At 71.4% G+C, this 113,877-nt stretch carries 100 protein-coding genes (1 of these 100 cut by a window edge); 53 read left to right on the top strand and 47 right to left on the bottom strand.

The features are described 5' to 3' along the window. The 5 genes from ACFWYW_RS07495 to ACFWYW_RS07515 form a co-directional block, all read right to left on the bottom strand. Positions 1-1,293, bottom strand: the 5' portion of a protein-coding gene (locus ACFWYW_RS07495; RefSeq protein ID WP_379611601.1) for an MFS transporter. The gene continues 249 nt to the left of window position 1, outside the view; only the first 1,293 of its 1,542 coding nucleotides appear in the window; the start codon lies at positions 1,291-1,293; its stop codon lies beyond the left edge, outside the window. Between the two features lie 79 nt (positions 1,294-1,372). Then, positions 1,373-2,569 carry an Ig-like domain-containing protein gene (locus ACFWYW_RS07500; protein ID WP_379611600.1) on the bottom strand — a complete coding sequence of 399 codons (1,197 nt, stop codon included), beginning with the start codon at positions 2,567-2,569 and terminating at the stop codon, positions 1,373-1,375. Between the two features lie 141 nt (positions 2,570-2,710). Continuing rightward, the gene (locus tag ACFWYW_RS07505; protein WP_184970847.1) at positions 2,711-3,124 is read right to left on the bottom strand and encodes a cytochrome c oxidase subunit 4; all 414 of its coding nucleotides are present in this window, start codon (positions 3,122-3,124) and stop codon (positions 2,711-2,713) included. Then, complete coding sequence (gene ctaD / locus ACFWYW_RS07510) at positions 3,124-4,776, bottom strand: cytochrome c oxidase subunit I (protein ID WP_379611599.1); 1,653 nt, start codon at positions 4,774-4,776, stop codon at positions 3,124-3,126. The genes ACFWYW_RS07505 and ctaD overlap by 1 nt, the downstream gene beginning before the upstream one ends. Next, the gene (locus ACFWYW_RS07515; RefSeq protein ID WP_379611598.1) at positions 4,773-5,549 is read right to left on the bottom strand and encodes a cytochrome c oxidase subunit II; all 777 of its coding nucleotides are present in this window, start codon (positions 5,547-5,549) and stop codon (positions 4,773-4,775) included. Before ACFWYW_RS07515 ends, ctaD begins: the two co-directional genes overlap by 4 nt. A gap of 199 nt (positions 5,550-5,748) precedes the next feature. Here ACFWYW_RS07515 and ACFWYW_RS07520 point away from each other — a divergent pair, with 199 nt between their 5' ends. The 3 genes from ACFWYW_RS07520 to ACFWYW_RS07530 are packed head-to-tail and all read left to right on the top strand — an operon-like array spanning position 5,749 to position 7,615. Further along, complete coding sequence (locus ACFWYW_RS07520) at positions 5,749-6,882, top strand: cysteine desulfurase family protein (protein ID WP_379611597.1); 1,134 nt, start codon at positions 5,749-5,751, stop codon at positions 6,880-6,882. Beyond that, positions 6,879-7,124 carry a sulfurtransferase TusA family protein gene (locus ACFWYW_RS07525; RefSeq protein WP_379611596.1) on the top strand — a complete coding sequence of 82 codons (246 nt, stop codon included), beginning with the start codon at positions 6,879-6,881 and terminating at the stop codon, positions 7,122-7,124. Before ACFWYW_RS07520 ends, ACFWYW_RS07525 begins: the two co-directional genes overlap by 4 nt. A 56-nt stretch (positions 7,125-7,180) precedes the next feature. After that, on the top strand, positions 7,181-7,615 hold the full coding sequence (locus ACFWYW_RS07530; RefSeq protein WP_379611595.1) for a CBS domain-containing protein: 435 nt from the start codon (positions 7,181-7,183) through the stop codon (positions 7,613-7,615). 61 nt (positions 7,616-7,676) lie between these two features. Here ACFWYW_RS07530 and ACFWYW_RS07535 read toward each other — a convergent pair whose 3' ends face one another. Both ACFWYW_RS07535 and ACFWYW_RS07540 read right to left on the bottom strand, forming a co-directional pair. Next, the gene (locus tag ACFWYW_RS07535) at positions 7,677-8,663 is read right to left on the bottom strand and encodes a carbohydrate kinase family protein (protein WP_379611594.1); all 987 of its coding nucleotides are present in this window, start codon (positions 8,661-8,663) and stop codon (positions 7,677-7,679) included. Between the two features lie 174 nt (positions 8,664-8,837). Next, entirely contained in the window at positions 8,838-9,191 is a 354-nt protein-coding gene (locus tag ACFWYW_RS07540) for an iron-sulfur cluster assembly accessory protein (protein WP_184970832.1), read from the bottom strand. A 185-nt stretch (positions 9,192-9,376) separates the two neighbouring features. On the opposite strand from ACFWYW_RS07540, the gene nadA reads away from it, so the two are divergent. Continuing rightward, the gene (gene nadA / locus ACFWYW_RS07545; RefSeq protein ID WP_379611593.1) at positions 9,377-10,510 is read left to right on the top strand and encodes a quinolinate synthase NadA; all 1,134 of its coding nucleotides are present in this window, start codon (positions 9,377-9,379) and stop codon (positions 10,508-10,510) included. A gap of 38 nt (positions 10,511-10,548) precedes the next feature. On the opposite strand, the gene ACFWYW_RS07550 is transcribed toward nadA, so the two are convergent. From ACFWYW_RS07550 to ACFWYW_RS07585, 8 genes are read right to left on the bottom strand one after another with little or no spacing between them, the layout of a single operon-like run. Next, positions 10,549-11,160, bottom strand: coding sequence for an SIMPL domain-containing protein (locus tag ACFWYW_RS07550; protein ID WP_379611592.1), 612 nt, complete (start codon positions 11,158-11,160; stop codon positions 10,549-10,551). Positions 11,161-11,204: 44 nt separating this feature from the next. After that, entirely contained in the window at positions 11,205-13,511 is a 2,307-nt protein-coding gene (locus tag ACFWYW_RS07555; RefSeq protein WP_379611591.1) for a protein kinase, read from the bottom strand. A 58-nt stretch (positions 13,512-13,569) separates the two neighbouring features. Continuing rightward, positions 13,570-16,767 carry a bifunctional lysylphosphatidylglycerol synthetase/lysine--tRNA ligase LysX gene (lysX, locus tag ACFWYW_RS07560; RefSeq protein WP_379611590.1) on the bottom strand — a complete coding sequence of 1,066 codons (3,198 nt, stop codon included), beginning with the start codon at positions 16,765-16,767 and terminating at the stop codon, positions 13,570-13,572. Between the two features lie 17 nt (positions 16,768-16,784). Then, a complete protein-coding gene (locus ACFWYW_RS07565; RefSeq protein ID WP_379611589.1) occupies positions 16,785-18,149 on the bottom strand; it encodes an alpha/beta fold hydrolase in 1,365 nt (454 codons plus the stop codon). A gap of 51 nt (positions 18,150-18,200) precedes the next feature. Further along, entirely contained in the window at positions 18,201-18,758 is a 558-nt protein-coding gene (locus ACFWYW_RS07570; protein WP_379611588.1) for a hypothetical protein, read from the bottom strand. After that, positions 18,755-19,651, bottom strand: coding sequence for a zinc metalloprotease HtpX (gene htpX, locus ACFWYW_RS07575; RefSeq protein WP_379611586.1), 897 nt, complete (start codon positions 19,649-19,651; stop codon positions 18,755-18,757). Before htpX ends, ACFWYW_RS07570 begins: the two co-directional genes overlap by 4 nt. Positions 19,652-19,654: 3 nt before the next feature. Further along, on the bottom strand, positions 19,655-19,933 hold the full coding sequence (locus ACFWYW_RS07580; protein WP_379611585.1) for a hypothetical protein: 279 nt from the start codon (positions 19,931-19,933) through the stop codon (positions 19,655-19,657). Continuing rightward, positions 19,930-20,754, bottom strand: a complete 825-nt coding sequence (locus ACFWYW_RS07585; protein WP_379611584.1) for a PspA/IM30 family protein — start codon at positions 20,752-20,754, stop codon at positions 19,930-19,932. Before ACFWYW_RS07585 ends, ACFWYW_RS07580 begins: the two co-directional genes overlap by 4 nt. Positions 20,755-20,880: 126 nt before the next feature. Between ACFWYW_RS07585 and ACFWYW_RS07590 the strand changes: the two genes are divergently transcribed. After that, positions 20,881-21,492, top strand: coding sequence for a DUF3043 domain-containing protein (locus ACFWYW_RS07590; RefSeq protein ID WP_379611583.1), 612 nt, complete (start codon positions 20,881-20,883; stop codon positions 21,490-21,492). Between the two features lie 28 nt (positions 21,493-21,520). On the opposite strand, the gene ACFWYW_RS07595 is transcribed toward ACFWYW_RS07590, so the two are convergent. Continuing rightward, complete coding sequence (locus ACFWYW_RS07595; protein WP_379611582.1) at positions 21,521-22,450, bottom strand: SMI1/KNR4 family protein; 930 nt, start codon at positions 22,448-22,450, stop codon at positions 21,521-21,523. A gap of 80 nt (positions 22,451-22,530) precedes the next feature. Here ACFWYW_RS07595 and ACFWYW_RS07600 point away from each other — a divergent pair, with 80 nt between their 5' ends. Further along, a complete protein-coding gene (locus ACFWYW_RS07600) occupies positions 22,531-23,529 on the top strand; it encodes an aldo/keto reductase family protein (RefSeq protein WP_379611581.1) in 999 nt (332 codons plus the stop codon). A 62-nt stretch (positions 23,530-23,591) separates the two neighbouring features. On the opposite strand, the gene ACFWYW_RS07605 is transcribed toward ACFWYW_RS07600, so the two are convergent. Continuing rightward, on the bottom strand, positions 23,592-23,798 hold the full coding sequence (locus ACFWYW_RS07605) for a hypothetical protein (protein ID WP_379611580.1): 207 nt from the start codon (positions 23,796-23,798) through the stop codon (positions 23,592-23,594). 82 nt (positions 23,799-23,880) lie between these two features. On the opposite strand from ACFWYW_RS07605, the gene ACFWYW_RS07610 reads away from it, so the two are divergent. Both ACFWYW_RS07610 and ACFWYW_RS07615 read left to right on the top strand, forming a co-directional pair. Next, positions 23,881-24,564: an SCO2322 family protein gene (locus ACFWYW_RS07610; protein WP_379611579.1), complete on the top strand. Its 684-nt coding sequence runs from the start codon at positions 23,881-23,883 to the stop codon at positions 24,562-24,564. 47 nt (positions 24,565-24,611) lie between these two features. Continuing rightward, entirely contained in the window at positions 24,612-25,598 is a 987-nt protein-coding gene (locus ACFWYW_RS07615; RefSeq protein ID WP_379611577.1) for a bifunctional adenosylcobinamide kinase/adenosylcobinamide-phosphate guanylyltransferase, read from the top strand. Here the strand turns inward: ACFWYW_RS07615 and ACFWYW_RS07620 are convergent, their stop codons facing one another. Next, complete coding sequence (locus ACFWYW_RS07620) at positions 25,599-26,453, bottom strand: aldo/keto reductase (RefSeq protein WP_379611576.1); 855 nt, start codon at positions 26,451-26,453, stop codon at positions 25,599-25,601. After that, positions 26,444-27,298, bottom strand: a complete 855-nt coding sequence (locus ACFWYW_RS07625; protein WP_379611575.1) for an NAD-dependent epimerase/dehydratase family protein — start codon at positions 27,296-27,298, stop codon at positions 26,444-26,446. Before ACFWYW_RS07625 ends, ACFWYW_RS07620 begins: the two co-directional genes overlap by 10 nt. A 71-nt stretch (positions 27,299-27,369) precedes the next feature. Here ACFWYW_RS07625 and ACFWYW_RS07630 point away from each other — a divergent pair, with 71 nt between their 5' ends. Continuing rightward, positions 27,370-28,308 (top strand): LysR family transcriptional regulator, encoded by a 939-nt coding sequence (locus ACFWYW_RS07630; protein WP_379640928.1) that lies wholly within the window; start codon positions 27,370-27,372, stop codon positions 28,306-28,308. On the opposite strand, the gene ACFWYW_RS07635 is transcribed toward ACFWYW_RS07630, so the two are convergent. Continuing rightward, the gene (locus tag ACFWYW_RS07635; protein WP_379611573.1) at positions 28,255-29,055 is read right to left on the bottom strand and encodes an ABC transporter ATP-binding protein; all 801 of its coding nucleotides are present in this window, start codon (positions 29,053-29,055) and stop codon (positions 28,255-28,257) included. The two genes, ACFWYW_RS07630 and ACFWYW_RS07635, sit on opposite strands and share 54 nt — an antisense overlap. Before the next feature lie 24 nt (positions 29,056-29,079). On the opposite strand from ACFWYW_RS07635, the gene ACFWYW_RS07640 reads away from it, so the two are divergent. Further along, positions 29,080-30,450, top strand: a complete 1,371-nt coding sequence (locus tag ACFWYW_RS07640) for a phosphotransferase (RefSeq protein WP_379611572.1) — start codon at positions 29,080-29,082, stop codon at positions 30,448-30,450. A 2-nt stretch (positions 30,451-30,452) separates the two neighbouring features. After that, entirely contained in the window at positions 30,453-31,232 is a 780-nt protein-coding gene (locus ACFWYW_RS07645; RefSeq protein ID WP_379611571.1) for an adenosylcobinamide-GDP ribazoletransferase, read from the top strand. Positions 31,233-31,245: 13 nt separating this feature from the next. On the opposite strand, the gene ACFWYW_RS07650 is transcribed toward ACFWYW_RS07645, so the two are convergent. From ACFWYW_RS07650 to ACFWYW_RS07660, 3 genes are read right to left on the bottom strand one after another with little or no spacing between them, the layout of a single operon-like run. Further along, complete coding sequence (locus ACFWYW_RS07650; RefSeq protein ID WP_379611731.1) at positions 31,246-32,124, bottom strand: CPBP family intramembrane glutamic endopeptidase; 879 nt, start codon at positions 32,122-32,124, stop codon at positions 31,246-31,248. Next, on the bottom strand, positions 32,124-33,086 hold the full coding sequence (locus ACFWYW_RS07655) for a hypothetical protein (RefSeq protein WP_379611570.1): 963 nt from the start codon (positions 33,084-33,086) through the stop codon (positions 32,124-32,126). The genes ACFWYW_RS07650 and ACFWYW_RS07655 overlap by 1 nt, the downstream gene beginning before the upstream one ends. Then, positions 33,083-33,430: a GntR family transcriptional regulator gene (locus tag ACFWYW_RS07660; protein ID WP_379611569.1), complete on the bottom strand. Its 348-nt coding sequence runs from the start codon at positions 33,428-33,430 to the stop codon at positions 33,083-33,085. Before ACFWYW_RS07660 ends, ACFWYW_RS07655 begins: the two co-directional genes overlap by 4 nt. Positions 33,431-33,535: 105 nt before the next feature. Here ACFWYW_RS07660 and ACFWYW_RS07665 point away from each other — a divergent pair, with 105 nt between their 5' ends. From ACFWYW_RS07665 to ACFWYW_RS07715, 11 genes are all read left to right on the top strand, one after another. Next, on the top strand, positions 33,536-34,987 hold the full coding sequence (locus ACFWYW_RS07665; protein WP_379611568.1) for a leucyl aminopeptidase: 1,452 nt from the start codon (positions 33,536-33,538) through the stop codon (positions 34,985-34,987). Between the two features lie 48 nt (positions 34,988-35,035). After that, positions 35,036-36,400 carry a dihydrolipoyl dehydrogenase gene (lpdA, locus tag ACFWYW_RS07670; protein ID WP_379611567.1) on the top strand — a complete coding sequence of 455 codons (1,365 nt, stop codon included), beginning with the start codon at positions 35,036-35,038 and terminating at the stop codon, positions 36,398-36,400. Positions 36,401-36,421: 21 nt separating this feature from the next. After that, a complete protein-coding gene (locus ACFWYW_RS07675; protein ID WP_379611566.1) occupies positions 36,422-37,918 on the top strand; it encodes a 2-oxo acid dehydrogenase subunit E2 in 1,497 nt (498 codons plus the stop codon). Between the two features lie 604 nt (positions 37,919-38,522). Then, positions 38,523-39,407: a TIGR01777 family oxidoreductase gene (locus ACFWYW_RS07680; protein ID WP_379611565.1), complete on the top strand. Its 885-nt coding sequence runs from the start codon at positions 38,523-38,525 to the stop codon at positions 39,405-39,407. Positions 39,408-39,438: 31 nt separating this feature from the next. After that, the gene (locus ACFWYW_RS07685) at positions 39,439-40,176 is read left to right on the top strand and encodes a Type 1 glutamine amidotransferase-like domain-containing protein (RefSeq protein WP_379611563.1); all 738 of its coding nucleotides are present in this window, start codon (positions 39,439-39,441) and stop codon (positions 40,174-40,176) included. 38 nt (positions 40,177-40,214) lie between these two features. Next, entirely contained in the window at positions 40,215-40,889 is a 675-nt protein-coding gene (gene lipB, locus ACFWYW_RS07690; protein WP_379611562.1) for a lipoyl(octanoyl) transferase LipB, read from the top strand. 448 nt (positions 40,890-41,337) lie between these two features. Beyond that, a complete protein-coding gene (locus ACFWYW_RS07695) occupies positions 41,338-42,321 on the top strand; it encodes a hypothetical protein (protein ID WP_379611561.1) in 984 nt (327 codons plus the stop codon). Positions 42,322-42,368: 47 nt separating this feature from the next. After that, a complete protein-coding gene (gene lipA, locus ACFWYW_RS07700) occupies positions 42,369-43,298 on the top strand; it encodes a lipoyl synthase (protein ID WP_379611560.1) in 930 nt (309 codons plus the stop codon). A 115-nt stretch (positions 43,299-43,413) separates the two neighbouring features. Beyond that, the gene (locus ACFWYW_RS07705; protein ID WP_379611559.1) at positions 43,414-45,789 is read left to right on the top strand and encodes a beta-glucosidase; all 2,376 of its coding nucleotides are present in this window, start codon (positions 43,414-43,416) and stop codon (positions 45,787-45,789) included. 93 nt (positions 45,790-45,882) lie between these two features. After that, a complete protein-coding gene (locus tag ACFWYW_RS07710) occupies positions 45,883-46,557 on the top strand; it encodes a DUF4191 domain-containing protein (RefSeq protein ID WP_379611558.1) in 675 nt (224 codons plus the stop codon). Beyond that, entirely contained in the window at positions 46,557-47,318 is a 762-nt protein-coding gene (locus tag ACFWYW_RS07715) for a class I SAM-dependent methyltransferase (protein WP_379611557.1), read from the top strand. Before ACFWYW_RS07710 ends, ACFWYW_RS07715 begins: the two co-directional genes overlap by 1 nt. On the opposite strand, the gene ACFWYW_RS07720 is transcribed toward ACFWYW_RS07715, so the two are convergent. Genes ACFWYW_RS07720 through ACFWYW_RS07730 form a run of 3 tightly spaced genes read right to left on the bottom strand, consistent with a single transcriptional unit; the run spans position 47,302 to position 48,829 of the window. Further along, positions 47,302-47,592 carry a hypothetical protein gene (locus ACFWYW_RS07720; RefSeq protein WP_379611556.1) on the bottom strand — a complete coding sequence of 97 codons (291 nt, stop codon included), beginning with the start codon at positions 47,590-47,592 and terminating at the stop codon, positions 47,302-47,304. The two genes, ACFWYW_RS07715 and ACFWYW_RS07720, sit on opposite strands and share 17 nt — an antisense overlap. Next, positions 47,589-48,221 (bottom strand): hypothetical protein, encoded by a 633-nt coding sequence (locus ACFWYW_RS07725; RefSeq protein ID WP_379611555.1) that lies wholly within the window; start codon positions 48,219-48,221, stop codon positions 47,589-47,591. Before ACFWYW_RS07725 ends, ACFWYW_RS07720 begins: the two co-directional genes overlap by 4 nt. Beyond that, the gene (locus tag ACFWYW_RS07730; protein ID WP_379611554.1) at positions 48,218-48,829 is read right to left on the bottom strand and encodes a TetR family transcriptional regulator; all 612 of its coding nucleotides are present in this window, start codon (positions 48,827-48,829) and stop codon (positions 48,218-48,220) included. The genes ACFWYW_RS07725 and ACFWYW_RS07730 overlap by 4 nt, the downstream gene beginning before the upstream one ends. 119 nt (positions 48,830-48,948) lie before the next feature. Here ACFWYW_RS07730 and ACFWYW_RS07735 point away from each other — a divergent pair, with 119 nt between their 5' ends. Continuing rightward, positions 48,949-53,232 (top strand): GH92 family glycosyl hydrolase, encoded by a 4,284-nt coding sequence (locus tag ACFWYW_RS07735; protein WP_379611553.1) that lies wholly within the window; start codon positions 48,949-48,951, stop codon positions 53,230-53,232. A gap of 11 nt (positions 53,233-53,243) precedes the next feature. On the opposite strand, the gene ACFWYW_RS07740 is transcribed toward ACFWYW_RS07735, so the two are convergent. Genes ACFWYW_RS07740 through ACFWYW_RS07760 form a run of 5 tightly spaced genes read right to left on the bottom strand, consistent with a single transcriptional unit; the run spans position 53,244 to position 58,485 of the window. Further along, the gene (locus ACFWYW_RS07740) at positions 53,244-54,380 is read right to left on the bottom strand and encodes an SMP-30/gluconolactonase/LRE family protein (protein WP_379640930.1); all 1,137 of its coding nucleotides are present in this window, start codon (positions 54,378-54,380) and stop codon (positions 53,244-53,246) included. Then, positions 54,377-55,135 carry an SDR family NAD(P)-dependent oxidoreductase gene (locus ACFWYW_RS07745; RefSeq protein ID WP_379611551.1) on the bottom strand — a complete coding sequence of 253 codons (759 nt, stop codon included), beginning with the start codon at positions 55,133-55,135 and terminating at the stop codon, positions 54,377-54,379. Before ACFWYW_RS07745 ends, ACFWYW_RS07740 begins: the two co-directional genes overlap by 4 nt. Next, positions 55,132-55,974: an amidohydrolase family protein gene (locus ACFWYW_RS07750; protein ID WP_379611550.1), complete on the bottom strand. Its 843-nt coding sequence runs from the start codon at positions 55,972-55,974 to the stop codon at positions 55,132-55,134. The genes ACFWYW_RS07745 and ACFWYW_RS07750 overlap by 4 nt, the downstream gene beginning before the upstream one ends. After that, the gene (locus ACFWYW_RS07755) at positions 55,964-57,145 is read right to left on the bottom strand and encodes a mandelate racemase/muconate lactonizing enzyme family protein (protein ID WP_379611549.1); all 1,182 of its coding nucleotides are present in this window, start codon (positions 57,143-57,145) and stop codon (positions 55,964-55,966) included. Before ACFWYW_RS07755 ends, ACFWYW_RS07750 begins: the two co-directional genes overlap by 11 nt. Then, complete coding sequence (locus ACFWYW_RS07760; protein ID WP_379611547.1) at positions 57,145-58,485, bottom strand: aspartate aminotransferase family protein; 1,341 nt, start codon at positions 58,483-58,485, stop codon at positions 57,145-57,147. Before ACFWYW_RS07760 ends, ACFWYW_RS07755 begins: the two co-directional genes overlap by 1 nt. A 218-nt stretch (positions 58,486-58,703) precedes the next feature. Between ACFWYW_RS07760 and ACFWYW_RS07765 the strand changes: the two genes are divergently transcribed. The 8 genes from ACFWYW_RS07765 (at position 58,704) to ACFWYW_RS07800 (ending at position 68,726) form a co-directional block, all read left to right on the top strand. Then, the gene (locus tag ACFWYW_RS07765; protein WP_379611546.1) at positions 58,704-59,444 is read left to right on the top strand and encodes an IclR family transcriptional regulator; all 741 of its coding nucleotides are present in this window, start codon (positions 58,704-58,706) and stop codon (positions 59,442-59,444) included. A 172-nt stretch (positions 59,445-59,616) separates the two neighbouring features. After that, positions 59,617-61,566, top strand: a complete 1,950-nt coding sequence (locus ACFWYW_RS07770) for a hypothetical protein (protein WP_379611545.1) — start codon at positions 59,617-59,619, stop codon at positions 61,564-61,566. A 34-nt stretch (positions 61,567-61,600) separates the two neighbouring features. After that, positions 61,601-63,682: a hypothetical protein gene (locus tag ACFWYW_RS07775; protein ID WP_379611544.1), complete on the top strand. Its 2,082-nt coding sequence runs from the start codon at positions 61,601-61,603 to the stop codon at positions 63,680-63,682. Next, the gene (locus ACFWYW_RS07780; RefSeq protein WP_379611543.1) at positions 63,683-64,909 is read left to right on the top strand and encodes a Gfo/Idh/MocA family protein; all 1,227 of its coding nucleotides are present in this window, start codon (positions 63,683-63,685) and stop codon (positions 64,907-64,909) included. Between the two features lie 13 nt (positions 64,910-64,922). Then, on the top strand, positions 64,923-66,143 hold the full coding sequence (locus ACFWYW_RS07785) for an ABC transporter substrate-binding protein (protein WP_379611542.1): 1,221 nt from the start codon (positions 64,923-64,925) through the stop codon (positions 66,141-66,143). After that, the gene (locus ACFWYW_RS07790) at positions 66,140-66,988 is read left to right on the top strand and encodes a carbohydrate ABC transporter permease (RefSeq protein ID WP_379611541.1); all 849 of its coding nucleotides are present in this window, start codon (positions 66,140-66,142) and stop codon (positions 66,986-66,988) included. The genes ACFWYW_RS07785 and ACFWYW_RS07790 overlap by 4 nt, the downstream gene beginning before the upstream one ends. Next, positions 66,985-67,863 (top strand): carbohydrate ABC transporter permease, encoded by an 879-nt coding sequence (locus ACFWYW_RS07795; protein ID WP_379611540.1) that lies wholly within the window; start codon positions 66,985-66,987, stop codon positions 67,861-67,863. The genes ACFWYW_RS07790 and ACFWYW_RS07795 overlap by 4 nt, the downstream gene beginning before the upstream one ends. Beyond that, a complete protein-coding gene (locus ACFWYW_RS07800) occupies positions 67,863-68,726 on the top strand; it encodes a GNAT family N-acetyltransferase (RefSeq protein ID WP_379611539.1) in 864 nt (287 codons plus the stop codon). Before ACFWYW_RS07795 ends, ACFWYW_RS07800 begins: the two co-directional genes overlap by 1 nt. A gap of 1 nt (position 68,727) precedes the next feature. Here the strand turns inward: ACFWYW_RS07800 and ACFWYW_RS07805 are convergent, their stop codons facing one another. Next, the gene (locus ACFWYW_RS07805) at positions 68,728-69,189 is read right to left on the bottom strand and encodes an RDD family protein (protein WP_379611538.1); all 462 of its coding nucleotides are present in this window, start codon (positions 69,187-69,189) and stop codon (positions 68,728-68,730) included. A 90-nt stretch (positions 69,190-69,279) separates the two neighbouring features. Between ACFWYW_RS07805 and ACFWYW_RS07810 the strand changes: the two genes are divergently transcribed. Continuing rightward, a complete protein-coding gene (locus ACFWYW_RS07810) occupies positions 69,280-70,206 on the top strand; it encodes a hypothetical protein (protein ID WP_379611536.1) in 927 nt (308 codons plus the stop codon). A 94-nt stretch (positions 70,207-70,300) separates the two neighbouring features. Next, positions 70,301-71,725 (top strand): type I glutamate--ammonia ligase, encoded by a 1,425-nt coding sequence (gene glnA / locus ACFWYW_RS07815; RefSeq protein WP_184970754.1) that lies wholly within the window; start codon positions 70,301-70,303, stop codon positions 71,723-71,725. Positions 71,726-71,774: 49 nt separating this feature from the next. Here glnA (ACFWYW_RS07815) and ACFWYW_RS07820 read toward each other — a convergent pair whose 3' ends face one another. Continuing rightward, positions 71,775-73,817 (bottom strand): tetratricopeptide repeat protein, encoded by a 2,043-nt coding sequence (locus ACFWYW_RS07820; protein WP_379611535.1) that lies wholly within the window; start codon positions 73,815-73,817, stop codon positions 71,775-71,777. Positions 73,818-73,918: 101 nt separating this feature from the next. Between ACFWYW_RS07820 and ACFWYW_RS07825 the strand changes: the two genes are divergently transcribed. Genes ACFWYW_RS07825 through ACFWYW_RS07835 form a run of 3 tightly spaced genes read left to right on the top strand, consistent with a single transcriptional unit; the run spans position 73,919 to position 76,267 of the window. Then, a complete protein-coding gene (locus tag ACFWYW_RS07825) occupies positions 73,919-74,950 on the top strand; it encodes a hypothetical protein (RefSeq protein WP_379611534.1) in 1,032 nt (343 codons plus the stop codon). A 20-nt stretch (positions 74,951-74,970) separates the two neighbouring features. Next, positions 74,971-75,735, top strand: coding sequence for an aminoglycoside phosphotransferase family protein (locus tag ACFWYW_RS07830; RefSeq protein ID WP_379611533.1), 765 nt, complete (start codon positions 74,971-74,973; stop codon positions 75,733-75,735). 4 nt (positions 75,736-75,739) lie between these two features. Further along, positions 75,740-76,267 carry a GNAT family N-acetyltransferase gene (locus tag ACFWYW_RS07835; RefSeq protein WP_379611532.1) on the top strand — a complete coding sequence of 176 codons (528 nt, stop codon included), beginning with the start codon at positions 75,740-75,742 and terminating at the stop codon, positions 76,265-76,267. Here ACFWYW_RS07835 and ACFWYW_RS07840 read toward each other — a convergent pair. Next, on the bottom strand, positions 76,264-76,911 hold the full coding sequence (locus ACFWYW_RS07840; protein ID WP_379611530.1) for a GPP34 family phosphoprotein: 648 nt from the start codon (positions 76,909-76,911) through the stop codon (positions 76,264-76,266). The genes ACFWYW_RS07835 and ACFWYW_RS07840 overlap by 4 nt on opposite strands. A gap of 79 nt (positions 76,912-76,990) precedes the next feature. Next, positions 76,991-79,954 (bottom strand): bifunctional [glutamine synthetase] adenylyltransferase/[glutamine synthetase]-adenylyl-L-tyrosine phosphorylase, encoded by a 2,964-nt coding sequence (locus ACFWYW_RS07845; protein ID WP_379640932.1) that lies wholly within the window; start codon positions 79,952-79,954, stop codon positions 76,991-76,993. Positions 79,955-80,030: 76 nt separating this feature from the next. Between ACFWYW_RS07845 and ACFWYW_RS07850 the strand changes: the two genes are divergently transcribed. Then, positions 80,031-80,561, top strand: coding sequence for an HXXEE domain-containing protein (locus ACFWYW_RS07850; RefSeq protein WP_379611528.1), 531 nt, complete (start codon positions 80,031-80,033; stop codon positions 80,559-80,561). Here the strand turns inward: ACFWYW_RS07850 and ACFWYW_RS07855 are convergent. Beyond that, complete coding sequence (locus ACFWYW_RS07855) at positions 80,518-81,231, bottom strand: type 1 glutamine amidotransferase (protein WP_379611527.1); 714 nt, start codon at positions 81,229-81,231, stop codon at positions 80,518-80,520. The genes ACFWYW_RS07850 and ACFWYW_RS07855 overlap by 44 nt on opposite strands. 51 nt (positions 81,232-81,282) lie before the next feature. On the opposite strand from ACFWYW_RS07855, the gene ACFWYW_RS07860 reads away from it, so the two are divergent. Next, positions 81,283-84,723, top strand: coding sequence for a protein kinase (locus tag ACFWYW_RS07860; protein WP_379611526.1), 3,441 nt, complete (start codon positions 81,283-81,285; stop codon positions 84,721-84,723). A gap of 9 nt (positions 84,724-84,732) precedes the next feature. Continuing rightward, complete coding sequence (locus ACFWYW_RS07865; RefSeq protein ID WP_379611525.1) at positions 84,733-85,602, top strand: alpha/beta fold hydrolase; 870 nt, start codon at positions 84,733-84,735, stop codon at positions 85,600-85,602. Between the two features lie 4 nt (positions 85,603-85,606). Here ACFWYW_RS07865 and ACFWYW_RS07870 read toward each other — a convergent pair whose 3' ends face one another. Further along, positions 85,607-86,320 (bottom strand): PaaI family thioesterase, encoded by a 714-nt coding sequence (locus tag ACFWYW_RS07870; RefSeq protein ID WP_379611524.1) that lies wholly within the window; start codon positions 86,318-86,320, stop codon positions 85,607-85,609. 254 nt (positions 86,321-86,574) lie between these two features. Between ACFWYW_RS07870 and ACFWYW_RS07875 the strand changes: the two genes are divergently transcribed. Further along, positions 86,575-87,819, top strand: a complete 1,245-nt coding sequence (locus tag ACFWYW_RS07875) for a serine hydrolase domain-containing protein (RefSeq protein WP_379611523.1) — start codon at positions 86,575-86,577, stop codon at positions 87,817-87,819. Here the strand turns inward: ACFWYW_RS07875 and ACFWYW_RS07880 are convergent. Continuing rightward, entirely contained in the window at positions 87,816-90,083 is a 2,268-nt protein-coding gene (locus ACFWYW_RS07880; RefSeq protein WP_379611522.1) for a collagenase, read from the bottom strand. The genes ACFWYW_RS07875 and ACFWYW_RS07880 overlap by 4 nt on opposite strands. Positions 90,084-90,243: 160 nt before the next feature. On the opposite strand from ACFWYW_RS07880, the gene ACFWYW_RS07885 reads away from it, so the two are divergent. Both ACFWYW_RS07885 and ACFWYW_RS07890 read left to right on the top strand, forming a co-directional pair. Continuing rightward, positions 90,244-91,185, top strand: a complete 942-nt coding sequence (locus tag ACFWYW_RS07885) for a D-2-hydroxyacid dehydrogenase family protein (protein WP_379611521.1) — start codon at positions 90,244-90,246, stop codon at positions 91,183-91,185. A gap of 32 nt (positions 91,186-91,217) precedes the next feature. Then, positions 91,218-91,613, top strand: a complete 396-nt coding sequence (locus ACFWYW_RS07890) for a class I SAM-dependent methyltransferase (protein WP_379611519.1) — start codon at positions 91,218-91,220, stop codon at positions 91,611-91,613. Between the two features lie 265 nt (positions 91,614-91,878). On the opposite strand, the gene ACFWYW_RS07895 is transcribed toward ACFWYW_RS07890, so the two are convergent. Next, a complete protein-coding gene (locus ACFWYW_RS07895; protein ID WP_379611518.1) occupies positions 91,879-93,939 on the bottom strand; it encodes a SufS family cysteine desulfurase in 2,061 nt (686 codons plus the stop codon). A gap of 196 nt (positions 93,940-94,135) precedes the next feature. On the opposite strand from ACFWYW_RS07895, the gene ACFWYW_RS07900 reads away from it, so the two are divergent. Then, positions 94,136-95,347 carry a helix-turn-helix domain-containing protein gene (locus tag ACFWYW_RS07900; RefSeq protein ID WP_379611517.1) on the top strand — a complete coding sequence of 404 codons (1,212 nt, stop codon included), beginning with the start codon at positions 94,136-94,138 and terminating at the stop codon, positions 95,345-95,347. Here ACFWYW_RS07900 and ACFWYW_RS07905 read toward each other — a convergent pair. Together ACFWYW_RS07905 and ACFWYW_RS07910 are read right to left on the bottom strand one after the other, a co-directional pair. Further along, entirely contained in the window at positions 95,304-95,789 is a 486-nt protein-coding gene (locus ACFWYW_RS07905; RefSeq protein WP_379611516.1) for a methylated-DNA--[protein]-cysteine S-methyltransferase, read from the bottom strand. The genes ACFWYW_RS07900 and ACFWYW_RS07905 overlap by 44 nt on opposite strands. A 16-nt stretch (positions 95,790-95,805) precedes the next feature. Continuing rightward, positions 95,806-96,618 carry a TetR/AcrR family transcriptional regulator gene (locus tag ACFWYW_RS07910; RefSeq protein ID WP_379611515.1) on the bottom strand — a complete coding sequence of 271 codons (813 nt, stop codon included), beginning with the start codon at positions 96,616-96,618 and terminating at the stop codon, positions 95,806-95,808. Positions 96,619-96,686: 68 nt separating this feature from the next. On the opposite strand from ACFWYW_RS07910, the gene ACFWYW_RS07915 reads away from it, so the two are divergent. Beyond that, positions 96,687-98,324 (top strand): right-handed parallel beta-helix repeat-containing protein, encoded by a 1,638-nt coding sequence (locus ACFWYW_RS07915; RefSeq protein WP_379611514.1) that lies wholly within the window; start codon positions 96,687-96,689, stop codon positions 98,322-98,324. Here the strand turns inward: ACFWYW_RS07915 and ACFWYW_RS07920 are convergent. Continuing rightward, on the bottom strand, positions 98,321-98,719 hold the full coding sequence (locus tag ACFWYW_RS07920; RefSeq protein ID WP_379611513.1) for a nuclear transport factor 2 family protein: 399 nt from the start codon (positions 98,717-98,719) through the stop codon (positions 98,321-98,323). The two genes, ACFWYW_RS07915 and ACFWYW_RS07920, sit on opposite strands and share 4 nt — an antisense overlap. 63 nt (positions 98,720-98,782) lie before the next feature. Here ACFWYW_RS07920 and ACFWYW_RS07925 point away from each other — a divergent pair, with 63 nt between their 5' ends. Continuing rightward, positions 98,783-99,346, top strand: coding sequence for a TetR/AcrR family transcriptional regulator (locus ACFWYW_RS07925; protein WP_379611512.1), 564 nt, complete (start codon positions 98,783-98,785; stop codon positions 99,344-99,346). Here ACFWYW_RS07925 and ACFWYW_RS07930 read toward each other — a convergent pair. Both ACFWYW_RS07930 and ACFWYW_RS07935 read right to left on the bottom strand, forming a co-directional pair. Next, the gene (locus ACFWYW_RS07930; RefSeq protein ID WP_379611511.1) at positions 99,343-101,112 is read right to left on the bottom strand and encodes an NAD+ synthase; all 1,770 of its coding nucleotides are present in this window, start codon (positions 101,110-101,112) and stop codon (positions 99,343-99,345) included. The genes ACFWYW_RS07925 and ACFWYW_RS07930 overlap by 4 nt on opposite strands. Positions 101,113-101,179: 67 nt before the next feature. After that, positions 101,180-102,394, bottom strand: coding sequence for an MDR family MFS transporter (locus ACFWYW_RS07935; protein ID WP_379611510.1), 1,215 nt, complete (start codon positions 102,392-102,394; stop codon positions 101,180-101,182). Positions 102,395-102,453: 59 nt separating this feature from the next. On the opposite strand from ACFWYW_RS07935, the gene ACFWYW_RS07940 reads away from it, so the two are divergent. Further along, positions 102,454-103,440 carry a DUF5937 family protein gene (locus ACFWYW_RS07940; protein WP_379611509.1) on the top strand — a complete coding sequence of 329 codons (987 nt, stop codon included), beginning with the start codon at positions 102,454-102,456 and terminating at the stop codon, positions 103,438-103,440. Here the strand turns inward: ACFWYW_RS07940 and ACFWYW_RS07945 are convergent. From ACFWYW_RS07945 to ACFWYW_RS07955, 3 genes are read right to left on the bottom strand one after another with little or no spacing between them, the layout of a single operon-like run. Further along, positions 103,384-103,869 carry an expansin C-terminal domain-related protein gene (locus tag ACFWYW_RS07945; protein ID WP_379611508.1) on the bottom strand — a complete coding sequence of 162 codons (486 nt, stop codon included), beginning with the start codon at positions 103,867-103,869 and terminating at the stop codon, positions 103,384-103,386. The two genes, ACFWYW_RS07940 and ACFWYW_RS07945, sit on opposite strands and share 57 nt — an antisense overlap. A gap of 30 nt (positions 103,870-103,899) precedes the next feature. After that, entirely contained in the window at positions 103,900-104,856 is a 957-nt protein-coding gene (locus ACFWYW_RS07950; protein ID WP_379611507.1) for a terpene synthase family protein, read from the bottom strand. A 14-nt stretch (positions 104,857-104,870) separates the two neighbouring features. Beyond that, on the bottom strand, positions 104,871-105,416 hold the full coding sequence (locus ACFWYW_RS07955) for an EF-hand domain-containing protein (RefSeq protein WP_379611506.1): 546 nt from the start codon (positions 105,414-105,416) through the stop codon (positions 104,871-104,873). A 152-nt stretch (positions 105,417-105,568) separates the two neighbouring features. Here ACFWYW_RS07955 and glnA (ACFWYW_RS07960) point away from each other — a divergent pair, with 152 nt between their 5' ends. The 7 genes from glnA (ACFWYW_RS07960) to ACFWYW_RS07990 all read left to right on the top strand — a co-directional run bounded on the left by glnA (ACFWYW_RS07960) (position 105,569) and on the right by ACFWYW_RS07990 (position 113,846). Then, positions 105,569-106,930, top strand: coding sequence for a type I glutamate--ammonia ligase (glnA, locus tag ACFWYW_RS07960; protein ID WP_379611505.1), 1,362 nt, complete (start codon positions 105,569-105,571; stop codon positions 106,928-106,930). A gap of 147 nt (positions 106,931-107,077) precedes the next feature. Next, positions 107,078-108,616 carry an MFS transporter gene (locus ACFWYW_RS07965; protein ID WP_379611503.1) on the top strand — a complete coding sequence of 513 codons (1,539 nt, stop codon included), beginning with the start codon at positions 107,078-107,080 and terminating at the stop codon, positions 108,614-108,616. 7 nt (positions 108,617-108,623) lie between these two features. Next, positions 108,624-109,226: a TetR/AcrR family transcriptional regulator gene (locus ACFWYW_RS07970; protein ID WP_379611502.1), complete on the top strand. Its 603-nt coding sequence runs from the start codon at positions 108,624-108,626 to the stop codon at positions 109,224-109,226. 150 nt (positions 109,227-109,376) lie between these two features. Further along, on the top strand, positions 109,377-111,695 hold the full coding sequence (locus ACFWYW_RS07975) for a right-handed parallel beta-helix repeat-containing protein (protein WP_379611501.1): 2,319 nt from the start codon (positions 109,377-109,379) through the stop codon (positions 111,693-111,695). After that, positions 111,692-112,072, top strand: coding sequence for a hypothetical protein (locus ACFWYW_RS07980; RefSeq protein WP_379611500.1), 381 nt, complete (start codon positions 111,692-111,694; stop codon positions 112,070-112,072). The genes ACFWYW_RS07975 and ACFWYW_RS07980 overlap by 4 nt, the downstream gene beginning before the upstream one ends. After that, on the top strand, positions 112,069-113,295 hold the full coding sequence (locus tag ACFWYW_RS07985; RefSeq protein WP_379611499.1) for a hypothetical protein: 1,227 nt from the start codon (positions 112,069-112,071) through the stop codon (positions 113,293-113,295). The genes ACFWYW_RS07980 and ACFWYW_RS07985 overlap by 4 nt, the downstream gene beginning before the upstream one ends. Next, positions 113,292-113,846, top strand: coding sequence for a TetR/AcrR family transcriptional regulator (locus ACFWYW_RS07990; protein ID WP_379611498.1), 555 nt, complete (start codon positions 113,292-113,294; stop codon positions 113,844-113,846). Before ACFWYW_RS07985 ends, ACFWYW_RS07990 begins: the two co-directional genes overlap by 4 nt. Positions 113,847-113,877 lie beyond the last annotated feature (31 nt).

Raw genomic sequence — 113,877 nt, forward strand, 5'->3', positions numbered from 1 at the left:
GGCCAGGGAGTCGGGCAGGGCCAGGGTGCCTCGGTAGAGGGCGGCGCCCAGGCTGCCCAGGATGGCGATGCCCAGGGAGAAGCCGAGTTCGCCGCTGGTCTCGTTCAGGGCGGCGGCCGAGCCGGCCTTCTCGGGCGGGACCGAGCCCACGATCAGGTCGGTGCTCAACGTCACCAGCGGGCCCGCGCCCAGGTTGATCAGGATCCAGCCGCAGGCCAGCGTCAGCGGGCCCGAGACCGTGTCCACCTGGGTGATGACCAGGAGGCCGGTGACCGAGACGGCCAGGCCGTACCCGATCAGGTAGGCGGGGCGCACGCGGCGGGCCAGCAGCGGCGAGAGCAGGAAGCTGACGCCGTTGGCGGCCACGGCGGGCAGCATCCACAGGCCGGCGGCCAGCGGCGACAGGCCCTCGACGAGCTGCAGGTGCTGCGTGAGGAACAACATGAGGGCGCCCATCAGCAGGGTGGCGGCCATCATGCCGGCGAGGGCGGTGCTGAAGGCGTGGCGGGTGAACAGCTTCAGGTCCAGCAGCGGGTGGGCGAGCCTGCCCTGCCTGCGGGCGAAGAGGATGCCCATGGCCAGGCCCAGGGCGAGGCAGGCGAGGGCGACGGGCTGCCAGCCGTGCTTGGCGATCTCCTTGAGGCCGTAGACCACGGGGAGGATGGCGGCCAGCGAGAGCGCGACGCTGGTGAGGTCGATCCGGCCCGCCGACGGGGCGCGGTACTCGGGCAGGAGCACCGGGCCGAGGACGAGCAGCAGCACCATCGCCGGTACGCCCAGCAGGAACGCCGAACCCCACCAGAAGTGCTCGAGCAGCGCGCCGCCCGCGATCGGGCCCAGCGCGGCGCCGCCCATGAAGCAGGCCAGCCATACTCCGATGGCCAGGCCGCGCTGGCGGGCGTCGGTGAACATGTTGCTGATCAGCGCGAGCGTGGACGGCGCCAGCGTCGCCCCGGCCAGTCCCAGCAGCGCCCGCGCGGCGATCAGCATGCCGGGGCTGGTGGAGTAGGCGGCCGCGACCGAGGCGAGGCCGAAGGCGGCCGCGCCGATCAGCAGCAGCCTGCGGCGGCCGATCCGGTCCCCGAGGGTGCCCATCGTCACCAGGAACCCGGCCAGCACGAACCCGTAGATGTCGGTGATCCACAACTGCTGTGTGCTGCTCGCGCCCAGGTCGGCCGCCAGGTGGGGCAGGGCAAGCAGCATCACGAACACATCGATGGAGACCAGCAGCGAGGTCAGGGCCAGCACCGCCAGCCCGATCCATTCGCGGCGTCCCGCCTTCGTCGCCGTCATGGCGCGTCCTTTCCGTTGTCTCTCCTGCTTTCACGGGAGAGTCGGAACGGCACGCGCGTTCTCTACATGACCGGGCGACCTACATCGCGTCGGTGCGGCCGGCCTTGATCGAGCTCCACTGCAGCCACTGCTTCCAGTCCTCCTGCCAGTGGCCCCAGCCGTTGGTGGGCTCCAGCTTGCGCGGCGTGCCCGTGATGATGATCGGGTCGCCGATCAGGGTGTTCCTGATGAACCAGGAGGCGTTGGTCGGGCTGATGTTCACGCAGCCGTGGCTGACGTTGGAGTAGCCCTGGGAGCCGACGGACCAGGGGGCGCTGTGGACGTACTCGCCGCTGTTGGAGATGCGGACCGTGTTGTAGACGGTCATGCGGTAGTAGCCGGCCGAGCCTGGGCCGATGCCGGGCGAGATCATGATGGTGACCGGCTCGCGGGACATCGCCAGGTGGACGCCGGAGGTCGTGTGGTACTTCCAGACTCCGCCCTGGCCGGCGCTCATCGGGATGTCGCGGATCTTCTTGCCGTCGCGGCGCACGGTCAGGTAATGGGTGTCGGTGCTGCCCTTGGTGATCTGCTCGCGGCCGATCTTGAAGTCGAGGACGTGGTCGCGCTTGCCGTACATGCCGGGGCCGCCGCGTACGCCGGCCAGGCGCGCTTCGAGGCGGACCTTGGTGTGCGCGGGCCAGTACGTCTTGGGGCGGAAGTCCACGTGCCGGTCGTCGAACCAGTGCCAGGCGCCCTCGACGGGCTTGCTCGCCTTGACGTACAGGTTGCGCTCGACGCTGACCCGGTCGGTGATGTCCCGGTCGAAGGCGATCATGATGGGCATGCCGACGCCGACGGTCAGGCCGGTGTTGTCCTTGTGGGGGGTCAGCTGCTCGATCTCGAAGCTCTTGGTGGCCTTGACCGTGGTGAACGTGCTGGTGGTCTGCTTGCCGTCGCCGGTCGTGACGGAGACGGTGTAGGTGGTGCCCGGCCTGGCGGTGCGGGTGCTGCGCCAGCGGGTGCCGTCGCCGCTGAGCACGCCGGCCAGCGTGGTGCCGGGGCCGGTGACGCGGACGCTCTTCAACGTGCCGCCGCCCGGCGCGGCGACGATCACGGTCTCGTCGGTGCCGATGTTCACGGCCTGGTTGGCCGGAAGTACCGACACGGTGGTGGTTCCCGCCGCGGCCGCCACCGGGCTCGCGCCCTCGTCCGCTCCGGCCGCGTTGCTCGCCGAGCACGCGGTCGCCAGTGCCAGGGCAAGCAGCCCGGCCGATCCAGTCGTTACGCGCCCCACGACAACTCCCCCGTATGTGATCACTCCGCTCACGTCCCGTTACTACCCTCGGTGAGCGAAACGCCACGTATGGCAAGCGGTAAAAAACGCGAAAAACGGGTGCCCTCCCCCGGTTCGGAGGAGAACACCCGTTTCGCCGGCTCAGTGGGAGAAGTTGCCCCGGTAGTACTGGAACACGAACCCGATCATGGCCATGACGACCATGAACAGCCCGATCAGGAACATCCAGAGGCCGATCGCGAACCCGGCGAAGGCGAAGGCCGCCGCCAGGCAGAGGAACAGCGGCCACCATGAGCTCGGGCTGAAGAAGCCGATCTCACCGGCGCCGTCGCTGATCTCGCCCTGCTTGTTGTCCTCCGGCTGGTCGCCGATCCGGCGCGCCGTGAACATCAGGTAGTAGCCGATCATGAACGCGAAGCCGACCGAGATGGCCATGGCCGTGGTGCCGACCGGCTCGCCCTGCCCGGTCGCCGACTTGGTCCAGAACCAGTAGGCGACGTCGACGGCGGCGAAGAACAGGCCGCAGAGCAGGAACAGCCAACCCTGTACCTTCATCAGGCCTCAACCTCCTGCTTGGCCGAAACGTGCGGGTAGTGCAGGTCGAACGCGGGCCGCTCGGAGCGGATGCGCGGCAGCGAGGTGAAGTTGTGCCGCGGCGGCGGGCACGAGGTGGCCCACTCCAGCGAGCCGCCGTAGCCCCACGGGTCGTCCACGGTGACCTTGGGCGCGCTGCGCGCGGTCTTCCACACGTTGTAGAAGAACGGCAGCACCGAGATGCCCAGGACGAACGCGCCCACCGACGAGATCATGTTGAGGTCGGTGAAGCCGTCGGCCGGGCTGTAGTCGGCGTAGCGGCGCGGGAAGCCGAGCACGCCGAGCCAGTGCTGGACCAGGAACGTCGTGTGGAAGCCGATGAACAGCAGCCAGAACTGCAGTTTGCCGAGCCGGTCGTCGAGCATCTTGCCGGTGAACTTGGGCCACCAGAAGAAGAAGCCCGCGAACATCGCGAACACCACGGTGCCGAAGACCACGTAGTGGAAGTGGGCCACGACGAAGTAGGTGTCGGAGATGTGGAAGTCGAGCGGCGGCGAGGCCAGGATGACGCCGGTCAGGCCGCCCAGGAGGAAGGTCACCAGGAAGCCGACCGAATAGAGCATCGGCGACTCGAACGACAGGTGTCCCCGCCACATCGTGCCGATCCAGTTGAAGAACTTCACGCCCGTCGGCACCGCGATGAGGAACGTCATGAACGAGAAGAACGGCAACAGCACTTGCCCGGTCGGGAACATGTGGTGCGCCCAGACCGTGATCGACAGGCCCGCGATGGAGATGGTCGCGGCGACCAGCGAGATGTAACCGAAGATCGGCTTGCGGCTGAAGACCGGCAGGACCTCGGTGACGATGCCGAAGAACGGCAGCGCGATGATGTACACCTCGGGATGGCCGAAGAACCAGAACAGGTGCTGCCAGAGCAGCGCGCCTCCGGTCTCGCTGGCGAAGATGTGGGTGCCGAGCTTGCGGTCGGCCTCCAGGGCGAGCAGCGCGGCGGCCAGCACCGGGAAGGCCATCAGCACGAGCATGCTGGTGAGCAGGACGTTCCAGGTGAAGATCGGCATCCGGAACATGGTCATGCCCGGCGCGCGCATGCAGATGATCGTGGTGATGAAGTTGACCGAGCCGAGGATCGTGCCCAGGCCGGACAGCGCCAGGCCCATGATCCACAGGTCACCGCCGAGTCCCGGCGAGCTGATCGCGTTCGACAGCGGCGTGTAGGCGAACCAGCCGAAGCTGGCCGCGCCGTTCGGGGTGAAGAACCCGGACACCGCGATGATGCTGCCGAACAGGTAGAGCCAGTAGCTGACCATGTTCAGCCGGGGGAACGCCACGTCGGGGGCGCCGATCTGCAGCGGCATCAGCTCGTTGGCGAAGCCGGCGAACAGCGGCGTCGCGAACATCAGCAGCATGATCGTGCCGTGCATGGTGAACAGCTGGTTGAACTGCTCGTTCGAGGTGAACTGCAGGCCCGGCTGCGCCAGCTCGGCGCGCATGATCAGCGCCATCACGCCGCCGATCAGGAAGAACGCGAACGACGTGATGAGGTACAGGTGACCGATGATCTTGTGGTCGGTCGAGGAAAGCCACTTCGCGATGATCCGGCCCTTGGGAGTCGGACGCGCCGTGGTGATCGGCTCTTGGATGGCGGTCACTGGGTGCTCCCGGCCTGTGCGAGGTACTTGTCGTAGTCATCCTGCGCAACGAGCTTCACCGAGAACAGCATGCGGCTGTGGTCGACGCCGCACAGTTCCGCGCAACGGCCCGCGTAGACACCGGGCTCGTTCAGCGTCTTGACCTCGAAGACCCGGCCGGGGTTGCCCTCCTTGATGCCGGGGATCACGTCACGCTTGAACCGGAACGCGGGCACCCAGAAGGAGTGGATCACGTCAGGCGAGGACAGGTCGAACTGGACCGTCTTGCCGACGGGCAGCACGAGCTGCGGCCCCTGCCTGTAGTCGCTGACCGGCTGGCCCACCACGGGCGTCAGCTTCTTGCCGCCGACTTCGGTGGTGAAGCGCCAGCTCCACTGGAAGGCCTCGACCTTCACCTTGACGTCGGGAGTGGCCGACACCTTCTCCAGCGTGTTGCTGTCACGCGCGGTGTAGAAGAAGAACACCGACACCATGACCAGCGGAACGAGCGTGTAGAAGATCTCGATCGGCAGGTTGTAGCGAACCTGCGGCGGCAGCTCGGCCGACTTTTTCCGCTTACGGTGGAAGATGCATGCCCAAAGGATCAAGGCCAGGACAACGGCACCGGTGGCGAGAGCGGCGATCCAGGCCCCGTTCCAGAGGCTCTCGACGACATTTCCCTGCTCGGTTACGCCCTTCGGCAGGAGGCCGCTGGACCAGTCGGCCTCGGGAACATCATTCGCACACGCCGTAGCGGAGGCCAGCAGCAACGCCAAAGCGGCGGCGCGTGGCACTCTGCCCCGGACCAACGAACGCCGCGTCGAACGGCGAGTCGGACTCACGGATCGCCTACCCCACAGATGAAGCCCAGGAGTCACTCCTGGGCGCTCGTATTTCCAAATGCACAGCTGATTGCAGACACATTAGCGCGGAGGGGCCCCGCCCTCCCGCCCGCCCCCTCGATGGCGCGCCGGGAGTGGGACGATAAGTCGCGTGGCGTACTTCGACGCGGCCTCCACCGAGCCGCTTCACCCCCAGGCACGCGAGGCGTATCTGGCGGCCCTGGACGTCGGCTGGGCCGATCCGGCACGGCTCTACAACCAGGCCCGCCGCGCGCACCTGCTGCTGGAGCAGGCCCGCACGGAGGTGGCAGAGGCACTCGGCGCGCGTCCTGACGAGGTGTCGTTCACCTCTTCCGGCACGCAGGCCGTGCATCTCGGCGTGCTCGGCACCCTACACGGGCGGCGCCGTACCGGCCGCCATCTCATCACCAGCGCGGTGGAGCACTCCAGCGTCCTGCACGCGGCGGGGGTGCACGAGCGCGACGGCGGCACGGTCGAGACCGTGGGCGTCGGGCTGACCGGCCGCGTCGACCTGCCCGCCTTCACGGCGGCGGTCGCGGCCGAGGGTACGGCTCTCGCCTGCCTGCAGACCGCCAACCACGAGGTCGGCACGCTCCAGCCGGTGGCCGAGGCGGCGGCGGCCTGCCGCGAGCACGGGGTGCCGCTGCTGGTCGACGCCGCCCAGACGGCGGGGCGGCTGCCGATACCGGAGGGCTGGTCGGTGCTGACGGCCAGCGCGCACAAGTGGGGCGGGCCGGCCGGGGTGGGCGTGCTGGCGGTGCGCAAGGGCACCAGGTTCCGCTCGTTCCTGCCGGAGGACGAGCGCGAGCGCCGCCGGGTGCCCGGCTACGAGAACGTTCCGGCGATCGTGGCGGCCGCGGCGGCGCTGCGCGCGATGAGCGCGGAGGCGGCGCAGGAGCACGCGCGGCTGTCGGCCCTCGTGGACCGGATCAGGAACACGGTGCCGAAGATCGTCCCCGACGTGGAGGTCATCGGGGAGCCGGTCGAGCGGGCGCCGCACATCGTCACCTTCTCCTGTCTGTACGTCGACGGGGAGGTGTTGCTCACCGAGCTGGACAAGGCGGGATTCGCGGTATCGTCCGGGAGTTCGTGCACCGCTAGTACGCTTCGACCATCGCATGTGTTGGAGGCGATGGGCGTGCTCACGCACGGGAACGTCAGGGTCTCGCTGCCCCGTGGCGCTTCCGCGGCGGAGGTGGACAGGTTCCTGGAGGTCCTTCCCGACATGGTGCGCCGGATCCGGCAGGACGCAGGAGTGGCATGACAGAAGTGACTCAGCCCGCACTGACGATCGACGCGCTCGGGAAGAAGTGCCCGATCCCGATCATCATGCTCGCCGAGCAGATCAACTACGTTCCGCTCAACGCGGTGGTGGCGGTGCTGGCCGACGATCCGGCCGCCTATACCGACGTGCCCGCCTGGTGCCGGTTGAAGTCGCATCCGCACGTGGGCACGTACGAGCTGCCCGGCGGCGGCTGGGCGATCCACGTGCGGCGCAATTACTGACCTGCGATTCTGGGTAGAACCGTGCGGGAATGTCATCTCATTTCGGGGGGAATCCGATGACCGCTGGACACCCGCACGAGACCGCCCGCGACCTGATGAGCGCGGGCGTGGAGTGCATCGCCGCCCACGAGACCCTGGACCGGGCGGCGCAGATGATGCGCGACCGCGGGGTCGGGGCGCTGCCGATCTGCGGTTCCGACGACCGGCTCAAGGGCATCATCACCGACCGTGACATCGTCACCAAGTGCATCGCCGAGGGCCACGACCCGTCCAGGGTCACCGCCGGCGACCTGGCCACCGGGCTGGTGTGGGTCCCGGCCGACGCCACCGTGGAGGAGGCGCTGGCCCGGATGGAGGAGAACCAGATCCGCCGGCTGCCGGTGATCGAGAACCACCGCATCATCGGAATGATCAGCGAGGCGGACCTGGCCAAGCACCTGCCGGACGACCAGCTCGCCGGGTTCGTGCACCGCGTCTACGCGGGGGTGTGACGGCCGGGCCGTACCGGGGAGGGAGCGGGCGCGGCGTTGACGGCCGCGCCCGTCGCCTGGATCAGGCGTAGTGGCACTTGACGTGGCCGGAGATCTCGGCGGCCGCCTCGGCGCCGTAGGCGGCCGTGAAGCGCTCCAGGAAGGACTTCTGGCCCAGCTCGTACTCCTGGCCGCCGACGCGCTCCAGCACGTGCGTGGCGGTGAGGTTGCCCACCTGGCCGCAGCGCTCCAGCGACAGGCCCCACGCCAGCGCCGACAGGAAGCCCGCGCGGAAGGCGTCGCCGACGCCGGTCGGGTCGGCCTTGCCGAGCTCGGGCGCGGGCGCGACCTGGATGGACGGCTCGCCCTTGCGCGCGATGACCGCGCCCTTCGGGCCCAGCGTGGTGATGCGCACACCCACGCGGTCCAGGATCTCCTCGTCGGACCAGCCGGTCTTCTGCTCGATGAGCCCCTTCTCGTAGTCGTTGGAGAAGAGGTACGCGGCCCCGTCGACGAGCTGACGGATCTGCTCGTCGGCCATGCGGGCCAGCTGCTGGGAGATGTCGGCGGCGAACGGGATGCCCCGCTGGCGGCACTCGTCGGTGTGCCTGAGCATCGCGTCGGGGTCGTTGGGGCTGATCAGCACCAGGTCGAGCCCGCCCACGCGGGCGGCGGTCGGCTGCAGCTCGATGTTCCTGGCTTCGGCCATCGCGCCCGTGTAGAAGGAGGCGATCTGGTTGTGGTGCTCGTCGGTGGTGCACAGGAACCTGGCGGTGTGGTGAGTCTCCGACACGTGCACCGAGTCGCAGTCGACGCCGTGGCGCTCCAGCCAGGAGCGGTAGTCGGCGAAGTCGGGCCCGACCGCGCCCACAAGGATGGGGGCCAAGCCCAGGCAGCCCATGCCGAACGCGATGTTCGCCGCACAGCCTCCCCGCCGGATCTGCAGGTCGTCGACCAGGAACGAAAGTGACACCCGATCCAGTTGTTCGGCGATGAGCTGATCGCCGAAGCTTCCTGGGAACGTCATCAGATGGTCTGTCGCGATGGAGCCGGTGACGGCGATGCGCACGGGATTCTTCTTCCTCGTTGTCTGCAGGCCAAGTAGAGCCTCACGAGGATATGCGAAGGCCACGTCCACACCAAGGTGAACGCGGCCTCCCACCAACCGGCCACCAGGCCGGCTGGACGACGACCACAGCCCCGGCGCCGTCAGGCGGTCCGGGGCGGATCGGCGGACGCCTTCTTAGTTGAAGGAGTCACCACAGGCGCAGGACCCGGTGGCGTTGGGGTTGTCGATGGTGAAGCCCTGCTTCTCAATGGTGTCGACGAAGTCGATCGTCGCGCCCAGCAGGTACGGCGCGCTCATCCGGTCCGTCACGACACCGACGCCGCCGAAGTCGGTCACCACGTCGCCGTCCATCGAACGGTCGTCGAAGAAGAGCTGGTAGCGCAGGCCGGAACAGCCACCGGGCTGGACGGCCACCCGCAGCTGCAGGCCTTCCTCACCCTGCTGCTCCAGCAGGCTCTTGACCTTCGCCGAGGCCGCGTCGGTCAGGATCAGGCCCTGCGTCGTGGTCTCGCTGCTCTCAACCGTCATGTGCGAACTCCCGCGGTCTGTTTCTGACTTCCTACTAAGACGTTAGCAACACCGGCCGGCCTCTTCACATTCCCCACCGTCCGTGCGGCCGGCCGTACCCCCGCAAAAGGGGTGGGGTACGGCAAAGCACAGGGAAGGGATATGCCATCATGAGTATCGTCAATCCGACGATAAGGGGTTCGGCCATGACCACCACCCAGCTGTTCATCCTTGGCAGGAGCGCCGACGCGGGCAGCGAGCGCGGCGTCGACTGTCCCGGCGAGCTTCCCGCCGCCTCCGACCCTGACCTGGTCGAACGGGCGCGCAAGGCGAAGGAGGCGCTGGGCGAGCGCGTGTTCGTGCTCGGCCACCACTACCAGCGCGACGAGGTCATCCAGTTCGCCGACGTGACCGGTGACTCCTTCAAGCTGGCCCAGCAGGCGGCCGCCCGGCCGGAAGCCGAGTTCATCGTCTTCTGCGGCGTGCACTTCATGGCCGAGTCGGCCGACATCCTGACCGGGCCGGATCAGCGCGTGGTGCTGCCCGACCTGGCGGCCGGGTGCTCGATGGCCGACATGGCCACCTTCGACCAGGTGGAGGAGTGCTGGGAGGCGCTGGAGGACGCGGGGCTGGCCGGCGACGTCGTGCCCGTCACGTACATGAACTCCAGCGCCGACATCAAGGCCTTCTGCGGACGGCACGGCGGCGTGGTGTGCACGTCCTCCAACGCCAGGCGGGCTCTGGAGTGGGCGTTCGAGCAGGGCAAGCAGGTGCTGTTCCTGCCCGACCAGCACCTCGGGCGCAACACCGCGGTGCTGGAGATGGGCATGTCGCTGGAGGACTGCGTGGTGTGGAATCCGCACCGGCCCAACGACATGGGCGAGGTCGCCGGGGCGAAGATGATCCTGTGGAAGGGCCACTGCTCGGTGCACGGGCGCTTCACCGCCGAGTCCGTGGACGACGTGCGGGCCCGCATCCCCGGCGTCAACGTGCTGGTGCACCCGGAGTGCCGGCATGACGTCGTGCTGAAGGCCGACTACGTGGGCTCGACCGAGTACATCATCAAGACGCTCCAGGCCGCTCCCGCCGGGTCCAGCTGGGCCATCGGCACCGAGCTGAACCTGGTCAAGCGGCTGGCCCAGATGTTCCCCGACAAGAGCGTCTCGTTCCTGGACAAGACGGTCTGCTACTGCTCCACCATGAACCGGATCGACCTGCCCCACCTGGTGTGGGCGCTGGAGTCGCTCGCCCTCGGTGAGACGGTCAACCAGATCACGGTCGAGCCGGACACCGCCCACTGGGCCAAGGTCGCCCTCGACCGCATGCTGGCGCTGCCGTAACGGATCAGCCGCCGTAACGGATCAGCCGCCGTAACGGATCAGCCGCCGAAGGTGTAGACGACGCGGACCGACACCGTGACGGACTGCTCACCCGGGCTGATCGAGGACTGGTCGGCCATGGCCGCCGCGGCCATCATCATCGGCCGCGGCGGGGCGTCGGCCTCCTCGCTGATGGACACGACCTGGCCGAGCGGACGGCCCGCCAGGCCCGCGTACTGCTCCGCCTTGGCCCTGGCGTCCTTGAAGGCCCGGTCGCGCGCGTCCTTGAGCGCCGCGACCGGGTCGGAGATCTCGAAGCTCACGCCGTTGAGCCTGGCCTCCTCGCCGACCCCCGCCACGAGGTCGATGATCCGGTCGGCCTGCGACAGGTCGCGCACCATCGCCTCGACGCCCTGGGCGGCACGGTAGGCGGAGATCTTCGGGTAGTTCTCGTACTCGGGCCCCAGCGACAGCTCGCTGGTGCGCAGGTCCTTGGCGGCCAGGCCGGCCTCGCCCAGCGTCCGCAGGAGCCGGACGGCGGCGGCGCGGACGGCGGCGAAGGCCTCACCGGCGCTCGCCTTGCGCACCTCGACGCCGGCGTTGAGCCGCATGGCGTCGGGGGCGGCCGAGACCGCGCCCTGACCGAGCACGGTGATCTGCTGGCTGTCCACGTGTACCCCCTTTGAGGCGTCCGGAGCTTCTTGATCCTAAGCGCCTAGTGTGCTCCTCGCGTGTAGAGGAAGCCCATGGCGTCGAAGTCCTTCTTCCTGGGCGCGGTGGCCAGGACCCGCTTCGTGTCGCCCTTCATGTCGACGACCACGGCCTGGTAGCCGCCGGCGTGCACGCGCCAGATCGCCACGTGGTCCTCGTCCCACCAGCCGATCAGCCGGTTGGTCTGGACCGGGATGGGCGGTCTGCTCCCGCCCTGGCCGGAGACGGGCTTGGCGCACAGGCTGCTGCCCGCCTCGTCGCAGTAGGCGAGGTAGTGGGTGCCCGAGGGCGACAGCACGTCGCTCTCGACCCACAGCGGGTGGCCGCCGTCCGGCAGGGTGCGGGCCACCGGCTTGCCTTCGAGGTCGAAGAAGCGCATGTCGCCGTTCGCCCAGGTGCCGACGGACTCGCCGTCGCCGTCCCAGAAGTAGTCGTAGGTGCTGGTGTCGACGTCCTTGATCTGGAAGACGCGGGGCTTGCCGGTGGCGATGTCGAGGATGGCGTAGCCGTACGGGACGCTGTCGTTGTCGGTGGCCTTGTACAGGGTGAACAGGCCCAGCCTGCCGTCCGGCGACCAGCGGGGCGCGCTCGGGTAGACGGGGGCGGCGGTCAGCTTGATCGTGCGCTTGACGCCGGTGACGTGCTCGACGATCGAGACCTGGGAGTAGCCGTCGCTGCTGTAGTCGGCGTCGGTGGCCAGGGCGCGGGCGCCGGTGGTGTTGAGCGCGTACTCGAAGTAGGCGCGGTTGAGGACGAAGCGGTCGGCGCCCGCCTTTCTGACGTAGACGCGCTTGCCGCTGTCGGCGCTGTAGGAGATGAGCTTGATCGGGTCGTCCTCGTGCTCCTCGACCGTCATCACCGTTCCGGGCAGCGTGAACCGTTTGGTGGCCACCGGCGGCGATGAGGGGTTCCGGGTGGTGGGGGCGGGCGTGGCCGGGCGCGACGTCCTGGGGGTTGCGGAGGTCGTCACCGGGCCGCCCGCCAGCCGGGTGGCCGTGACCACGCCGACGACCGCCAGCACCAGCACCGCGACGGCGGCCGCCGCGATCACCCAGCCCGTGCGCATGCCGCGCGGCACGGTGGCCGGTGGCTGACGCATGGGCCGCGAGTGCTGCGGGGGCGGCAGATGAGCGGCCGGTACGGCCGGGGGCCCCACCCACGTCCCCTGCCCGGGAGGCACTCCGGGCATCCGCTGCCCGTGCGGCATCCCCTGCGGCGATGGCGTCTGCGGGGCTCCCTGCCGCGGCGGCATCCCGGCGCCCTGCTGCATCCCGTGGCCCTGCTGCATCCCGTGGCCTGGCTGCATGCCCATGTTCTGCGGTGGCCCGGTGTGCTGCGGCGTCCCGTGGCCCGGCGGCATCCCGGTGGGGCCGGTGGAGGGGCGGGCGTCCGGGGGCGCGAACGGCGTCCCGCCCGGCCCCGCGGCCACGGCCGTGCCCTCGACCAGCAGGCCGGGCGCCGACGGGCCCGAGTCGGGCGCCTGCCCGAAGGGACCGCCCGGCGCGTGCCCCAGCAGGCGCATCAGCGCGTCCCCCGCGCTCGGCCGCCGGTTCGGGTCCTTGGCCAGGCAGTCCTGAACCAGCGCGCGCAGTTGCGGATCGGCGATGCCGCTGATGTCGGGCGCCGCGTTGAGAATGCGGTTGACCATGGCGGGCAGGCTGTCGGCGCCGAAGGGCGTGTGCCCGGTGGCGGCGTACAGCATCGTGGAGGCCCACGCGTGCATGTCCGCCCGTGGACCGGGCACCGCGTCGGTGAGCTGCTCCGGCGCCATGAAGGCGGGCGTGCCGATGGCGGTGGCGGTGAGCGTGGAGGTGAGGTCGAGCGCCTTGGCGATGCCGAAGTCGATCACCCGCGGCCCGTCGGGGGCGAGCACCACGTTGGACGGCTTGAAGTCGCGGTGCACGATCCCGGCCTGGTGGATCGCGACCAGCGCGGTGACGGTGCCGATCGCCAGGCGGTGCAGCGCGGGGCCGGAGCGCGGCCCCTCCCGCTGGACGACCTCGTGCAGCGTCGGCCCGTCGATGTACTCGCTGACGATGTACGGCCGGCCGTTCAGCAGCCCGGTCTCGATCACCTGGGCGGTGCAGAAGGGCGCGACCCGGCGGGCCATGGCGACCTCGCGGACGAAACGCTCGGAGGCGTCCTCGTCCCCGGCCAGGTCGGCGCGGAGCAGCTTGACGGCGACCTTGACTCCGGCGGAGTTCTCGCCGAGGTAGACGGTGCCCTGCCCGCCCTCGCCCAGGCGGCCGGTCAGGTCGTAGGCCCCGACCCTGCCGGGGTCTCCCGCCCGCAGGGCAACGAGCTCCGGCATCCCCACCCCCACATTTGGCGACTTTCCCGGCCATTGTGGTGGGTGTCTGGCAATCTCGTCATCTCTTTGCGGGACGTACCAGCGGGAAAGGCAGCGTCTGGCGGATGGGCGCGCCGGTCAGGAGCATGACGAGCCGGTCCACGCCGAGGCCGAGCCCGCCGGTCGGCGGCATGGCGTACTCCAGCGCGGCCAGGAAGTCCTCGTCCAGCTCCATCGCCTCGGGATCGCCCCCGGCGGCCAGCAACGACTGCTCGGCCAGCCGCCGCCGCTGCTCGGCCGGGTCGGTCAGCTCGGAGTAGGCGGTGCCCAGCTCCGCCCCGAACGCCACCAGGTCCCAGCGCTCGGCCAGCCGGGGGTCGTCGCGGTGCGGGCGCGTCAGCGGCGAGACGTCGGCGGGGAAGTCGACGTAGAAGGCGGGCGCGGTGGTCCGCGCCTCGACCAGCCGCTCGTACAGCTCCAGGACCAGTTCCCCGCGCCGCCACTTCGGGTGGTACGGCACGCCGAGCCGGTCACAGAGCTTCCTCAGCTCCGGCGCCCCGGTGGCCGCGCTCACCTCCTCACCGGCGGCCGCGGAGATCGCCTGGTTGACCGGGACGACCGGCCACTCGCCCGAGATGTCCACCCCTTGCACGATCAGTCCGCCCAGCGCCGCCTGAGCGGCCTCCTGGATCAGCGAGCGGGTGAGGTCCAGCATGTCCCGGTAGTCGGCGTACGCCTGGTAGGCCTCCAGCATGGTGAACTCCGGGTTGTGCTTGTGCGACACCCCCTCGTTCCTGAACGTCCTGCCCAGCTCGAACACCCGTTCCACCCCGCCCACGCACAATCGCTTGAGGTAGAGCTCGGGCGCGATCCGCAGGTACAGGTCCAGGTCGTAGGCCTGGATGTGGGTGCGGAACGGGCGCGCGCTCGCCCCGCCGTGCACCGGCTGCAGGATCGGGGTCTCGACCTCCAGGAAGCCCCGCCGTACCAGGCCGTCGCGCAGGGCCCGGATGGCGGCGGCCCGTACCCGCAGCATCTCCCGCGCGGCGGGTGAGGTGATCAGGTCGAGGTGGCGGCGGCGCACGCGGGCCTCGGGGTCGGTCAGCCCGCGGTGCTTGTCGGGCAGGGGGTGCAGGCATTTGCCGGTCAGCGTCCAGTCCCGGGCCAGCACGGAGACCTCGCCCGTGCCGGAGCGCTCGACCCGCCCGTGGACCCCGACGTGGTCGCCGAGGTCCACGACGCGCCGCCAGCGGGCCCGCAGCTCCGGGTCGGTGATCATGAGCTGCCGCTCCCCCGCCCAGTCGCGCAGCGTCGCGAACAGGATGCCGCCGTGGTCGCGCACCAGCATCACCCGCCCGGCCACCGCCACCATCTCGCCGACCTGACCGGCCTGCGCCGTCGTGTGCGTGCGCGGGAAGTTCACCGGGTACGGCTCCGCCACCAGCGCCAGCTTCCCCGCCCGGACCCCGTCCTGCTCCGGCGGCCCGGCGGAAGCGGCGGGCGCGGCCTCGGCGGCGGGCGCTTCGAGGGCGACCGGCGTCACGGACGCGACCGCCCGGCCCTCGCCGCGCCGCAGCAGCGTGGGCAGGCTCGGCCCGGCCAGGAACCCCTCCGCCACCGCCGAGGCCAGCCCGACCTTGGGCAGGTCGCGGTTGTCGGCGTAGGCGAGGAAGCGCGGCACCCACTCGGGCCGGTACTTCACGTTCGACCGGTAGAGCGACTCCAGCTGCCACCAGCGCGAGAAGAACAGCAGCAGCCGCCGCCACGCCCGCAGCACCGGCCCCGCCCCGATCCTGGCGCCCTCCTCGAAGGCGGCGCGGAAGACGGCGAAGTTGAGCGAGATCCGCTCGACGCCCAGCTCGGGCGCCCGCTCGGCCAAGCCTGTGACCATGAACTCCATGAGCCCGTTGTCGGCACCCCGGTCGCGGCGCATGAGGTCGAGCGAGAGCCCGCGCTCGCCCCACGGGACGAACGACAGGATCGCCGCCTCGTCGCCGCCCGCGGTGAGCGCCTCGACGAGCACGCAGCGGCCGTCGGCAGGGTCGCCGAGCCGGCCGAGCGCCATGGAGAAGCCGCGCTCGGTCTCGGTGTCGCGCCAGGCGTCGGCCTTGGCGATGACGCTGCGCATCTCCTCGGGTGACAGCTCGGCGTGCCGGCGTACCCGCAGCGTGTATCCGGCGCGCCCGACCCGGTTGACCGCCTGCCGTACGCCGCGCATCTCGCGGCCGTCGAGGGTGAAGGCGGCCACGTGCAGGATCGCCTCGTCGCCGAGTTGCAGGATCTTGAGCCCGGCGCGGGCGTAGGCGCGAGCGCCCTCCTCGCCGGCGCCGATGGCGGCGGGCGTCCAGCCGTACTCCTCGGCCTGGCGCCGCCAGCGGGCGATGGCGGGCTCCCAGGCCTCGACGTCGCCGATCGGGTCGCCGCCGGCCAGGCTCACCCCGCTGACGACGCGGTAGGAGACCGCGCTCTTGCCGCTCGGCGAGAAGATCGCGGCCCGGTCGCGGCGGGTGGCGAAGTAGCCGAGCGAGTCGCGCTCGCCCTCGGCGGCCAGCAGTTCGCGGAGCCTGGCCTCGTCGCCGGGCAGCAGTTCGGCGATGGCCCACTGCGAGCGGAACAGCACCGCGAACGCCCACAGCAGGGCGATCGCGCTCAGCAGCCCGATCGTGAACGCCACCCAGGCCGGCCCGTACCCCTCACGGTCGAAGTCGAGCGTGATCGCGCCGCCGAGCGCCTTCTCGATCACCCACGGCAGCCGGTCCTGCCGCCGGAGCGTGCCGTGGAAGGCGCTGATCAGCGCGTACCCGACGCCGACCGAGACCAGCAGCCCGGCCACGAGCGTGAGCAGGGCCTTGCGGAAGGCGGCCCGCTGGGTCTTGGCGAAGAACTCCGCGCGCGCGGCCACCAGCAGCAGGAGCAGGACGAGCGTCACGCCGAAGTTGACCGCCACCCTCCAGGCCGGATAGTCCTCGCCCGCCGCCGGCTCCAGCCAGACGATCAGCCCGTAGAGCGCCAGCAGGACCAGCGTGAAGATCAGGAAGACCAGCATCAGCCGGTACGCGGCCCGCTTGCGCCGGGCGACGGCCCCGGCCAGCAGGGCCAGGAAGACGGCGTAGGCCAGGTTGGGCTCGGCGGGGAAGACGAGGTCGTTGAAGGTGTCGGTGACCGGCCGCAGCAGCGCGCGCAGGGGCCGGACCAGCGCGATCAGCGCGCAGTAGACGGCCAGGGCGGCCAGGATCCCGGCCAGGACCTTCGGCACCCACCTCCAGCGCGTCGTCATTGGCCGGATATACCCGGCTACTTTCCGTTAAATGACCTGGTGATGGCCTCGGGAGCGTCAAGCTGGACCTGGTGCCCCACCCGCGGCAGCCGCAACAGGTCCGCGCCGAGCGCGTCGGCCAGCCGCTCCTGGCAGCCGTCGGTACGCCCGGCCGTGATCACCAGCGTCGGCACCCGCGGATAGGGATGCTCCCGCCGGATCAGCTCCAGCTCGGCGGCCATGTCCCGGTAGGCCAGCCACTCCCCCGCGACCGCCGCCAGCACCTTGCCCTCGCGGTAGACGCCCGCCCGGTCGGGCCCGCCACCGGCCAGCCGGTGCGCCAGCGGACCGAAGCAGCGCGCCAGCGCCGCGGCGGCCCACGTCCCGCCGAAGGCCGGCAGCCAGCGGCCCAGCGCCCTGCCGGGGGCCGAGGTGCCGCGGCCGGGCTTCGTGCGGCAGCTCGGGTCCACCAGGACCACGCGGGAGACGCGCAGCGGGTGCAGGCGGGCGAAGGCCTCGGCGTGCCAGGCGGCCACCGAATGGGCGATCACCGCCACCTTCTCGGGGTGGGAGGGGGCCAGCGCGGCCAGGCGGGCGGCCTCGCCGTACAGGGTGGGCGGGGTCTGGGGGGCGGGGCTGCGGCCGAGTCCGGGGCGGTCGAAGCGGATCACGCGGTGCGCGGAGGCGAGCCCGGCGGCCACGGCGTCCCAATGGAACCAGGCGCCGCCCATCCCGGCGGCCACCAGGACGGCGGGGCCGCGGCCGTCCTCGACCACGTGCGGGCGGCTCTCGTCCCGCACGGGCTGGGGCGCGGCCAGCAGGCGCGCGGCCACGTACACCAGCCAGAGCGCGATCACCAGGACCTGGAAGCGCTGTGCCACCCCGATGAGGTGGGCGGCGGTGACCGCGACCAGCGTGAGCACGCTGACCAGCACGTACGCGCCGGCCAGGAGGACGGCGGTGCGCGTACGCCAGTTCCTGGCCAGCTCCACCATCGCGGCCAGGACGGCGACGGAGGCGAGCGTGCTGGTGAGCGTGTGGAGGTGGTGCGGCAGCGACAGCGGGCCGCGCTCGCACGCCGGATCGCTGACGACCGCGCAGTCCAGCGGCAGCGCGCCGTCGGCGATCGTGAACACGCCGAACAGCGCCAGGGCCAGCCAGCCGCCCCACGCGGCGGGCGCCCTGGGCGCGAGCGCGACGCCGACCACGACGGCCAGCCCGGCCAGCACGTCGGCCAGCCGGAACAGCCGCGACCAGGGCTGGTCGCGGGCGGCCAGTTCGCTGAGGTAGCCCTCGGCCGGGTCGACCGCCGGGCTGGCGAACTGGCCCGGCACCCAGGCGCTGTACACCACGCCCGCGACGAAGAAGGCACAGGCCGAGACCATGATCAGACGACGCTCCACGTCGCCATTAGATCACTCTGCGTGACAATTCCGGCGCTCCGGGGCACCGTCTCAGAGACCGGGCGCGCCCCAGACCGGGAACCAGCGCGACAGATCCTCCTCGATCGGCAGTTCACCGGCCAGCGCGCCCCTGGCCTGGAGTTCGAGCGCGTTGTCGCGGCGCTCGCCCGGCTGCGGGGCGAACGGGTAGAAGGTGCCGCGCTTGTAGAGGTAGACCACGGCCATGCGGCGGTCTGCCGGGTCGGCGAAGGACACCAGCGAGCACAGCAGCGACGGGCCGAACCCGGCGCCCTCCAGCGAGGAGTTCACCGCGTGGAGTTCGGTGACCAGGTCGCTGAGGTCGGACGGAGCCCGCCGTACCAGGAGCCAGGTGTAGCCGTAGGCGTCGGTGGAGCGCTCGACGCGCTCGCCCAGCAGCGCGCGCACGTCGCTCTCCAGCGTGGCGAACGCGCCGCCCTCGGCCGCGCGGAAGCTCACCGAGCCGAGCCCGGTCGGCGCCAGCCCGGTGGCGGCCTGCAGCGTCACCGCGGCCGACGGCAGCGCGAACAGCGCGTCGAGGTTGGGTTTGACGGCCTTCGTCCGGCCCAGCAGGGAGTCGAGCCACTTCATCGGCCCAGCTCCGCCGAAATCTTGGCCAGGTTGTCCAGGCGCTTCTGAAGCGGCGGGTGCGTGGCGAACAGGTTCGCCAGCGACTCCCCCTTCGACAGCGCCGGGGCGAAGTAGAAGGCGTTGAACGGCTCCGCCGCGCGCAGGTCGCGGGTCGGGATCCTGGCCATCTCCCCGCTCACCTTGGTCAGGGCGCTGGCCAGCGCGCTCGGCCGCTGCGTGAGCAGGGCCCCGGCACGGTCGGCCGCCAGCTCGCGGTAGCGCGACAGCGCTCTGGTCAGCAGGAAGCTGACCGCGTAGACGAGGATGGAGACGAGCAGGATGATCAGGCCGATGGGCAGGCCGCCCCGGTCCTCACGGCCGCGCCCGCCGAGGCCGGCGTAGAGGGCGAAGCGGGTCATCAGCCCGGCCACGATGCCGAGGAACGAGGCGATCGTCATCACCGCGACGTCGCGGTGGGCGACGTGCGAGAGTTCGTGGGCCAGCACTCCTTCGAGCTCCTGCGGCTCAAGGCGGCGCAGCAGGCCGGTCGTGACGCAGATCACGGCCTTTTTCTGGTTACGGCCGGTGGCGAAGGCGTTCGGCACGTCGGAGTCGGCGATGGCCACGCGCGGTTTGGGCATGTCGGCCAGCGCGCACAGCCGGTCGATCAGGCCGTGCAGCTCGGGCGCCTCCTGCGGCGATACTTCCCGCCCGCCCATCGCGAACAAGGCGATCCGGTCGGACAGGAAGTACTGCGCGAACAGCATGACACCGGCGATGACCAACACGGTCAGCGCCCTCACCCCCAAGGCGATGAGAACGCCGACGAAAGCGACGTAAAGCAACCCGAGCAGGAACATCGTCACGACCATGCGGCGAGTCAGGCCGCTGTCGGACGCGAACCGCGTGCGCACGGGTTAACCAGGGATCAAGCCCTGGTCGCCCAGCATCTCCCGGACTTCCTCGATCGAGGCGTCCGCGGGGGGAAGGATCAGCTCTGACGGCTCAAGGCTGTCGTCGGAAAGCGCCTTGCCCACGTGGCGCACCTTGTCGAGCAGGGCGTGCAGCCGTACCCGGAAGTTCTCCTCGTCGTCGGCCTCGATGGCCGACTCGAGCTCGCTGTCCAGCTGGTTCAGGACGGCGATGTCGTCGGCGGAGATCTCCACCTGACCCTCGCCCATGATCCGTACGATCATGCTCCGTCCCCCTGCCTGGGAAGCTGCTGGGTCTGGGGCTGCTGCTGCGGCTGGGCCTGCGGCTGAGGCTGCTGGGCCTGCTGCGGCTGCCCCTGCTCGATCGAGCCCTGCGGCGCCGGGCCCTGGCCGAGCTCGGCCTTCATGCGAGCCAGCTCCAGCTCGACGTCCATGCCGCCGCCCATCCGGTCGAGCTCGTTCTGGATGTCGTCGCCACGGGTGCCGCTGAAGTCGTCGAGCGCGCCGCTGGCCAGCAGTTCGTCGATCGCCCCCGCCCGCGCCTGCATCTGCGCGGTCTTGTCCTCGGCACGCTGAATCGCCAGGCCGACGTCGCCCATCTCCTCGGAGATGCCGGAGAAAGCCTCGTTGATGCGCGTCTGCGCCTCGGCGGCCGTGTAGGTCGCCTTGATCGTCTCCTTCTTCGTGCGGAAGGAGTCGACCTTGGCCTGCAGGCGCTGGGAGGCCGTGGTGAGCTTCTCCTCCTCGCCCTGAAGGTTGTCGTGCTGGATACGCAGATCGGCGATCTGCGTCTGCAGACCGGAGCGACGGCTCAGCGCCTCACGCGCGAGGTCCTCACGGCCCACGGACAGCGCCTTGCGGCCCTGGTCCTCCAGCTTCCTGGATTGCTGCTCCAGTCCATTGATCTGCAGCTCGACCCGCTTACGGGAGGTGGCGACGTCGGCCACGCCCCTGCGTACCTTCTGCAGCAGCTCAAGCTGGCGCTGGTACGAATAGTCGAGGGTCTCGCGTGGATCCTCCATTTTGTCCAGGGCCTTGTTGGCCTTGGACTTGAAGATCATCGAAAGTCTCTTCATCACGCTCATGCGCGTCGGCCGTCCCCTTCTTAGGTCGTGCTGTTGGTCACCCACTGCAGCGCAGCCGCCTTGGGATTACCCTACGCATAACGCACGAGGGCGTCACTAAGTTGCAGTACAGGTAGGGTTGACGACGTGTTGCGACGCCGTTCCCAGACCTCCGTGGACGACACCCCCGTCCCCGCTGACGATCCTAAACCCCAGGGTAAGGGTCGTCCCACACCCAAGCGCCGGGATGCCGAAGGCAGAAGGCGCCAGCCGGTCTCCGCGCCGAAGGACCGCAAGGAGGCCTACCGCGCCGCGCGGGCGAAACAGGCCGCCGAGCGCGACCGTGCCAGAAAGGGCATGCTGGCCGGAGACGAGAAGTACTTCCCGGTCCGTGACCGGGGGCCCGCGCGCAAGTTCGCCCGTGACTGGGTCGACTCGCGCCGCCTGCCCAGCCAGTACTTCCTGCCGTTCTCCCTGCTCATCCTGCTGCTGACCTGGATTCCCTGGCCGGCCGGCCAGCGGGAGGTCGTCCTTTACTGGGTGATGCTGACGGGCTGGCCGATCATGATGGTCGGCGTGCTGTTCACGTCGGTGTACGTCTCCTGGAAGGTCAAGAAGGAGGCGGCGGCCAAGTTCCCGAACGAGCCCATGAAGGGCGTCGGGTTCTACGCCGCGATGCGGGCGCTGCAGATCCGCAAGCTGCGCTTCCCGCCGCCCCAGCTTCTTCCCGGCGGCAAGCCCGTCCCGCCCAAGAAGTAGGAGATCTTTTTCCGGTACGGCGGCGCGGTCAGAACTCCGGCACCCACTGGAGCACCCCGGCCTTCACCCGTGGCATCCAGCCCGAGAGGCCACCACCGCGCTCCAGCACGTCCGCGGTGGTGCGCAGCAGGAGGGTGAAGGAGGCGGGCGGTTCTTCCACGCCCGCGACCGTGGTCTCGTCGTCCCAGGCCACCGCGCCCGACGCGGCGTCAACCACACCCCAGCGCTTTTCGCCGCGGTACTGGAACGGGATCATCCGGGGAGCCTGCCACCACTCCCCGTCCACAAGGCACCGCCCGCGCCAGGTGTCGCGAATCTGCCTGATCGTCAGGTCGAGGCCGCCGGACAGCACGTCGTTGTTGCCGCCGTTGTGGCGCAGCAGGGAGGCTCGCAGGTCGTCGGGGAAGTCCACGCCCATCTGGGACTCGGCGACCGCGATCGTGCGCGCCCTGCCCGGTCCGCCGAGCGTGCGGTAGGTGGTGGGCGCGTTCGCCTTGAGCCAGCGCTCGATCCTGCGCCATTCCCTGGTGACCTGCCGCTTCACGGCCGCGTCGATGGGCCGGACCGCCACCGGGCGCCTGGCGGGGGTGCACGTGGCCGGCCCGGCGAGCGCCTGCGGCGTGGCCTCCGCGGGTGACGGCGTGGCCTCCGCGAGGGACGGCGTCGTCTCCGGGCCGGGGGGCGTCCCGGCCGGTCGCGCCTGCTCGTGCGCGTTCAGGGCCAGGGTCAGTTCGGCCTGCTCCCGGTCGTAGTCGGGTGTCAGCGCCACGGCCAGGGTCACCGCGACCACCGCCGCGATGACCGCCCAGGCGAGCCACATGCCCGTCTTCTCCCGTACCTCCACCGGCCGGGGAGCGGGAGGGGGCACCGGGCTCGGTCTCCGGGCGCGGCGGCGCAGCCGTACCCCCAGTGCGACCAGAATCGCGGCCGTCAGCGCGACCCGCACGAGCTTCAGCACGCCGGGCACCCTATCCCGAAATCCCCGCCCGGACGGCCCCGTGGTGGGGCGCCCCGCCCAGAGCGCCTAAGGTCGGACGTATGGAATTCCGTCACCTCGGCCGCAGCGGTCTCCTGGTCAGCGAGATCAGCTACGGCAACTGGATCACCCACGGCTCACAGGTCGAGGAGGACGCCGCCAAGCTGTGCGTGCGGGCTGCGCTCGACGAGGGCATCACCACCTTCGACACCGCCGACGTCTACGCGGGCACGAAGGCCGAGGAGGTCGTCGGACGGGCGCTCAAGGGAGTGCGCAGGGAGTCGCTCGAGATCTTCACCAAGGTCTACTGGCCCACCGGCCCCGGGCCGAACGACCGCGGCCTGTCCCGCAAGCACATCACCGAGTCCATCCACGGCTCGCTGCGCCGCCTGCAGACCGACTACGTCGACCTCTACCAGGCGCACCGCTTCGACAACGAGACGCCGCTGGAGGAGACGCTCAAGACCTTCGACGACCTGGTACGCCAGGGCAAGGTCCTGTACGTGGGCGTCAGCGAGTGGACCGCCGGCCAGATCGCGGAGGCGTTGAAGATCGCCGACGAGATGGGCTTCGACCGGATCGTGTCGAACCAGCCGCAGTACTCGGCGCTGTGGCGGGTCATCGAGACGGAGGTCGTGCCGCTGAGCGAGAAGGAAGGCGTCAGCCAGATCGTCTGGTCGCCGATCGCCCAGGGCGTGCTGAGCGGCAAGTACCTGCCCGGTCAGCCGCCGCCCGCGGGCTCGCGCGCCACCTCCGAGTCGGGGGCCGGGTTCATCTCCCGCTTCCTCGAGGACGACGTGCTCACCCGCGTGCAGGAGCTCAAGCCGATCGCCGCCGACCTGGGCCTCACCATGGCCCAGCTCGCCGTCGCCTGGGTCCTGCAGAACCCGAACGTGGCCAGCGCCATCGTCGGCGCCACCCGCCCCGAGCAGGTACGCGACAACGTGAAGGCCGTCGGCGTCAAGCTCGACGCGGAAGTGCTGAAGCGCATCGACGACGCGCTGGGCCCGATCGTGGAGCGCGACCCGGCCAAGACGGTCAGCCCGGAGAAGCGCCCCTGACGTCTTTTGACGTCGTCCCGGCGAAAAACAAAAACCCCTTGAGTCACTCAAGGGGTTTTTCGTTACTCCGTGCGCAATGCCATTCCCGTGTATTCGACGCGGTCCTCTTCCAGCAACGCAACTTGTTCGACACCGGCTTCGAGCAGCTCACGGTAGTTTTCCCCGAGCCAGGACTCGGCATCGGCCTGGCTCGGAAAGACTTCTCGCGGCAATGGGCGGTCGGTTACCTCACCACCATTTGCATTTTCATAACGCCACCGCCATGTCATGCCATACGCTCCTTTTTCCGCGGGTTCGCCGGTGCACCCTCCGACGGTTATGGAACCCTACTCCCCAGCTGGAGGTCATTCGATGCTGCGCAGAATTCGTGTTGCCGCGGGAAGTGCGGCGGCGGCGCTGACGCTCCTCACCGTTCCCGCCCTCGCCACTTCGCCGGTTTCTCCCGGCGGTCCCGTGCCGGGGGCGCCCGATCCGAACGCCGTGCGCATCTGGAGCGTCTGGGTGAGCGACGGCACCGCCTGGCTGGCGGCCGCGCCCGCTGACGTGCCCTCCGACGGCGACGTGGTCGGCTGGCGCTTCGCCGCCTCCCCCGACGGCACCGCCGCCGAGCCGCCCAGCGGGGAACTGGCCGGCTTCACCGCCGTGTGCGGGCAGCAGGCCGGCGGCGACGGCAAGCGCGTGGCCGTGCTCGTGGACTTCGGCGACGCCGACAACGACGCCTACCCGGGCGAGCGTCCTCTCGCGCCGATCCGCACCTGTGTGCGGGGCGCCGCGGAGGCGACCGCCGCGCAACTGCTCGCCCAGGCCGCCAGGGCGCGCGTGGACGCCCAGGGGCGGGTCGTGGCGGTCAACGGCTACCCCGCGCAGGAGAAGGGCGGCACGGAGGCCTCGGCGCCCGCCGGCGCGTCCTCCTCCGGCGGGCCGCCGCTGCCGCTGATCCTCGGTGGCGCCGGCGTCCTGGTCCTGCTGGCGGGCGGCGCCCTCGTCGCGACCCGCCGCCGCGCCAGACCCGCCGCACACAGCACCCACTCCTGACGCCACCCGCTCCTGACACCGGCCTGTCCGGCGCTAGGCTCCGGACAGTGAAGATCGTGCTCTCAGGTACGGCCGGGCCGCACGGCCACCCGGAACCCGGCTGCCCGTGCGCCTCCTGCCTGACCCTGCCCGGCGGCCACCGGCGGCCCGCCGAGGTGCTCGTGGACGGCCGGCCCCTGTCACCGGGCTCGCACCTGCTCGGAGGGGCGCGGCTGCTGTTCGAGCCGGACGCCGCGCTGCCGGTTGGTGCGGCGGGTGGGCCGTACGACGTGGTGCCGGATGGTGCGGCGGGCGGGCCGTACGACGTGGTGCTGCTCGATCTGCTCGGCCGGCCGGAGCGGCTCGGGGAACTGCGCCGGGCCGGGATGGTCGCCGAGGGCGCGCAGGTCGTGGCCGTCGGGCTCGATCACCGGGTGCGCTCGGAGGAAGAGCTGGGCAGGCGGCTGGAGTTGTGGGGGGCGCGGGCCGTACCGGATGGAACGGTCCTTGACCTGCCCGGCCCCGCGCGGGTCCCGCACCCGCGCAGGACGCTGCTGCTGGGCGGGTCGCGGTCGGGCAAGTCGGCCGAGGCCGAGCTGCGGCTGGCGGCCGAGCCGCACGTGACGTACGTGGCGACCGGGCCGTCGGGGGCCGGTGACGGCGAGTGGGCGGCGCGGGTGCGCGCGCACCGGGAGCGGCGGCCCGCGCACTGGGCGACCGCCGAGACCACGGACCTGGCCGGGACCATCGCGGCGGCCACCACGCCGCTGCTGGTGGACGGGCTGGGGACGTGGGTGGCGGCGGTGTTCGACGAGCACGGGGCCTGGGAGGGCCCGCGTGAGCCGGTCCGGCGGCGCTGCGACGAGCTGGTCGAGGCGTGGCGGCGGACGCCGGTCGCGATCGTGGCCGTCTCGGACGAGGTGGGCCTGGGCGTGGTGCCCGCGACCGCGAGCGGGCGGGCCTTCCGCGACGTCCTGGGCAAGCTCAACGAACGGCTGGCGGCCGAGTCCGAGTACGTGGCGCTGGTGGTCGCCGGGCGGCCGCTGCCCCTGTGATCACGGCAGGCGGGCCAGCTCGCCGGCGGTCAGCACCAGGTCGGCGGCGGCGGCCGAGTCTCTGATGGAGGCGGGCCGGGTGGCGCCGGGGATGGGGATCACGTTCGGCGCGAGCGCGAGGTGCCAGGCCAGGCAGACCCGTTGCGGGCTGACCCCGCGCTCGGCGGCGACCTCGTGGAAGGCGCCGGGCCCCGGGGCGGCGGCGCCGGCTTCCAGCGCGCTGCGCGAGATGCCGCCCAGCGGGCTCCAGGGCAGGAACGCGATGCCCAGCTCCGCGCACAGCCGCAGCTCTCTGATCCCCTCCGGCGCCGCGGGCGAGAAGCGGTTCTGTACCGAGGCCAGCCGTCCCCCGAGGATGGCGGCGGCCTGCCGGATCTGGCCGGTGTCCACGTTGGAGATCCCGGCCATGCGGATCTTCCCCTCGTCCAGCAGGTCGCGCAGCGCCCCGACGGACTCCGCGAACGGCACCGCCGGGTCGGGCTTGTGCAACTGGTAGAGGCCGATCGCCTCCACCCCCAGCCGCCGCAACGACGCCTCGCAGGCCCGGCGCAGGTGGCGGGGGTCGCCGTCGACGGTCCACGAGCCGTCTCCCGGCCGCCCGCGCCCGCCCTTGGTGGCCACGAGCACGTCGGCGGGCCCGTAGGCGGCCAGGGCCCGCGCGATGAGCCGCTCGTTGTGCCCGGTCTCGCCCGCGTGCCAGTGGTAGGAGTCGGCGGTGTCGATGAGCGTGACCCCGGCGTCCAGCGCCGCGTGGACGGTGGCCACCGCCCGCGCCTCCTCCGGCCGCCCCTCGATGGACAACGGCATCGCCCCGAACCCCACCGCCCCGGCCTTGACCGCTCCGATCAGACGCATGCGCGTGCCTCCTCCACGACGCCGGGCAGCCAGTCGCCGACGTCCGAGAACGTGAAGCCGAGTGCCGTGGCCCGGCCGTTGTCCATGGTGTAGTCGCGCTCGAAGGAGTACGGCGACTCCCCGCGCGTGTAGAGCGGCCGCCCGATCGCCTCGCACAGCCGCCTGACGTCGAGCGTGCCGTGGGAGCAGGCGTTGACCGGCCCGCCGAAGTCACCGAGCGCGGCCCAGGCCAGGAAGGCGGCGATCTCACGCTCCTCGATGAAGGAGGCGGGACGCGGGTCGGCGCAGATCCCGACGGGCAGCCCCGCGTCCACCCGCCGCACGTAGTGCTCGAGCCGCCCGGTGAAGTCGGCTCCGCCGAGCACGTGGGCGGTCCGCACGGACGCGAACACGAACTCCGCCGGCCGCGCCAGCACCGCCTCGGCCAGCCGCTTGCCCTCGCCGTAGGTGAGCTCCCCGCTCGGGGGCGGGTCCGCACGGATGGTCCCCGCCGTGAGGTCGAGCGCGTCCTCCCGGTACGGCCCGCCGCCGCCGAGATCGGCGTAGACCTCGACCGTGGAGGTCATCACGTACCGCCGGGTCCTGCCCTCGAAGACCCGGCGGGCGACGGCGGCGTGCCCCGGGGTGTAGCAGACCTGGTCCACGACGGCGTCGAAGGTACGGCCGGCCAGCGCCAGCCGCATCCCCTCCTCGTCACCCCGGTCGGCGCGCAGGTGGGTGACCCCCTCGGGCGGCGCGGACGAGCCCCGGTTGACGACGGTGACGCGAGCTCCGTGGTCGCGCAGGTTCTCGACCAGCCGCCGGCCGAAGTAGCGGCTGCCGCCGATGACGCAGATCTCGTTCATGCGGCCAGCATGCCGACCGTATAGTCGACAGCGGTAGTCACGACCTACTCAATCGGTCATTAGGAGAACTGTTGATCGACGTTCACCGGCTGAGCATCCTGCGCGAGGTGGCCAGGCACGGCAGCTTCAACCGCGCCGCCGGCGCCCTGCGCTTCACGCCGTCGGCGGTCTCGCAGCAGATCGCCGCGCTCGAACGCGGGCTCGGCATCGCCGTGGTCGAGCGCAGCACCCGGGGAGTGACGCTCACCGAACCCGGCCGCATGCTCGTGGAGGCGGCCGACGCCATCGCCGCCGAGCTGAGCGACGCCCAGGAGCGCATCGACCGCCTGTCGGCCGAGCGCGCCCAGCTGACCGTGGCCGCGTTCACCAGCGGCGGCCGGGCGGTGATGCCCAAGGCGCTGGCCACGTTCGTGGCCGAACACCCCGAGGTGGAGCTCACCATCCTCGAACGCGAGCCCGAGGACTCGCTCCCGCTGGTCCGCGCGGGCCGGGCCGACCTGGCGCTCGGCTACCACTTCGACGGCCTGCCGCCCGCCCGGCCCGGCGACCGCTCGGGACTCGACTGGACGCCGCTGGCCCGCGATCCCCTGCGCGTGGTCCTGCCGCGCGGGCACCGTCTGGCCGGGCGGGAGCGGGTCGCCCTGGGCGAGCTGAGTGGGGAACGCTGGGTGCTCGGCTGCCTCAAGACCCTGGACCTGCTGCGGCACTACGCGGCGCTGGCCGGGTTCGAGCTGCGGGTCTCGTGCAGCGCCACCGACTACCTCTTCGCGCAGTCGCTCGTGTCGGCGGGCGTCGGGGTGGCGCTCGTCCCGGAGATCGCCCTGAACAGGACTGCCGATCTGGTCGCGCTCGCGCTGGAGGCGCCCAGCCCGTCGCGGTTCATCGGGGTGGCCACCTCCCGGCGGCGAGGCGGGGCGGCGCGGCCGTACGTGGACAGGCTGACCGAGTTGTTGCTGTCAGGGGCGGACGGCGCGGGCGTACCAGCGGCCGTCGAGGCGGTCGGCGTGTAGCGGGCGGCCGAAGCAGTCCGAGAGGTTGTCCGGGGTCAGGACCGCGTCGACCGGGCCGGCGGCGAGGACGCGGGCGTCCTTCATGAGCATCGCGTGCGTGGTCGTGGCCGGCACCTCCTCCAGGTGGTGGGTGACCGTGACCGTGGTGAGGACGGGGCGGGTGGCGGCCAGGTCCTCGATCGCGGAGATGAGGTCCTCGCGGGCGGGCAGGTCGAGGCCTGCGGCCGGCTCGTCGAGCAGCAGGACGGCCGGGTCGGCCATGAGCGCCCTGGCGATGCGCACCCGCGCCCGCTCCCCCTGTGAGCAGACGCGGAACTCCCGGTCGGCCAGGTCCTTGCAGCCGAGGTCGGCCAGCAGGCGCAGGGCGCGCTCGCGCTCGGCCTCGCCCAGCTTGTCCCACAGCGGGACGCTGGTCCCGGTGTGCCCGGTGAGGACCACGGTGAGCGCGGTGGCGTCCTCGTCCTCCATCAGGCTCTCGTCCACGAGCCGCTGGCTGGCGGCGACGAGGCCGATGTGGCGGCGCAGCTCGCGCAGGTCCACCCGGCCGAGGCGGTGGCCGAGCACGTGGACCGACCCCTCGGTCGGGTGGCGTACGGCCGAGGCCAGCGACAACAGGGTGGTCTTCCCCGCGCCGTTGGGGCCGAGTACGACCCAGTGCTCGCCGAATTCGACCCGCCAGTCGATCGAGGACAGCAGAGTCTTGCCGACGACACGGACACCGACACCTTCGAGTTCCAGCACGTGCATCCGGCCACGATAACGTCCTAAATCATGCTGAGTGACAAGGTCCGCCAACTGATCACCTACGACGCGCGGCGGCGGCTGGCCGTTGCGGACCGCCCGAAACTCCGCGCGCTGGTGGAGCGGGCGCCGGTCGAAGGGGCCGCCGATCATGAGTCGCTGCGGGCGCTGGGTGTGGCGCTGCTGGCGCTGGGCGAGTACGAGCGGGCGGCCGGGCACCTGCGGCGCGCGGTGGAGCTGGCCGGGTCGCCGGAGCAGGTGATCGCCGCCCGGGTCGGCCTCGCGGATGTGTACCGGCACTGCGGCGACCTGCCGGGCTCGGAGCTGATCTGCCGGATGGCGCTGGAGCTGGCCGGGGCGCAGGCTCCCGAGATGGCCGCCCTGCCGCTGCTGTACCTGGGCTGGACCTTGGCCGGGCAGGGGCGCCCCGAGGCGGCCAGGCAGGCACTTGACGAGGCGCAGAAGCTCCGCCGGCGGTCCGCCGAGACGCCGGAGCTTCGCCGGCGGTCCGGCGAGGTTCCCGATCCACGCCGGGAGTCCGGCCACGCGCCGGAGCCGGGCCGGGAGGTCGGCGGGATGCCGGAGCCGGGCCTGGAGGTCGGCCGAGCGCCGGAGCCGGGCCGGGAGTTCGGCGGGGTGCCGGAGGCGGAGCTGTTCGCGGAGGTGGATGTGGAGGGGCTCGCGGTGCCGTTGCCGCCCTCCGTCGCCGCCCTTCTGGGTGCGGAGCCCGAGTGGGACCTCGACCACGACGGCGCCAGCGGGTCGCTCGCCCGTGCGGGCTCATCCTTCGTCCGCCGTGGGCCTGAGGCGGTGGCCGAGCACGCGCGGCTGGTGTGGCTGCGGGAGTGGGCGGGGGTGGCGGAGGTGACGGCGTTCGAGGGCGACGTGCTGGTCACCGCCGACATCGGGGTGGAGACGCTGGCCGCCGGCGAGGGAACCGATGATCCGGGCGTCGGCGCGGCCATGGGCGGGGCGTTGCGGGCATTGCATGCCGTACCCGTGACGGAGTGTCCTTTCGACGGGCGGCTGGACGTGCTGCTCGCCCAGGCGCGGCGTAACGTCGTCGAGGGGCGGGTGGACGCCGGCGACTTCGACGACGACAACCTCGGCCGCACGCCCATGCAGGTCTACGAGCGGCTTCTGGCCGAGCGGCCGGAGGGGGAGGACCTGGTCGTGGCGCACGGCGACTTCACCCCGTCCAACGTCATGGCGAACGGCGTGCTCATCGACCTGGCGCGGCTGGGCGTGGCCGACCGCTACCGGGATCTGGCCATCGCGCTGCGGGACCTGAGCGGCGACTTCGGGCCGCGGGCCGTGGCCGCCTTCCTGTCCGCCTATGGGCTGGAGGCGCCCGACGAGGCCAAGCTGGCCTACTACCGGCTGATCGACGAGCTGTTCTGACCGTGGACGGGCTGAGGTTCGCGATCGGCACGCTGTCGATCTTCCCGGTGCGGGTCTCCCGGGTGGACCGGGAGGTGGCCGGGCGGGCGATGGCGCTGGCGCCCCTGGCCGGGCTGGCCCTGGGTGTGGTGGCGGCGGTACCGTTGCTGCTGCCGCTGGTGTCGCCGGCGCCGCCGCTCCTGGCCGCCGCGTTGTCGCTGGGGCTGCTCGCCGTCCTCACCCGGGGCCTGCACCTGGACGGCCTGGCCGACCTCGCCGACGGGCTGGGCAGCGGCAAGCCCGCGCCTCAGGCCCTCGACATCATGAAAAAGTCGGACATCGGGCCCTTCGGGGTGCTGACGCTGGTCGTCACCCTGCTCATCCAGGCCGCCGCCCTGTCCGGCCTGCCCGCGTGGCTGGGGGCGGCGTCCCTGGTCACGGCCTGTGCGACGGGGCGGCTGGCGCTCACGTGGGCCTGCCGGGCGGGCGTCCCTGCCGCCCGCCCCGACGGCCTGGGCGCCATGGTCGCCGCCACGGTACGACCCGCCGCCCGCTGGACCGCCACCGTCGCCACCCTGGCCTTGGCCCTCGCCCTGGCCACCGGCTTCCTGCTCTCGCCCGCTGCCCGGCCAGATCACGGCTGGCTGCCGCTGCCCCTGGCCGTCGTGGCGGGGCTGGCGGCGGCCATGGCCCTGCTCGGGCACGCGAGGCGGCGGCTGGGCGGGATCACCGGTGATGTTCTCGGCGCCCTGGTGGAGACGGCCACGACCGCCGCCCTGGTCACCTGCGCCCTGCTCGCCTGAGCGGCCGGGGGTTTCAGGTGGTGGCCGGTTCGGCGGGCCGTACCGGATAGAGCTTGAGGAGGGCCACGCCCAGCAGGGCGAGGACCACCCAGCCCACGAGGCCGGTGACGCCGATGACGGCCGGGTTGGGCGGGGCGGCGGCATCGCCCAGCAGGAGGGACGTGCCCGTGACGCCGTTGAGCGCGCCGTGCGCCACCACGGCGGGCCACACGCTGCCGGTGCGCAGCCGCAGCCAGCCCATCACCACCCCGAGCAGGACGCAGGTGACGACGAAGTACGGCCCCGCCCACGGACCCAGCGCCGGGTAGTTGTAGCCGAGCAAGGTGACAGGGAAGTGCCACACGCCCCAGATCACCCCGGACAGCAGCAACCCGCCCAGCACCCCGCGCGCGGCCACCAGGCGCGGCAGCAGCCATCCCCGCCAGCCCAGTTCCTCGCCGAGGACGGGCAGCGCGTTGAGCAGCGGCGTGGCCACCACCGCGAACACGATCTGCGCGATCAGCAGGCCGCTCGCCTCGGCGGGCACCGGGACGCCCGCCGCCTCCATGCCCTGCTTGAACAGGCTGAGCCCGCCCAGGTCCAGCGAGACCAGCCCCAGCGCCGCGCTCAGGGCGAGGCAGAGCGCGACCACCAGCGGCGTGCCGATCCAGGCGGCGGCCATGAGCAGGAGCGTGCGGCGGCGGTCGGGGCCGAACGTGAGGCCGTTCTCGCGCGCCCATTGACGGAACGGCGTGCGGGTCCTGGCCCACACCGCCAGCACACCCAGCGAGGGCGTGAACATGAGCGCCGTGGCGCAGATCATGAACGCGGGCGAGGCCAGCCCGTCGCCGAGCCACAACGGCAGGCAGAACGCCCATGCCAGCCCGAACGCGACCACCAGGAAGAGCGCCATCACGCCACCCTCTCCTCGATCAGGGCGTTGATCAGCGAGGCGCCGCGCCGGGCGTCGTCGACGCTGATGAGCAGCTGGCCGCCGGAGTGGTAGCGCAGGACGAGGCAGTCGCCGCCGCGCAGCATGATCGCGGCCATGCCGGGCACCCCGCGGATGCCCCAGCCGCCGACCTGGCTCGGGTAGCGCACCTCCGACCACGCCTTCTCGATCTTCGACAGCCGGATCCGCCGCACCGGCCACCCGAACGGGCCGAAGCCCAGCGCCAGCCCGTCGTCGGTGACCCGCACGATGGCGGCGCTGGTGAACAGGCCGGACACGAACACCAACGCGCTGGCGAACAACAGCGATCCCCAGGCCATGCCGGGAGTGGCGCCGATGAAGGCCACGCCGGCGGCCACGATGAACACCGCCCCGCCGGCCACGGTCAGGGCCAGCAGCCAGGGGTTGCTGACCCGGCTCACCCACACCGAGCGCTGGCCGGCGCGCAGGCGCAGCTTGGGCGGCGCCTCACCGGCGGGCGGCGGCTGGTCGGGCTCGCCCCTGCCGAGGAAGCCCGCGGCCAGCCCGCCGCTCACGGCCGCCACGACGACGGCCAGCACGACCCAGCCCGGCAGCTCGGCCTCGGCCCAGACGGGCCGGTCGAAGTTGGCGTAGACGGTGGTCAGCGAGATGCCCGCGGCGAACAGGCCGACCCCGACCAGGAAACCCCACCAGTAGCCGCGGCTGAGGCGGCGGCGCAGCATCCGGCCGTGTACGGCCATGCCCAGCATCACCGCCCACGTCACCACCCACACCAGGGTGGACGTCAGCATGAACTCGGTGAACGACGAGTATCCGTCGGCCCGGTCGGACCAGTGGGTGGCGAGCGGATCCGGCAGGCGGTCCCGGAAGGAGAGGGGCACCGTGACGAGCACGGCGGTGATGATCATCCCCCACACCGCGCCGAAGATCCGGGTTGTCATGGCAGTTCCTCCAAAATCGCGATGAGGTCGTCACGGCGGTAGCCGTATCGTCTGGCCTCTTCCAGCAGCTCGCGGGCGCGCTGTACGAGCAGTGCCCGGCCGTCCGCCTGGCCGGCCACGCTGATGCCACGCCCTCTCCTGAACTCGAGCAACCCCTCGTCGCGCAGGTCGCGCAGGGCGCGCAGCACGGTGTTGGCGTTGATGCCGAGCACGTCGGCCAGGTCGCGGGCGGACGGCAGCCGGTCGCCGGGGGCGTAGGAGCCGTCGCCGATGGCGCGCCTGATCGCGCCGGCCACCTGCTCGTGCAGGGGGCGGGCGTCGTTGAGGTCGAGAGTGAGCAACATGGTGCTAATGACACTAGCACCATTCACTTGATGATGCGTACCCACGATTCATGGGATGAACCCCTGTTTGTGGGTACACTGAAAGCGCGGATAGCATCGGTTTACGTGACCACTGTGCGGCTGAACTCAGCAGATCCCGTCTCGTTCGACACCGACGCACTGATCGTCGGTTTCCACCCCGGCGCTGAGGGCCCGCGCCCCGTCGCCGAAGGGCTCGACGCCGCGTTCGGCGGGAAGCTGACCGCCTCGCTCACCGCGGTGGGCTTCACCGGCAAGGCCGGCGAACTGGCCAAGATCCCGGCGTTCGGCGCCATCACCGCGCCGCTCCTGGTCGCCATCGGGCTGGGCGAGGACCCCGACGCCGAGGCGCTGCGGCGGGCGGCGGGCGCCGCCGTACGATCGCTGGCCGGAACCACGCGCGCCGCGCTCGCGCTCGGCGGCGAGCCCGAGGCCGTCGCGCTCGGCGGGCTGCTGGGCGCCTACTCCTTCGCCCGCTACCGCACCAACGGCGAGCAGAAGAACCCGGTCGCCGAGCTGACCGTGCTGGCCGCCGAGACCGCGGGCGCCGCCGAGCGCGCCGGCGTCCTGGCCGAGTCCGTGACGCTGGTGCGCGACCTCGTCAACACCCCGCCCTCCGACCTGTTCCCCGCGCGCTTCGCCGAGATCGCCGAGGAAGAAGGCGGCAAGGCCGGGCTGAACGTCGAGGTGCTCGACGAGGTCCAGCTCAAGAACGGCGGCTTCGGCGGCCTCGTCGCCGTCGGCCAGGGCTCGGTCAACCCGCCCCGCCTGGTACGCCTGTCCTACAGCCACGCCGACGCCGCCAAGACGCTGGCCTTCGTCGGCAAGGGCATCACGTTCGACACCGGCGGCCTCAACCTCAAGCCCTCCGCCTCCATGGACTGGATGAAATCCGACATGGGCGGCGCGGGCGCGGTCCTCGGCGCCCTGCTCGGCATCGCCAAGCTGGGCCTCAAGGTCAACGCGGTCGGCTACCTCTGCCTCGCCGAGAACATGCCCAGCGGCACCGCCCAGCGCCCCTCCGACATCATCCACAGCTACAGCGGCAAGACCGTCGAGGTGCTCGACACCGACGCCGAGGGCCGCCTGGTCCTCATGGACGGCATCGCCCGCGCCGCCGAGGACGAGCCCGACCTCATCGTGGACGTGGCCACGCTGACCGGCGCCCAGATCGTCGCGCTCGGCTGGCGCACCGCCGGCGTCATGGCCAATGACGACGACCTGCGCGAACTGGTCGTCGACGTGGCCGGCTCCGTCGGCGAGGGCGCCTGGGGCATGCCGCTGCCCGAGGAACTGCGCAAGGGCCTCGACTCCCCCATCGCCGACATCGCCAACCTCCAGCCGGAACGCTGGGGCAGCATGCTGGCCGCGGGAATCTTCCTGAAGGAGTTCGTGCCCGACGGCGTCAAGTGGGCGCACATCGACATGGCCGGACCCGCCTTCAACAAGGGCGAGCCGCACGGTTACACCCCCAAGGGCGGGACCGGCGCCATCACCCGGACCCTCATCGGACTCGCAGAGCGGCACGCGAGCGCCTGAAACAAATGAAAAGATGACGGCATCACGATCCCGACAAGGAGCCTTCCTGTGGCCTACGACATCGTCGTCCTAGGTGGCGGCAGCGGCGGTTACGCCTGCGCGCTCCGGGCGGCCGAGTTGGGCAAGTCGGTCGCCCTGATCGAACGAGACAAGATCGGCGGCACCTGCCTGCACCGGGGTTGCATCCCCACCAAGGCCCTCCTGCACTCCGCGGAGGTCGCCGACGAGACCCGCGAGAGCGAGTCCTTCGGCGTCAAGGCGCGCTTCGAGGGCATCGACGTGCCCGGCGTCCACGCCTTCAAAGACAAGATCGTCACGCGTGCCTGGAAGGGCGTGCAGGGCCTGCTGAAGTCGGCCGGTGTGACGGTCGTCGAGGGCGAAGGGCGCCTGGCCGGCGCCAACAGCGTCCAGGTCGGCTCCGAGGTCTACGAGGGCCGCGCCGTCGTACTCGCCACGGGGTCGGCGCCCAAGTCGCTGCCCGGTCTGCGGATCGACGGCGAGCGCGTCATCACCAGCGAGCACACGCTGACGATGGAGCGCGTGCCGAGCTCGATCGTCGTGCTGGGCGGCGGCGTCATCGGCGTCGAGCTGGCCAGCGTCTACCGCTCGTTCGGCGCCGAGGTGACCATCGTCGAGGCGCTGCCGCACCTGCTGCCCACCGAGGAGGAGTCCAGCTCCAAGCTGCTGGAGCGGGCCTTCCGCCGCCGCGGCATCAAGTACGAGCTCGGCGTCTTCTTCGACGGCGTCAAGACCACCGACACCGGCGTGGTGGTGACGCTCGCCAACGGCAAGACCCTCGACGCCGAGCAGCTGCTCGTGGCCGTCGGCCGCGGCGCCGTATCGGCCGGCATGGGCTTCGAGGAGCAGGGCGTCCAGATCGAACGCGGCGCCGTCGTGGTCGACCAGCACTGCCGGACCTCCGTCCCCGGCGTCTACGCCATCGGCGACCTGATCGACACCCCGCAACTGGCCCACGCGGGCTTCGCCGAGGGCATCCTGGTGGCCGAGCACATCGCCGGGCTCAACCCGCCGCCCATCGACTACGCGGGCGTGCCGCGGATCACCTACTCCGACCCCGAGGTCGCCTCCGTCGGCATCACCTCCAAGCAGGCCGCCGACCGGGGCATCGAGATCGTCGAGCAGGTCTACGACCTCGCGGGCAACCCCAAGAGCCAGATCCTCGGCACCTCGGGGGCGGTCAAGGTGATCGCCCAGAAGGACGGGCCGGTCGTGGGCGTCCACATGGTCGGGCGCCGCATCGGCGAGCTCGTCACCGAAGCTCAGCTCATCTACAACTGGGAGGCGCTGCCAGCAGAGGTCGCCCAGCTCATCCACGCGCATCCCACCCAGTCAGAAGCCATGGGCGAGGCGATGCTGGCACTGGCCGGCAAGCCCCTGCACGTCCACAACTAAGAACTCGAGGAAGACATACCCATGCCGGTCTCCGTACAGATGCCCCAGCTCGGCGAGAGCGTCACCGAGGGCACGGTAACCCGTTGGCTGAAGAAGGAGGGCGAGCGCGTCGAGGCTGACGAGCCGCTCCTCGAAGTGTCGACCGACAAGGTCGACACCGAGATCCCGTCGCCGTCCGCGGGCGTCATCACCAAGATCGTCGTGGCTGAGGACGAGACCGTCGAGGTCGGCGCCGAGCTGGCGATCATCGACGAGAACGGCCAGGCGGGCGCCCCGGCGGCCCCGGCCGAGGAGGCCCCCGCGCCGCAGCCGGAGCCGGCCCCCGCCTCTTCGATCCCGCAGCCCGAGCCCACCCCGGCTCCGGCGCCCGCGCCCGTCGCCCAGGCTCCGGCCGCTCCGGCTCCGGCCGCCCCTGCCGCCCCGGCTCCTGCTCCCGCCGCTCCGGCGCAGCCCGCCGCTGCGGCTCCGGCGCCCGCGCAGGCCCAGGCTCCGCTGCCGTCGTCGGGTGAGAGCCCGTACGTGACGCCGCTGGTGCGCAAGCTGGCCAACGAGCACGGCGTCGACCTGGAGGCGATCTCGGGCACCGGTGTGGGTGGCCGCATCCGCAAGCAGGACGTGCTGGAGGCCGCCAAGTCCCAGCGCGAGGCCGCCGCCCCCGCTCCCGCCGCTGCTCCCGCCGCGCCGGCGCAGCCCGCCGCTCCGGCCGCCGCCGCCCCTGCCGCTGCCGCTCCGGCCGCCGCGCAGGCTCCGGCTCCGGTCAGCGCCTCGCCCGAGCCGGTCGAGGTGGACACGACGCTGCGGGGCCGTACCGAGAAGATGACGCGGCTGCGTCAGACGATCGCCAAGCGCATGGTGGAGTCGCTGCAGACGGCGGCGCAGCTCACCTCGGTCGTCGAGGTGGACGTCACGAAGATCGCCCGCCTGCGGGCCAAGGCGAAGGACGACTTCCTGCGCCGCGAGGGCGTGAAGCTGACCTTCACCCCGTTCTTCGCGATGGCCACGGTCGAGGCGCTCAAGCAGCACCCGAAGCTCAACGCCACGATCAACAACGAGACCAACGAGGTGACCTACTTCGACGTCGAGAACCTCGGCGTCGCGGTGGACACCGAGCGCGGCCTGCTGGCCGCCGTCGTCAAGAACGCCGGCGACCTCAACCTGGCAGGCCTGGCCCGCAAGGTCACCGACCTCGCCGAGCGCACCCGCAACAACCAGGTGACGCCCGACGAGATCACCGGCGGCACCTTCACGCTCACGAACACCGGCAGCCGCGGCGCCCTGTTCGACACGCCGATCCTCAACCAGCCGCAGGTCGGCATGCTGGGCACCGGCGCGGTCGTCAAGCGTCCCGTGGTGGTGGACACGCTTGAGGGCGAGGTCATCGCGGTGCGTTCGATGGTGTACCTGGCGCTCACCTACGACCACCGCCTGGTCGACGGCGCGGACGCGGCCCGCTTCCTGACGACGATCAAGCGTCGCCTCGAAGAAGGCCGCTTCGAGGCCCAACTCGGCCTGGCGTAGCCGCTCGCCATCAGGGCCGTCCGACGATCCGTCGGACGGCCCTGCTCTTTTCCTACGCTGGGCTCTGTGCGGTCCTTTCCGGCGCTTTTCCGTTACGGCAAGCCCAGCAGGCCACCGACCGCCGCCGTGGGCGGGCGGCCTCTTCCGAGCGGCCGGCAGCCGGACGGGGTTCCCGCCGCCACAAGGCACGCTTGGCCGGACACCATGGCCCGGCTCAGCACCGCACAAGGGCGCCGAGCCCCACCGCACCACACCCCACCGCGCGGCGCCACACACCCACGGCCTGCGGCCCCAAGCCCCGCCAGCCGCCCCCGTGCCCGCCACCCGTCGCTCGCCACCTCACGCCCCCGCCGCCGGGCCCCACACAGCCCCTCGGGCCCCTCCGGGGACCACGGCCATCTGGTCACCTCCACGCACCACACCCCGCCCGTCCACCCTGCCCGCCACGCCCGCACCCGTCAGCCCTGCGCGCCACGCCCACCCGTCAGCCCTGCGTGCCGTGTGTTCGGAGGGCAGGGCCGTGACGGGTGTGGCTGTCGTGCCTCGGTTTCTTTGGGGGTTGTCCTGTCCGGGCCGTGGGGTGGGTGGAGCGTAGGGTGGGGGCATGGTGATCACCGTGACCGGGGGTTCTGGGCTGCTTGGGCCGGCGTTGATGGGGGCGCTTCGGGAGCGTGGGCACGAGGTGCGGCAGTTGGTGCGGCGCCCGGTGCGGGCCGAGCATGAGTCCTTCTGGGATCCGGGTGCGGGGGTTGTCGATCCGGGTGCGCTTGAAGGGGCTGGTGCGGTTGTGCATCTGGCCGGGGCTTCGATCGCGGGCAAGCGGTGGAGCGGGCCGTACAAGAGACTGCTGGTGGAGAGCCGGGTTCGTAGCACCTCCACGCTCGTCGAGGCGATCGGGAGGCTCTCGGCGCTGCCCGAGGTGCTGGTTTCGGCCTCTGGGGTGGATTTCTATGGGGATACCGGGGATCGGGTGATCGATGAGAGCGCGCCGCTCGGGCGTGGGTTTCTCGCCCGGCTGTGTGAGGCCTGGGAGGGGACGGCCCGGGAGGCGCCGGTGCGGAACGTGCAGCTTCGGACGGGGCTGGTGCTGAGCGGGAAGGGCGGGGCGCTCGGGCCCATGCTGCCGATCTTCCGGATGGGGCTGGGGGCTCCCCTCGGTTCCGGGCGGCAGTACTGGTCGTGGATTGCCGTGGAGGATTGGGTAGGTTCCGTGCTCCATGTCCTGGAAAATCGGGAAATCTCGGGACCGGTGAATCTTGTGGGGCCTTCTCCCCTGACCAACGCGGAGTTCACGAAAACTCTCGGGCGGGCGCTCCGGCGGCCGACCATGCCGATCGGGGTGCCGGGGTTCGCGCTGGAGCTGGGGCTGGGCGAATTCGCCAAGGAAGCACTGCTCCCGAGCCACCGCATCGTACCGAAGAAGCTGGTGGACAGCGGCTACGGCTTCATCCATACGCGTCTCGATCAGGCACTGGCCGCCGTAATCTAGTCTGTCCGACACGATGTGGGGGAGCACAGTCATGACCAGAACCGGCCAGTCACACATCCTTGCCATCGGTGGTGGATCGTTCCGGGCGACGCGGCGCCACGGCTTCATCGAAGCCAGCCCGCTGCTGCGCTACGGACTCGACCTCACCGGGCAGGACCGTCCCAAGCTGGGTCTCCTCGCCACGGCGATGGGCGATGACGCCGATTGGTTGCTGAAGATGTACGGCGCCTTCTCCCACTGGGACGTCGAGGTGAGCCACCTGACGGTGTTCCCCATGCCCAACCTGGAGGACCCGCGGGCCTGGATGCTCGACCAGGACATGATCTACGTCAGCGGCGGCAGCGTGGCCAACCTGATGGCGTTGTGGCGGCTGCACGGCTACGACGAGATGCTGGAGGAGGCCTGGCAGGCCGGTGTGGTGCTGTCCGGGCAGAGCGCGGGCGCGCTGTGCTGGCACGTGGGCGGCAACACCGACTCGTTCGGCCCCGACCTGCACGTGTGGGCGGAAGGCATGGGCCTGCTCCCCTACTCGTGCGGCGTGCACTACAACTCCGAGCCGCAGCGCCGCGAGATGCTGCAGGCCTCGGTGGCGGGCGGCGAACTGCCCGGTGGGTACGCCGCCGACGAGGGCGTCGCCCTGCATTACGTGGGCACGGAGTTCATCCAGGCGGTCACCGCCGACCCCAGGGCCTACGCGTATCGCCTGGAGCACGACGGCGACAGCGGCGTGAAGGAGTTCAGGATCGAGCCCCGGCTGCTGACGTCCTGAATTACCCTTCATAGGTGAGGGAACGGCACAATGGACACATGCGCCACGCCTTGGCCATTGTGCGGCTCGGTGTCGATGTCCCCTACGAGCAGGCCTGGAACCTCCAGCGCTGGGTGCACGAGAAGCATCTCGCCGGAGAGCTGGGCGACACCGCCCTGATCCTGGAGCACGCGCCCGTCTACACCGCGGGCAAGCGCACCGCCCCGCACGAGCGCCCCGCCGACGGCACCCCGGTCATCGACGTCGACCGGGGCGGCCGGATCACCTGGCATGGGCCCGGCCAGCTGGTCGGGTACCCGATCGTGGCGGTCTCCGACGCCGGCGACTACGTGCGGCGGCTCGAAGAGGCCATGGTGCTGGTCTGCGCCGACTTCGGGGTCAGCGCGCGGCGCGTGCCGCGCAGGGGCGGGGTGTGGGCGGTCGGGGACGCCGCCCTGGGCCTGCCGGACCGCATGCTGGGCGCGGTCGGCATCCGGGTGACGCGCGGGGTGGCGATGCACGGCTTCGCCCTCAACTGCGCCAACGACCCGCGCTGGTTCAACCGCATCGACCCGTGCGGCATCCCGGGCGCCGGCGTCTCCACCCTCTCCGCCGAGACCGGCCGCCGCATCGTGGTCGAGGAGGTCATGCCGATCATGGAGAAGCGGTTGGCGGACGTGCTCGGCCTCGAGTCCTACGACGTCCACGAAGAAGACCTCCTCCGCCAACGCTGACCCACCCCACCCGGCCAAGACGTGCCCGGGCGGGACGTGCCCGACCCAGCCGACCAGCCCGGACGGCCGAGCCAAGTGGGCCAAACCGCCAGGGATGGGCCCGCGGCTCCGGCCACCGGAAGGGCGCGGGCCCGGCCGGATGGACAGTGGGCCGGGCGAGGGGGTCGAGGGGTGGCGTGGATCAAACCCGGGCCGCGGGACGGGAAAGCGGTGGAGCCGCACAGACATGGGACCGCGCAGGTGTGACGCCGCGCAGGAGTGAGACCGCACAGGCGTGAGGCCGGACGCAGAATGCCGGCTGCCGGGTGGGGTTGGGGTGGCTGGAGGGTGTGGGGCGAGGGCTGGGGTGGTGGGTGGGATGGGGCAGGGTGGGGAAATGTCGGGCTGGTAATCGAATCGGCATCTAATTGCGGTTGATTCCGGATAACGCGTTTCTACGATCGGGCCTGTGAAGCGCCTCTTAGCTCTCGTGCTGTCGCTGATCGTCCACGCGCTGACCCTGGCCTTCGTTCTGGCCGGTGGCGCGCTCATCGCCTTCAATCCCGGCGAGGTCCCCGCCTGGGTCGCCGGGGCCCTTCTGCTGGCGGTCGGGGTCATGTTGCGGCCGCGACTGGGGCGGCTACCCGCCGACGCCGAGGTACTGGCGCGTTCGTCGGCCCCCGAGTTGTACGGCGCCGCCACCCGCGTGGCCGGCGCGCTGGCCGTCAAGCCGCCGGCCACCGTGGCCATCATGGACCTGGGCGTCGACGCCACCTACGCGCGGATCGGCCTGCGGCGTACCCCGGTGATCGTCGTCGGGTTGCCGCTGTGGCTGGCGTTGACGCCGAGGCAGCGGGTGACGCTGCTGGCCAGGGCCTATGCCGCGGGCAAGATCGGTGAAGGGCTCGTCGTGGGTGAGGCGCTGTCCACGCTGGCCGAGTGGCGGATGGGCCTGGTCGGCGCGGCGCCGCTCAAGCAGCGCGAGGAGGCCAGGGTGGTCATGGACCGCGCCTCCCTGGGCGTGATGCACGCGCCGGGCGCCTCCTACGAGGCGGCGGGACTGCTCGGCCGGATCTTCGGGCGGGTGCTCGGCGGCCCGGTGCTGCTGGCCGAGTACGCGCTGACCCGCCTGGTACGCGCGGGCGACAGCCGTACCCGGGAGGAAAGGCGGGCGCTGACGGCCAGGGTGACGTCGGCGGAGGAGCTGGACGAGCTGGAAGGTCTCATGGCGAGCGGCCGCTACCTCGCGCCGATGCAGGCGGCGGCGCTGCGCGGGGAGAGTGTCGCGGCGATCAGGCAGGACGCGCTGACCAGGGCCAGGCTCTCCGACGACGGCGTGCTGACCTCGGCGCCCGGCTCGGAGTTGCTGGGGGCGCGGGAGTCCGGGCTGATCGACGAGGAGTTACTGAAGCACTACACGCGGGCCATCCGCGGGTTCGGGCTGATTTCGTGATACAGGTCGGGTCATGGGATGTTCTCGCGGGGACGTAAGCTGGGTCCGTGACCGTTGCCCCTGAAGGCCGAAAGCTCCTCCGCTTGGAGGTGCGCAACGCCGAGACCCCCATCGAGCGCAAGCCCCCGTGGATCAAGACCAAGCTGAAGACGGGCCCCGAGTACACCGAGCTCAAATCGCTCGTGCGCCGGGAGGGCCTGCACACGGTCTGTGAAGAGGCGGGCTGTCCCAATATCTACGAGTGCTGGGAGGATCGCGAGGCGACCTTCCTCATCGGCGGCGACCAGTGCACCCGCCGGTGCGACTTCTGCCAGATCGACACGGGCAAGCCCAAGGAGTACGACAAGGACGAGCCGCGCAGGGTCGCCGAGTCGGTCCAGCAGATGGGCCTGCGCTACGCGACCGTGACCGGCGTCGCCCGTGACGACCTGCCCGACGGCGGCGCCTGGCTCTACGCCGAGACCGCCCGCCAGATCCACACCCTGCTGCCCGGCTGCGGCGTCGAGCTGCTGGTGCCCGACTTCAACGGCGACCGCGAGCAGCTGGAGGAGGTCTTCTCCAGCAAGCCGGAGGTGTTCGCGCACAACGTCGAGACCGTGCCGCGCATCTTCAAGCGGATCAGACCGGCCTTCCGGTACGAGCGTTCGCTCGGCGTCATCACGATGGCCCGCGAGGCGGGGCTGGTGACCAAGTCCAACCTGATCCTGGGCATGGGCGAGGAGCGCGAGGAGATCGTGCAGGCGATGCGCGACCTCCACGAGGCGGGCACCGACCTGCTCACGATCACGCAGTACCTGCGGCCCACGCCGCGCCACCACCCGGTGGAGCGCTGGGTGAAGCCGGAGGAGTTCGTGGAGCTGCAGGCCGAGGCCGAGGCGATCGGCTTCGCCGGTGTGCTGTCCGGTCCGCTGGTCCGCTCGTCGTACCGGGCGGGCAAGCTCTACAAGCAGGCGATCGAGGCGCGGCAGAGCGCCTGATCCTGCTGACGGGAAACCGCATCCCTGGTCGAGGGGTGCGGTTTTTCGTGCCCTCTATATAACGCAAAGGTCACAAACCTAGCTCTCGGTCGGTTTTCTGGTTAACACTGACGGGGTGGATTTCGACGAACTGATCAACAAGCTGGACCTCAGCACCAAGATCCGCCTGCTCACCGGCGCCGACATGTGGTCGCTGCCCGCGATCCCCGAGATCGGGCTCGACCGGCTCGTGATGAGCGACGGCCCGATCGGCGTACGCGGCGAGCAGTGGAGCGCCGTGGACCCGTCGATCGCCCTGCCCAGCCCCACCGCGCTGGCCGCCACGTGGGACGTCGGCCTGGTCAGGCAGGTCGGCAGGCTGCTCGCCCAGGAAGCCCGGCGCAAGGGCGTCCACGTGCTGCTGGCCCCCACCATCAACCTGCACCGCACGCCGCTGGGCGGACGGCACTTCGAGTGCTTCTCCGAAGACCCGTTCCTCACCGGCGAGGTCGGCGCGGCCTACGTCGAAGGCGTCCAGGACGGCGGGGTCGGCACCACGCCCAAGCACTTCGTGGCCAACGACTTCGAGACCGACCGCTTCACCGTCAACGTCAAGGTGACCGGCAAGGTGCTGCGGGAGATGTACCTGGCGCCGTTCGAGCGGGTCGTACGGGCGGGCGCGTGGGGTCTCATGAGCGCCTACAACTCGGTCAACGGCACGACCATGACCGAGCACTCCGAGCTGGTCAACGGGGTGCTGAAGGACGAGTGGGGCTTCGACGGGTACGTGGTGTCCGACTGGACGGCGGTGCGCTCCACCGAGGCGGCCGCGCTCGGCGGCACCGACGTGGCCATGCCGGGTCCGAACGGGCCGTGGGGCGAGAAGCTGGAGGCCGCGGTCCGCGAGGGGCGGGTGCCGGAGTCGGCCGTGGACGACCGGGTCCGCCGCATCCTGCGGCTGGCCCAGCGCACCGGCGCGCTCGGCGGGGGCGCGGGCCGTACCGGCGGATCGGCTGGTTCGATCGACGGGGTGGCGCTCGCGCGCGAGGTGGCCGCGCGCTCGTTCACGCTGCTCAGGAATGAGGGCGGGGTGCTGCCGTTCGCGGGCGTGCGGACGCTCGCGCTCATCGGGTCGGCGGCCGACGAGGCGCGGATCATGGGCGGCGGCAGCGCCCAGGTCTTCCCCGACCGGATCGTCTCGCCGCTGCGCGGGCTGCGTGAGCGCGACGGCGTCGAGGTGCGCTACGCGCTCGGCACCGACCCGCGGCTGCGCTTCTCGCCGCTCAACGCCCCCGCCACGGCGCTCTTCCTGGACGGCGAAGGCGAGCTGCTGGCCGAGGCGGCGGTGCCGATCGCCGAGGCGCGCTGGGTGGGCCAGCCGCCCGCCGGGGTGGACCTCGACCGGCTGGCCGCGGTGGAACTGCGCGCCGGGTACACGGCGGACGTCGCCGGGGAGCACCAGTTCTCGGTCACGGGCGTCGGCCGCTACACCTTCACGATCGACGGCACGACCGTGTTCGACGACGCGATCGTCTTCGAGGGCGACGACCCGGGGGCCGCGCTGCTGCACGCGCCCGAGCGGCGCTTCACGCACGTGCTGGAGGCCGGTCAGACCGTCGAGCTGTCGCTGCGCCAGCACGAGGTGGCCAGCTTCGCCGGGATGACGCTGATCATGTTCGCGATCGGGCACGCCAACCCGTCGGCCGGCGAGGACGAGCTGCTGGCCGAGGCGGTACGGCTGGCCGCCGGGAGCGACGTCGCGGTCGTGGTGGCCTCGACCACGCTGGAGGTGGAGAGCGAGGGCTTCGACCGCAAGGACCTCAAGCTGCCCGGCCGCCAGGACGAGCTGATCGCCGCCGTGGCCGCGGCCAACCCGCGCACGGTGGTCGTGGTCAACACCGGCTCCCCCGTCGAGATGCCGTGGGCGGGTGACGTGGCGGCCGTCCTGCTGACCTGGTTCCCCGGTCAGGAGGCCGGGCTCGCGCTGGCCGACGTGTTGTTCGGCGACGCCGAGCCGGGCGGGCGGCTGCCCACGACCTGGCCGGTGTCACTGGAGGACAGCCCGGTGGTCGACGTCACGCCGCGCGACGGGGCGGTGCCGTACGACGAGGGGGCCTTCATCGGGTACCGGGGCTGGGAGAAGGCGGGGCGTACTCCGGCCTTCTGGTTCGGGCACGGCCTCGGGTACACGTCGTGGACCTACGACGCCGTGGACGCCAACACCGAATCGGTCACGGTTTCCGTCACCAACACCGGTGAGCGGCGCGGGCGGGAGGTCGTGCAGGTGTACGTGGCTCCGGCCGGGCCCGGTGAGCGGCCGGCACGCTGGCTGGCCGGGTTCGCGGTGGTCGAGGCGGACCCCGGTGAGAGCGTCGTGAGCACGGTGTTCCTGCCCGAGCGCACGTTCCAGGTGTGGGGCGGGGACGGCTGGACGACCGTGCCCGGCGCGTACACGGTCGAGGTGGGCGCGAGTGTCGCCGACCGGCGGCTGACGGCGGACATCAGCGTCTGAGACCGAAAAAGAGGGGCGCGCCCGGACCCGGCGCGCCCCATTCCCGTGGTCACGTTTTCATCTCGGGGGGCTGGGCTTTGTATCCTTCAAAGCATGGCAACCGCAGAAGAGAAGCCGGGGCGTATCAAGCAGCTCCGCATGATCGCGCAGATCATCAAGCAGGCCAACCCCAAGGGGCTGCCGATCGTCTTTCTCTCGGCGGTCGCCACCCTGGCCGTGGCCGTCGTCATCGGCCTGGTCATCGACCAGCTGATCTATTCGATCATCCTCGGTATCATGCTGGCCTTCACCGTCGGCCTGGTGGTCTTCGGCCAGCTCGCCCAGCGGGCGCAGTACTCCATCCTGCACGGGCAGACCGGCGCCGCCGCCGCGGTCCTGCAGGGCATGCGCGGCAACTGGCAGGTCACCCCGGCCATCTCGGTCAACCGCGACCAGGACCTGATCCACATGGTCGTCGGCTTCCCCGGCGTCGTGCTGGTCTCGGAAGGGCCGGGCAACCGGGTGGCCAAGATGCTCACCGCGGAGAAGAAGCGCATCTCCCGCGTGGCGCTCGGCATCGAGATCTACGACCTCCAGTGCGGTGACGGCGAGGGCCAGATCCCGCTGGCCAAGCTGCAGCGGCACATCATGAAGCTGCCGCGCAACCTGAAGAAGCCCGCGGTCAACGAGGTCAAGGACCGGCTGCGCTCGCTGCCCAAGAACATGCCGCTGCCCAAGGGCCCGATGCCCAAGGGCGCGCGGGTCCCGCGCGGCCCCAAGATGCGCTAGTGCCGTCGCCGTCGTCGCGGGCCAACCGCTGGTGGTGGGACGGCAACGCCGACGAATACCAGGTCGAGCACGGCCATTTCCTCGGCGACGCGCGGTTCGTGTGGTGCCCGGAGGGTCTCGACGAGGCCGAGGCCCGGCTGCTGGGCGAGGTGCGCGGGCGCGAGATCCTGGAGATCGGGTGCGGGGCCGCGCAGTGCGCGCGGTGGCTGGCCGGGCAGGGCGCCCGGGTGGCCGCCTTCGACATCTCCCACCGGCAGTTGCGCCATTCCCAGCGCATCGACCTGGAGACCGGGGTGACGGTTCCGGCCGTCCAGGCGGACGCCGAGGAACTGCCGTTCCTCGACGCCCGGTTCGATCTGGTCTGCTCGGCGTTCGGGGCGCTGCCGTTCGTGGCCGATCCGGCGGCCGTCTTCCGTGAGGTGCGCCGGGTGCTGCGACCGGGCGGGCGGTTCGTCTTCTCGGTGAGCCACCCGATCCGGTGGGCGTTCCCCGATGATCCCGGGCCGCGGGGGCTGACCTCCGACCGGTCCTATTTCGACCGTGCGCCGTACACCGAGACCGGCGAACGCGGCGAGGTCACCTACGTCGAGCACCATCGCACGCTGGGCGACTGGATCGGGCTCATGGCCGCGGCGGGACTGCGGATCGACGGGCTGACCGAGCCCGAGTGGCCGCCGGGGCACGAGCGGGTGTGGGGTGGCTGGAGCCCGTTGCGCGGGCGCAACCTGCCCGGCACCGCGATCTTCAGCTGTAGCGCCTAGCCATGGCGTGGAAGACCGCCTTCGGCTCCCAGCGGGTGTCGTCGAGCATCCTGACCACGCCGTAGGAGCCGAGGTCGCCGACGCCCTGGCGGGCGTAGCCGGCGAAGGTGAACCACAGCGCGGTGTCCACGCCCTCCCGCTCGAAGACGTCCATCAGGTCCTCGAGGTAGCGGACCTGCTCCTGCTCATCGGGTACGGCGTCCGCCGGCGGCTGCCAGGCCATGCCGCCGAGCAGACCGGCGCCCCGGTAGGCGCAGGTGCCGAACTCGGTCACCACGACGGGCTTGCCGTGGCGGGCGTGGGCGCGGATCTCCGCGGGAAACTCTCCAGGTTGTACTCCGCGCGGTAGGCGTCGACGCCCACCAGGTCGAACGGCGTCCAGTCGATGGGCTCCCACGGCGCGCTGGCATAGGTGACCGGGCCGTCGAAGTGCTTGCGCACCGTCTGGGCGGCCTCGGCCAGGAAGGTGTTGAGCCGATCGATGATCGGGCCGAGGCTCTCCCACCAGGCGGTGTCCGCGTCGGCCATCACCTCCAGGCGCTCGGAGTAGGTGTCGCCGGGCATGAAACCCTGGCCGAAGGCGCTGGTCTCGCAGCCGGTCACCATGACCGTCCGGCCGTCGAGCGCCTGGGCGCGGCGGGCGCACTCGGCGTAGAGGTCGAGCATCTCGGCCGTGGACAGATCCACCGGGAACGGCGCGAAGTAGACCTCCAGCCCGGCCGCCACGGCCTCCTCCGCCGCGACGCTCAGCCGCTGGGGGTCTCTGCCCGACACGCGTACGGTCGAGCAGTGCAGCTCACCGGCGATGACCCGCATGTCGGCGCGGGCCGTCTCCCGGTCGAACACCGCTCGCGTGCCGGGCTCCGGCAGGAAGCCGGTGTCGTAGTTGATGCCTTTCTTCATGTCCCATGTCCCCTTTCCAGAAGGTCGAAGGCCCGATCCACGTCGGGACGCAGCGACTCCCCCGCCTCGCGCAGGCTCATGCCCGCGGCCAGGCGATCGAAGAAGGCCTCCTGCAGCAGCAGGATCGTCGCGGTGATCTGGGCCGCCATCAGGTCGGCGGTGAGGTCGTCGGCGGGCAGATGGCAGGTGTCGCGGCCACCCAGGACCATGGCCAGGGCGGCGCGCTGGCCGTACTGGATCTCCTGCATGGCGGCGGTCAGCGTGGGGCTCGCGATGATCACTTTCATCTTGGTCATGAGCTCCGGTATGTCCGCCTCCGCCTCCAGGTGCTCGGCGAAGAGCAGGTAGTGCTCGCGCAGGGCGCGCAGGGGGGTCTGGCCACGGCGGCGGCAGGAGACGACACCGGCGATGTCCTCTTCCACGTCGTCGAGGACCAGGCCCTCCTTGTTCGGGAAGTAGTTGAACAACGTCACCTTGGCCACGCCGGCCGCCTGCGCGATCTCGTTGACCGTGACGGCCTCGAAGCCTCGTTCGGCGAACAGGCGCAGGGCGGTGTCGCCGATGTGCTTGCGCCGCTGGGCCTTCTTCTCTTTGCTCACCCCGACCATGAGAGGAACGGTAATCCATACCGGGTTCAAAAGTAAACCTGGTATGGTTCTGCGGATCGGCCATTGACAACGTTGTCTTTTGGGTTTCTTCTGGTGACAACGTTGTCAGGGAGGCTTGTATGCGCAGAACGCATCTGGCGGTCGTGACGGCCGTCGCCATGGCGGTGTTCGCGGGGTTATCCGGGGTGGCGGCGGCCGATCCACCGCCGTCACCGCTGCCGTCGGACGCTCCGTCCGCGGCCCCCACCCATCCGGCCCCGATCGAGGAGCAACCCGCGGCCCAGCGGGCGGCGGGCCGGAGCCGGGTCGGCGCGGCGCCGCCAGGGGCGCTGTTCCACACCTCCTTTGAGACGGGACAACCCTCGCCCGACTGGGTCAACACGCCCGAGGAGGGTAGGCCGGGCGAAGGAGTCACCGGGAGCAGTACGGGCGGGATTCCGGGCAACATCACCGACGAGATCGCCGAGGTGGCCGCCAGCGGCGAGTACTCCCAGGCGGGCGAGGTCAAGGAGAACCTCCTCGACGGGGACGTCAACACCAAGTGGCTCGTGTTCACCTCGACCGGCTGGGTCTCGGTCAGGCTGACCAAGCCGATCAAGGTCGTCCGCTACGCGCTGGCCAGCGCCAACGACGCGGCGGAGCGGGATCCGCGCGACTGGGCTCTGGAGGGATCCCAGGACGGGCGGAGCTGGACGGCCGTCGACACCCGTGCGGGCGAGGTGTTCGACGCACGGCTGAAGACGCGGGAGTTCGAGGTGGCGAACGCGGCGCCGTACCTGCACTATCGGCTGAACGTGACCCGCAACGGGTCCGGCGGGATCGTGCAGCTCGCCGAGCTGCAGTTGTCCGACGGGGACACGTCGCCGAAGCCGCCCTCGCCGATGCGCAGCGTGATCGGGCCGGGGCCGGGCAGCGGGTTCGCGGCCAAGCTGCGCGCCGGGTACACGGGGCTGCAGGCCTTCCGGTACTCGGGCAGCACCACCCGTGAGCAGGGTGGACGGGCCACGAACAAGGTGTTCGAGACCGACATCGAGGTGGCGGCCGACACCGAGCTGTCCTACAAGATCTTCCCCGAGTTCACGGGGGCGTCGATGGCCTATCCGAGCACGTTCGGGGCGGTCGATCTGGCCTTCGGCGACGGGACCTATCTGAGCGACCTCAAGGCGGCCGACCATCACGGGATCACCCTGAGCCCGCGCGCGCAGGGGGCGTCCAAGACGCTGTACGCCGATCAGTGGAACCACAAGAAGGTACGCGTCGGGGACGTGGCCAAGGGCAAGCGGATCAAGCGCATCCTCGTCGGCTTCGACGCGCCGGTGGGGCCGCTGTCGTTCAAGGGGTGGCTGGACGACGTCACGCTCGCCCCGGCCGACGACAAGAAGCCGGGCAGCGTGGCGGACTACGCGCTGACCACGCGGGGCACGCACTCGACGGGCGGCTTCTCGCGGGGCAACAACTTCCCGGCCACGGCGGTGCCGCACGGGTTCAACTTCTGGACGCCGATGACCGGGTCGGGGTCGAACTCGTGGCTGTACGAGTACCACCGCAACGGCAACGCCGACAACGTGCCGACCATCCAGGCGTTCGCCGCCTCGCACCAGCCGAGCCCGTGGATGGGCGACCGGCAGTCGTTCCAGGTGATGCCGTCGCTGCTGGCCAGGCCGAACGCGGACCGGGTGGCCAGGGCGACGCCGTTCTCGCATGACAAGGAGACGGCGCGGCCGTACTACTACGGGGTGGATCTCCTGAACGGGATCCGCACGGAGATCGCGCCCGCGGACCACGCGGCGGTCTTCCGCTTCACCTTCCCGGGTGACGGCGGCAGCCTGATCTTCGACAACTACAACAACGACGGCGGGCTCACCGTCGGCGCCGACGGCGTGGTGACCGGCTTCACGGACGCGCGCAGCGGGCTGTCCGCGGGTGCGACGAGAATGTTCGTGTACGCCGTGTTCGACCAGCCCGTCACCGCCGGTGGCAAGCTGACCGGCGCGGGCCGCGACAACGTCACCGGCTACACCGCCTTCGGCGCCAAGCAGGTGACCATGCGCATCGCCACCTCGTTCATCAGCGTGGAGCAGGCGAGGCTGAACCTGGCCGAGGTCGCGGACGGGTTCGAGCCGGTGAAGGCGCGGGCCAAGCGGGCGTGGGAGGACAAGCTGGGCGTGATCGAGGTGGAGGGCGCCTCGCAGGACCAGCTCACCACGCTGTACTCCAACCTGTACCGGCTGTTCCTGTATCCGAACTCGGGCTTCGAGAACACTCCGCAGGGGCCGAGGTACGCCAGTCCGGTCTCGCCCCCGGCCGGGCAGAACACGCCCACGCGGACCGGGGCGAAGGTGGTGGACGGCAAGATCTACGTCAACAACGGGTTCTGGGACACCTACCGCACCACCTGGCCCGCGTACGCGCTGCTGTCGCCGCAGGCCGGTGAGCTGGTGGACGGCTTCGTCCAGCAGTATCGCGACGGCGGCTGGATCGCGCGCTGGTCCTCGCCCGGCTACGCCGACCTGATGGTGAGCACCAGCTCGGACGTGGCCTTCGCCGACGCGTACACCAAGGGCGTGCGCGGGTTCGACGCCAAGGCCGCCTACGCGGCGGCGCTGCGCAACGCGACCACGGTGCCGCCGAACGCCTCGGTGGGCCGCAAGGGCATGGCCACGTCGGTCTTCCGCGGGTACACGGCGCTCAACGAGGTCGGCGAGGGCCTGTCGTGGGCGGTGGACGGCTACATCAACGACTTCGGCATCGCCGAGATGGCCAAGGAACTGGCCAAGACCGCCACCGGCCCAGAGAAGACGAAATATCTCGATGAAGCCGAATATTTCGGCAATCGGGCGCTCAACTATCTGAACATGTGGGATCCCGCCACGGGCTTCTTCCAGGGCCGCGACTCCACCGGCAAGTGGCGCCACACCAAGGCCACCTACGATCCCCGCGTCTGGGGCTTCGACTACACCGAGACCAACGGCTGGAACATGGCCTTCCACGCGCCGCAGGACGGCGTGGGACTCGCCGGTCTGTACGGCGGCCGCCCGGCCCTGGCCAAGAAGCTCGACGACTTCTTCACCAGCCCGGAGACCGCCACCTTCCCCGGCTCGTACAACGGCGTCATCCACGAGATGCGCGAGGCCAGGGACGTGCGCATGGGCCAGTACGGCCACAGCAACCAGCCCAGCCACCACATTCCCTACATGTACAACTACGCCGGGCAGCCGTGGAAGACGCAGGCGAAGGTCCGCGAGGCCCTGTCCCGCCTGTACCTCGGCAGCGAGATCGGCCAGGGCTACGCCGGTGACGAGGACAACGGCGAGATGTCGGCCTGGTACCTGTTCGGCGCGCTCGGCTTCTACCCGCTCCAGATCGGCAGCCCGCACTACACGGTCGGCTCGCCGTTGTTCACCAAGGCCACGGTCCACCTGCCCTCGGGCCGCGACCTGGTGATCAACGCACCGGCCAACAGCGCGAAGAACGTCTACGTCCAAGGGCTCAAGGTCAACGGCAAGGCGTGGTCGTCGACCTCGCTGCCGCACGACGTGCTGGCCCGCGGCGCCGTACTGGACTTCGCGATGGGACCGGAGCCGTCGTCCTGGGGAGAGCCGCTGAACTCGATCACCCCGGACGGCGCGACGCCGCGCCCGCTGCGCGACATCCCCGTGAGCGGCGGCCCGGCCGCGCTGTCCGACGACACCTCGGCCACGACCGCGCAACTGTCCGGCCCGGTCACGCTGCGCGCGGGCACCAGGGAGAAGGTCTCCTTCTACACGCTCACCTCGGCGCAGACCGGGCCGTCGTCGTGGACGCTGGAGGGCTCCCTGGACGGCACCACCTGGACGGTCGCCGACCGGCGGCAGAACGAGCCGTTCACCTGGTCCCGCCAGACCCGCCCCTTCAAGATCGCCAACCCGGGCCGTTACGCCCACTACCGCCTGACCGCCACGGGAACACTGGCCGAGCTGGAACTCCTGGCCCAGCCCGATCCCGCCTGCACCCAGACCGTCACCGGCACCCGTCCCGGCCCGCTCACCGTGAGCTCCGGCGTCACCTGCCTGGCCGCCGGGGCGAAGGTGACGGGGCCGGTGATCGTCCGCAAGGGCGCCGGCCTGTACGCGCTGGACTCGGCCACGATCGGCGGCCCGCTCAGCGCGGCGGGCGCCGAGACGGTGGCGCTGCTCGGCACGTCGATCGGCGGCCCGCTGTCGGCCACCGGCGTGGCGGCACTGTCGCTGGAGGCGGTGACCATCGGCGGACCCGCGGCGCTGACCGGCAACACGGGCCCGCTGATCGCCGCCTCGGCCGTGCGGGGGCCGCTGACCTGCACGGGCAACCAGCCGGCCCCGACCGCCAACGGCCTGCCCAGCACCGTGGGCGGGCCGGTGACGGGGCAGTGCCGTTCACTCTGACCCGCTAGGGCTCACCCGGGGAACGGTGTGGGCGGGACTCCCCCGCCCGCACCGGTCACGGCCAGCAACGACCCGCCGTCGGGCGCGGCGGTGGTCACGTAGAGCGTGCCGCCGCCGAAGGCGCAGCTCGTCGGGCGGGCGCAGGGCGTCTCGACGACCGTGTCGAGACGCCCTTCAGGCGTATAACGGTGTACGGCGGCGCCGTCCCAGACCGCCACCCACACACAGCCGTCCTCGTCGACGGCCAGACCGTCGGGCAGCCCGCCCCGGACCTGGGCCACCACGCGCCTGCCGGTGACGCGGCCGTCGTGGACGTCGAAGGCGTCGAGGGTGCGGGAAGGGGTGTCGACGTAGTACATGGTGCGGTGGTCCGGGGACCAGCCGAGGCCGTTGGAGCAGGTGACGCCGGTGAGCTCGGTGGTGGTCCGGCCGTCGGGAGCCACCCGGTAGAGGGCGGCCGTGCCGGGGCGGTCGGTGCACATGGTGCCGATCCAGAAATGTCCCCACGGGTCCACGGCGCCGTCGTTGAACCGGGTGTCGTGCGGCAGATTCCACCGCCCCAGCGGCACTCCCCCGGGCTCCAGGGTGAGCCGGTCACCGCGGGCCACCACCAAGCCCCCGTCCCGCCGGAGGGCGACCGCCGTGACCATTCCGCCCCGGGGATCGTCACCGGAGTTCCCGGCTCGGAACACCGTGCCCGAGGTCCCCCGGCCAGTGCCTTCGAGAAGACCGGGGGCGAAGGGCTCGGTGAGCGGGCCGTGAAGAGGGGAGGTTGTGCGGCCGAGGAGAGGGGCCGAGCCGGGAGGGACGGAACCCATGGAGCCGGGGGAAGCGCGCGAAGGGGTGGCGGGAGTGCGACCGGAGGGGGTGGAGCTCGTGGGGTCGAGGGAGGTGGAGGTGCTGGGAGGGGTTGGAGGCGGGCGGCCGTGGGTGGGGGTGCGAGGGGTGAAGGGGGTGGGGGTGAAGGGGGTGGGGGTGAAGGGGGTGGGGGTGAAGGGGGTGGGGGTGAAGGGGGTGGGGGTGAAGGTGTGGATCAGGCCGGCCGGGAGGTCTACCCAGAGCAGGAGGCCGCGGTCCTGGTCCCATACCGGGCACTCCCCCAGCTCGGCCGTCCCCGGTACCACGACCTCGGCCCGGAGCCGCCTCACAACGAGTTGCGGTAGGGCGGCATGAAGCGGAGCCGTGGCATCTGGTCGGCCAGGACGCCGCCGTCCACCACGAGGGTGGCGCCGGTGACGTAGCGGGCCTGTTCCGAGACCAGGTAGCGGACCGCCCCTGCCACGTCCCGCGGCGTGCCGTACCCGCCGTGCAAGGGGATGCGCTCCTCCCACGCCTGCTCGAAGGCGGCGCGGTCGAGGGGGAAGTCGCCGTCGATGGGGGTGGCGATCATGCCGGGGGCGACCGCGTTGACGGTGATGCCGTGCGGGCCCAGCTCGGCGGCGAGCGATTTGGTGGTCAGTTCCAGGGCGGCCTTGGAGGCGTTGTAGTGGGCGAGTCCGGCCTCGGCCATGAGGCCGTTCTTGGAGGAGATGTTGACGATCCGGCCCCGGACGCCGTCGGCGATCATGTGCTCGGCCACCCGCTGCGCCAGGAAGAAGGGCGCCTCGCTGTTGACCCGCATGACCCTGCGCCACTCCGCCACGGTGATCTCGTTGAAGTGGCGCAGCGAGGCGATGCCCGCGTTGTTGACGAGGACGCCGATCGGGCCGTGCTCGCGCCGGACACGGTCGACCAGTGCCGCGATGGCCTCGGTGTGGGCGAGGTCGAAGGCGTAGGACGGCGGAGGTTCTGTGCCGGGCAGGTCGATAGACACCACGCGGAGGCCGGCGGCGAGCAGGTCGTCGGCGATCGCCTGGCCCAGGCCGCGGGCGGCGCCGGTCACCACTGCCAGTTCGGCGCTCATGACAGGCCCAGCAGGTCGAGCGACGGGCGGTGGATGAGCTTCTCGATCTCCTCGCGGTCCAGTGGGGGAAGGCCGGGGATGCCGGGTACCGCGCCCACCGCGCGCAGGCCGTCCACGGAGGCGTTCACCGTGGTGAAGGGGTAGTCGCTGCCGAACAGCAGCTTGTCCCAGACACCGTAGTCCTGGACCAGCCGCAGGCTGTGCCAGAGCTGGAAGGGCCGGTAGTGCAGGGCGGAGACGTCGGCGTAGACGTGGCGGTGTTTGCGGATGACCGCGATGCACTCCCCCTCGTACGGATGGCCGAGGTGAGCCAGGACCATCCGCAGCCCGGGATGGCGGATCGCGACCTCGTCGAGGTGGACGGGCAGCGCGTACCGCAGTGGCGCGGCCGAGACGAACGTGGTGCCGGTGTGCACGAGCAGGGGCAGCCCGTGGGTCTCGGCGTAGGTGTAGAGGTCGTCCAGTTCCGGGTCGGCCGGGTCGAATCCGGCGTACATCGGCATGAGTTTGATGCCGCGCAGCCCCAGGTCCTGGTGGCCGTGGACGAGTTCGTCGCGCCAGCCGGGCTGGGTGGGGTCGAGCGCGAGGTAGCCGATGAGGCGGCCGGGGTGGGCCGCGGCGTAGGCGGCCACCTCGGCGTCGTCCACCCACAGGCCCGACCGGCGCGCCTTGCCGCCGACGACGACGGTCGTCGTGTCCTCGGGCGCGGTGGCCGCGTAGCCGGCCCAGCGCACGGTCAGGTCCACCTCTCCCCCGTGGGCCCTGGCCGACTCGGCCGCGAACGGGTCGCCCAGGTCGCCGGGGCAGGAGAACAGGTGCGAGTGGACGTCAACGATCACGCTTTTCCCAGCCTTCGGCGAACATGTTCCAGAAGCGGTGGGACGGCGGGTGCTCGGCGAAGACCTCGTCGGCCAGTTCGATCCCGAGCCCCGGCCTCTCAGGAATGCCGATATATCCGGACTCGACGGGCAGCGCGCCCCGCACCGCGTCGTGGACATGCGGGTCCACCATGCCGTCGAACGTCTCCAGGATCAGGAAGTTCGGCATCCCGAGGACCGCGTGCACGCTGACCGTGGTGCAGACCGGCGAGTTGGAGTTGTGCGGCGCGACCAGCATCGCGTGCACGTCCGCCTGCGCCGCCAGCTTCCTGACCTCGGTGAACCCGCCGGCCATCGAGAGGTCGGGCTGGATGATGTCCACCGCGCCGGTCGCGAACAGCCGCGCGTACTCGTAGCGGTTGTGGAAGTGCTCCCCGCCCGAGATCGGCATCGTGGCCCGCTGCCGCAGCTCGGCGTAGCGCTCGATGTGCGTCCAGGGCAGCGGCTCCTCGAACCACCCCAGGTCGAACGGCTCCAGCTCCCGCACCAGCCGCTGGGCGGTGGGCATGGCGAAGCGCGCGTGCCCCTCCACGAACAGGTCGGCATCCGGTACGGCCGCGCGCACGGCGGCCACGATCTCCACCGACAGCCGCAGTTCCTGCCTGGACAGGGACCCCAGCCCGGCCCCGAACGGGTCGAACTTGAGCGCGGTGTAGCCACGGGCGGCGACCTCGCGGGCCTTGGCGGCGAACGTCTCGGGGTCGCGCTCGCCGGTGTACCAGCCGTTGGCGTACACCCGGACGCGCTCGCGGCAGGCGCCGCCGGTCAGCCGGTAGGCGGGGACGCCGAGCGCCTTGCCCATGATGTCGTAGAGCGCCTGGTCGATCCCGGAGACCACGATCCCGCCCACGTCGCCGCCGCGCAGGAAGTCGCCCTGGTACATGCGCAGCCAGATCTCCTCCACGTCGAAGGGGTCGGCGCCGATCAGGTGGCGTTCGGCCATGGACTCGGCCAGCGAGCACGTCTCGCGGCCCCGGTAGGGGTGGGTGATCTCGCCGACGCCGGACAGTCCCTCGTCGGTGTGGACGCGGACATAGGAGAAGTCGCGCCACGCCGTACCGAGGGAGAGGGTCTCCACGCGGCTGATGCGCCCGGCCGGTCCGGTGGGGCGGCTCTTGTCGACGGTCAGCATCAGCGGGCCCCGCCCATCGTGCTGGCGCCGCTCAGGTCGAGGTCGGCGCCGGTGGCGAGCTGGGCGCTGGCGGCCAGGGCGGCCGCCTCCAGCAGGTGGTCGACGTCGGCGTCGGTGTGGGCGTAGGAGACGTGGCTGCGCTTGAGGTTCAGCGGCAGCTCGAAGATGCCGTGTTCGAGCAGCCGGCGCCGGTAGCCGATGAACATGCTGGCATCATTGCGCAGCAGGTCGTCGTAGGTGCGGGCGGGTCCGTCCATGAAGTACTCGACGAAGACCGAGCCGTATCCGGTCACCAGCGAGGCGACGCCCAGCGAGGAGAAGACCTCGGACAGGCCGGTGCGGATGCGCTCGCCCAGCCGGAAGACGTGCTCGTGCACCGGCTCGGACTGCAGCTTGCGCAGGGTGGCCAGTGCGGCGGCGACCACGGCGGGGTGGCCGTTGTAGGTGCCGGCGAAGAAGGCGGGCCCGCCGGGCCTGGAGCTGAACAGGTCCATGAGGTCGGCGCGGCCGCCGAGCGCGCCCACCGGGTAGCCGTTGGCGATGGCCTTGCCCATCGTGGTCAGGTCGGGCGTGATCCCGCTGATCGCCTGCCAGCCGCCGAGGTGGTGACGGAAGCCGGTGATCACTTCGTCGAAGACCAGCACGCTGCCGGCCCGGGTGCACTCCTCGCGCAACGTCCGCAGGAACTCCTGCTCCGGCAGCAGGCAGCCGACGTTGTGCGGCACCGGCTCGACGATCACCGCGGCGATGTCGGCGCCGTGCTCGGCGAAGGCCTGCCGTACCGCCTCCGCGGAGTTGAACGGCAGCACGAGCGTCGCGTCGAGCACCTCGGGCAGGATTCCGGCGGAGATGGGGTCCTTGCCGCCCACGCGGTCGGGGGCGGAGATGACGTTGAGGCTGACCGCGTCGTGCCAGCCGTGGTAGCAGCCCTGGAACTTGACCACGAGCCGCCGCCCGGTGGCCGCCCTGGCCACGCGCAGCGCGTGGAAGGTGGCCTCGCTGCCGGTGCTGGTCAGCAGCACCTGCTCGACGCTCGGGACGAGCTCGGTCAGCGCCTCGGCGAGCTCGACCTCGTCCTCGGTGACGCCCACCCCGCACAGGTCGACGGTACGGCCGGCCTCGGCGACGGCCGCCGAGACGTCGGGGTCGTTGTGACCGAGCAGGGGCGGGCCGAAGGCCGCGTGGTAGTCGACGTACTCCCGGCCGTCCCGGTCGCGGAAGCGGGCGCCACCGGCCTTGGCGATGACGAGGTCGCCGAGTCCCGGGACGTTGCGCTGCCCGCTGTTGACGCCGCCGGGGATGACCCGGCGGGCGCGCTCGGAAAGGACACGCTGATTCAAGATCTCTCCTCGAAGCGCGCACGTCGCGGCCCAGCCCGGCCGCGGCGAGCACTGACGATCCACCGCTGATGTGCATTTGCCGAACACTGTTTGGCATAACCGAACAGCTTGGAAGGACCATAAACAGCCCAAGGCCTGGGTGTCAACGACGAACTCCGCTAAGCTGTTCGGTTGTGACGAACACTCCTGCTGAGGATTCGCGATATTGGGTGCGGAGCGTGGCCCGCGCCGCCGAGGTCCTGGAGGCCCTGAGCAAGAGCGACGGCGGCGTGAGCGTGACCGACCTGGCCGCCGCCTGCGGGCTGAGCAAGAGCGCCGCCTTCGCGACCCTGTACACGCTGCGCCAGTACGGCCTGGTGGCCGACGACGGCGAGGGCATGAACCGCCGCTACCGGCTCGGCATGGCGCTGGCCAGGCTCGGCTCCCGCGCCCAGGACCAGCTGAGCCTGCGTGACGTGGCCCGGCCCGCGCTGGTCGAGCTGACCCGGCAGACCGGGATGAACTCCCGGCTCGCGGTGCCCGACGAGGGCCAGGCGGTCGTCGTCGACCAGGTCAGCAACGGCGAGCGCATCCAGGTCGACCTGCGCATGGGCACCCGCGAACTGCCCCACTGCACCGGCCTGGGCAAGGCGCTGCTGGCCGAGATGGCCGACGAGGAGGTGACGGCGCTGGTCGGGCGGGTCGGCCTGCCGTACCGGACGGGACACACGATCACCGACCTGCCGGTGCTGCTCGCGCACCTCAAGACGGTCAGGGAGCTCGGCTACGCGGTCGACGACGAGGAGGACGCCGACGGGATCTTCTGTATCGGCAGCGCGCTGCGCGACCACAACGGCGCCTGCGTCGGCGCGATCAGCATCACCTCGCTGAAACGCGACCTGCCTGCCTGGCGTTATCAGGAGCTCGGCCGCCAGGTCAGGGCCGCCGCCGAGCGGATCTCGGGGGAACTCGGCGCTTGACAGAACCCTCGGACGCTGTCTAGCGTCCACGGCTAATCGTTTCGGGCGCATCACTGGCTCCCGCCGCCGCAGCCCCGGCGCCGGGAAGTACGGCCAGCAGCACCGCCGCCTGCACGCCTCAATGCGTGTCGCCCGGCCTTCCACCCCCTTTGAGGCCAGAACCATGAAACAGGTGGCCAGTGTCGCGTGCCTTCTCACGCTCGACGCTTCCAAGCTCGCCGACGGCACGGTGCTCCGTGTCGCCGGCTACCGCGCCGCGGGCGACGGCGGCGGCATGCTCGTCCGATGGGACGCGCGCTCGACCGTCAAGGCGAACGGCGGCACCGTCCTGGGCACGGCCAGAAAGGGCCGCTGGCTCCAGATTCACGACGGATGCCTAGATTTCCGGAAATTTGGCATCTTCGACGCCAAAACCCCCGCAGACGCCGCACTCGACGCCATGGTCAACGACCCGCACGTCAGCCGGATCGAAGCCCACACCGACCTGAACTTCACCAAGCGGCACACCTTCCGCCGCTCGGACCTCGTGCTCGACTTCGGCGGCCACCTGATGACCACCGAGGGCATCGAGAAGAACTCCCATGACAACCCCTTCGGCGCCGTCCTGTTCTTCCAGGGCGAGCGCACGAAGACCACCCACGTCCACAAGCTCACCGCCGTCCTGCCCGATCTGTCCGACGTCTTCGAGGTGGGCGACTCGGCCGGCTTCGCGATCGGCCAGTGGTGGGCGGTCGAGGTGGACGCCCTGTCCGGGACGTACGAGCGTGAGCTCCAGCGCCTGGTACAGATCACGCAGGTCGTGGACGGCTCCCACGTCCGCGTGAACTACAAGAACGGCTGGGAGCTCGCTCCCGGCCGGTCGCTCACCTGGACGCGCGTAATACCGGTCGAACGCGTCCAGGTGAGCGGCCTCCGCTTCACCGGCGTCCCCGGCGGCGACCAGTACACCGGCTCCCACCCGCTGGCCTACGAGTACGCGGTCCACTGCGACGTCGCCGACGTGCACGCCGTGGGCTCGTTCTGGCCGGTGATCATGCGCCGCTGGTGCACGTTCTTCCGTACCGAGCGGTGCGGGCTCAAGAACCCGCCCACGGTCATGTACGGCGGCGCCGGCTACCTCACCCAACAGATCTACTGCCTCTACGGCCACGTGGCCGACTGCACCACCTCCAACGTCCGCCACCTCAACGACTTCACCGCCAGCGCGTACTGCACGGTCGAGAACTGCCACGGCGACGGCGACGACGAGGGCGGCAACCCCTTCACCACCCACGGCCAGTACGAGCACGACCTGGTCTTCACCGGCAACTCCGGCCTCATGGACCTGGCCAACAGCGGCGCCCCGTGGGGCACCAGCGCCAAGCGGATCACGGTCAGGAAGCACCTGTGCTCCTGGTTCGTGGCCGGAACCAAGATCACGGATCTGACGCTGGAGGACGTCAGGGTCATCCCCCGCTCGACGTTCGACCCGGCGGGAACGCTCCAGGTGAACGCCGACGGCGTCCAGATGCGTGGCTGCTCGGCGAAGACGTTCGCGATCGGCCAGCGCTCCAGCCGCTCCACCCGGCCCAACGTGATCGAGGGCTGCTTCTTCGAGCTGCCCAAGGGCCAGGTGGTCGTGCAGACGCCGGTCACGAACGCGGTGCACTTCAAGGACTGCGTCTTCACCGGCCTCGACGGCGCGACCCTGCGCGGCGCCGGCCCGCTCACGTTCACGGACTGCGTCCTGGACGGCGCCGGCCCCCTCCTGCTGGGCTCGGCGAGCGTCACGGTCAGGGGCGGCCAGGTGAAGAACACGCCCATCCAGCTCACCGCCGTCCGCGACCAGGTGCTCAGGCTGGAGGGCGTGGAGCTGGACGACTCCCCGCTGACCAGGGCGGACGGCCCCGGCGCCGTCACCTGGGAACTGGCCGGCGTGCGCAGCCGCGCCGAGCGCTCCCATCTGGAGCTGACCGGCGGCGAGAACCGCTACCGGGCCACCGGCTGCGCCTTCACCGGCGGCACGCTCACCCTGACCGGGGCCGCCGAGGTCCTGCACACCGGCTGCGCCGAGGACGGCGTCGAGCGCCGGTTACCGCCGTCGGGCCCGCGCGTGCTGGTCAGCCACACCATCACGCTCTGAGCCGATCACCCCCACTCCCAGCAAGGAACCACCCATGGAACGTCGTGACATCCTGCGCGCCTCCGGCCTGGCCGCCGCCGGCACCCTCCTGCTCGCCCAGCCCGCGCTGGCCGATCCGGGCAAGAAGCCCAAGGAGGAGGTACGCGCGGTCGCCACCGTCGCCGAACTGCTCGCCCACGAGGCGGCGAAGCTGACGGACGGCACCCTGGCCCAGGTCGCCGGCTACCGCTCCCCCGGCGACGGCGGCGGCATGCTGGCGCGCTGGGACGCGAACTCCACCGCCCTGGCCAACGGCGGCACCGTCCTGGGCACCGCCGCGAAGGGCCGCTGGCTCCAGATTCACGACGGATGCCTAGATTTCCGGAAATTTGGCATCTTCGACGCCAAAACACCCGCAGACGCCGCACTCGACGCCATGGTCAACGACCCGCACGTCAGCCGGATCGAAGCCCACACCGACCTGAACTTCACCAAGCGCCACACCTTCTCCCGCTCCGGCCTGGTGCTCGACTTCGGCGGCCACCTGATGACCACCGACGGCATCGAGAAGGCCGGCGCCGACGACCCCTTCGCCGCCGTGCTCTTGTTCCGCGGCAAGGTCACCGAGACCAAGGTCACCCACAAGCTCACCCAGGTCATGCCCGACCTGTCGGACGTCTTCGAGGTCGGCGACTCCGGCCGGTTCAAGGTCGGCCAGTGGTGGGCGGCCGAGGTCGACCAGGGCGCCGGCCGCTGGGAGAAGGAACTGCAGAAGCTCGTCGAGGTCACGCAGATCGTCAGCCCCACGCAGATCCGGGTCAACTACAAGAACGGCTGGGAGCTGAAGGCCGGCCGGAGCGTCACCTGGACGCTGGTCGAGCCGGTCGCCCGGGTCCACGTCCGCAACCTGCGCTTTCGCGGCGTCGTGCCCGGCGACCAGTACACCGGCTCCCACCCCCTCGCCTACGAGTACGCCGTCCACTGCGACGTCGAGTCGATCCACGCCGAAGGCACGTTCTGGCCGGTGATCATGCGCCGCTGGGCCACGCACTTCCGTACCGACCGCTGCACGCTGAAGAACCCGGCCAGCGTCACGTGGGGCGGCGCCGGCTACCTCACCCAGCAGATCTACTGCCTGTACGGCCACGTCGCCGACTGCCACGTGGCCAACTCCCGCCATCTCAACGACTTCACCGCCAGCGCGTACTGCTACGTCGAGAACTGCCACGGCGACGGCGACGACCAGGGCCCCTTCGTCACCCACGGCCAGTACGAGCACGACCTCACCTACACCGGCAACTCCGGCCTGATGACCTTCGCCAACTCCGGTGCCGCCTGGGGCTCGGCGGCCAAGCGCATCACCGTGCGCAAGCACGTCTGCTCGTGGTTCGTGGCCCGGGTGAAGATCACCGATCTGACGCTGGAGGACGTCCGGGTCATCGGCAAGCCCTCGCTCAACGGCTCGGGCATGATCTGGGTCAACGCCGACGGCGTGCAGATGCGCGGCTGCTCGGCCAGTCACACGCTGATCGTCTCGCAGCAGTCGAAGCTGTCGGGCCGCCCCAACCTCATCGAGGGCTGCACGTTCACGCTGCCCGCCAAGAGCGAGATCGTCCAGGCCAACGTCACCGGCCCGGTGCACATCAGCCGCTCGGTCCTGCACGGCCTGGACGGCAACACGTTCAACGGCGCGCAGGCGGTCTTCACCCACGTCGTCTTCAACGCCGCCCAGAACGCCGCGCCGCTGACCTTCGCCGGCTCGGCGACGCTGACCGGCTGCACGCTCAACGGCCTCGGCCTGCGCGCCGCCGGCAAGGCCGACCAGCGCCTGCGACTCGACGGCGGCACGGACATCTCGGGCGAGGGCGAGGGCGGCGCGCTGCTCTCCCGCGCGGACCCGGCCGGCCTCGTGTCCTGGGAGCTGTACGGCATGCGCAGCCGTACCACCGGAGCGCACGTCCTGCTGGAGGCGGGGCGCAACCGCTACACCGCGACCGGCTGCCAGTTCAGCGGCGGCAGGCTCACGATCAAGCAGTTCGAGCTGGTCCAGCACACGGGCAACGTCGAGGAGGCGGTGACCAGGGAGCTGCCGCCGGACGGCCCGAAGGTCCTCACTTCCGGAAATCTGGTGATTTAGGTGCGGAAAGTCACGCTGGCCATCGCGGGAGCGGGCAACAGGGGGCAGACCTACGCCTCCTGGATCGCCGCCCATCCCGACCGGGCCGAGCTCGTCGCGGTCGCCGACCCCGACCCGGCCAGGCGCCGCGCGGTCGGCGCCCGGAGCCCCGGCGTCAGGGAGTTCGGCGACTGGCGGGACCTGCTCGCGGACAGGGTGGCCGACGCGGTCATCCTGTCCACGCAGGACCGCATGCACGTCGAGCCCGCCATCGCGCTGGCGGGCGCCGGCTACGCGCTGCTCATGGAGAAGCCGCTGGCACCCACCGAGGAGGAGTGCCGGCGCATCGTGCGGGCCGTGTCCGAGTCGGGGGTGCTGTTCGCGGTCTGCCACGTGCTGCGCTACACGCCCTACACCGAACTGGTGAAGCGGGTCACCGGCAGCGGGGTGATCGGCGAGATCATGAGCGTCGAGCACCTGGAGCCGGTCGGCTGGTGGCACCACGCCCACTCCTACGTGCGCGGCCCCTGGCGCAGCGAACGGCTGGCCAGCCCGATGCTGCTCGCCAAGTCCTCGCACGACCTCGACTGGCTCACCTACGTCACCGGCCGCCGGATCCGGCGGGTCTCCAGCTTCGGCTCGCTGGGCCACTTCCGGCCGGACCGGCGCCCGGCCGGGGCCGCCGACCGCTGCCTCGACTGCCCGATCGAGCCGGTCTGCCCCTACTCCGCGCCCAAGCTCTACCTGAACCGCGGCTACGACTGGCCGACCAGCGTGCTCGGCGGCACCGAGGCCGAGGTCATGGACGCGCTGCGCACCGGCCCGTACGGCAGGTGCGTCTACGCGAGCGACAACGACGTGGTCGACCACCAGGTGCTGGCCATGGAGCTGACCGGCGGGGCCACGGCCACGTTCACGATGACCGCCTTCACCGAGCAGACCCACCGGCAGACGAAGATCTTCGGCACCCACGGGCGGCTGATCGGCGACGGCGAGTCGGTGGAGGTCCTCGACTTCCGCGACAGCCGTACCACCAGGTGGGAAGGCGTGAGCAGCGGGTCGAACGCCGGCGACGGCCACGGCGGCGGCGACGCCGGCGTCATGGACGCCTTCGTGAGCGCGCTGGCCACCGGCGACCGCTCGTTCGTGCGCTCGGACCACACCGAGTCGCTCCACAGCCACCTCGCGGTCTTCGCCGCCGAGCGGGCCCGTCACACCGGCACGGTCGTCACCGTGCCCGAATCATAGAAGAGGAACGATCATGCGACCTCGCGCACTGGCAGCCGCGCTGCTCGCCGTCGGAACGCTCGCCGCCTGCGGCGGGTCCGGCGGCGACGGCAAGCAGACCGTGACCATGTGGATCTACCCCATCATCGCCGACCAGGCCAAGCACCAGGCGTTCTGGGACGGGCAGATCAAGGCCTTCGAGTCGGCCAACCCGGACGTGGACGTCAAGGTGGAGATCTACCCGTGGGCCAAGCGGGACGAGGCGCTGTCCACGGCGATCGCCGGCAACAAGGCGCCCGACGTGGTCTACCTCATCCCCGACCAGCTCCCCAAGTACGTGAAGACGCTGGAGCCGGTCGACGCCTACCTCGCCGACAAGGCCGGCTACCGGCCCAACGCCCTCCAGGCGGTCACCGTCGACGGCAAGGCCATGGGCGCGCCCATCCTCATGTCGGCCAACCCGCTGGTGTGCAACCAGAAGGCCTTCGACGCCGCCGGGATCAAGGACTTCCCCAAGACGTGGGAGGACGTGCTGCGCCTGGCCCCGCAGTTCAAGGCCAAGGGCGTGGACGTCACCAACTACTGGGCCGACCCGGCCGCGACGCTCAACCAGTCGTTCTACCCGCTGCTGTGGCAGGCCGGCGGCGACGTCTTCACCACCGACGGCAAGGCCAGCGCGTTCGGCGGCCCCGAGGGCGTCAGGGCGCTGACCTTCCTCAAGCAGCTCGCCGACGGCGGCTTCGTGGAGAAGGACCTGCTGACGGGGCTGCCCAAGTTCGAGCAGACGCGCACCGCCCAGAACAAGGTGGCCTGCACCTGGCAGCAGCTGCCCGCCGACGTCGAGTCGTTCTGGGGCAAGGAGAACATCAAGGTGGTGCCGCCGCTGACCGGCGCCAAGCAGGTCGCCTACGGCACGGTCGGCTCGCTGAGCATGCTCAAGGCGAGCAAGAACAAGGAGGCGGCGGGCAAGTGGATCGCCTTCGCCACCGGGGCCGAGCCGAGCAAGGCGTTCAACCTGGCCTCGGGCTTCTTCTCGCCGCGCACCACGACCGGCGCCCTGTACGCCGCCGACCCGGTCCAGTCCGGGGTGGAGAAGACGCTCGACCTGACCACGGCCGGGCCGCTGCACGACAAGGCCCGTGACGTCATGGGCGTGCTCGCGCCGGAGATCCAGGCCGCGCTCATCGGCAAGAAGACGCCCGAGCAGGCGCTGGCCGACGCGACCAAGGCCGCCGACGCCCTGCTGGGCCGATGAGGTTCACGCTGCGCTGGGAGGCGCGGACCGGACTGCTGTTCGTCCTGCCGTGCCTCCTGCTCTTCCTGGCCTTCCGCTTCGGCCCGTCGATCGCCGGAGTGCTGCTCGGCTTCTTCGAGTTCGGCATCGGCGAGAGCCCGGCGTTCACCGGCCTGGACAACTTCCGCCGCATGGCCGGCGACCCCGTGTTCTGGGACTCGCTGCAGGTCACGCTGATCTACACCGTGCTCTACGTGCCCGTCTCCATGGCCGCCTCGGTCGGCATGGCGCTGCTGGTGCGCCGCTCCTTCCGCGGCGCGCGCTTCTTCCGCTCGGTCTTCTTCCTGCCGGTCGTCACCAGCCTCGTGCTCGCCGGAACCGTCTTCACCTGGCTGTTCTCCTCCGAGGGCCCGATCACCAAGCTGACGGGCCTGTCCTGGCTGGCCTCGCCGACGCTGGTCCTGCCCGCGCTGGTGATCGTCTCGGTCTGGTCGAGATTCGGGTACGGCATGCTCATCGTCCTGGCCCGCCTGCAGGATCTCCCCCGCGAACTGGAGGAGGCGGCGTTGTCCGACGGAGCCTCGACCTGGCAGCGCTTCCGCCACATCGTCCTGCCCCAGCTGCGCCCGGCGCTGTTCTTCGTGGCCGTCATCGAGACGACGACCTCGTTCCAGGTCTTCGACCTCGTCTACGTGATGACCGGCGGCGGACCCGCCCACGGCAGCTTCACGCTCGTGATGGCGCTGTACGAGCAGGGGTTCAAGAACTTCGAGTTCGGCTACGCCAGCGCGATCGGCGTCGCCCTGTTCGTCATGACCCTCGTGGTGGCGCTCATCCAGCGCCTGATCATCGGGAGGAGCAAGTGACCTTGCTGGCCACGCGGCCGCCCGCCGTACGCTCGAAACATCCGTCCTACAAGGCCCTGGAGCCGACACGCGGCGGGAAGATCGCCAGGATCGTCCTGCTGGCGATCGCGACGCCGGTGACGCTCTTCCCCTTCTACGCGATGGTCGTGCTGTCGCTGAAGCCGGGGGCGGCGGTCACCTTCCCGCAGAGCATGCTGCCCTGGCCGGTCGACTTCAGCGCCTACGGCGAGGTGCTCGGCGGGCGCGACCTGCTGAAGTGGACGTTCAACACGCTCGTCTACTCCGTGGTCAGCGTCGTGGCCGTGCTGCTGCTGGCCTCGCTGGCCGGGTACGCCTTCGCCAAGAAGCGCTTCCCCGGGCGCGAGCCCATGTTCTGGTCGTTCCTGGCGATGGTGATGGTGCCCTACCACGTCACGCTGATCCCGACCTTCGTCCTCATCGCGCAGCTCGGCGGCGTGGACACCTACTGGGGGCTGATCCTGCCCACGCTCGCCAACGCGCAGGCGGTGTTCCTGATGCGGCAGTTCATCATGGGCCTGCCGGACGAGCTGTTCGAGGCGGCGCGGCTCGACGGCGCCTCCGAGTGGCGGATCTTCACCAGGATCGTGCTGCCCCTGTGCAAGCCGATCCTGGCCACGCTCGGGGTCTTCGTCTTCCTGTGGCACTGGAACGACCTGCTGTGGCCGTTGATCGTGGGCGGCAGCGCGGACATGCGGACGCTGACGGTCGGCATCGCCTCGCTGCACCAGGAGAACGTGCCGCTCAGCGTGGTGCTGGCCGGGGCGACGGTGGCGTTCGTGCCCATCTTCGCCGCGTACCTGGTCGGGCAGCGCTACTTCACCGAAGGCGTCACGATGTCGGGGATCAAGGGCTGATGGCCGGACGGGTGGATGGGCCGGTCAGGACGGCCCGCCCCGGCGACCGCGACGCGCTCTACGCGCTGTGGGCGGCCTGCTTCGACGCCCCGCACATCGTGCCGTTGTACGAGAGCGATCCCGGCCGCCACGAGCGCACCTTCGTCGTGCCCGGCCCAGGCGGCCTGCTGGCCAGTGTGTACTACCTGCCGCGCCCGATCCGCGACGGCCGCGGCGGGGTGCTCCGCGTGGGCGGCGTCGCCAACGTCGCCACCCGCCCCGACGCCCGTGGGCAGGGCCACGTCCGGCGCCTGCTGGCGGCCGCGGTGACGGCGATGGCCGCCGACGGCTGCGCGTGGTCGTTGCTGTTCACCGGCGCTCCCGCCGTCTACTCCGGCTGGCGTTCCTTCGAGCTGCCGCTGGTCAGCGGGCCGCTGGCCGTGCCCGGCGGGGTGTGCGCGCCGCTGCGGGCCGCCGTTCCCGGGGAGCTGGCCGCCCTGCACGCGGCGCACAACCGCCGCCGTCCGCTGACCACCGTCCGCGACCCGGCGCACTGGCGGGTCAGGGTGCCGCTCTGGTACGGCGAGCTGCTCCGCACCCACGACGCCTACGCGGCCGTGCGCTGGCACGCCGGCGAGCTGGAGATCCTCGAGGTCGCCGGGGACCTGGAGACGCTGCTGCCCGCGCTGGCCGGGGAGGCCCTGCGCCGGGGGATCCGGCGGGCGCGGGCGCGGCTCGCGTGGGACGATCCGGCGGTGCCGTACCTGCTGGAGAGTGTGCTGCGGGGCAGCGACCGGACGGGGATGGCCCGCGCGCTGCTGGCCGACCCGGACCCGGTCGTGCGGGCGCCGGGCGCGGCCCACTGGCCCGCGGACTACTTCTGAGCTACATGGTGACGGTGATCGTGTTGGACGCGCGGTCGTGCATGCCGCGGTTGTCGCGGTCGTAGATCACCGCGGGCACGGCCAGGCACAGCAGCACGGTCCGCACGAACACCGGCAGCAGCCGCGGGATGCCGCCGTCCATGGCGACGACCTTGATCTTCATCAGCCGGTGCCCGAACGTCTGGCCCAGGAAGGCCACCAGCAGCAGGTACTGCAGGGCGAAGATGAGCACCGGCGCCCACGGCGAGGCGGTGGGGCTGATGCCCAGGATGAGCTGCGCGATCGCCCAGGTGCAGATCATCCAGTCGATGACCAGCGCCCCGATCCGCCGCCCCCACCCGGCCACCGACCCGCTGCCCCGTTCCGGCAGTCCCAGCCGCTGACCCGGGTACCCGAGGTCGACCCCGGCGGCGCGCACGCCGCCGAGCCAGGTCTGCGTCCAGCGCGGCTGCTTCTCACTCATGCCCACCACGGTATCCGGCGGGGGCGCCGGTCGCGATTGTGACCCAATCGCGCTTCTGCCTGGGCGTTTCCGCACGCATGATGTCTCCTCATGGACGACCTCGACGCACGCTTCCAGGAGCTGGTGTCCCAGATCGGGGAGGGCGAACAGCGCAGGATGCGCGAGGCCGCCGCCAAGGCCGCGCGCCAGGCCGCGCCGCCCTCTTCCCGGCGGCCGTCCACACGCGGGCGGCGGTGGGCGCTGGCCGTCGTCCTGGTCCTGGCCGTGCTGGTCGCCGCGGCGAGCGTGCTGGCCTTCCGTCCCGAACTGCTGACGCCCGAGCCCGCCGTACGGCGGACCCAGCCGCCGCCCACGAGCACGCCGGAGCCGCCCGCGCCCGCCGACCCCTTCGAGGGCTCGCCCGCCGCCGGATACGCCGCGGGAGCGGCGGGTTTCGAGCTGCCCGCGCCCAAGGCGATCGGCGGGCTGTCGGCCAAGGAGGTGGGCAAGGGGCTGGCTCGGGTGCGTGACCTGCTGACCGCCGCCTACCTCGACCCCGCGACGCTCATGGGCGGCGAGCCCAGGGCCTTCGCCGCCCTGGCCGACGCCGAGCAGCGTAGGAAGGTCACCCGTGCCTGGGTCAACAGCTTCGCGCCCGGCACCACTGAGCTGGCCACCGACGTCATCAAGGTCCGCGGTGAGGCCACGCTCTCCCGCTACCGCGAGGGCGCCCGCGTGAAGATCACCTACCTGGTCGTCTACGCCGTCCAGCCACCGGGCCGCCCCGACCAGGTGGTCCGGCTGGTGACGCACGCGCGGGGCTCGTTCGACATCTTCGGGTCGGCGGGCAAGGTCCGCGTGTGGGTCGAGAGCCTGGGCGCCGCCGCCACCCCGGTGCGTTGCGACACCGACGACTACATCCACCCGCAGTTCCCCGCCTCCGACCCGGGCCGGGTACGCGGCACCGGCGCGCCAAGCGACCCCTATGACCTGCATCAGCCCCAGGGCGACGGATGCACGGCTTCGTCGGCCACGTGAGGCCCCCTTAACACCGGCGAAACAAGCGAGACACGGCGCGGAAATCGCCTCCCCCTAACGTCGGGCTGATACCCGTCCCCAGGGAGGTTCGAGAGTGTTCAACTCCGCCGACGACGTCCTGAAGTTCATCCGGGACGAAGGGGTGCAGTTCGTCGATGTCAGGTTCACCGACCTGCCGGGGACGACGCACCATTTCACCTTCCCGGTCGAGAACTTCGGCGCCAGCGTCTTCACCGACGGCCTCATGTTCGACGGCTCGTCGATCCGCGGGTTCCAGGCCATCCACGAGTCGGACATGCTGCTCCTGCCCGACCCGACGAGCGCGGTCGTGGACCCGTTCCGCCAGCACAAGACGCTCAACATCAACTTCTTCGTGCATGACCCGCTGACCGGCGAGGCCTACAGCCGCGACCCGCGCAACGTCGCCCGCAAGGCGGAGGAATATCTCAAGGGCACGGGCATCGCCGACACCGTCTTCTTCGGCCCCGAGGCGGAGTTCTACATCTTCGACGACGTCCGCTTCGAGACGAGTGCGAACGCCGGCTACTACTACATCGACTCCATCGAGGGCGCCTGGAACACCGGCAAGTCCACCGAAGGCGGCAACCTGGGCTACAAGCCGCGCTACAAGGGCGGCTACTTCCCCGTCCCGCCCATGGACCACTTCACCGACCTGCGCTCGGAGATGGTCCGCAATCTCATCGAGTGCGGCATCGACGTCGAGATGCAGCACCACGAGGTCGGCACCGCGGGCCAGGCCGAGATCGACTTCAGGTTCGGCACGCTGCTCAAGACCGCCGACAACCTGATGCTCTACAAGTACATCATCAAGAGCACCGCCCTGGAGTACGGCCACACGGTCACCTTCATGCCCAAGCCGATCTTCGGTGACAACGGCTCCGGCATGCACTGCCACCAGTCGCTGTGGAAGGACGGCTCCCCGCTCTTCTACGACGAGGTGGGCTACGCCGGCCTGTCCGACACCGCCCGCTACTACATCGGCGGCCTGCTGAAGCACGCCCCCTCGCTGCTGGCCTTCACCAACCCGACGGTGAACTCCTACCACCGCCTTGTGCCCGGCTACGAGGCCCCGGTCAACCTGGTCTACAGCCAGCGCAACCGCTCGGCGTGCGTCCGCATCCCGATCACCGGCTCCAACCCGAAGGCCAAGCGCATCGAGTTCCGGGTGCCCGACCCGTCGTGCAACCCGTACTTCGCCTTCGCCGCCATGCTGATGGCCGGCATCGACGGCATCCGCAACAAGATCGAGCCGCCGGAGCCGGTGGACAAGGACCTCTACGAGCTGCCGCCCGAGGAGGCCCGCAACATCCCGCAGGTCCCGGGCTCCTTGACCGACGTCCTGAACGCCCTGGAAGCCGACCACGACTACCTCCTGGAGGGCGGCGTCTTCACGCCCGACCTGATCGAGACGTGGATCGCCTACAAGCGCGAGAACGAGGTCGACCCGATCCGCCTGCGGCCCCACCCCCACGAGTTCGAGCTGTACTACGACGTGTAGGCGGCGGCCACGGCCCGGCATCGACCACGGTGCCGGGCCGTTCGCCTGTTCAGGGCCCGGCCGGATCGGGCCGCTGAGCGAGGGTGGACAGGTTGGCTCGGGCCTGTTCGGTCACCACGTGGCCGGGGCCGAGGACACGTTCGCCGGTTTCCAGCAGGTCCGCGTACAGGGCGCGGGCGGCGGCCGGGGAGCCGGTCACGGCCAGGAAGTCGGCGAACACCAGCTTGGTCTGCAGGGTGAAGACGTTGTCGGCGCCGAGTACGCGCTCGTATCCGGCCAAGCAGGCGCGATACAGCCGGGTCGCGCGTTCGTCGTCTCTGGAGTTGCCCACCACCATCGCCAGCCCCCGCTGGGCCATCAGCGTGTCGGAGTCGTTCTCGCCCAGTGCCTGGAGGCAGTCCGCGCAGGCCGACTCCATGAGGGAGATCGCCTCTTCGTGCCGGCCGGCGTGGCTGACGGTCAGGGCCAGCAGGCCGCGCCGGGCCAGCGTGGTGCGGTGGCCGGGGCCCAGGACCCGGATGTGTTCGGCGACCGCCCGCTCCTGCAACGGCACCGCGTCGGCCGGGTCGTGGTTCAGGCTGTAGACGTCGGCCAGGCCCGCGTAGCACTTGAGGGTGCCGGGATGGTCGGGGCCCTGGACGCGGATGTGGTCGGCGATGGTGCGTTCGTAGAGCTCCACCGCCCGTTCCGGCTGGCGTAGGTGACTGTAGGAGAAGGCCAGGTCGGCCCTGGTGTTCAGGGTGATCTCATGGTCGGGGCCGAGGACGCGTTCGTAGTCGGCCAGGCACTGCTCGAAGAGGGTCACGGCGTCGGCGTTGCTGGAGTGGCGGGCGCGGTAGCCCACGCCCATCTGCCTCAGGGCGGCCAGCACGGGCGCCGCGCGCTCGCCCACATGTGCGTAGACCGCCTCTGTCTGGGCCGCGAATGACTCCCATTTGTCGCGGTTCACCCAGGTGTCCGGCGGGCGGTAGGCAGCGAGGAGTTCGGCGGCGTGGTCGAGGGCGCGGCCCGTGGCGCCGGGGTCGCGTTCCCTGAGCACGCGCTGCGTCACCCGGTGCACCACCACGGACAGGCGGTCCTGGCTCCAGGTCAGCAGCGACCGGCGCACGAGGGCGGCCAGGCGGTCCAGGGCGTCGTCGTCGATCGCCGGGTAGAGCAGGCAGCGGGGGACGCCGTCCGGGGACAGCACGGACAGGACGTTGAGGACGTCGGCCGCGCCGTCGATCTCGGCCTCCGCCGCCTCCACCGCGAGGGTCACGGCCCGCACGACGCTGTCGGGATAGGCGTCGCTGTCGAAGCTGCGCAGGCTCCTGGCCAGCGGTACGCGGCGCAGCGTGGCCAGGTAGGCGGCGTAGGTGGAACCGCGATCCTCGATCAGGGCCGCGGCCTGCGCCAGGGCGAGCGCCAGGTGGCCCAGCTCACCGGCCAGGGCGGCGGCGCCGGCGGGGTCGTCCAGGCCGGTGGCCCGCTCCAGGAACGCCACCGCCTCGGCCTCGGTGAACACGTCCACGGGCACCCGCGCGCCCAGCCGGTCGAACGCCCGGTCCCTGGTGGTGATCACCGTCCGCACGTTGCCGGTCGCGGGCACCCAGCGGCGCAGCTCGCGTACGCTGGCCGCGTTGTCGAAGACCAGGAGGCACGGCTCGCGGGCGGCGGCCAGCCAGTCGCGGGCCTTCTCCGCGGCCTCGGCCGAGGAGTCGCCGGCGCCGCGCAGCCCCGCCCGGTCGGCGAGGCGGCCGAGCCCGGCGACGATCTGCTCGTGGGTCTCGGCGTGGACCCAGGCGACGACGGCGAACGAGGCGGCCTGGCATTCGCGGGCGTACGCGGCGGCCATCGTGGTCTTGCCGACGCCCGGCGCCCCGCTCACCGAGCGGACCACGCTCACCCGACCCTCGCCGCGCAGCCCGGACATGATGCCGGGACGCTCCTGGAAGGAGGCCGGGAGCTGGGGGATGTTCCCCACGACGAGCCGTCCGGCGGCAGCCGGAGGCACCCCCACCTGGACGGTGTTGTGATCGCCTGGGATGACGATGGCGCGCTCGCCGACAGAGCCGGCGGCCACGGCCCGGTCGCCCGCCGCGTCCTGGGTCATAGCCCAGTATGCGCATTTCGGGGGTCCGTCGCGGGCGTGATCCGCCGATCGCATTGCGTGCCGGACGCGCCGGGGTGTATCAAGGCGCGGGGTGATCCATTTTGCTGTCTCTTTACGTTGATCTCGCGATCGGGCTGATCCTGTCGTTCCTGCTGCTGTCGTTGCTGGTCAGCGGCATCAACGAGGGCATCGTGCGGCTACTGGCCATCCGCAGCAAGTTTCTGTGGGCCTACCTGCGCGACACCCTGGACGGCTCCTCCCAAGGCAGGGCGTGGCTGCCGGCCAAGATCCGTGACGTCTTCACGGCGCTGCCGTTCCTGCGTGACCCGCGGCCCAAGCACAGCGACCAGCCGGCGCCGGTGGAGTCCACGATGCCGGCCCACGAGTCGGCGGGCGACGACGCGATGACGAAGCTGCTGTACGAGCGCGTCCGCGAGATCGACCACCCCAAGACCGGCAAGACCAGCATCTCCAACATCCCGCCCGCCCGCTTCGCCGTGGCGCTGATGGAACTGGCGGCCACCGACCCCAACGGCGTCGAAGGCTGGCTGGCCAAGCTCAAGGCGATGAAGAGCCCGCTGTACGGCCACCTCATGGGCGTCTGGGAGGGCGCCCAGCGCGACCTCGACCGCTTCAGGCAGGGCGTCGAGACCTGGTTCGACGGCGAGATGCAGCGCCTGTCGATGCTGTACAAGCGCTACGTGAAGTGGGTCATGGCCGCGCTCGGGCTGGTGGTGACGCTGCTGTTCAGCATGGACGGCCTGGAGTACGCCAAGACGCTGCTGCGCGACAACGCGCTGCGCGCCGGCGTGGCGGCGGTGGCCGCCGGCGACCCGGCCACCGTCAACGAGCTCAAGGCCAAGTGCACCGAGAACATCCAGCTGACCGACTGCCTCACCGAGACCCTCAGCTCGCCCGCGCTGGTCAAGATCTTCGACAACGCGATCATGAGCATCACCATCCCGGCCGACGGCGACCCCAGCGTCCACTGGAACGGCGGCGTGTGGTGGGAGCGCCTCACCACGCTCAGCCACTGGCCCGGCTACCTGCTGACCTACGTGGCGCTGCTGTTCGGGGCGCCGTTCTGGTGGGACCTGTTCCGCCGCGTCACCGGGCTCAAGGGCCGCCGATAAGATCGTCCTCACTCCCGGCAGTGAGGACGATCGTGATCGAGGACTACGCCCGCGCGATGGGCCGCGCCCCCGACGGCCTGCGTCTGGTGCGCGGCGAGCACGCCGACGTGGTGCTCGACGACGACGCCGGGCTGGCCTGGCGTTTCCCCCGCTACGGCGCCCCGGTGGAGCCGCTCGCCGAGCGGGTGCGCCTGGTGCGCGCGCACGGCCTGCCCGCCCCCGAGGTGGTGTCCGTGCGCGCCGGGTGCCTGGTGACCCGCCTGCTGCCGGGCGCGCCGCTGTCGGCGCTGACGCCCGTGGAGCCGGACGCGCTGGCCGCGCTCCTGAAAAGCCTGGCCGCCGTCCCGCACGACGGCACCACGTCCTGGCGCGCGGAGTGGCAGACCCTCGCCACCGAGGTACGGCACCGCGTCGTCCCCCTGCTGTCCCCCGAGGCGGGCCGCAGGGCGCTGGCCGAGGTCACCGCCGCCGCCGAGACCGCCGCGAGCGCCCCGACCGGGTTCGTCCACGGCGACCTGGGCGGAGCCAACGTCCTGATCGAGAACGGCCGGGTAAGCGGCGTCCTCGACTGGGACGAGGCGGGGCCCGGCGATCCGGCGGTCGACTTCGCGGCGCTGTCGGTCTCCTCGCCGGAGCCGGTCGCGCGGCGGCTGGCCGTACGCTTTCCCGATCTCGCGGAACGGGCGCGCGTCTATGCCGCGACCTTCGCCCTCCAGGAGGCCGTGCACGGGCTCCTGCACGAGGAGCGGGAGGCTGTGGAGGCGGGGCTTTCGTCCTATCGTTGACAGGATGGACACCGAGCGACTGATCATGCGCCGCTGGCGCGAGGAGGACCGCGAGCCGTTCGCCGCCATGAACGCCGACCCGGAGGTGATGGAGCACTTCCCGGCCCGGCTGACGCGTGCGCAGAGCGACATGATGATCGACCGCATGGAGCGGGGCTTCGAGCGCGACGGCTATGGGCTGTGGGCCCTTGAGGTGCGGGAGAGCGGGGAGTTCGTCGGCTTCACCGGGCTGATCTACTGGGACTTCCCCGCCCATTTCACCCCGGCCGTCGAGATCGGCTGGCGGCTGACCAGGTCCTCGTGGGGCCACGGGTACGCCACCGAGGCGGCCGGGGCGGCGCTGGCCCGCGGCTTCGCCGAGCTGAACCTGAAGGAGATCGTCTCGATGACCGCCGTGCGCAACGTCCGCTCGCGCGCCGTCATGGAGCGCCTGGGCATGACCCGCGACCCGGCCGACGACTTCGACCACCCGAACGTCCCCGAGGGCAGCCCGCTGCGCCGTACCGTCCTGTACCGGCTGAGTCGTCCCTAGATCGCGCCGTCCCCGAGGATCGAGTTCAACGCCGTCGTGGCCAGGTCGCCCTTGGTGCCGTAGTAGGCGAGCAGTTCCTGGCCGACCCAGTCGCCGGCGACGAGCTCGTCGGCCCGCGCGGTGTCGGCGCCCGGGAACAGCTGGGGCAGCAGGCGCGCGGCGTACACCAGGGCCAGCACCGCGGCGGTGCGGGGGGTGACCTCCGCGCCGTCGAGCCCCGCCTGGATCCGCGCCCGTACCTCCTGCTCGACGGCCGGGTCGCCCTGCGGGTAGCGGGTGCTGGTGAAGATGCCGAAGCTCCGGCGCCGGTCGGCCCGCAGCGCGCCGGTCCGGGCCAGGCTCTCCAGGATCGGGGCCGGGTCCTGCTCGGCGTGCAGCCTGGCGAACCACGTACGCGGCAGGAGAGTGGTCTCGACCTCGCCGATTCCGGCCAGCATCGCGTCCAGCGCGGCGTCGCCGGTGGGCGTGCCGTCCAGCAGCAGGACGCCGCCGTCCTCGTCGAGCTCGATCCGCTCCCTGAGCGCGAGCTCCGACATCAGCGCCGCGACGAGAATGAGCTTGACCCGCTCCTCCTTGACCAGCGGCTTGCCGTCCTCGTCCCCGTGTGCAAGGAGTACGAACTCCTCGGCGATGCTCAGCGTCATGCCTCGAGTGTGCCTCCTTCCCCAGGGGCGGGTGCAGACTCCGCCGTCATCGATCCCGCCTGACAAACGTCATCCCGGCTCAGGAGCCGTAGAAGACGCGTTCGACCACCTGGCGGGCGCGGCGGGTGACCCGGCGGTAGTCGTCCAGGAGGTCCTCGGAGCCGTCCGGCGGGTAGCCGAGGGTGCGGGCGATGAGGCGGCGTTCCGGTGCTCCGGCCGGGAGGCTGTCGCCCGGACGGCCCTTGACGAGCATGATGGCGTCGCGGATGCGGGAGGCGGCCCGCCACGCCTCGCCCAGCACCGCCTCGTCGGCCGCGTCGAGCAGGCCCTCCTCCACCGCCGCGCGCAGCGTGCGCAACGTCTGGGTGGTACGCAGGGACGGGTGCTCGTGGGCATGCTGGAGCTGGAGCAGCTGGGCCACCCACTCCACGTCGGACAGGCCGCCGCGGCCCAGCTTGGTGTGCAGGGCCGGGTCGGCGCCGCGGGGCAGGCGCTCGGCCTCCATCCTGGCCTTGAGCCGGCGGATCTCCCTGACCGCGTCCTCGCCGATGCCGCCCTCCGGGTAGCGCAGGCCGTCGGCCGCCGCGGTGAACTCCGCCCCCAGCGCGGCGTCGCCCGCCGAGAAGCGGGCGCGCAGCAGCGCCTGCGACTCCCAGGGCGAGGACCACCGAGCGTAGTAGGCGGCGTAGGAGGCGAGCGTACGCACCAGCGGGCCCTGCCTGCCCTCCGGCCGCAGGTCGGGGTCGATCAGCAGGGGCGGATCCTGCGCGGGCAGCGCCAGCAGCCGGCGCAGCTCGTTGGCCACCGCGAACGCGGCCTCCGACGCCTCCCGCTCCGCCGCGCCCGCGGGGGGCGAGTGGACGAACATGACGTCGGCGTCGCTGGCGTACGAGCACTCCATGCCGCCCAGCCGGCCCATCGCGATCACCGCGAAGCGGGTCGGCAGCGGGGTCCGGCGTTCCAGGGTGACCTTGGCCACGGCCGCGTCGAGCGCCGCCTGGATGGTGACGTCGTTGAGCTCCGACAGGGCCACGCCCACCTGTTCGATGTCGATCAGGCCGGAGAGGTCGGCGACGGCCGTACGGAAGAGCTCCTTGCGGCGCAGCGCGCGCACGGCGGCCACGGCCGCTTCCGCGTCGTCGTGCCGGGAGACCGCCGCGGAGGCCTCGGCGAGCAGCGCGGCGGCGGGACGGGTGGCGAGCTCGTCGTCGGAGCCCAGCAGCGCGACGGCGTCGGGGGCGTTGGTGAGCAGGCCGGTCGCGTAGCGGCTGGTGCCCAGCACGCGGGCCATGCGCGCGGCCACGGCGGTCTCGTCGCGCAGCAGCCGCAGGTACCACGGCGTCGAGCCCAGCTTGTCGCTCACCTGGCGGAAGCCCAGCAGGCCGGCGTCGGGGTCGGGGGTGCCGGCGAACCAGCCCAGCATCACCGGCAGCAGCGTGCGCTGGATGGCGGCGCGGCGGGAGACTCCGCTGGTCAGCGCGGCGATGTGGCGCAGGGCGCCGGCGGGGTCCACATATCCGAGCGCCGCCAGCCTGGCCGCCGCGGCCGAGGTGGAAAGGCGCGCCTCCGACTCGGGCAGCCGGGCGACCGCCTGCAGCAGCGGCCGGTAGAACAGCTTCTCGTGCAGCCGCCTGGCCTCCATGGCGTGGCGGCGCCAGCGCGCGGTGAACTCGCCCACCGGGTTCACCTGCGTGCCGAGCGCGCGGCCGAGGCGGCGCAGGTCCTCCTCGGCGGTCGGCAGGACGTGGGTGCGGCGCAGCCGGTGCAGTTGCAGCAGGTGCTCGACCTGGCGCAGGAACGTGTAGGCCTCGGCGAGCTGGCGGGCGTCCTCGCGGCCGACGTACCCGCCTCGGGACAACGCGGCCAGGGCGGGCAGCGTGGCCTTGCGGCGCAGCAGCGGGTCGAGGCGGCCGTGGACGAGCTGCAGCAGTTGCACCGCGAACTCGATGTCGCGCAGGCCGCCGGGCCCCAGCTTGATCTGCCGCTCGCCCTCCGCCCGCACGTGCTCCTCGACGCGGCGGCGCATCGCCTGGACGTCCTCGACGAAGTTGTCGCGGGTGGCGGCCGACCAGACCAGGTCGTTCACGGCGGCGACGTAGGAGGCGCCCAGCTCCAGATCGCCGGCGATCGGGCGGGCCTTGAGCAGCGCCTGGAACTCCCACGTCTTGGCCCAGCGGCGGTAGTAGGCCAGGTGGCTGGCGAGCGTGCGTACCAGCGGACCCGAGCGGCCCTCCGGGCGCAGGCCCGCGTCGACCTCCCACAGGGCGCCTTCCGAGGTGGCGGCGGAGCAGGCGCGCATCATCGCCTGGGCCAGGCGGGTGGCGGTGCGCAGCGCCTTGGTCTCGTCGGCGCCGTCGCGCGGCTCGGCCACGAAGATGACGTCGACGTCGCTGATGTAGTTGAGCTCGCGGGCGCCGCACTTGCCCATGCCGATGACGGCCAGCCGTACCGTGTCCAGGCCGTCGGGGGCCTCGGCGCGGGCGATCGCGAGCGCCGCCTCCAGCGCCGCGCCCGCCAGGTCGGACAGCTCCGCCGTGACCTCGGCCGGCGCGGCCTGCCCGGTCAGGTCGCGCGCGGCCAGGTGGAGCAGGCGGCCGCGGTAGGCGACCCGCAGCGCCACCAGGGTGCCGGTCGCCGTGCTCGCGCGGGGCTCGGTCGCGGCGGGCTCGGCGCCGACCGCGCGCAGCAGCTCGGCGCGCGCTTCTCCCGGCTCCGGTACGGCCAGCAGCCCCACCTGACCGGGATGGCGCACCAGGTGTTCCCCGAGCGCCGCGCTCACCCCGAGGACGGCGAACAGGCGCTCGCGCAGCGGCCGGTCGGCGTGGAGGGTGGCCAGGACGGCGGGGTCGCGTTCGGCGAGCCGGGTGAGCGAGGTCAGCGCCAGGTCGGGGTCGGCCACCCGCACCAGGTCGTCGAGCAGCTCCTCCACGACGGACGCGGCGGACGGGTTCTCGGTGAGACCGGCGACCAGGCGGGCCGCGCGGGCGCCGTCGGCGAAGCCGAGCTTGGCCAGGCGGGCTGCGGTGGACTCGATCCTGGGCACCTCCCCATCTTGACAGGTGGCCTCGTGAAACGCTTAAAGTGAAACGCAACGGTGCGTTGCATTTCTCGGGAGGGTGATGATGGGGCGGGTTCCGAAGACCGTGACGTGGGGGCTGCTGGCGGCGTGGGCGGTGCACGACGCCGAGGAGCTGGCGACGATGGCCGGGTGGGTGCGCGACAACCGGGAGCGGCTGGAGGAGCGGTTCCCGCAGGTGCCGTGGGCGCGGCTGGAGATGTCGCAACAGCATGTGAACGTGGCGATCGGGCTCATGGCCGGGGTGATCGCGCTCGCCTCGGCCGACGGGGCGCGCACGGGCGGGCGCAGCCCGCTGTTCCAGTCGGTGCTGGCCGGGTTCGGGCTGCACGGGCTGGTGCACCTGGCCCAGGCCGCGATCACCCGCGGCTACACGCCGGGGCTGGTGACCTCACCGCTGGTGGTGCTGCCCTTCGCCGCCTGGGCGTGGCGGCGGTTGAAGGCCGAGGGGGTTCCGGTGCGCGGGAGCACGGCGGGGCTGCTGTACTTTCCCGTGGTGCTGGGCGGGGTCCACGCGCTGGCCCACCTGCTCACCCGGCCGCGGAAGCCCCGGGAGGACGACCGCTGGTTCTGACGACGGCGGCGAAGGCCTCGGCGACGGGCCGCCAGGTCGCGACCAGGGCCGCGTCGGCGGCCTTCACCTCGGTCGCCAGTTTCTGGTCCTGCCCGGAGGCGGCGATCCAGCGGTCGAAGATCTCCGGGGTGACCTCGGGGTGGAACTGCACCGCCCACGCGCTCGCGCCCAGCCGGTAGGCCTGGTGGGGGTAACGCTCGCCGGTCATGAGCAGCGTCGCGCCCTCCGGCAGGGTGGTCATGGCGTCGCGGTGGAACTGCGCGGCGGGGACCGTTCCCGCCAGGCCGGAGCCGGACAGAAGGGGGTCGGCGACGGGGAGCAGGGTCACCCGGCAGGCGCCGATCTCCAGGCCGGCGGCGCCGCGTTCGACCGTTCCGCCGCAGGCCAGCGTCATGAGCTGGGCGCCCAGGCAGATGCCGAGCACCGGGGTCTGCGCGGCGACCGAGCGGCGGATCAGGTCGCGGGTGGCGGGCAGCCAGGGGTAGGCCTCGTCCTCCCAGGCGGCCATCTCACCGCCGAGCACGATGAGGCCGTCGGCGGCTTCGGCGGGGATCGGGTCGCCGAGGTAGGGGCGGACGATGTCACAGGGCAGGCCGAGCCAGCCGGCGAAGTACCCGAGGGGCGCGTCGGCCTCGTGCTCGATGACAGTGATCCGCCTATCGATCCGCATATTGCGTAATTTACCGGCAACTTTCCCCAGATCAGGCGCATCCAAGTGGCCATGGGGAAGTTGATCGACGGGGACCCGCAGCGGCTCGGCTCGTACTGGCTGGCGGGGCGGCTGGGCGCGGGCGGGCAGGGCGTCGTCTACGAGGGGTACGGCGAGGACGGTCGCCGGGTGGCGGTCAAGGTGCTGCACGGCGACCAGACCGCCCAGCTGGTCAGGGAGGCGGAGGCGGCCCAGCGGGTGGCGTCCTTCTGCATCGCCGAGGTGGTCGGGGCCGATCTGGAGGGGCCGCGGCCGTACATCGTGAGTGAGTACGTCGAGGGGCCGAGCCTGCGGGCGGCGGTCGCCGGCGGGCGCCGGTTCGCGGGCGGGGACCTGCACCGGCTGGCCACGGCGATCGCCACCGCGCTGACCGCGATCCACGACGCCGGGGTGGTGCACCGCGACCTCAAGCCGGACAACGTGCTGCTCGGGCCCGACGGGCCCCGGCTGATCGACTTCGGCATCGCCAGGACCGCCGAGATGTCGCTCACGACGACGGGGCTGGTGACCGGGACGCCCGCCTACATGGCGCCCGAGGTGTTCACCGGGCAACGGGCGGGGGCGCCCGCCGACGTGTTCGCGTGGGCCGGTGTGCTCGTCTTCGCCGCCACCGGCGCCGATCCGTACGAGGCCGACAGCCTGGGCGCCATCATGCACCGCGTGCTGTCGTCCACGCCCGACCTGGGCGTGCTGCCCGGTTCGCTGCGCCCGATGGCCGAGGCGGCGATGAGAAAGGACCCGGCCGAGCGGCCGAGTGCCCGGGAGCTGCTTCTCGCGCTGGTCAGCGGTGACACCCGGCTGGACGCCGCGCACCTGAGCCGCGGCGGGCCGGGCGGTTTCGACACCGGGCGCCTGCTGGCCGCGGGCGGGCGCGAGGCGGCGCGGATGGGCGCCGAGGCCGACGACCCCGCTCTGGGCACGCTCGCCGAGGAGACCTACGGCCTCCTCGATCCGGCCGTGCGGGAGCTGGCTCCCGAGGTGTTCCTGCGGCTGGTCACGGTCGGCGCGCGCGGCGAGCTCACGGTACGGCGGGCCGCCCTGGCCGAGATCCTCGACGGCCGCCCCCTGCCGGAGGCGGCCGCGGCCAAACGCCTGCTGGAGGTCTTCGGCTACCTCCTGACCAGGACGGACGACGAGGTGACGCTGGCCCGCCCGGCGCTCCCCCACGCCTGGCCGCGCTACCGACGCTGGATCGAGGCCAACCGCGACGGCCTGACCGTACACCGGGAGATCCTCGCCGCGGCGAGCCGGTGGGAGGCGGCGGGACGCAGGGACGGCGACCTGTTCCAGGGCAGCAGCCTGGAGAACGCCCTGCAGTGGGCGGCCACGGCGCGCAGGAACATCACGCTGTCCACGGCCGAGCGCGACTTCCTGGAGGCGGCCGCGCGGCTGTCGCGCAGCCGGGCCAGGCGCTCGCGGCTGGCCGCGCTGAGCCTGGCGGGGCTGCTGGTGATCGCGCTGGTGGCCGGAGGGCTGGCGATCTACCAGGGGCGGCTGGCCGACCAGCGGGCCGAGCAGATCGCCGGGCAGTTACGCAGGTCGGAGGCGGACCGGCTGGCCACGCTCGCCGCCTCGACGCGGCGCGCCGATCCGATGCTGGCGGCGCTGTTCAGCGCGACGGCGTGGAAGCTGGACCAGACGCCGCGCACGCGGGCGGAGCTGACGGTCTCCGCCAACCAGCGTGAGACCGGCATGTTCCGTGATCCCGCGACCAGCCCGGACACGATGCGGGCCATCAGCGCGAACGGCCGCTGGCTGGTGAGCGTCGGCGACGACGAGGCCCGGCTGTGGGACCTGCGGACGGGGCGGCGCGCGGGCGGGGTGCGCGCGCTCGGGCTCAAGGGTGAGCTGGTGGGCGCGGTGGAGCTGTCGCCGTCCGGGCGCACGCTCGTCGTCGTGACGGCGAAGGGCGCGAAGGCGTGGGAGACGCGCTCGGGCCGTCCGGTGCGGAGCCTGGCCTTCGCCAAGCCGTTCGACCTGATCGACGAATGGGCCGGCGTGGTCTTCCGCACCGAGGACACGCCCGTGGTGGTCGGCCCCGACACGGGCCTGCGGTGGGACCTGCGCACGGGCGCGAGCGGGCCCTCGCGGGTGCGCGACGGCACGGTCTTCAGCCAGGACGGACGCTGGCGGGCCGAGGAGACCGGCGTGCCCGACCCTGATCGGGTGCGGCTGACCGGGCGCGGGCGGGTGGAGGAGCTCGGCGACCTCGACGGCGCGGGCACGCAGGGCGGCTGGAACAAGGGCGCCCCGGTCTTCAGCGGCGACGGGCGGCTGGTGGCCACCGTGGCGGAGGAGAGCGTCCAGTTCTGGCGGATGTCCGACACCCAGTTGCTCGCCTCGGTGCCGGTCAGGGGCGAGGCGGAGGAGGCGTCGCGGCCGGCCGGCGGCTTCGACGGCACGACCTTCCGCTACCTGCAGGCCGACCAGGTCTTCTCGCTCGACGTCGCCGACCTGCGCGGCGAGCCGGTCAACCCGGTGGAGGTGGCGCAGCTGGCGCCGGGCGGGGCCAGGATGGCGATCGGCGGTCTGGACGACGGCGTACGGATCCGGCGGGTGTCCGACGGCAGGTCCGAGGGCGGGGCGCTGGAGCTGGAGACGGCCCACTTCAGCCCGGACGGCCGCCTGATGGTCAGCACCGACCTGGGCGGACGGCGGGTGACGGTGGTGGAGGACGGCACGGTCCACACCTTCAGCCCGGACGCGAAGCTGGGGCCGGACCTGGTCTCCGTCAGCCCGGACGGCTCCCTGCTCGCCCTGTCGATGACCTCGCCGGGGTTCAAGCGAAAAGATGACTATCTGGTTCAGGTCTGGGACTGGCGGACCCGCCGGATGCTGTGGCAGTTCAGGCACGACGGTCAGCCGCTCACGACCTTCTCCCCCGACGGCCGGCGGCTGGCCCTGGGCGGGCGGCAGGTGACGGTGATGGACGTCGCCACCGGCAACCCGATGGGCCCGCCGTTCGGCGGCAGCGGCAGGGACAGCGCCGTCGTCGGCCTGCACTTCGACCGCGCCGGCGACACCCTGTTCGTGATCGACTCCCGTGAGCGCATGACCGGCTGGGACCTGGCCACCTGGCGGCGTACGGGCGCGGTCTCCACCGGCGTCGGCGCGATCAGCGCGCGCTCGCCCCGCGAGGACGTGATCGCCGCCTGGACCACCGCAGACGGCAGGATCCGCCTGTACGACCCGGTCAGCGGCACCGAGCTCGCGACGCTGCGCGACACCGGCGGCGCCATGGACCCCCAGGTGCGCGAGGTGCTCTCGCTGGCCTTCAGCGCCGACGGCTCCACCCTGCTGACACTTGACCGCGACGGCCACCTGAACGAGCACCCGGTCGCCCCCGCCAAGGTCGCCGCCGCCGTCTGCGCCCGCGCCGGCCGCTCGCTCAGCGAGGCGGAATGGCGGACCTACGTGAATCCGGGACTCCCCTACACGAAAGGCTGCTCCTAGGATCACGTCATGCGATACGACGAGGTGGACGGTATGCGGTTCGCGGTCTTCGGATCCGGGCCGAAGCTGATCGTCGCGGTGCACGGCATCACCGCCTCGCTGATGGCGTGGAACGCGGTGGCCGCGCACCTGCCGCCGGAGTGGTCACTGGTCGCGATGGACCTGCGCGGGCGCGGCCACAGCGCGGACCTGCCCGGCCCCTACGGTCTTGACCGGCACGCCGAGGACGTGCTGCGGGTGGCCGGCCACGTGGGCGCCGGTCCCGGCGCGGTGCTGACCGGGCATTCGATGGGCGCGTACGTGGCGGTGCTGGCGGCGGCGCGGCGCGCGTTCGAGCGAGTGGTGCTGGTGGACGGCGGGCTGCCGTTCCCGCCCCTGGCGCCGGGGGCGGACGTGGACGCCGAGATCGAGGCCACGCTCGGCCCGGCGATCGCCCGGCTGAGCCGGACGTTCGCGTCGGCGGACGACTACGTGGCCTTCTTCCAGGAGCATCCGGCCTTCGCCGGCCACTGGACGCCCGCGGCCGAGCAGTACGTCCGCTACGACCTGACCGGGCCCGAGGGGGCGCTGCGCTCGCGGGCCGCCGGTACGGCGGTGCGCGAGGACGGCCGGTGGATGCGGCTCAAGGGGGCGGAGATCGGGTCGGCGCTGGCCGCGATCGAGGCGCCGGTGACGTTGCTGCGGGCGCCGCGCGGGCTGCTCGACCAGGAGGTCGGGATGCTGCCCGGCCCGCTGGCCGCGCACTGGGCGCAGCGGGTGCCGGGACTGCGCGACGAGCTGGTGCCGGACTGCAACCACTACACGATCATGTTCGACGAGCGGTGCGCGGCGCTGGTGGCCGCCCGCCTGTCAGGGGTACGGCCGGGCCGTACCCCTTGACGGGTCAGCGTGGAGCGATCCACGTGGCGCGCGCGGCGGCGACCAGGGTGCCGTCGCCGTCGTAGATGGCGCTCTCGCCGAAGAGCTTGCGGCCCTCGCGGCCGGTGGCGCGTCCGACGATCGAGTAGGTGCCGTCGGGGTAGACCCGGCGGTGGATCTGTACGGCCAGCCGTCCGAGCAGGGCCGACTCGCCGGGGCCGAAGTGCGCCCAGCCGGTGACGCAGTCGAGGGCGGCGCCGACGACGGCGTCGGGCACGCCGTCCGGGCCGGCGACGTTGTACGGCACCCGCCAGCCGGCCGCCACCAGGTCGGTGCCCTCGACCGGGCCGGGGTAGATCCGCAGGCCGTCGCCGGGGGCGCGCAGGCCGCAGACGAAGCACTCGGGGAAGGCGTGGCCCTGCCAGCCGGGGAATCCGGCCTCGGCGCGGGCGGCGTCGGCGAAGCGCACGTACTCGGGGGCCTTCAGGTCCTCGTGCACGGGGATGGCCTCGACCAGCAGCTTGTCGCCGTGGGAGAGCGAGGCGGTGTTGGCCACGTGCTCCAGGCGCAGTTCGGTCTCCACGGGGGTGGGTGCGTGGAGGGTGACCTCGACGGCGTTGCCTCGGCCTCCCAGAGCTTCGGCGACCGTACCGGCCAGCCAGCCTCCGTTGACGATCCCCTGGGGACCCTGGAAGCGCTCAGGAACGGTCAAAACAGTCTGCAGAGCAGCCGTCGTCATGCGTCATCCTCCTTCATCGCGATATAACGCCCACGCCAGAAAGTTCATTTCAAACAGACCTATTTTAGGGTGTCTTGCCTGGGCCATTGCGCTCGCCCCAGGCCGACCGGGGACCCCTGGTGTGCGGAACATCCGGAAAGGTCCGTAATATACGGACCTCATTGAGACGGATGTGACTCGGGGGTCACCTGTGAGACTACCCGGCCGCGGCCGGGTCGCAGCTGACCCGTCGTACCCCTAGGAGATCCCACCCGATGACCGTCAGCCGCCGGACCCTGCTCAAGACCGGCGCGGGACTGCTGCCCGCCGCCGCGCTCGTCACCCGCCCCGCGCAGGCCGCGCCCGTGCCCGTCGTCGAGGCGAACGGCGTCGCCCCGTCGCAACTGGCCGGGTTCGACAACCTGATGAAGAAGTTCGTCAAGGACCGCAACATCTCGCAGTCCCAGCTGGCGATCATGAAGAACGGCCGGATCGTGCTGGCACGGGCCTACCGCTACAACGACGGCTCCCGCGCGGTGCCCGCGATCACGCCGACGTCGCCGATGCGCATCGCGAGCCTCAGCAAGAACATCACCGCCGCCGCGATCATGCGGCTGGTCCAGGACGGCAAGCTCACCCTGTCGGCGAAGGTCGCGCCGCTGCTCGGCCTGTCCACCACCACCGACCCGCGGCTGGCCCAGGTGACCGTGCTCCGGCTCATCCACCATCTGGGCGGCTGGGACCGCGACGTCTCCAAGGACCAGCTCTGGCTCGACCACACCATCGCCGCCGCCCTCGACGTGCCGCTCCCGATCGGGCACGCCGAGATCATGAAGTACGGCTCGCAGCGCCGCCTCGACCACGACCCCGGCACCAAGATGGTCTACAGCAACTACGGCTACATGCTGCTTGGCCGGATCATCGCCAAGGTCTCCGGCCAGTCCTACGAGTCGTACGTGCGCACCAAGCTCCTCGCGCCGCTCGGCATCACCCGGATGCGGCTCGGGCGCAGCCTGCGCGCCCAGGCGTTCCCCGGCGAGGCGCTCTACGAGTCGAAGTACACCAACAAGAGCGTCGTGGACGACTCGGGCAAGGTCCTGCCCTACCCGTACGGCGGGTTCAACATGCCCAACCAGGACGCCAACGGCGGCTGGCTGGCCTCCGCCGTCGACCTCGTGCGCTGGACGCTGGCCATGGACCGGCCCGGCAAGGTGCTCAGCTCGGCCTCGATCGCCCGGCTCATCGCCAAGCCGGAGACCGGGATCAACGAGTACGGCTCCTGGTACGGCGGCGGCATCTGGGTGCGCCAGGTGCCCGGGAACATCAACACCTGGCACAACGGCTCGATGCCGGGCACCTACACCTACCTGTGCCGGATCCAGAACGGCTTCAGCTACGCCGCCTGCTTCAACCGGCGCGAGGAGCAGGGCTCGCCCGACTTCGACGGATTCTCCGAGCAGATGAACAAGGTCCCGGTGAGCTCGTGGCCCACCGGGGACCTCACGTCGCGCTACTTCTAGAAGCTCGTGGTCACCGCCGCCCCGGTGAAGGCGGCGGTGCCGTACAGGCTGACGTAGTGGTAGCCCGCGGGCGGGTTGGTGACGGTGAGCGTGTGCGTGTTGCCGGCGCCGGTCGCCCGCTGGGTGTAGGAGCCGGTCGTGGCCCACGACGAGGAGCTGTAGTAGAGGTCGGCGTCACCGGTGCCGGCGTCGCTCTTGATGGTGAGCTTCGCCGTACCGGCCGGGACGTGGATGTACAGGTATGCGTAGTTGCCCTGGGTGGCCGACAGGCCGCTGCGGCGGCAGTTCTGGCCGAGCGCCCGCGCGTCCGAGCCGGTGCACTCGGGGACGGGCGGCTCACCGGTGTCGCCGCCGCAGGCTCCGGCCGCGCAGGCCGTCAGCCAGGCGTCGAAGCCGGCGTTGTGGTTCAGCGATCTGAGGTGGGTGCGGGCGGCGTTCCAGTTGCCGGTGCGGTAGTGGCCGAGGACGGTGTTGACGTCCGCGCGGTGCTTTTCGAACATGTAGCGGACCGCGAGGTAGCCCCACCGGTAGACGCGCTGGGTGTCGTGGTCGTAGGTGGTGTCGAAGAGCGTGCTCAGCTGGTACGTGTGCTTGGCCGCCTCCTCGATCGCGGCGTCGTAGACCAGGCGGCGGTAGCCGTAGGAGACGTACTCGGCGAAGCCCTCGATCCACCAGATCGTCGGCGTGCTCACGCCTGCCCCGAAGTCGCCGTGCATGTTGAAGCGGCCGTCGAGGTAGTGCGTGTACTCGTGGTTGAGGTTCCAGATGTGGAACGCCGGGCGCAGCCACTCGGCCTCGTAGGCGATGAACCTGGGCAGGTTCCCGGCGGCCGACGGGTCGCCCTCCAGGTACATGCCGCCGTTGTTGGTGTCGATGCCGAAGATGGCGCCGGCGTAGGTCTGGTAGTCGTCGCTGGAGTCGAAGGCGTTGACCTCCAGCGTCGTGTTGTTGTCACCGGCGACCGGGCCGTTGTCGGCGGCCAGGTTGTGGAAGTAGGCGTCCTGGCCGCTCAGGCTGGAGCACGTGCCGCTCAGCTCGGCCGCGCTCATCTGCTGGGCGCGGATCCTGAGCGTGGGGCCGCAGGTGTGCCGCACGGGCAGGGCGGCGGCGGTCAGGCGGTTCTGCAGGTCGCAGATGTCGTAGAAGGCGCAGTTGGCGCGGTCGTAGAAGTCGGCCATCTCGGCCACGCCCACCCAGAGCTTGGCGGTCGGGCCGGTGATCCGCGAGCGCTGCAGCAGGTCGCGCAGCATCGGGCGGACCGTCGCCTTGAGCTGGGCGTGCTGCACGAAGCGGGCCAGCTCGCGGCCGGCGTTGCCGGTCAGGTAGGCGCGCTCGGTGCTCAGCAGGTTCAGGTGCCTGACCGCGAAGTCGCGCAGCGTGGTCAGCGTGCTGGGGTCGTTCTGGACGGCGGTGACGAACTCCGGCAGCTGGTGGCCGCGGAACAGGACGGTGTAGACGCTGTTGACCGCGTTCACCATGTACCACGAGGCGTCGTAGGAGCTGTTGTAGGCGGTCAGCAGGCGGCGTACGACGGGGAGGTAGCGTGCGTTCTCCTGGGCGCTGTCGATCAGGATGACCGCCTCGCCGAGCACCTCGCCGTTGGCGTCGCTGACCGTGCCGGACCGGGAGTTGTTGTGGAAGGCGTCGAGCCCGCCGCGGATGGCGGTCCTGAGCGCGGCGCCGTACTGGCCGACGTCCTGCGGGTAGTACCACTGCACGTAGTAGCCGGCGCGCAGGTACAGGACGAGCTGGAGCGTCTTGGTGCTGTTGTCGCCGGGGTAGGCGGCGGCGGTGTCGCGCAGGGCGTTCGCGATCGTCACCATCTGCGGCTCCTGGAAGGCCGCGCGGGCCCGGGAGCCGGTGAGCGAGAAGAGCCCGTTGAGACAGCTCATGTCGGCGGCCTTGACGGCGGTGACGAGGGCGGCTCCGGTGCGGCCCTCGACATCGCAGGCGGCCAGCGACCTCTGCTGCTGGGCGGGCTCGTCGTAGTCCTGCTTGAGCTGGTCCGTGGTGGCCGGGAGGGGCGGGCGCACATCGGCCTTGAGGGGTTCGTCCTGCTGGTGCCGGGCTTCGGTGGCTTCGGTGGCCGGACGGGGGGCCGGGTCGGTGCGGGGGGCGGGCTCCGTGCGGGCGGGCTCCGTGCGGGGGGCGAGGTCCGTGCGCTGGGTGACGGTCTGCTGGGCGGGCGTCTGGGCATTGGCGGGTACGGCGAGGCCGCCGAGCACCAGCCCGGCCGCCACGAGTAAGGATCCTGCGACTCGCATCGCATACTCCTGAGTTGGGGGGGGTGGGTAATGTGATATGTAAAATTTCACATTGCGCATGCGCGAATCAAGACCAAACCTCACGTAAAATCCGGCGCCCACGCCGAGACGACGGAGGCGGATCCCGGTGGGACCGATCCCGCCTGGTACGTTGCGCGGCGTGGTTACTTGCGCGGTACTGGACGACTACCAGGGCGTCGCCCTGACCCTCGCCGACTGGTCAGGCCTGTCCGTCCGTACCTACCGGGAACGCTTCGCCGGCCATGACGACCTGGTCGCCGCCATCGCCGACTGCGAGGTCGTCGTCATCATGCGCGAACGCACGCCGTTCCCCGCCTCGCTGTTCGCCCGCCTGCCGAACCTGCGCCTGCTGGTGACCTCCGGCATGCGCAACGCCTCGATCGACCTGGCCGCCGCCCGCGAGCACGGCGTCACCGTCTGCGGCACCGCCAGCAGTTCCACCCCGCCCGCCGAACTCACCTGGGCCCTCATCCTCGGCCTCACCCGCCAGATCGCCGTGGAGTCGGCGTCGATACGCGCCAACGGCCCCTGGCAGCAGACGATCGGCACGGACCTCCACGGCAGCACACTGGGCGTGATCGGCCTCGGCAAGATCGGCACGCAAGTGGCCAGGGTGGGACAGGCGTTCGGCATGAACGTCACCGCCTGGAGCGAGAACCTGACGCCAGAGCGAGCAGCGGCGTCCGGCGTGCGATTGGCCACCTCAAAATCGGACCTCCTGGAAACCGCCGACATCGTCTCCGTCCACGTCGTCCTGAGCCCCCGCACCCGCTCGCTGATCTCCGGCCCCGACCTGGCCCGCATGCGCCCCACGTCCTACCTCGTCAACACCTCCCGGGCCGCCATCGTGGACCAGGACGCCCTGATCACCGCGCTGCGAGAGGGCCGGATCGCCGGCGCCGCCCTGGACGTCTTCGACACCGAACCCCTCCCCCACGACCACCCCTTCCGCACCCTCCCCAACGTCCTGGCCACCCCGCACCTGGGCTACGTCACCAGGGGCAACTACACGACGTACTTCAGGGAGGCGGTGGAGGACATCCACGCCTACCTGACCGGCGCCCCCATCCGCCGGCTCTGACCACCCCACCCGCTGGGTGGCAGGATCGGGGGGTGGAATACGACGAGCTGATCGCGCAGGCGCTGACCATGCCCTTCGAGGGCTGGGACTTCGGGGTGTTGCGGGGGCGGATGGTCGAGGACTCCGCGGCTCTGCCCTGGGACTACGTGGAGCTGGTTCGGGGGCGCCTGCCGTACACGGGGACGCTGCTGGATCTTGGGACGGGCGGGGGTGAGCTTCTGGCCTCGCTGGCTCCGCTGCCTGCCCGGACGGCGGCCACCGAGGGGTACGCGCCCAATGTCCCGGTGGCCAGGAAGCGGCTGGAGCCGCTGGGGGTCGAGGTGGTGGAGGTGGGTGATGACGATCGGCTGCCGCTTCCCGACGGGTCGTTCGGCCCACTGACCGCCACCGCCCACCGCTTCGCCCTGACCGCCCACCTCCCCGCCTAACCCACCTGGCCGCCCGCCTTACACCCCCTGACTCACACACCTTTTACGCACTCGGGCCAACGCGTTCGCGCCCCCAGGCTCGCGTCATCAAGGGCTGGCTTCGTGCAGCGCCGCTGCTGGACGGCTATGGGGCGGGGGTGCACGTGCCGGCCGGTCTGGTGGCGGTGTGAGGTTCTCCACCCACGAGCCGCCTTCCAGACCGGCGCCGGCCGTACCCCCGGCTCCCGACGCCAGGACCGGCCTGGCCCAAGGGCCGGCGGAGCCGCTAGACGGCTGTGGCCGTCACCACGCTTGACGCTGTCAGCGCGTGCACGCCGTCGGCGTCGGTGCGGTCGGCGAGGTTGGCGCGGACCGCGTCCAGCAAGGCGGTACGCCGCTCGCCCCCCAGCCCGGCCACCTCGGGCCCCACAGCCGAGAACGAGAACAGGCACGACAGCGCCTCGGCCCCACCGGCCACCGTGACCGGCACCGTCCACCGGTCCAGCCGCACCTGCCCGAACCCGGCGAAGGCGACCAGGTCGGCGACCTCCTCGCCGCCCAGCGACCACGGTTCCTCGAACAGCGCCGCCGCCTCCGCCCCCAGCACGGAGGTGAGCGCGGCGTGCAGGGCCTGGAAGAGCGGGTTGCGGTCCAGGGGCAGCCAGGTGGCGATCGCGAGCCGCGCCCCCGGCCGCAGCGCGCGGCGCAGTTCGGCGACGGCGGCCCGGCGGTCGGGCACGTACTGGAGCACCTGCTGCATGGTGACCAGGTCGAACGCCTCGTCCGAGACGTGGAGTGGCGCGGCGCCGCACTCGACGTACTGGATGGCGGCGCTGCCCGCCGCGGGCGGCTCCTCCTTGGCGAGGGCGAGCATGCCGGCGCTGATGTCGGTGCCGACGACGGCTCCCGTGGGGCCTACGGCGGCGGCCAGGAGGCGGGCGACCGTACCGGGGCCGGTGCCGACGTCGAGGGCCCGTGCGCCGGGGGCGGGGGCGAGGGCGCCGACGAGCGCGTGGCCCCACGGCTCGAAGATCCCGGGCATGAGGATCTCTTTGTACGGGCGGACGGGGCGGGTGTCGGTCAGCTCGGGCGGGGTGGCATAGACGGTGGTGGTGGAGCGGGTGCGCTCCAGGGTGTCGGCCAGGAAGTCGACCTCGTCGGGAGTGTTGTACAGGTAGAACGAGGCGCGCACGGCGGCGGGGATGCCGAAGCGGCTGCAGGCGAGCTGGGCGCAGTGGTGCCCGGAGCGTACGGCGATGCCGGCCTGGTCGAGGGCGGTCCTGACCTGCTGGAGCGGTACGCCGTCCAGGACGAAGGACATGAGCGGCAGCCGGTCGGCGGTGTTCTCAGGGCCGATGAAGCGGATGCCGGGGACCTGGGCGAGCCGGTCGAGCGCGTACTCGATGAGGGCCTGGTCGTGGGCGGCGATGGCGTCCATGCCGAGGGAGTCGAGGTAGTCGCAGGCGGCGCCGAGCCCGACGGCCTGGGCGACCGGCGGCGTGCCCGCCTCGAAGCGCAGCGGCGGCGGCGCGTAGGCCATGGCGTCGAGAGTGACGGTCTCGATCATCTCGCCGCCGCCCAGGAAGGGCGGCAGTTCGGCGAGCAGGTCGTACTTGCCCCACAGGACTCCGATGCCGGTGGGCCCGCACATCTTGTGCCCGGAGAACGTGACGAAGTCGGCGCCGAGCGCGTTCACGTCGATGCCCAGGTGCGGCACCGACTGGGCGGCGTCGACCACGAGCAGCGCGCCCACCTCGGCGGCGCGGGCGGCGATGGGCGCGATGGGGTTGACGGTGCCGAGGATGTTGGAGGCGTGGACGACGGCGACCAGCTTGGTGCGCTCGGTCACCCGTTCTTCGAGCGCGGACAGGTCGAGGCGGCCGTCGTTCGTGATGCCCAGGTAGCTGATCTTCGCGCCGACCCGCTCGGCGAGCAGCCGCCACGGGATGAGGTTCGAGTGGTGTTCCATCTCGGTCACGACGATCTCGTCGCCGGGGCCGATGCGGTGCTCGCCGGCGGCCCACATGAGCGAGTTGGACAGCAGGTTGACGGCTTCCGTCGCGTTCTTCGTGAACACGATCTCCTCGCTGCGCCGCGCGCCGACGAAGGCGGCCACCTTGCTGCGGGCGCCCTCGTACAGCTCGGTGGCCTCGACCGCGAGGCGGTAGACGCCCCGGTGGACGTTGGCGTTGGAACGTGTGTAGTAGGCGTTGAGCTGGTCCAGCACCGCCGCGGGTTTCTGCGTGGTCGCCGCGCTGTCCAGGTAGACCGGTGGGCGGGAGCCGTCAGCGGCCGGGTCGAAGAAGGGGAATGACTTCCGAATCGTTTCGACGTCCAGTAGCCCCATCGTGATCTCCTTCTGCCGAAAGGTGTAGGGGCAGTCTGGGCACGGGAGATCGGGCTAGATCCAACTGCTGTTGTACGGCAGGCGATCCTTTCCACGGTAACCCGGATCCGGCCCCGCGGAACCGGCAGCAAGTGGCCGCCCTTCCTGGCCGCCGGGAGCCGCGGGGCGCCGCCGGATCCTCGCCTACGGTGAAATCATGACCAGCGACTTCATGGTCGACGGAGCCAGGATCATGGCCGTACGCCGCTCGCGCGGCATCTCGCGGCGGATCCTGGCGAACCTCGTGGGCTGCAGCGAGGAGTGGCTGCGCCTCATCGAGAACGGCGCCCGGCCGCTGGACCGGCTGTCCACCATCCTGCGCATCGCCGACGTCCTGCGCATCAGCGACCTGTCGGAGCTGGTCGGCGGCGACGTGGCGCTGCCGGCGATGGGCGCGCAGGGCGAGTACGACGAGATCGGCCACGCGCTGCTCTACCCCAGGCGCCTGTCCGGCGAGCCGGGCGAGAGCGCGCACCGGATCGCCCGCCACGTCTCGGCCGCGTGGGACGTCTGGCAGCGTTCGCCGCGCCGCTACTCGGAGGTGCGCAGGCGCCTGCCGGAGCTGCTGGTGATGGCAGAGACGGCGCCGACGGACGAGGAGCCCGCGGCGGCCGGGCTCACGCAGGTCTACCGGCTGTTCTCCACGTTCCTGCGCGGCTGCGGCCAGCACGCGCTCGCGCTGCTCGCCGCCGACCGGGGCGTGGCCGCCGCCGGGCGCGCGGGCGACCCGCTGCTGTCGGCGGTGGCGCGCGCGGAGCTGGCCGAGGTCCTCATCCACCTGCGCAGGTACGGCGACGCCCGCCAGCTCTGCCTGGCCGCGATCGACGGCGTCGGGCAGGCGGGGCCGTCCGCGATCGCGGTGGCCGGAGGCTGCTACCTGACCGCGGCGCAGGCCGCCGCCGAGGAGAACGACGTCCCGCACACGGAGGAGCTGCTGCATCGCGCCAGGAAGATCGGCGAGTCGCTGGGCGAGGACCGCGACGACCTGCACGCCCCGTTCGGCGCGGCCGAGGTGGAGGCGCAGGCGGTGGCCGTGGCGGTGCGCCTGGGACGTTACCGGCAGGCCATCCGCCTGTCCGGCGGGATCGACGCCGCCCGCCTGCGCGCCAGGGACCGCCAGGCCCGCTACTTCCTGGCGCTGGCCAGGGCCCACTCGATGGAGCGCGACGCGGCCGGCGCCACGGCGATGCTGCGCAGGGTTCTGGACGGCTGCCCCGAGGAACTGACCTACAACCCGCAGGCCGCCCGTGTCATGGAGCAGCTTCGCCTGGTCGACTGCGCCACGACCCGCGGCGAACTGCGCGAGATCACGCTGTCGACACGGCTCAGAAGAGCGTCCCCCGCTCGAAGTCGAGCAGGTAGCGCTTGACGGGCAGCCCGCCCCCGTAACCGGTCAGGTCGCCGTTGGCGCCGACGAGCCGGTGGCAGGGGACGATGATGCTGACCGGGTTGTGGCCGTTGGCCAGCCCGACCGCGCGGGCCGCGCTGGGCGGGCGGCCGAGCCGTTGCGCCAGCCCGCCGTAGGTGAGGGTCTCGCCGTGCGGGATCTCCATGAGCGCCGTCCAGACCTCTTTCTGGAACGGCGTGCCGACGAGGTTCATCGGCAGGTCGAAGACCTTCAGGTCACCGGCGAAGTACGCCTGGAGCTGGGCGGTCACCTCGCCGAAGGGTTCGGGGTCCGGGTGACCGAAGAACTCCTCCGGCGGCCGGTAGCGCTGCTCGTGCATGTAGAGGCCGGTCAGCAGCCCGTCGAGGGCGACCAGCGTGAGCGGCCCGACGGGGCTCTCGATGATGGTATGCGTGCGGATCATGGCATCTGCCAGCGTTTCATACTTTGCGGCGGCGGTAGGCCTTCTGCTGGCAGGCCCGCGAACAGTAGGCGCGGGGCCGTCCGGTCTCGGCCGGATCGATCACCTTTCCACAGACTGCACATCGAGTTTCGTCACGCACTTCATCACGGATGAGTGTCTCGATCCCGTCGAGCACCCGCCGCAGCCCGAACTCGAACGGGTCGAGCGGCTCGTCGAAGCCGCCTTCCTCGTAGATGCGGGTGAGCGTGGGATAGCGGTCGAGGTGCTGGTAGAGCGAGTCGCGCGCGCCCCACCACTCGTCGTGGCCGACGCCGGTCCGCCGCTCGACCTTCGCCGTCTCGACGACCTCGCGGGCCGCGCTCTCCACGAAGGCGCCGACCAGCCCCACCACCGCCACCACTTGGGCCGGCGGCAGCCCGGTCGCCGCCATGATCGTCAGCGCGGACTCGAAGGACGCGATGGCGTTCGGCCCCGGCACGTGCCGCACGCCCGCCGACTCCAGCAGCCACGGATGGCGCCGGTAGAACTCCAGGCCCGAGCGCGCCCACTCCTCCGTGTCCGCCCGCCACCCGCGCGGCGGGCCGAGGTCCGGCTCGTCGCCCAGCACGCTGTCGCGCATGAGGTCCACGAGCTCGGCCTTGCCGGGAACGTGACGATAGAGCGACATCGTGGTGTAGCCGAGCCGCTCGGCCACCCGCCGCATCGACACCGCCGCCAGCCCCTCGGCGTCGGCGATCTCGATCCCGGCGCGCACGATGCGCTCCAGGTTGAGCCCGCCGCGCCCCTGGGCGCCCCACAGCAGTTCCGTGCTGCGCTCCGGATCGGCCACCTCTTGACTCCTCTCCCTGTCTATGCTGTATACCAGAAGTGTACACCGCATACTTGAAGGGACTTCTTATGATCTTCGTCGACCCCTCCGGCGACGACTCGGGCCCCGGCACGATCGAGCGCCCCTTCGCCACCCTGGAACGCGCCCGCGCCGCCGGCGGCGTGATCACCCTCCGGGCCGGCGTCCACCGGCTGACCGAGACGCTCCGGCTGACCGAGGCCGACTCCGGGATCGTCCTTCAGGCCCACGGGTACGGCACCGCCGTACCGGAAAAGGTGGTCGTCAGCGGCGGCACGCCGATCACCGGCTGGCAGGAGGGCGACGGCGGCGTGTGGCGGGCGACGGCGCCCGCCACCCCCGTGCGCCAGCTCTACGTCGGCGGACGCCGCGCCGAGCGCGCCTCGCTCTCACTCGCCGAGACGGCGATCACCGCCACCGAGACCGGCTACGTCCTGGAGCAGGCCGTGGACTGGCCGGGCGCGGTCGAGTTCGTCTACCGAGGCGCCTACCCCTGGTCGGAGGCGCGCATCCCGGTGGCGTCGATCGCGGGCACGAGCATCACCATGGCTCAGCCCGCCTTCGGCTGGGCGCGGAAGCTCTACCACTCGATCATCACCTGGGAGGGCGGCGGCGAGCACTACGCCGTGGACGCGCCGACCGCGGCGGAGAACAGCCCCGCCTTCCTGACCCCGGGCACGTTCGCGGTGAGCGACGGCGTGCTCCACTACCTGCCGCTGCCCGGCGAGAGCCTGGACGACGTGGTGGCGCCGGTCCTGGAGACGCTCGTGCACGCCGGCGGGGTACGCGGCGCGGCCTTTCGCGGCATCACCTTCGCCGAGGCGGCGTGGACCCGGCCGAGCGGGCAGGAAGGCTTCCTCCACTACCACGGCAACGGCTTCTACGCGGGCGGCGACCTCCAGGTCGTCACGTTCGACGGCGGCCAGGTCACCGTGCCGGGCGACCCGGCCGACATCCCCGGCAACGTGGTCGTCGACGGCGCCTCGGACGTGCGCGTGGAGGGCTGCCGGTTCACCCGGCTCGGCGGCGTGGCGCTGGAGTTCCGCGGCGCCGGGGCGCGCAACATGCTGCTCGGCAGCGAGATCGACGAGGTGGCGGGCGGTGGCGTGGTCATCCGCGACGGCGCCCGCGAGCACCGGATCGAGCGCACCCGCCTGCGCCGCGTCGGCCTCGACTACCACGGCTCCCCCGCGATCCTGATCGCCGGAACCGAGTCCACGGTCGTTGCGCGCAACGACGTCGGCGAGGTGCCGCACAACGGCATCGTCGTCAACGCGGGCCGCGGTACCCAGGTGCTCGGCAACCTGATCCACGACACGATGCAGGTGCTGGCCGACGGCGGCGGCCTGTACGTCTCCGGCCCCCAGGGCTCCTCCTACGCCAGCGGCGCCCTGATCCGCGGCAACGTGATCAAGGACACGATCACGCCGTACAACTACGGCCTCTACACCGACTACGGCGCGGCCTGGGTGACCGTGCAGGGCAACGTGGTGCACCGGGCCGACAACGCGGTGGTGCTGGAGGTGTCGCCGCCGCTGGAGCACGTGGCGTTCATCGGCAACTTCTGGGACGCCGACCCGGGCGAGCCGCCGAAGGGCGTGACGCTGTCCGACAACACCGTGCTCGGTGAGGGTGCGCTGGAGTCCGACCCGGCGGTGGCCGACATCGTGGCGGGCGCCGGGATCTAGGCGGCCAGCGCCTCGTGCCAGCGGGCCGTGTCGGTGTACTGGTGCAGCCGGGAGATCCGGCCGTCGGCCACCCGCCACAGGTGGACGAACTCGGCCTCGTACTCCCGGCCCGTGGCCCGTGCGCGGCCCCGGTAGCGCCCGGTGACCACGACCGTCCCGTCGGCGGTCTCCTGCCAGGTCTCGTCGTAGGGCGCGGTGTCGTACTCCGCGAACACCGCGCCCCACACCCGGGTCAGCGCCTCCGTCGGCCCGCTGAAGTGGCCGCCGGCGCCGCACGGCATGCCCGGCGCGGTGCGCGCCTCGAAGCCCGGATGCAGCAACGCCAGGATCGCGCCCCCGTCGGCGGCCTGCGCGGCGCTGTAGAAACCCTTGACGACCTGGCTCGCGGCGGACATGCCTGCCCCTCAATTAGATGGTAAATTCTAGAACCTCTCCACTAATACCATCGAAGGGCGAGCGTGGGAAGACCGGCGAAATTCACCCAGGACCAGATGCTGGACGCCGCGCTGGCCATCCTCGGCGCCGACGGCCCCGCCGCCGTCACCATGGCCGCCGTCTCGGCGCGCACCGGCGCTCCGATCGGATCCCTCTACCACCGCTTCGCCTCCCGCGACCTGCTGCTGGCCAGGCTGTGGCTGCGGTGCGTGGACAGTTTCCAGGAGGGCTTCATCGCCGCCATGGCCGATGACGACGTCGAGGCGGCCGCCCTGCACACGCCCCGCTGGTGCCGCGTCAACCCCGCCGCGGCCGCGGCCCTGCTCCTGCACCGCAGGGAAGACCTGGCCGCCCGGTGGCCGGATCAGCTGGGACCCGAACTGGCGGAGGTGAACCGGCGGACGGCCGGCGCCGTCGACGCCTACCTCGCGCGCCACCCCGGCGCGGACCGGCAGCACCTGATGTTCGTCCTGGCCGACGTCCCCTACGGCGCCGTCCGCCGTCATCTCCTGGCCGGGCGCCCCCCTCCCCCGGAGCTGGACGCCCTCATCCTGACCACCTGCCGGGCCGTCCTGGCCGCGGGTTAGACCTCCTCGCGCCAGCGGCTGGTGATGGGCAGGCGGCGGTCGCGGCCGAAGTTCTTCGGGGTGATCTTGGGGCCGGGCGGATACTGGCGGCGCTTGTACTCGGCCAGGTCGACCAGCCTGATGATCCTGGTGACCAGCGCCGGATCGTGACCGGCGGCGATGAGCTCGGCCGAGCCCATGTCCTTCTCCACGTAGTCGTCCAGCAGCCGGTCCAGCACCTCGTACGGCGGCAGCGAGTCGGTGTCGCGCTGGTCGGGGCGGAGTTCGGCGCTCGGCTCCTTGGTGATGGAGTTCTCGGGGATGGGGGCCGGCGCGTCCATCGCGAACAGCGGGCTGTGATGGGCGTTGCGCCAGCGGGCCAGCTCCCACACCATCGTCTTCGGCACGTCCTTGATGGGCGCGAAGCCGCCGGCGGAGTCGCCGTAGAGGGTGGAGTAGCCGGTGGCCAGCTCGCTCTTGTTCCCGGTGGTCAGCACCAGGTGGCCGTGCTCGTTGGACAGGCCCATGAGGATCATGCCGCGTACCCTGGCCTGGAGGTTCTCCGCGGCCAGGCCGGACAGCTCGATCTCCTTCTCGAAGCCGTTGACGATGTCGCCGATGGGCACGACGCGCGAGTGGACGCCCTGCCGCCGCACGAGCTCTTCCGCGTCGCCGATGGAGTGCTCGGAGCTGTAGCGCGAGGGCATGAGCACGACGTGGACCCGCGAGGGGCCGACGGCGTCGGAGGCGATGGCCGCGGTCAGGGCCGAGTCGATGCCGCCCGACAGGCCGAGGATGACCGACTGGAAGCCGTTCTTGGCCACGTAGTCGCGTACGGCCAGCACCAGCGCGTGGTAGACCTCGGCGGGCGCGTCGAGCGGCGCGGCCAGCGGCGCCGGGACCGGCTCGTAAGGGGCGAGCGGCTCGCCCGACAGCACGAACCGGTCGACGGTGATCGTGGAGCCGTCGCCCGCGTCGTAGGCGACCTGCGAGGGCGGCGCGTCGGACACGGCCAGCTCCAGGTCCACCACGAGCAGGTCCTCCTGGAACTGCGGCGCCCGCGCCACCAGCGCGCCCGTCGCGTCGACGACCAGCGAGTCGCCGTCGAAGACCAGCTCGTCCTGCCCGCCGACCTGGTTGACGTAGACGAGCGGGCAACCGGCCTCGCGCGCGCGCCGCGCGCACAGCTCCAGCCGCACGTCGTCCTTGTCCTTCTCGTACGGCGAGGCGTTCGGCGCGACCAGCAGCCCGGCCCCCGCCTGCCCGACGACGGCCACGGGCCCCCCGTCCTGCCAGAGGTCCTCGCAGACCGCGACGGCCACGTCGACCCCGTGCAGCCGGAAGATCGGCAGCCGGTCGCCGCGGACGAAGTAGCGGTACTCGTCGAAGACGCCGTAGTTGGGCAGGTGGTGCTTGGCCGTACGGTAGACGACCTCGCCGCGGTGCAGCAGCGCGGCGGCGTCGAGCGGCGCGCCCTTCGGCCGGCCGGCCCGCGGCGCGAGCCCGGCGCGGTCGACGTAGCCGACCAGCACCGGCAGTTCGCCGAGCCCCTCCGCGGCCAGGCGGGCCGCCGACTCCTCCAGCGTGCGAATGCTGGCCTCCACGAAGGAGGTGCGGAGCACGAGGTCCTCGACGGGATATCCGGTGAGGAACATCTCGGTGAAGACCGCCAGGTGGGCGCCGCGCCCGGCCGCTTCGCGGGTCCACGCGAGCAGTTTGCCGGCGTTGGCGGACAGGTCGCCGACCGTCGGGTTCGTCTGGACGAGCGCGATGCGCAGTTGAGCCACGTGACCAGCCTAGTCTGCGTCGCTTTCGTACCTGCGGAAGCGTTCCTCTGCCGGGATGTCCCTGGCTCTAGGCCGCCAGGGCGCTTCTGCGGCGGACGGCGGGCCCGAGGGCGATCATCCCGGCGGCCGAGAGGATGCCGACGCCGCCGAGCGTGAACCACAGCGCGCCTGCGCTCACGCCGAGCAGCGCGCTGCCGGCCAGCGGCGCGAGCACGGTCGAGACCGACCAGGCGAAGCCGAACAGCCCGGAGTAGCGTCCGCGCAGGTGAGCGGGGGCCAGTGCGGCGACGATGGTGCCGACGATGCCCGCGGTCACGATCTCGCCGGCGGTCCAGACGACGATGGTGAACGCGAGCATGGCCACGTTGGTGACGAAAGCCGTGAGGGCAAAGCCGACGGCCATGACGGCCAGCCCGGTGGCCAGCGTGACGGGCGCGTCCAGGCGGCCCAGCCAGTTGGACACCAGCGGCTGGACCACGACGATGAGCACCCCGTTGAGCGCCATGGCCAGTCCGAACTCGCCGGTGCTGAGCCCGACGACCTTGGTCATGGCGACGGGGAGCATGGTGAACGTCTGCGAGTACATGAGCGCGTTGCCCAGCACGACGAGCGTGAAGCCCACCATGACCCGGTCGCGCAGCACCGTGCCGAACCCGCCACCGGTCGTCCCCTCGGCCGGGGGCGGCGCGGTCTCCGGCACCGCCCGCCACACCAGGACGGCGAAGGCCACGCTGGTGGCGGCGTTGATCCAGAACAGCCAGACGAACCCGAGCTCGGCCAGCCAGCCGCCCGCCGTCATGCCCACCGCGTATCCGAGGTTGATCGCCCAGAACAGCAGCCCGTACGCGCGCGGCCGTTCGGCGGGCGGGACCAGGTCGGCCACGAGCGCGTTGGAGGCGGGCCGGTAGGCGTCGATCACGATGCCGAGCACGAACATGGCGGCCAGGATCGACGGCAACGAGGTGCTGTAGCCGAGCCACATCATAGCGGCGGCGGTGGCCAGCATGCCGCCGGCCAGCGTGGCGCGGCGGCCGATCCGGTCGGTCAGCACCCCGGCCAGCAACTGGGAGATCAGCGACCCCGCGCCGAACAGGGCCATCACGAGTCCGGCGGCGGCGACCGACAGCCCGCGCGCCTGGGTCAGGTAGACGCCGGTGAACGGCAGCACCATGGTGCCGAGGCGGTTGACGAGCGTACCGCTCCACAGGGCCCAGAAAGGCCTGGGCAGCCCGCCGACCTTCGATCGCAGGAAGGACGGCTTCTCGGCAAGTGCATTAGTCACCCCCAGAGCATGAAATATCCGCTTTTGGGGCTCCAACGATTTAGGGCACACTAAAACCTATGGGAGTGGCCTGGAAGCTGAAGAGCGAAGACGTCGCCAGGATCCGTTTCGGCTTCTCCCCGCTGTGGGAACTCGTGGCCAGCCTGCGCACGCTCCAGGACCCCGCCCGCCAGCTCGTCCACCTGCCGTGGATCAAGGCGGTCCGCCCCCGCCTGGCCCAGCTCGACATGGACGAGCTCTTCGCGCTCGTGCCCGCCGAGGGCTACCTCGCCGACTTCCTCACGCCGCCGCCCGACACCCCGCTGCCCGACTTCGCGCAGGAACTCGACCGGGTACGGCGCACGCCGCCCGAGACCGCCGCCCAGGAGGCGTCCAAGGTCGCGAACGTCGACCGGGCGGTGACCGAACGTTTCCGCGCCGACCCCGCCGCCGGCCTGCGGCGGACCGCCGACGCGCTCCAGGCGTACTGGGACGCCTGCTTCGCCGAGTACTGGCCGCGTGTCTACGGCCTGCTCGAACGCGACGTCCTGCGCCGCTCGCGGCAACTGGCCACCGGCGGCGCCCGCGAGCTGTTCGCCTCCCTCGACCCCGCCGTCGTCTGGACCGGCGAGCGGCTGCTCGTCGACCGCCCCTGGTGCGACGACAGCGGCCTGCACGGCGACGGCCTGGTCCTGGTGCCGAGCGCCTTCTACTGGCCGTCGGTCGCCGTGATGACCGCGCCGTACCAGTCGGCGCTCATCTATCCCGTGCTGGGCGTCGGCACCCTGTGGGAGGACGGGCCGCCGCCCGCGCCCGGCGCGCTGGCCGCCCTCATCGGCAGGAGCCGGGCGCAGATCCTGCTCGCGCTGGCCGAGCCGGCGACGACCTCGGCGCTGGCCCGCCGCATGGCGCTCACCGCCGGCGCGGTCAGCCAGCACCTCGGCGTGCTCAGCGACGGCGGACTCGCGGTCGGCATGCGGGTCGGCAAGCAGGTCGTCTACCGGCGCACCTCAACAGGCGACGCGCTGGCTGTCGGCAGCGGCGGGAGCCGGCGTGGGAACGGGTGAGGGGCGGGCGGGGCCGTACAGGAAGACGCCCGTGCGCTGCACCTCGCCGGGAACCAGGTCCAGGTCGTCGACGGTCCTGCGGTGCGCGCGCACGTCGGTCACCCGGAACGCGAACGGGCCGTCGCCCGCGCCGTCGCGCGCCACCCAGTAGCCGTCGGCGCGCCGCCGCAGGTCGCGCCAGTGGCCGTCCACGCGGACCTCGACGCTGCGCAGCGGCCCGCCATGATCGAGCACTTGTACGGCCAGCCACTCCTCGTCCGAGCCCGGCTTCACCACGAAGCCCAGCGACCGCTCCAGCTGCGGATCGGCCCGCGGCGCCGCGCAGGCGGGCCCGTTCAGCAGGTTGACCGTCCACAACACCACGCCCGCCGCGCCCAGCGCCGAGATCGCGCCGAGCCCCCGCCGCCTACGCCGTCTGTGCCGCGCCACATGAGTACATAGTGAAATCGCACGATCACGTTACGTATAGCGTGCCGACTCCAGCAGCCAGTCCAGGTGGGCACGCGGCGCGGCCAGGTAGGCGCAGGCCACCTTGCTGGCGTCGCGGGCCTCCTTGGGCTCCAGCTCGTCGAGCGGCAGCATGCGGGCCGCCGCGCGCATGTCGGCACACCGCTCCTCGACGCGGTCGAGCACCCACGCGGTCGCCGCCCGTTCGTCCAGGTCGAGCTCGTGCACGGCGATGACGACCAGGTTGTGCGCGTCGCCCTGCTCCTTCGGGCGCGAGGCCACGTCGTTGCACCAGGCGATCGTGTCGCTGCACGCCTCCACCAGCTCGCGCCAGGCGTCGCAGGCGTGCACCCAGTCCGGGACCTCCACGCGCAGGCACGGCTCGACCAGGTCGTACAGGTAGGGGCCGACGGTGCCCCTGCGCAGCGCCGGGTACTCCTCGATCGTCGGGATCCGGCCCGTCGCCCGGTTCCTGGCCTCGGTACGGCAGGCGTCGTGCTGGCGCTGCAGCCCCATCGCGAACCTGGCCCGCCACCGGTCGCTCATCCTGGCGCTGGTCACCCGCCACAGATCGGCGAACGCCGACTCCAGCGGATGCTGCGCCGTACCCTGGAGCAGGCCCTGGAAGATCTCCAGCGGGCACGGACCCTCGTCGAGCTCGTCGTCGAAGTGGTAGAGCCACGTCAGCCACTGCGCGAACAACGCCGCCGCGGCCGCGTCGAACTCCGCGAACGCCCGCCCGGCCATCCGGTGGAAGCCCACGCCCGGGTCGGCGCGCAGCCCCGTCCTGCGGGCCCAGTCGAGGACGGCGGCCTCGATCGCGTACACCGACGGATGCATACGGCAGGGCGCGGCCATCGCCGGGACCCGCTCGACCAGCGGCAGCAGCGCCTCGGCCGGACTGCCGCCGCGGCGGGGCGCGGGAAGCACCGGCTTCCTCGCGAGCACGGAACGCAGCGCGTCCCTCATGGAGGCGATCACCATCACAGGGGCCCGAAGAGCCAGTTGCCGCAGGCGTGCGGGTCCTCGCCGGTGTAGTACTCCTTGGCCGCCTCGACCAGGTCGGTCACCGACAGCACCCCCCGCGCGGTGCGGTCGAGGCGGTCGAAGGCCTCGTCCACGTCGTCGTAGGCGGTGCCGAAGGCGCTCAGCATCGTGCGGAACTCGCCCGGCCTGACGAACCCGTCGCCGTCGGCGTCGCAGAGTTCCGCCACCGCCTGGATCGCGGGACGGAAGACCGGCTCGTAGCGCTCCCCGTCGATGAACGCCGCCGCCATCGCCTTGTGGAAGTCCTCCCGGGTCATGCGCGCGTCCACGTCGCGGTCCAGCGCCCCGGACAGGGCGGCCCAGATCCCGTCGAAGCTGTCGACGAGCTTGGTGCCGGTCGCCGAGGTCGGCGACTCGCCGAAGCCCACCAGGATGCGCGCGCCCAGACCCAGAAGGTCCGCACGCTCGATCTCGCCGCCGCCGCTCACGTCGATGTGGTCGAAGGCGCGGTCGAGTTTGTGATTGCGCAGGTCGATAGCCACGAAATGCCTCCCCCGAGACTGATCTGCGTGCTCACATTAGGTGGGCGCGGGTGGTTTGTCAGTGAGCCACGCACCGGAGGGGCACGTAACGTGTGCGAAACACGGACACGGCATCCTGTAAGCGACCACCAATGTCTTCACGAGGGGCTGCCTTGGACCGCCAGCAGGAGTTCGTGCTCCGCACGCTCGAGGAACGCGACATCCGGTTCATCCGGCTGTGGTTCACCGACGTCCTCGGCTTCCTCAAGTCCGTCGCCATCGCCCCTGCCGAGCTGGAAGGCGCCTTCGCCGAGGGCATCGGCTTCGACGGCTCGGCCATCGAGGGCTTCGCCCGCGTCTACGAGTCGGACATGCTGGCCAAGCCGGACCCGTCGACGTTCCAGATCCTGCCCTGGCGCAGCGAGAACCCGGGCGCCGGCCGTATCTTCTGCGACATCCTGATGCCGGACGGCTCGCCCTCCCACGCCGACCCGCGCTGGGTGCTGAAGCGCACGCTCGCCAAGTGCGCCGACATGGGCTTCACCTTCTACACCCATCCCGAGATCGAGTTCTTCCTGCTGAAGAACCGGCCGGTGACCGGGGAGAAGCCGGAGCCGATCGACGCGGGCGGCTACTTCGACCACACCCCGCACAGTTCCGGCCACGACTTCCGGCGCCAGGCGATCATGATGCTGGAGTCGATGGGCATCTCGGTGGAGTTCAGCCACCACGAGGGCGCGCCCGGCCAGCAGGAGATCGACCTGCGTTACGCCGACGCCCTCACCACCGCCGACAACATCATGACCTTCCGCCTGGTCATGAAGGAGGTGGCGCTGGAGCAGGGCATCTGGGCCTCGTTCATGCCCAAGCCGTTCACCGAGCACCCGGGCTCCGGCATGCACACCCACATGTCGCTGTTCGAGGGCGACCGCAACGCCTTCTACGAGGCGGGCTCGGAGTACCAGCTCTCCAAGACCGGCCGCTCCTTCATCGCCGGCCTGCTGCGGCACGCCGCCGAGATCACCGCGATCACCAACCAGTGGGTCAACTCCTACAAGCGCCTGTGGGGCGGCGCCGAGGCCATCGCCGGCCAGGGCGGCGAGGCCCCCTCCTACATCTGCTGGGGCCACAACAACCGCTCGGCGCTGGTCCGCGTCCCCATGTACAAGCCGCACAAGGGCGGCTCGACCCGCATCGAGTTCCGCTCGCTGGACTCCGCCTGCAACCCCTACCTCGCCTTCGCCGTCATCCTCGCCGCCGGCCTGAAGGGCATCGAGGAGGGGTACGAGCTCCCGGCGGCCGCCGAGGACAACGTCTGGACCCTGACCAGCGCCGAACGCCGCGCCCTGGGCATCCGGCCACTCCCCCAGTCGCTTGACGAGGCCATCGGGGTCATGGAGCAGAGCGAACTGGCCGCCGAGACGCTGGGCGAGCACGTCTTCGACTTCTTCCTGCGCAACAAGCGCGCGGAGTGGCGCGACTACCGGCGCCAGGTCACCGAGTTCGAGCTGGGCCGCTACCTGCCGGTTCTGTAGCGGGTTTCGGAGGGGCCGAGGGGTGCATCCCCTCGGCCCCTTTTTTGTGAGCTTTGTTACGAAACGGGACCGTTGCGTATCGGAATCTCTTGCGATACGGTGACGTTGCGAAACTTTCCCGTATCGAAATTAAGGACCCCTTCCCCCATGGAAACCACCAACGGACACCCCCGCAGATGGGCGATCCTTGGCGTGCTCGTCTTCGCCCTGCTGGCGGTCGTGCTCGACAACACCATCCTGAACGTGGCGATGAAGACGATCGCCGATCCGGTCCAAGGACTCGGCGCCACCCAGAGCGAGCTGGAGTGGGCGATCAACTCCTACACCCTCGTGTTCGCCGGTCTGTTGTTCACCTTCGGCGTCATCGGTGACCGTACCGGGCGCAAGAGGATGTTGTTCATCGGCATGCTGCTGTTCGGGCTGTCCTCCCTGGCCTCCGCCTACAGCCAGGATCCGACGCAGCTGATCCTGGCCAGGGCCGCCATGGGCATCGGCGGCGCGGCGATCATGCCGGCCACGCTGGCCATCATCTCCAACGTCTTCCCGCCCCACGAGCGCGGCAAGGCCATCGGCGTCTGGGCCGGCGGCGTCGGCCTGGCGGTGGCGATCGGCCCCATCACCGGCGGCCTGCTGATCGAGCACTTCTGGTGGGGCTCGGTCTTCCTGATCAACGTGCCCATCGTGGTCATCAGCATGATCCTCATCGGCACGATCGTGCCCGAGTCGCGTGACCCGAAGCCCTCCAAGCTCGACCCGGTGGGCGTGATCCTGTCGATCATCGGTCTGGTCGCGGTCGTCTACGGCATCATCCGCGGCGGCGAGCTGGGCTCGGTCGTCAACGCCGAGGTCCTGCTGCCGACGCTGTTCGGCCTGCTTGTGCTGGGCGCCTTCGTCTGGTGGGAGCGCCGCGTCGAGCACCCCGCCTTCGACGTCCGCAACTTCTCCAACGTCCGCTTCAGCTCGGCCATCGGCATGATGGGCATCGTCTTCTTCGCGATGATGGGCGGGATGTTCTTCCTGACCTTCTACCTGCAGATCGTGCTGGGGTTCAGCGCGCTGCAGGCGGGGGCCATGATGATCCCGTTCGCCGCCGCGCAGCTCATCTTCGCGCCGCTCAGCCAGCGGATCAACGAACGCTTCGGCGCCAAGCTCTCCTCGACCGTCGCCATGTCGATCATCGCGCTGATCCTGGCCAGCTACGCGCTGTTCGACCAGAACACCCCGATCGTGCTCATCGAGATCGTCTTCTTCATCCAGGGTGCCGCGATGGCCAACATCATGCCGCCCGCGACGACCGCGATCATGGAGGCGCTGCCCCGCGAGAAGGCGGGCGTCGGCTCGGCGATGAGCAACACCGTCCGTCAGGTCGCCGGCGCGCTCGGCGTGGCCGTCCTGGGCGCGGTCCTGTCCTCCGCCTACCGCAGCGAGGTGGCCCCGGCCCTGACCGCCCTTCCCGAGGCGGTACGGCACGCGGCCGGCGAATCCATCACCAACACGGTCGCCGCGGCGCAGGGCGACCCGGCGATCCTCGGCCCCGCCTTCACCGCCTTCATCGACGGCATGCACGTGACCGCACTGGTCTCGGCCGTCATCGCCCTCGTGGGCGTCGGGGTGGTCGCCAAGTGGATGCCGGGCAAGGCCACGGCGGTCCTGCCCGTGGACGACAAGGAACCAGCGGTAGTGTGAGGCCGCGATGACGATTCAGGATGCAGGGGCGGCCCGTCCGGCGGGCCGGCCGCGTAGCGAAAAGGCCGAGAAGGCCATTCTCGAGGCCACCCTCGACCTCATCGGCGAGGGCATGGGCATCTCCGAGCTGTCGATCGAGGCGATCGCGGCCAGGGCCGGGGTCGGCAAGACGACGATCTACCGGCGCTGGTCGAACAAAGAGGACCTCGTGGTCGACGCGCTGGCCACGCTGAAGGCGCCGGTGCCGCCGCTGGCGGGCGAGTCGGTGCGCGACGACCTGGTCACGCTGCTCGACCAGATGCGCGACGAGTCCGGACATGTCAGGACCAGGTGTGTGATGAACATCGCGCTGAGCGAGTCGGACCGGTATCCGCACCTGTTCGAGAAGTTCAGGAAGATCGCGATCGAGCCACGCCGGGCCGCGATGCGCCGGGTCCTGGAGCGGGGCATGGCCAGCGGCGAGCTCCGCTCCACGCTGGAGGTCGAGCTGGCCATGGCCATCCTGACCGGCACGATGGTCTGGTTCACCAAGTGGGGCGACACCGCGGAGCGCGGGCCCGAACTGGCCGAGGGCATCGTCGATCAGGTCCTGGCCGGGATCGCGCCCTGAACCATCCCTTGCTCGTACGGCGGGGCGGCCCGCCGTACGAGGGACGGGGACTCCCGCGGCACGAGGGACGGGGAATGGCGCGGTACGAGGGATGGGGAATGGCGTCGTCGGGGCTGGGCAGAACGTGAGCAATGTTCTAGTCTCGCGGCCATGCCCCCCATGCGCAGGATCGTGGCCTTAGGCGCCCTGACATTAGGGCTCCTGTTACCCGCCGCCGCCGCACTGGCCCACGAGGAGCGCGAGGTCACGCTCCCGGACGGCAGCGGCAGTGTCCCGGCCTACCGGCAGGCCGAGCCCGATCTGCTGGTCTGCAAGAGCGACCGGCCCGACTTCGACCGCCGCATCGAGAACTTCCCCGCAGCCCTCAAGCAGCGAAATATCCAGCTCTACGAGTTATGTCAGCAAAAAGGCTTCAGGAACCTCCAGGAAGCCGTCGACAAGGTCGACCGACCGGGCATGGCGATCGCCATCCTCCCCGGGCTCTACCTGGAAGAGCCCAGCAGGGCCGCCCCCACCGGCACGTGCGCGAACCTCCCCGCCCGCTGGTCCGACTGGGGCTACCAGATCCTCTCCTTCGAACAACAGCAGGCCTGCCCGCACAACCAGAACCTCGTCGCGATCCTCGGCAAGAAGGACCTGCAGATCGAGGGCACCGGCGCCGGGCCGCTGGACGTGGTCATCGACGCGGAGTACCGCAAGCTCAACGCCATCCGCGCCGACCGCACGAACGGCATCTATTTCCGCAACTTCACCGCCCAGCGCACCACCTTCAACTCCCTGTACGTCCTGGAGACCGATGGCTTCGTCATCGACAAGGTGCTGACCCGCTGGAACGACGAGTACGGCTTCCTCACCTTCGCCAGCGACCACGGCCTCTACACCGACTGCGAGTCCTACGGCAACGGCGACGGTGGCCTCTACCCCGGCAGCGCCTCCAACATCAACGACGGCCGGGGCCACGACGTCCCCCGCTACGCCATCGAGATCCGCCGCTGCAAGAGCCACGACAACGCGCTCGGCTACTCGGGCACCGCGGGCGACTCGATGTGGGTGCACGACAACGAGTTCTACGACAACATGGTCGGCGCCACGATGGACAGCCTCTGGCCCGACCACCCCGGACTGCCGCAGAACCACGCGAAGTTCGAGAACAACAAGATCTACAACAACAACCGCGACTACTACCGGTACACACGCGACGGCACCTGCGCGAAACCGCCCGCCGAACGCGGTTACGAGAAGGGCGTGGTCTGCCCCCAGGTCGGCGTGCCACCGGGCACCGGCATCCTCGTCGCGGGCGGCAACTACAACATCTTCAAGAACAACCGGATCTGGGGCCACGACGGCAGCGCGTTCCACCTGTTCGGGGTGCCGGCGTTCATCCGGGGTGAGGAGTCGCTCGCCAAGCAGGCCGACACCTCCAACCACAACCGCTACGAGGGCAACGTCTTCGGCGTCAGCCCGACCGGCGAACAGCGTCCCAACGGGCGCGACGTGTGGTGGGACGGGCAGGGCACGGGCAACTGCTTCCAGGGCGACACCGGGGCGTCCTCACCGCAGGCGCTGCCGGTGTGCGCGGCCTCGGCGCCGGGGGTGTCGGGCGGGTCGCATCGGTGGGTGGCGGAGCCGGTGAAGATCCTCAAGCTGTACCTGTGTTCGGACTTCTCGGCCCAGGACGCCCGGCTGCCCGCGGGGTGCGACTGGTTCGGGGCGGCGGGGCTGGGGAAGGTGGAGGCGCAGCTGGCGCTGGGTGGGTCGTTGGTGCTGGGGTTGCTGGCCGTACTGTTCTGGTACCGCAACCCGGCCCGCCCGTCCGCCACCCGGCAGTCCACCGACGCGACCTCACAGAAGACGGCCCACGAAGCCCAGGCACTCCCCATGCCGCCTCCCGAGACACCTGGTCCCGGGAAGGGCGCTGCCGAGGTGACGGTCCCCGCGGCGGCTGAACCAGCGATCACGGCAGCCCCGGACACCCTGGGCGCCACGGATGCACCGGGTGCTCGGGGTGCTCCGGGTGCGGGGAACGCTTCGGGCGTGGTCGCCGCCGGTGCTCCAGGCGGGGCGGGTCCGCCTGGGGCAGGTGGTCCCGTTTTGGTGGGTGGCCGCAGGGCGCGTGGGGTGGGGCTTGTGGTGGGGACGGTGGTTGGGGTGGCTGGGCTGGTGCTTGATGTCGTGGCCGCCTCCGTCGACTCGCCGCTGCTCACCGCCGTCGCGCTGGCCGGGGTGGCGGGGTGGCTGGTCTGCCTGGGTGCCGTGGCACGGCGGGTCAGGCCGGTGTTCGGGTGGTTCACGGTGGTGCTCGGGGTGCTGACCGCGGCGGATGCCTTTGATCGGGCGGTTCACCTGATTCCGTTCATTCCGCTGGGTCCCGGCTGGGTGCGGGGGCTGCTCACCGGGGTCTGGGTGCTGTGGGCGGTGGTGGTGCTGGCGCCGCGCCGCCGTACCGGAGAGCGGGGGGTGGTCGGGTGAGGTGGCTGCTGGTGGCGGTCGTGCTGGTGGCGGGGTGCGGGCAGTTGTCCGATACGCATCATCGGCCCGGCAACAGCCACGAGGTGGCCACCGCGCCGCCCCGTACGGTCGACGGCGAGGTCGTGGTGCCGATCACGATCGCGCAAGGAAAGGTCAGCCCGCCGTCGGGGTGGGTGGAGATCAGGAAGGGCCAGCGGGTCGCCATCACCGTGACCAGCGATGTCTCCGACGAGGTCCACGTGCACGGCTACGACGTCGAGGCGGAGCTGCTGGCGGGCAAGGCGGTCACGGTGCGGTTCACGGCGGACGTGGCCGGGGTGTTCCAGGTGGAGACGCATGAGAACAAGCTGGTGCTCACCCAGCTGGCGGTGAAGTGAGCGGGATTCTGGCGCACGGGGTCGGCAGCCGGGGTGACCTGCCGATCCCGCTGTTCTACGCGTATGCGGGGGCGTTCGCGGCGCTGGTGGTGTCGTTCCTGGCGCTGGGGCTGCTCTGGCCGGACTCGCGTTTCCGCGGTGAGGTCGCGGGCCGCGTGTTGCCGCTGCGTCTGCCCGCGATGTCGCGGATGTTGCGCTTGGTCACGCTTCTGGTGGTCGCGTACACGGTGGGGTGGCTCGTCCTGGGGCCAGAGGAGGGCAACGCGGGGCCGCATCTCATCTATGTGATCTTCTGGGTGGGGCTGGTGCCGGCTTCGCTGGTGTTCGGGCCGGTGTGGCGGGTGCTGAGCCCGTTGCGGCTGCTGCCGGACCGTGCGCGCCGCCCGCTGCCCCCACGGCTCGGGTATTGGCCGGCCGCCGCCGGTCTGCTCGCGTTCACGTGGGTGGAGCTCGTCTCGCCGGAGCCCGCCGCGCCGTACACGCTGCTGGTCTTTCTGCTCGTGTACGGCGGCGCGCACATCCTCGCCACGCTCCGGTACGGCCACGCGTGGCTGGCCCGAGGCGAGGCCTTCGAGGTGTATTCAACGCTGATCGGGCATCTCGCCCCGTTCGGCCGGCGGGGTGACGGGCGGCTGGTGCTGCGTAATCCGTTCGACGGGCTGGACGCCGTCCGGCCGGCCCCGGGGCTGGTCGCGACCGTGTGCGTGCTGCTGGGGAGCACCGGGTATGACGGGTTCTCCGGCGCGCCGGTCTGGGTGGACGCGCTGCAGTCGGGTACGCCGGGCCGGCTCGTGCTGGGCACGGCGGGGCTGGTGGGGGCGATCGTGCTGGTGGCGGCCCTGTACGCGAGCTGCCTGTGGCTGGCCGGGCGCATCGGCGGCGCGCGGGGGCTGGCGCCCAGGTTCGCGCACTCGCTGGTGCCCATCGCCGTCGGCTACCTGGTCGCCCACTACTTCTCGCTGCTGGTGATCGAGGGGCAGCGGGCATTCGTACTGGCGCTGGGGCTGAGGGCCGAGGTGGACCTGGAGGCGGTGAGCCCGGCGACGATCGCCGCGGTGCAGGTGCTGGCCATCGTCATCGGGCACGTGGCCTGCGTGGTGGCCGCGCACGACCGGTCGGTACGCCTGCTGCCGCCCGCGCGGGCGGTCGCCGGCCAGATCCCGATGTTCGTGCTCATGATCTGCTACACCATCGGCGGCCTGACCCTGCTGCTGGCCGCATGAGGCGGGCACCGGTCCAGCGGCGCAGCGCCGAGCGGGTCGAGCGCATCCTCGACGCCGCCGCCCGGCTGCTCGACGAGAGCGGCTACGAAGGGCTCAGCACCCGCCGGGTCGCGGCGGTGACCGGGCTGCCGATCGGCTCGGTCTACCGGTACTTCCGCGACAAGCGGGAACTGGCCGACGCGCTGGCGGCGCGGAACCTGGCCGCGTTCGTGCGCCGGGTGCGCGGGCGCGGGATCACGCACTGGGAGCCGCTGGTGGAGGCCGTGGTCGACGAGTACCTGGAGATGAAGCGGACGGTGCCGGGGTTCGCGGTGGTCGACTTCGGGGCGAACGCGGAGGTGGCCGAGGCGCTGGCGGAGGTGCTGGCCGTACAGGCTGGGCTGGTTTGTGACAGCGGCGTGCTGCTCGTCGCGGTGGAGGCGGCGGACGCGCTGCTGCGCGCCCACCACGACGAGCCGCACCTGATCGCCGAGACCAAGGCGATGCTGCGCGCCTACCTCGCGCTACGCCTCGACACACCCGCCCAAGATCCCGGCTCCAGGGGCAGTTGATCGGCAAGAAGGACCTCCGGGCGGGAAACGC

Source organism: Nonomuraea sp. NPDC059023 (genome assembly GCF_042740095.1).
Taxonomy (GTDB): Bacteria; Actinomycetota; Actinomycetes; order Streptosporangiales; family Streptosporangiaceae; genus Nonomuraea.

Excerpts from the sequence above, each read along its gene's own strand:
- ACFWYW_RS07685 (WP_379611563.1), top strand. The coding sequence starts at position 39,439 with ATGACCAGAACCGGCCAGTCACACATCCTTGCCATCGGTGGTGGATCG.
- ACFWYW_RS07950 (WP_379611507.1), bottom strand. The coding sequence starts at position 104,856 with ATGAGGGACGCGCTGCGTTCCGTGCTCGCGAGGAAGCCGGTGCTTCCC.
- ACFWYW_RS07525 (WP_379611596.1), top strand. The coding sequence starts at position 6,879 with ATGACAGAAGTGACTCAGCCCGCACTGACGATCGACGCGCTCGGGAAG.
- ACFWYW_RS07965 (WP_379611503.1), top strand. The coding sequence starts at position 107,078 with ATGGAAACCACCAACGGACACCCCCGCAGATGGGCGATCCTTGGCGTG.
- ACFWYW_RS07865 (WP_379611525.1), top strand. The coding sequence starts at position 84,733 with ATGCGATACGACGAGGTGGACGGTATGCGGTTCGCGGTCTTCGGATCC.
- ACFWYW_RS07800 (WP_379611539.1), top strand. The coding sequence starts at position 67,863 with ATGGCCGGACGGGTGGATGGGCCGGTCAGGACGGCCCGCCCCGGCGAC.
- ACFWYW_RS07860 (WP_379611526.1), top strand. The coding sequence starts at position 81,283 with ATGGGGAAGTTGATCGACGGGGACCCGCAGCGGCTCGGCTCGTACTGG.
- ACFWYW_RS07585 (WP_379611584.1), bottom strand. The coding sequence starts at position 20,754 with ATGAGCGTGATGAAGAGACTTTCGATGATCTTCAAGTCCAAGGCCAAC.
- ACFWYW_RS07580 (WP_379611585.1), bottom strand. The coding sequence starts at position 19,933 with ATGATCGTACGGATCATGGGCGAGGGTCAGGTGGAGATCTCCGCCGAC.
- ACFWYW_RS07915 (WP_379611514.1), top strand. The coding sequence starts at position 96,687 with ATGATCTTCGTCGACCCCTCCGGCGACGACTCGGGCCCCGGCACGATC.
- ACFWYW_RS07600 (WP_379611581.1), top strand. The coding sequence starts at position 22,531 with ATGGAATTCCGTCACCTCGGCCGCAGCGGTCTCCTGGTCAGCGAGATC.
- ACFWYW_RS07905 (WP_379611516.1), bottom strand. The coding sequence starts at position 95,789 with ATGATCCGCACGCATACCATCATCGAGAGCCCCGTCGGGCCGCTCACG.
- ACFWYW_RS07990 (WP_379611498.1), top strand. The coding sequence starts at position 113,292 with ATGAGGCGGGCACCGGTCCAGCGGCGCAGCGCCGAGCGGGTCGAGCGC.
- ACFWYW_RS07675 (WP_379611566.1), top strand. The coding sequence starts at position 36,422 with ATGCCGGTCTCCGTACAGATGCCCCAGCTCGGCGAGAGCGTCACCGAG.
- ACFWYW_RS07970 (WP_379611502.1), top strand. The coding sequence starts at position 108,624 with ATGACGATTCAGGATGCAGGGGCGGCCCGTCCGGCGGGCCGGCCGCGT.
- ACFWYW_RS07755 (WP_379611549.1), bottom strand. The coding sequence starts at position 57,145 with ATGCTGACCGTCGACAAGAGCCGCCCCACCGGACCGGCCGGGCGCATC.
- ACFWYW_RS07655 (WP_379611570.1), bottom strand. The coding sequence starts at position 33,086 with ATGACAACCCGGATCTTCGGCGCGGTGTGGGGGATGATCATCACCGCC.
- ACFWYW_RS07875 (WP_379611523.1), top strand. The coding sequence starts at position 86,575 with ATGACCGTCAGCCGCCGGACCCTGCTCAAGACCGGCGCGGGACTGCTG.
- ACFWYW_RS07900 (WP_379611517.1), top strand. The coding sequence starts at position 94,136 with ATGACCAGCGACTTCATGGTCGACGGAGCCAGGATCATGGCCGTACGC.
- ACFWYW_RS07570 (WP_379611588.1), bottom strand. The coding sequence starts at position 18,758 with ATGAAGTGGCTCGACTCCCTGCTGGGCCGGACGAAGGCCGTCAAACCC.
- lipB (WP_379611562.1), top strand. The coding sequence starts at position 40,215 with ATGCGCCACGCCTTGGCCATTGTGCGGCTCGGTGTCGATGTCCCCTAC.
- ACFWYW_RS07835 (WP_379611532.1), top strand. The coding sequence starts at position 75,740 with ATGGACACCGAGCGACTGATCATGCGCCGCTGGCGCGAGGAGGACCGC.
- ACFWYW_RS07680 (WP_379611565.1), top strand. The coding sequence starts at position 38,523 with ATGGTGATCACCGTGACCGGGGGTTCTGGGCTGCTTGGGCCGGCGTTG.
- ACFWYW_RS07975 (WP_379611501.1), top strand. The coding sequence starts at position 109,377 with ATGCCCCCCATGCGCAGGATCGTGGCCTTAGGCGCCCTGACATTAGGG.
- ACFWYW_RS07725 (WP_379611555.1), bottom strand. The coding sequence starts at position 48,221 with ATGAAGAAAGGCATCAACTACGACACCGGCTTCCTGCCGGAGCCCGGC.
- ACFWYW_RS07855 (WP_379611527.1), bottom strand. The coding sequence starts at position 81,231 with ATGCGGATCGATAGGCGGATCACTGTCATCGAGCACGAGGCCGACGCG.
- ACFWYW_RS07810 (WP_379611536.1), top strand. The coding sequence starts at position 69,280 with ATGGACGACCTCGACGCACGCTTCCAGGAGCTGGTGTCCCAGATCGGG.
- ACFWYW_RS07640 (WP_379611572.1), top strand. The coding sequence starts at position 29,080 with ATGCTGAGTGACAAGGTCCGCCAACTGATCACCTACGACGCGCGGCGG.
- ACFWYW_RS07625 (WP_379611575.1), bottom strand. The coding sequence starts at position 27,298 with ATGAACGAGATCTGCGTCATCGGCGGCAGCCGCTACTTCGGCCGGCGG.
- ACFWYW_RS07650 (WP_379611731.1), bottom strand. The coding sequence starts at position 32,124 with ATGGCGCTCTTCCTGGTGGTCGCGTTCGGGCTGGCATGGGCGTTCTGC.
- ACFWYW_RS07710 (WP_379611558.1), top strand. The coding sequence starts at position 45,883 with ATGGCAACCGCAGAAGAGAAGCCGGGGCGTATCAAGCAGCTCCGCATG.
- ACFWYW_RS07820 (WP_379611535.1), bottom strand. The coding sequence starts at position 73,817 with ATGACCCAGGACGCGGCGGGCGACCGGGCCGTGGCCGCCGGCTCTGTC.
- ACFWYW_RS07850 (WP_379611528.1), top strand. The coding sequence starts at position 80,031 with ATGATGGGGCGGGTTCCGAAGACCGTGACGTGGGGGCTGCTGGCGGCG.
- ACFWYW_RS07870 (WP_379611524.1), bottom strand. The coding sequence starts at position 86,320 with ATGACGACGGCTGCTCTGCAGACTGTTTTGACCGTTCCTGAGCGCTTC.
- ACFWYW_RS07540 (WP_184970832.1), bottom strand. The coding sequence starts at position 9,191 with ATGACGGTTGAGAGCAGCGAGACCACGACGCAGGGCCTGATCCTGACC.
- ACFWYW_RS07785 (WP_379611542.1), top strand. The coding sequence starts at position 64,923 with ATGCGACCTCGCGCACTGGCAGCCGCGCTGCTCGCCGTCGGAACGCTC.
- ACFWYW_RS07605 (WP_379611580.1), bottom strand. The coding sequence starts at position 23,798 with ATGACATGGCGGTGGCGTTATGAAAATGCAAATGGTGGTGAGGTAACC.
- ACFWYW_RS07880 (WP_379611522.1), bottom strand. The coding sequence starts at position 90,083 with ATGCGAGTCGCAGGATCCTTACTCGTGGCGGCCGGGCTGGTGCTCGGC.
- ACFWYW_RS07920 (WP_379611513.1), bottom strand. The coding sequence starts at position 98,719 with ATGTCCGCCGCGAGCCAGGTCGTCAAGGGTTTCTACAGCGCCGCGCAG.
- ACFWYW_RS07530 (WP_379611595.1), top strand. The coding sequence starts at position 7,181 with ATGACCGCTGGACACCCGCACGAGACCGCCCGCGACCTGATGAGCGCG.
- ACFWYW_RS07735 (WP_379611553.1), top strand. The coding sequence starts at position 48,949 with ATGCGCAGAACGCATCTGGCGGTCGTGACGGCCGTCGCCATGGCGGTG.
- nadA (WP_379611593.1), top strand. The coding sequence starts at position 9,377 with ATGACCACCACCCAGCTGTTCATCCTTGGCAGGAGCGCCGACGCGGGC.
- ACFWYW_RS07895 (WP_379611518.1), bottom strand. The coding sequence starts at position 93,939 with ATGGGGCTACTGGACGTCGAAACGATTCGGAAGTCATTCCCCTTCTTC.
- ACFWYW_RS07745 (WP_379611551.1), bottom strand. The coding sequence starts at position 55,135 with ATGAGCGCCGAACTGGCAGTGGTGACCGGCGCCGCCCGCGGCCTGGGC.
- ACFWYW_RS07610 (WP_379611579.1), top strand. The coding sequence starts at position 23,881 with ATGCTGCGCAGAATTCGTGTTGCCGCGGGAAGTGCGGCGGCGGCGCTG.
- ACFWYW_RS07940 (WP_379611509.1), top strand. The coding sequence starts at position 102,454 with ATGGGAGTGGCCTGGAAGCTGAAGAGCGAAGACGTCGCCAGGATCCGT.
- ACFWYW_RS07505 (WP_184970847.1), bottom strand. The coding sequence starts at position 3,124 with ATGAAGGTACAGGGTTGGCTGTTCCTGCTCTGCGGCCTGTTCTTCGCC.
- ACFWYW_RS07805 (WP_379611538.1), bottom strand. The coding sequence starts at position 69,189 with ATGAGTGAGAAGCAGCCGCGCTGGACGCAGACCTGGCTCGGCGGCGTG.
- lysX (WP_379611590.1), bottom strand. The coding sequence starts at position 16,767 with ATGACGACGCGCTGGAGGTGGGTGCCGAAGGTCCTGGCCGGGATCCTG.
- ACFWYW_RS07660 (WP_379611569.1), bottom strand. The coding sequence starts at position 33,430 with ATGTTGCTCACTCTCGACCTCAACGACGCCCGCCCCCTGCACGAGCAG.
- ACFWYW_RS07635 (WP_379611573.1), bottom strand. The coding sequence starts at position 29,055 with ATGCACGTGCTGGAACTCGAAGGTGTCGGTGTCCGTGTCGTCGGCAAG.
- ACFWYW_RS07840 (WP_379611530.1), bottom strand. The coding sequence starts at position 76,911 with ATGACGCTGAGCATCGCCGAGGAGTTCGTACTCCTTGCACACGGGGAC.
- ACFWYW_RS07790 (WP_379611541.1), top strand. The coding sequence starts at position 66,140 with ATGAGGTTCACGCTGCGCTGGGAGGCGCGGACCGGACTGCTGTTCGTC.
- ACFWYW_RS07555 (WP_379611591.1), bottom strand. The coding sequence starts at position 13,511 with ATGCCGGAGCTCGTTGCCCTGCGGGCGGGAGACCCCGGCAGGGTCGGG.
- ACFWYW_RS07730 (WP_379611554.1), bottom strand. The coding sequence starts at position 48,829 with ATGGTCGGGGTGAGCAAAGAGAAGAAGGCCCAGCGGCGCAAGCACATC.
- ACFWYW_RS07620 (WP_379611576.1), bottom strand. The coding sequence starts at position 26,453 with ATGCGTCTGATCGGAGCGGTCAAGGCCGGGGCGGTGGGGTTCGGGGCG.
- ACFWYW_RS07775 (WP_379611544.1), top strand. The coding sequence starts at position 61,601 with ATGGAACGTCGTGACATCCTGCGCGCCTCCGGCCTGGCCGCCGCCGGC.